The 115,343-nt window shown below is 45.0% G+C and carries 98 protein-coding genes and 1 tRNA gene (1 of these 99 running past the window's edge); 54 read left to right on the forward strand and 45 right to left on the reverse strand.

Annotated elements, in window-relative coordinates; all coding sequences use genetic code 11:
* Positions 1-160: 160 nt before the first annotated feature.
* Positions 161-234, reverse strand: a tRNA-Val gene (locus EO92_RS14625).
* A gap of 741 nt (positions 235-975) precedes the next feature.
* On the opposite strand from EO92_RS14625, the gene EO92_RS14630 reads away from it, so the two are divergent.
* The gene (locus EO92_RS14630) at positions 976-1,731 is read left to right on the forward strand and encodes an MBL fold metallo-hydrolase (protein WP_235283355.1); all 756 of its coding nucleotides are present in this window, start codon (positions 976-978) and stop codon (positions 1,729-1,731) included.
* A gap of 146 nt (positions 1,732-1,877) precedes the next feature.
* Positions 1,878-3,194 (forward strand): methanogenesis marker 16 metalloprotein, encoded by a 1,317-nt coding sequence (locus tag EO92_RS14635; protein WP_048172670.1) that lies wholly within the window; start codon positions 1,878-1,880, stop codon positions 3,192-3,194.
* Positions 3,195-3,893: 699 nt separating this feature from the next.
* Here the strand turns inward: EO92_RS14635 and comE are convergent.
* From comE to EO92_RS18850, 4 genes are all read right to left on the reverse strand, one after another.
* Complete coding sequence (gene comE, locus EO92_RS14640) at positions 3,894-5,057, reverse strand: sulfopyruvate decarboxylase subunit beta (protein WP_082108189.1); 1,164 nt, start codon at positions 5,055-5,057, stop codon at positions 3,894-3,896.
* 69 nt (positions 5,058-5,126) lie between these two features.
* Positions 5,127-6,377, reverse strand: coding sequence for a cysteate synthase (locus EO92_RS14645; RefSeq protein WP_048172985.1), 1,251 nt, complete (start codon positions 6,375-6,377; stop codon positions 5,127-5,129).
* A gap of 342 nt (positions 6,378-6,719) precedes the next feature.
* Positions 6,720-7,178 (reverse strand): hypothetical protein, encoded by a 459-nt coding sequence (locus EO92_RS14650; RefSeq protein ID WP_048134805.1) that lies wholly within the window; start codon positions 7,176-7,178, stop codon positions 6,720-6,722.
* Between the two features lie 136 nt (positions 7,179-7,314).
* Positions 7,315-7,449, reverse strand: a complete 135-nt coding sequence (locus EO92_RS18850; protein WP_255350353.1) for a hypothetical protein — start codon at positions 7,447-7,449, stop codon at positions 7,315-7,317.
* Between the two features lie 83 nt (positions 7,450-7,532).
* Between EO92_RS18850 and EO92_RS14655 the strand changes: the two genes are divergently transcribed.
* Positions 7,533-7,742 carry a zinc ribbon domain-containing protein gene (locus EO92_RS14655; RefSeq protein WP_048172988.1) on the forward strand — a complete coding sequence of 70 codons (210 nt, stop codon included), beginning with the start codon at positions 7,533-7,535 and terminating at the stop codon, positions 7,740-7,742.
* 358 nt (positions 7,743-8,100) lie between these two features.
* Here the strand turns inward: EO92_RS14655 and EO92_RS14660 are convergent, their stop codons facing one another.
* Entirely contained in the window at positions 8,101-8,880 is a 780-nt protein-coding gene (locus EO92_RS14660; protein WP_048172672.1) for a tetratricopeptide repeat protein, read from the reverse strand.
* A 209-nt stretch (positions 8,881-9,089) separates the two neighbouring features.
* On the opposite strand from EO92_RS14660, the gene EO92_RS14665 reads away from it, so the two are divergent.
* On the forward strand, positions 9,090-9,530 hold the full coding sequence (locus EO92_RS14665) for a hypothetical protein (protein ID WP_048172675.1): 441 nt from the start codon (positions 9,090-9,092) through the stop codon (positions 9,528-9,530).
* 90 nt (positions 9,531-9,620) lie between these two features.
* Here EO92_RS14665 and EO92_RS14670 read toward each other — a convergent pair whose 3' ends face one another.
* Entirely contained in the window at positions 9,621-10,385 is a 765-nt protein-coding gene (locus tag EO92_RS14670; RefSeq protein ID WP_048134801.1) for a tetratricopeptide repeat protein, read from the reverse strand.
* Between the two features lie 458 nt (positions 10,386-10,843).
* Between EO92_RS14670 and lonB the strand changes: the two genes are divergently transcribed.
* From lonB to EO92_RS14685, 3 genes are read left to right on the forward strand one after another with little or no spacing between them, the layout of a single operon-like run.
* The gene (gene lonB, locus EO92_RS14675; RefSeq protein WP_048172677.1) at positions 10,844-12,952 is read left to right on the forward strand and encodes an ATP-dependent protease LonB; all 2,109 of its coding nucleotides are present in this window, start codon (positions 10,844-10,846) and stop codon (positions 12,950-12,952) included.
* Between the two features lie 2 nt (positions 12,953-12,954).
* Positions 12,955-14,295: a TldD/PmbA family protein gene (locus tag EO92_RS14680; protein ID WP_235283357.1), complete on the forward strand. Its 1,341-nt coding sequence runs from the start codon at positions 12,955-12,957 to the stop codon at positions 14,293-14,295.
* 2 nt (positions 14,296-14,297) lie between these two features.
* Complete coding sequence (locus EO92_RS14685) at positions 14,298-15,608, forward strand: TldD/PmbA family protein (protein WP_048172684.1); 1,311 nt, start codon at positions 14,298-14,300, stop codon at positions 15,606-15,608.
* 460 nt (positions 15,609-16,068) lie between these two features.
* Here the strand turns inward: EO92_RS14685 and EO92_RS14690 are convergent, their stop codons facing one another.
* The 5 genes from EO92_RS14690 to EO92_RS14710 form a co-directional block, all read right to left on the reverse strand.
* On the reverse strand, positions 16,069-16,518 hold the full coding sequence (locus EO92_RS14690; protein WP_048172686.1) for a universal stress protein: 450 nt from the start codon (positions 16,516-16,518) through the stop codon (positions 16,069-16,071).
* Positions 16,519-17,340: 822 nt separating this feature from the next.
* On the reverse strand, positions 17,341-18,279 hold the full coding sequence (locus tag EO92_RS14695; RefSeq protein ID WP_048172687.1) for a nucleoside recognition domain-containing protein: 939 nt from the start codon (positions 18,277-18,279) through the stop codon (positions 17,341-17,343).
* A 202-nt stretch (positions 18,280-18,481) separates the two neighbouring features.
* Positions 18,482-18,940: a universal stress protein gene (locus EO92_RS14700; RefSeq protein WP_048172689.1), complete on the reverse strand. Its 459-nt coding sequence runs from the start codon at positions 18,938-18,940 to the stop codon at positions 18,482-18,484.
* Positions 18,941-19,262: 322 nt separating this feature from the next.
* Entirely contained in the window at positions 19,263-19,778 is a 516-nt protein-coding gene (locus EO92_RS14705; RefSeq protein WP_048172692.1) for a 4Fe-4S dicluster domain-containing protein, read from the reverse strand.
* A 14-nt stretch (positions 19,779-19,792) separates the two neighbouring features.
* Complete coding sequence (locus EO92_RS14710; protein WP_255350242.1) at positions 19,793-20,674, reverse strand: hypothetical protein; 882 nt, start codon at positions 20,672-20,674, stop codon at positions 19,793-19,795.
* A gap of 636 nt (positions 20,675-21,310) precedes the next feature.
* Here EO92_RS14710 and EO92_RS14715 point away from each other — a divergent pair.
* The 4 genes from EO92_RS14715 to EO92_RS18855 all read left to right on the forward strand — a co-directional run bounded on the left by EO92_RS14715 (position 21,311) and on the right by EO92_RS18855 (position 24,715).
* Positions 21,311-21,493, forward strand: a complete 183-nt coding sequence (locus EO92_RS14715; protein WP_048134791.1) for a methytransferase partner Trm112 — start codon at positions 21,311-21,313, stop codon at positions 21,491-21,493.
* A gap of 14 nt (positions 21,494-21,507) precedes the next feature.
* Positions 21,508-22,272 (forward strand): hypothetical protein, encoded by a 765-nt coding sequence (locus EO92_RS14720; RefSeq protein ID WP_048172693.1) that lies wholly within the window; start codon positions 21,508-21,510, stop codon positions 22,270-22,272.
* 448 nt (positions 22,273-22,720) lie between these two features.
* Complete coding sequence (pyrG, locus tag EO92_RS14725) at positions 22,721-24,325, forward strand: glutamine hydrolyzing CTP synthase (RefSeq protein ID WP_048172696.1); 1,605 nt, start codon at positions 22,721-22,723, stop codon at positions 24,323-24,325.
* 258 nt (positions 24,326-24,583) lie between these two features.
* Complete coding sequence (locus tag EO92_RS18855; protein WP_255350243.1) at positions 24,584-24,715, forward strand: hypothetical protein; 132 nt, start codon at positions 24,584-24,586, stop codon at positions 24,713-24,715.
* Positions 24,716-24,865: 150 nt separating this feature from the next.
* Here the strand turns inward: EO92_RS18855 and EO92_RS17945 are convergent, their stop codons facing one another.
* Positions 24,866-25,018, reverse strand: a complete 153-nt coding sequence (locus EO92_RS17945) for a hypothetical protein (protein WP_156165847.1) — start codon at positions 25,016-25,018, stop codon at positions 24,866-24,868.
* 334 nt (positions 25,019-25,352) lie between these two features.
* On the opposite strand from EO92_RS17945, the gene EO92_RS14730 reads away from it, so the two are divergent.
* From EO92_RS14730 to EO92_RS14735, 3 genes are all read left to right on the forward strand, one after another.
* Positions 25,353-25,874 (forward strand): YIP1 family protein, encoded by a 522-nt coding sequence (locus EO92_RS14730; RefSeq protein WP_048142688.1) that lies wholly within the window; start codon positions 25,353-25,355, stop codon positions 25,872-25,874.
* A gap of 258 nt (positions 25,875-26,132) precedes the next feature.
* Complete coding sequence (locus EO92_RS17950; RefSeq protein ID WP_156165848.1) at positions 26,133-26,270, forward strand: hypothetical protein; 138 nt, start codon at positions 26,133-26,135, stop codon at positions 26,268-26,270.
* Between the two features lie 443 nt (positions 26,271-26,713).
* Positions 26,714-27,298: a DUF4013 domain-containing protein gene (locus EO92_RS14735; RefSeq protein ID WP_235283359.1), complete on the forward strand. Its 585-nt coding sequence runs from the start codon at positions 26,714-26,716 to the stop codon at positions 27,296-27,298.
* 163 nt (positions 27,299-27,461) lie between these two features.
* Here EO92_RS14735 and EO92_RS14740 read toward each other — a convergent pair whose 3' ends face one another.
* Positions 27,462-28,964, reverse strand: coding sequence for a nitrous oxide reductase family maturation protein NosD (locus EO92_RS14740; RefSeq protein ID WP_048172699.1), 1,503 nt, complete (start codon positions 28,962-28,964; stop codon positions 27,462-27,464).
* Positions 28,965-29,420: 456 nt separating this feature from the next.
* Entirely contained in the window at positions 29,421-29,897 is a 477-nt protein-coding gene (locus tag EO92_RS14750) for a hypothetical protein (RefSeq protein WP_048172704.1), read from the reverse strand.
* A 282-nt stretch (positions 29,898-30,179) separates the two neighbouring features.
* Here EO92_RS14750 and EO92_RS14755 point away from each other — a divergent pair, with 282 nt between their 5' ends.
* Positions 30,180-30,659, forward strand: coding sequence for a hypothetical protein (locus EO92_RS14755; RefSeq protein ID WP_048172705.1), 480 nt, complete (start codon positions 30,180-30,182; stop codon positions 30,657-30,659).
* 204 nt (positions 30,660-30,863) lie between these two features.
* Here the strand turns inward: EO92_RS14755 and EO92_RS14760 are convergent, their stop codons facing one another.
* Positions 30,864-31,697: a DUF3658 domain-containing protein gene (locus tag EO92_RS14760; protein ID WP_048172706.1), complete on the reverse strand. Its 834-nt coding sequence runs from the start codon at positions 31,695-31,697 to the stop codon at positions 30,864-30,866.
* A gap of 502 nt (positions 31,698-32,199) precedes the next feature.
* Between EO92_RS14760 and EO92_RS14765 the strand changes: the two genes are divergently transcribed.
* Positions 32,200-32,628, forward strand: coding sequence for a MarR family winged helix-turn-helix transcriptional regulator (locus tag EO92_RS14765; protein WP_048172708.1), 429 nt, complete (start codon positions 32,200-32,202; stop codon positions 32,626-32,628).
* The gene (locus tag EO92_RS14770; protein WP_048172711.1) at positions 32,625-34,025 is read left to right on the forward strand and encodes an MATE family efflux transporter; all 1,401 of its coding nucleotides are present in this window, start codon (positions 32,625-32,627) and stop codon (positions 34,023-34,025) included. The genes EO92_RS14765 and EO92_RS14770 overlap by 4 nt, the downstream gene beginning before the upstream one ends.
* A 228-nt stretch (positions 34,026-34,253) precedes the next feature.
* Here EO92_RS14770 and truD read toward each other — a convergent pair whose 3' ends face one another.
* The 6 genes from truD to nifS form a co-directional block, all read right to left on the reverse strand.
* The gene (gene truD, locus EO92_RS14775; protein ID WP_048172714.1) at positions 34,254-35,570 is read right to left on the reverse strand and encodes a tRNA pseudouridine(13) synthase TruD; all 1,317 of its coding nucleotides are present in this window, start codon (positions 35,568-35,570) and stop codon (positions 34,254-34,256) included.
* A 322-nt stretch (positions 35,571-35,892) separates the two neighbouring features.
* Positions 35,893-37,134, reverse strand: coding sequence for a transglutaminase family protein (locus EO92_RS14780; RefSeq protein WP_048172716.1), 1,242 nt, complete (start codon positions 37,132-37,134; stop codon positions 35,893-35,895).
* A gap of 124 nt (positions 37,135-37,258) precedes the next feature.
* A complete protein-coding gene (pth2, locus tag EO92_RS14785) occupies positions 37,259-37,606 on the reverse strand; it encodes a peptidyl-tRNA hydrolase Pth2 (protein ID WP_048134777.1) in 348 nt (115 codons plus the stop codon).
* A gap of 239 nt (positions 37,607-37,845) precedes the next feature.
* On the reverse strand, positions 37,846-38,868 hold the full coding sequence (mptN, locus tag EO92_RS14790; protein WP_048172719.1) for a tetrahydromethanopterin:alpha-L-glutamate ligase: 1,023 nt from the start codon (positions 38,866-38,868) through the stop codon (positions 37,846-37,848).
* Positions 38,869-38,952: 84 nt separating this feature from the next.
* A complete protein-coding gene (nifU, locus tag EO92_RS14795) occupies positions 38,953-39,342 on the reverse strand; it encodes a Fe-S cluster assembly scaffold protein NifU (protein WP_200895038.1) in 390 nt (129 codons plus the stop codon).
* 154 nt (positions 39,343-39,496) lie between these two features.
* On the reverse strand, positions 39,497-40,681 hold the full coding sequence (gene nifS, locus EO92_RS14800) for a cysteine desulfurase NifS (RefSeq protein ID WP_048172722.1): 1,185 nt from the start codon (positions 40,679-40,681) through the stop codon (positions 39,497-39,499).
* Positions 40,682-40,950: 269 nt separating this feature from the next.
* On the opposite strand from nifS, the gene EO92_RS14805 reads away from it, so the two are divergent.
* Positions 40,951-41,466: a CidA/LrgA family protein gene (locus EO92_RS14805; protein WP_048172725.1), complete on the forward strand. Its 516-nt coding sequence runs from the start codon at positions 40,951-40,953 to the stop codon at positions 41,464-41,466.
* A 1-nt stretch (position 41,467) separates the two neighbouring features.
* A complete protein-coding gene (locus tag EO92_RS14810) occupies positions 41,468-42,184 on the forward strand; it encodes an LrgB family protein (RefSeq protein ID WP_048172726.1) in 717 nt (238 codons plus the stop codon).
* A 225-nt stretch (positions 42,185-42,409) separates the two neighbouring features.
* Here the strand turns inward: EO92_RS14810 and EO92_RS14815 are convergent, their stop codons facing one another.
* From EO92_RS14815 to EO92_RS14825, 3 genes are all read right to left on the reverse strand, one after another.
* Positions 42,410-42,829 (reverse strand): FxsA family protein, encoded by a 420-nt coding sequence (locus EO92_RS14815; protein WP_235283360.1) that lies wholly within the window; start codon positions 42,827-42,829, stop codon positions 42,410-42,412.
* Positions 42,830-43,045: 216 nt separating this feature from the next.
* Positions 43,046-43,321, reverse strand: a complete 276-nt coding sequence (locus EO92_RS14820; RefSeq protein ID WP_048172732.1) for an acylphosphatase — start codon at positions 43,319-43,321, stop codon at positions 43,046-43,048.
* A 135-nt stretch (positions 43,322-43,456) separates the two neighbouring features.
* On the reverse strand, positions 43,457-43,936 hold the full coding sequence (locus tag EO92_RS14825) for a hypothetical protein (protein WP_235283361.1): 480 nt from the start codon (positions 43,934-43,936) through the stop codon (positions 43,457-43,459).
* A gap of 827 nt (positions 43,937-44,763) precedes the next feature.
* On the opposite strand from EO92_RS14825, the gene EO92_RS14830 reads away from it, so the two are divergent.
* A complete protein-coding gene (locus tag EO92_RS14830) occupies positions 44,764-46,113 on the forward strand; it encodes a right-handed parallel beta-helix repeat-containing protein (protein WP_200896792.1) in 1,350 nt (449 codons plus the stop codon).
* Between the two features lie 586 nt (positions 46,114-46,699).
* On the opposite strand, the gene EO92_RS14835 is transcribed toward EO92_RS14830, so the two are convergent.
* Positions 46,700-46,987, reverse strand: a complete 288-nt coding sequence (locus EO92_RS14835; protein ID WP_048134769.1) for a MarR family transcriptional regulator — start codon at positions 46,985-46,987, stop codon at positions 46,700-46,702.
* 388 nt (positions 46,988-47,375) lie between these two features.
* On the reverse strand, positions 47,376-49,355 hold the full coding sequence (locus tag EO92_RS14840; protein ID WP_048172734.1) for an amylo-alpha-1,6-glucosidase: 1,980 nt from the start codon (positions 49,353-49,355) through the stop codon (positions 47,376-47,378).
* Positions 49,356-50,215: 860 nt separating this feature from the next.
* Here EO92_RS14840 and EO92_RS14850 point away from each other — a divergent pair.
* From EO92_RS14850 to EO92_RS14955, 23 genes are all read left to right on the forward strand, one after another.
* The gene (locus tag EO92_RS14850; RefSeq protein WP_048172739.1) at positions 50,216-51,364 is read left to right on the forward strand and encodes an iron-containing alcohol dehydrogenase; all 1,149 of its coding nucleotides are present in this window, start codon (positions 50,216-50,218) and stop codon (positions 51,362-51,364) included.
* 118 nt (positions 51,365-51,482) lie between these two features.
* Entirely contained in the window at positions 51,483-52,010 is a 528-nt protein-coding gene (locus EO92_RS14855; protein ID WP_048172742.1) for an LURP-one-related/scramblase family protein, read from the forward strand.
* A gap of 40 nt (positions 52,011-52,050) precedes the next feature.
* Positions 52,051-52,218, forward strand: a complete 168-nt coding sequence (locus tag EO92_RS17955; RefSeq protein WP_200896786.1) for a hypothetical protein — start codon at positions 52,051-52,053, stop codon at positions 52,216-52,218.
* Between the two features lie 88 nt (positions 52,219-52,306).
* Entirely contained in the window at positions 52,307-53,593 is a 1,287-nt protein-coding gene (locus EO92_RS14865) for a sodium:proton antiporter (protein ID WP_156165849.1), read from the forward strand.
* A gap of 390 nt (positions 53,594-53,983) precedes the next feature.
* On the forward strand, positions 53,984-55,057 hold the full coding sequence (locus EO92_RS14870; RefSeq protein ID WP_048172749.1) for an AI-2E family transporter: 1,074 nt from the start codon (positions 53,984-53,986) through the stop codon (positions 55,055-55,057).
* Between the two features lie 353 nt (positions 55,058-55,410).
* Positions 55,411-55,968, forward strand: a complete 558-nt coding sequence (locus EO92_RS14875) for a DUF1269 domain-containing protein (protein WP_048161823.1) — start codon at positions 55,411-55,413, stop codon at positions 55,966-55,968.
* Between the two features lie 292 nt (positions 55,969-56,260).
* Complete coding sequence (locus tag EO92_RS14880; protein WP_048172993.1) at positions 56,261-57,373, forward strand: mechanosensitive ion channel family protein; 1,113 nt, start codon at positions 56,261-56,263, stop codon at positions 57,371-57,373.
* 1,218 nt (positions 57,374-58,591) lie between these two features.
* The gene (locus tag EO92_RS14885) at positions 58,592-59,107 is read left to right on the forward strand and encodes a DUF1269 domain-containing protein (protein ID WP_235283363.1); all 516 of its coding nucleotides are present in this window, start codon (positions 58,592-58,594) and stop codon (positions 59,105-59,107) included.
* A 179-nt stretch (positions 59,108-59,286) separates the two neighbouring features.
* Complete coding sequence (locus tag EO92_RS14890) at positions 59,287-61,641, forward strand: arylsulfatase (RefSeq protein ID WP_048172750.1); 2,355 nt, start codon at positions 59,287-59,289, stop codon at positions 61,639-61,641.
* A gap of 153 nt (positions 61,642-61,794) precedes the next feature.
* Positions 61,795-62,802 carry an AI-2E family transporter gene (locus EO92_RS14895; RefSeq protein ID WP_052734380.1) on the forward strand — a complete coding sequence of 336 codons (1,008 nt, stop codon included), beginning with the start codon at positions 61,795-61,797 and terminating at the stop codon, positions 62,800-62,802.
* The gene (locus EO92_RS14900; RefSeq protein ID WP_048172754.1) at positions 62,803-62,988 is read left to right on the forward strand and encodes a hypothetical protein; all 186 of its coding nucleotides are present in this window, start codon (positions 62,803-62,805) and stop codon (positions 62,986-62,988) included. It begins immediately after the preceding gene.
* Positions 62,989-64,350 carry an anaerobic sulfatase maturase gene (locus EO92_RS14905; protein ID WP_048172756.1) on the forward strand — a complete coding sequence of 454 codons (1,362 nt, stop codon included), beginning with the start codon at positions 62,989-62,991 and terminating at the stop codon, positions 64,348-64,350. It abuts the gene before it with no gap.
* A 290-nt stretch (positions 64,351-64,640) separates the two neighbouring features.
* Positions 64,641-66,131: an arylsulfatase gene (locus EO92_RS14910; protein WP_048172759.1), complete on the forward strand. Its 1,491-nt coding sequence runs from the start codon at positions 64,641-64,643 to the stop codon at positions 66,129-66,131.
* A gap of 352 nt (positions 66,132-66,483) precedes the next feature.
* Positions 66,484-67,134 (forward strand): MarC family protein, encoded by a 651-nt coding sequence (locus EO92_RS14915; protein ID WP_048172760.1) that lies wholly within the window; start codon positions 66,484-66,486, stop codon positions 67,132-67,134.
* Between the two features lie 173 nt (positions 67,135-67,307).
* Positions 67,308-67,754 (forward strand): hypothetical protein, encoded by a 447-nt coding sequence (locus EO92_RS18335; RefSeq protein WP_048172764.1) that lies wholly within the window; start codon positions 67,308-67,310, stop codon positions 67,752-67,754.
* A 236-nt stretch (positions 67,755-67,990) separates the two neighbouring features.
* On the forward strand, positions 67,991-69,304 hold the full coding sequence (locus tag EO92_RS14925; RefSeq protein ID WP_048172766.1) for a DUF1254 domain-containing protein: 1,314 nt from the start codon (positions 67,991-67,993) through the stop codon (positions 69,302-69,304).
* 104 nt (positions 69,305-69,408) lie between these two features.
* A complete protein-coding gene (locus tag EO92_RS14930) occupies positions 69,409-69,816 on the forward strand; it encodes a hypothetical protein (protein WP_048172768.1) in 408 nt (135 codons plus the stop codon).
* A 224-nt stretch (positions 69,817-70,040) separates the two neighbouring features.
* Complete coding sequence (locus EO92_RS14935) at positions 70,041-70,889, forward strand: bile acid:sodium symporter family protein (RefSeq protein ID WP_048172770.1); 849 nt, start codon at positions 70,041-70,043, stop codon at positions 70,887-70,889.
* A 33-nt stretch (positions 70,890-70,922) separates the two neighbouring features.
* On the forward strand, positions 70,923-73,277 hold the full coding sequence (locus EO92_RS14940) for an arylsulfatase (protein ID WP_048172773.1): 2,355 nt from the start codon (positions 70,923-70,925) through the stop codon (positions 73,275-73,277).
* A 145-nt stretch (positions 73,278-73,422) separates the two neighbouring features.
* Positions 73,423-74,814, forward strand: a complete 1,392-nt coding sequence (locus EO92_RS14945; protein ID WP_048172775.1) for a DUF1254 domain-containing protein — start codon at positions 73,423-73,425, stop codon at positions 74,812-74,814.
* A gap of 28 nt (positions 74,815-74,842) precedes the next feature.
* Entirely contained in the window at positions 74,843-76,204 is a 1,362-nt protein-coding gene (locus EO92_RS14950; RefSeq protein WP_048172777.1) for a DUF1254 domain-containing protein, read from the forward strand.
* 95 nt (positions 76,205-76,299) lie between these two features.
* The gene (locus tag EO92_RS19010; protein WP_156165860.1) at positions 76,300-76,404 is read left to right on the forward strand and encodes a hypothetical protein; all 105 of its coding nucleotides are present in this window, start codon (positions 76,300-76,302) and stop codon (positions 76,402-76,404) included.
* A gap of 46 nt (positions 76,405-76,450) precedes the next feature.
* Complete coding sequence (locus EO92_RS14955; RefSeq protein WP_048172779.1) at positions 76,451-77,905, forward strand: DUF1254 domain-containing protein; 1,455 nt, start codon at positions 76,451-76,453, stop codon at positions 77,903-77,905.
* Positions 77,906-78,318: 413 nt separating this feature from the next.
* On the opposite strand, the gene EO92_RS14960 is transcribed toward EO92_RS14955, so the two are convergent.
* The 5 genes from EO92_RS14960 to EO92_RS16830 all read right to left on the reverse strand — a co-directional run bounded on the left by EO92_RS14960 (position 78,319) and on the right by EO92_RS16830 (position 87,977).
* Positions 78,319-82,755, reverse strand: coding sequence for a hypothetical protein (locus tag EO92_RS14960; protein WP_048172781.1), 4,437 nt, complete (start codon positions 82,753-82,755; stop codon positions 78,319-78,321).
* Positions 82,742-83,500 carry a DUF6063 family protein gene (locus tag EO92_RS14965; protein WP_048172783.1) on the reverse strand — a complete coding sequence of 253 codons (759 nt, stop codon included), beginning with the start codon at positions 83,498-83,500 and terminating at the stop codon, positions 82,742-82,744. Before EO92_RS14965 ends, EO92_RS14960 begins: the two co-directional genes overlap by 14 nt.
* Positions 83,501-83,503: 3 nt before the next feature.
* The gene (locus EO92_RS14970) at positions 83,504-85,051 is read right to left on the reverse strand and encodes a hypothetical protein (RefSeq protein ID WP_156165851.1); all 1,548 of its coding nucleotides are present in this window, start codon (positions 85,049-85,051) and stop codon (positions 83,504-83,506) included.
* Between the two features lie 25 nt (positions 85,052-85,076).
* Positions 85,077-85,823, reverse strand: coding sequence for a Wadjet anti-phage system protein JetD domain-containing protein (locus EO92_RS14975; RefSeq protein WP_235283365.1), 747 nt, complete (start codon positions 85,821-85,823; stop codon positions 85,077-85,079).
* A 969-nt stretch (positions 85,824-86,792) separates the two neighbouring features.
* A complete protein-coding gene (locus tag EO92_RS16830; RefSeq protein ID WP_052734381.1) occupies positions 86,793-87,977 on the reverse strand; it encodes a 2'-5' RNA ligase family protein in 1,185 nt (394 codons plus the stop codon).
* Between the two features lie 488 nt (positions 87,978-88,465).
* Here EO92_RS16830 and EO92_RS14990 point away from each other — a divergent pair, with 488 nt between their 5' ends.
* From EO92_RS14990 to EO92_RS15005, 4 genes are read left to right on the forward strand one after another with little or no spacing between them, the layout of a single operon-like run.
* The gene (locus EO92_RS14990; RefSeq protein WP_048172790.1) at positions 88,466-88,957 is read left to right on the forward strand and encodes a GbsR/MarR family transcriptional regulator; all 492 of its coding nucleotides are present in this window, start codon (positions 88,466-88,468) and stop codon (positions 88,955-88,957) included.
* On the forward strand, positions 88,954-90,180 hold the full coding sequence (locus tag EO92_RS14995) for a COG1361 S-layer family protein (protein ID WP_048172793.1): 1,227 nt from the start codon (positions 88,954-88,956) through the stop codon (positions 90,178-90,180). The genes EO92_RS14990 and EO92_RS14995 overlap by 4 nt, the downstream gene beginning before the upstream one ends.
* Before the next feature lie 15 nt (positions 90,181-90,195).
* A complete protein-coding gene (locus EO92_RS15000) occupies positions 90,196-91,404 on the forward strand; it encodes an ABC transporter permease (RefSeq protein WP_048172795.1) in 1,209 nt (402 codons plus the stop codon).
* 2 nt (positions 91,405-91,406) lie between these two features.
* The gene (locus EO92_RS15005) at positions 91,407-92,093 is read left to right on the forward strand and encodes an ABC transporter ATP-binding protein (protein WP_048172798.1); all 687 of its coding nucleotides are present in this window, start codon (positions 91,407-91,409) and stop codon (positions 92,091-92,093) included.
* Positions 92,094-92,317: 224 nt separating this feature from the next.
* Here EO92_RS15005 and EO92_RS15010 read toward each other — a convergent pair whose 3' ends face one another.
* From EO92_RS15010 to EO92_RS15055, 12 genes are all read right to left on the reverse strand, one after another.
* A complete protein-coding gene (locus tag EO92_RS15010) occupies positions 92,318-95,500 on the reverse strand; it encodes a type I restriction endonuclease subunit R (protein ID WP_048172800.1) in 3,183 nt (1,060 codons plus the stop codon).
* A gap of 439 nt (positions 95,501-95,939) precedes the next feature.
* A complete protein-coding gene (locus EO92_RS15015; protein ID WP_048172803.1) occupies positions 95,940-97,883 on the reverse strand; it encodes a tetratricopeptide repeat protein in 1,944 nt (647 codons plus the stop codon).
* 666 nt (positions 97,884-98,549) lie between these two features.
* Positions 98,550-98,954, reverse strand: coding sequence for a hypothetical protein (locus EO92_RS15020; protein WP_156165853.1), 405 nt, complete (start codon positions 98,952-98,954; stop codon positions 98,550-98,552).
* Between the two features lie 15 nt (positions 98,955-98,969).
* Positions 98,970-100,202 (reverse strand): restriction endonuclease subunit S, encoded by a 1,233-nt coding sequence (locus tag EO92_RS15025; protein WP_235283366.1) that lies wholly within the window; start codon positions 100,200-100,202, stop codon positions 98,970-98,972.
* Positions 100,199-101,155 carry a hypothetical protein gene (locus EO92_RS15030; RefSeq protein WP_156165854.1) on the reverse strand — a complete coding sequence of 319 codons (957 nt, stop codon included), beginning with the start codon at positions 101,153-101,155 and terminating at the stop codon, positions 100,199-100,201. Before EO92_RS15030 ends, EO92_RS15025 begins: the two co-directional genes overlap by 4 nt.
* Entirely contained in the window at positions 101,148-101,678 is a 531-nt protein-coding gene (locus tag EO92_RS15035) for a hypothetical protein (RefSeq protein WP_048172811.1), read from the reverse strand. The genes EO92_RS15030 and EO92_RS15035 overlap by 8 nt, the downstream gene beginning before the upstream one ends.
* A 382-nt stretch (positions 101,679-102,060) precedes the next feature.
* The gene (locus EO92_RS15040; RefSeq protein WP_048172819.1) at positions 102,061-103,614 is read right to left on the reverse strand and encodes a class I SAM-dependent DNA methyltransferase; all 1,554 of its coding nucleotides are present in this window, start codon (positions 103,612-103,614) and stop codon (positions 102,061-102,063) included.
* Positions 103,615-103,933: 319 nt separating this feature from the next.
* Positions 103,934-104,920 carry a hypothetical protein gene (locus EO92_RS15045; RefSeq protein WP_048173001.1) on the reverse strand — a complete coding sequence of 329 codons (987 nt, stop codon included), beginning with the start codon at positions 104,918-104,920 and terminating at the stop codon, positions 103,934-103,936.
* Positions 104,910-105,080 (reverse strand): hypothetical protein, encoded by a 171-nt coding sequence (locus EO92_RS17965; RefSeq protein WP_156165855.1) that lies wholly within the window; start codon positions 105,078-105,080, stop codon positions 104,910-104,912. The genes EO92_RS15045 and EO92_RS17965 overlap by 11 nt, the downstream gene beginning before the upstream one ends.
* 25 nt (positions 105,081-105,105) lie before the next feature.
* Positions 105,106-105,528 carry an N-acetyltransferase gene (locus EO92_RS15050; RefSeq protein WP_048161939.1) on the reverse strand — a complete coding sequence of 141 codons (423 nt, stop codon included), beginning with the start codon at positions 105,526-105,528 and terminating at the stop codon, positions 105,106-105,108.
* A 395-nt stretch (positions 105,529-105,923) separates the two neighbouring features.
* A complete protein-coding gene (locus tag EO92_RS17970; RefSeq protein WP_156161264.1) occupies positions 105,924-106,091 on the reverse strand; it encodes a hypothetical protein in 168 nt (55 codons plus the stop codon).
* A gap of 446 nt (positions 106,092-106,537) precedes the next feature.
* On the reverse strand, positions 106,538-106,960 hold the full coding sequence (locus tag EO92_RS15055; protein WP_048132437.1) for a nucleoside 2-deoxyribosyltransferase: 423 nt from the start codon (positions 106,958-106,960) through the stop codon (positions 106,538-106,540).
* A 233-nt stretch (positions 106,961-107,193) separates the two neighbouring features.
* On the opposite strand from EO92_RS15055, the gene EO92_RS15060 reads away from it, so the two are divergent.
* The 7 genes from EO92_RS15060 (at position 107,194) to EO92_RS15090 (ending at position 114,777) form a co-directional block, all read left to right on the forward strand.
* The gene (locus EO92_RS15060) at positions 107,194-107,694 is read left to right on the forward strand and encodes a type IV pilin (RefSeq protein WP_235283367.1); all 501 of its coding nucleotides are present in this window, start codon (positions 107,194-107,196) and stop codon (positions 107,692-107,694) included.
* 104 nt (positions 107,695-107,798) lie between these two features.
* Positions 107,799-108,812: an N-acetyl-gamma-glutamyl-phosphate reductase gene (gene argC / locus EO92_RS15065; protein WP_048172821.1), complete on the forward strand. Its 1,014-nt coding sequence runs from the start codon at positions 107,799-107,801 to the stop codon at positions 108,810-108,812.
* A 74-nt stretch (positions 108,813-108,886) separates the two neighbouring features.
* On the forward strand, positions 108,887-109,351 hold the full coding sequence (locus EO92_RS15070; protein WP_048172823.1) for a CBS domain-containing protein: 465 nt from the start codon (positions 108,887-108,889) through the stop codon (positions 109,349-109,351).
* Positions 109,352-109,366: 15 nt separating this feature from the next.
* The gene (argJ, locus tag EO92_RS15075; protein WP_048172825.1) at positions 109,367-110,554 is read left to right on the forward strand and encodes a bifunctional ornithine acetyltransferase/N-acetylglutamate synthase; all 1,188 of its coding nucleotides are present in this window, start codon (positions 109,367-109,369) and stop codon (positions 110,552-110,554) included.
* 291 nt (positions 110,555-110,845) lie between these two features.
* On the forward strand, positions 110,846-112,321 hold the full coding sequence (gene pfkC, locus EO92_RS15080; RefSeq protein ID WP_048172828.1) for an ADP-specific phosphofructokinase: 1,476 nt from the start codon (positions 110,846-110,848) through the stop codon (positions 112,319-112,321).
* Positions 112,322-112,475: 154 nt separating this feature from the next.
* Positions 112,476-113,942, forward strand: a complete 1,467-nt coding sequence (locus EO92_RS15085) for an ADP-dependent glucokinase/phosphofructokinase (RefSeq protein ID WP_048172831.1) — start codon at positions 112,476-112,478, stop codon at positions 113,940-113,942.
* A complete protein-coding gene (locus tag EO92_RS15090; protein WP_048172833.1) occupies positions 113,929-114,777 on the forward strand; it encodes a DNA-3-methyladenine glycosylase in 849 nt (282 codons plus the stop codon). Before EO92_RS15085 ends, EO92_RS15090 begins: the two co-directional genes overlap by 14 nt.
* Positions 114,778-114,852: 75 nt before the next feature.
* On the opposite strand, the gene cca is transcribed toward EO92_RS15090, so the two are convergent.
* Positions 114,853-115,343, reverse strand: partial view of a CCA tRNA nucleotidyltransferase gene (cca, locus tag EO92_RS15095; protein ID WP_048172836.1) — the 3' portion only. 874 nt of this gene lie beyond the right edge of the window; the window shows 491 of its 1,365 coding nt (coding positions 875-1,365); its start codon lies off the right edge, out of view — the gene reads right to left on this strand; the stop codon is at positions 114,853-114,855.

The raw sequence follows: 115,343 nt of genomic DNA on the forward strand, positions 1-115,343 counted from the left end.
ACTGCCTCTTCAGGGCAGCGCTCTCCCACTGAGCTACCTGGGCAGGTAGATCTTATTCACCACTGAATTGCTCTTTAAGAATCAATCTTTAAAAGAGATGTAGTGCTTTTGATTTTTACCTTTCAGAAAAGATCTCCTGAAAGTTTTGAGTATATTTCAGTGGGCCCGCTGAGATTCGAACTCAGGACCTCCGCCATGTCAAGGCGACGTCATAACCGGCTAGACCACGAGCCCACTAAGATGCGTATTGCTTCTGTTTCTCGTACCGACGTGCAACACCATAGTACGCATCATCATTTATATAAGTTTTGGGTGGTTCGGGGTTTTTCTACTTGAATCAGCCCTACGAATGACAAAAATTGTGCATTGTTTGTATCCGCTTATCCCTTATGGGTTCTAATGAGGAATATTTTTTAAGAGATTCGGTTTTCCAACCAGCATTGCAAAATTCCTAATTTTTCCTCTCTATTTATGTAATTATGTAATTATGTAATTCCGCAAATGCCATCTTCAGATCCATTTTCCACATGAAAAATATGACTCATCATATCGGATCAATGAAAACCATATATTAGATTATAGGATACATAAAAACCAAGTGACAGCTCCCACAAATAAATTCGCAGGCATCTATGGCATTTCAACCAACGCTATACTGCCCTAGAGCGACTATTTATTCTCGTCTCGCTCATACCGTTCCAAGTTTTACCTGTAGAACTTCTCTACAGAACCCTATACTTAGAGTCCAATAGCAAAGTCAAGCGACTTCTGTAGCATTCACAGCTTCCAGAACAAAACTTGACAATAGAGTATAGGTTGAAATGTACAGAAACGTTGTCAGACAGCGTATTATTGAAGAGTTGACAGGGATTAGCCTTAGACGCTCCTAAAGAAAGGTTCAATATTCAGAAAACAGTTCAATCTGCAGCTCGGATATATACTATATTTTTGCCCCTAATCCCCGGAGAATTCGGAATGATTTCCAGCGAAAACAACCGGCTAACTCGTGAGAGGTCGAGAAGCAACAGGCCAGAACTCGATAGGCCTTATACTGTAATTAATGTCCCAATGGGGCACTCAAACTCCTATCTGATAATTTCAGGTGGTCAGGGACTCCTTGTGGATGCAGGATGCCCGGGCAAAATCAAAAATGTCCAGACTGCCCTTGAACAAAATAATCTCATGTTTAAGGATATCGTTCTGGTCATTCTTACCCACACTCATTATGATCATACAGGTTGTCTTGCCGAAATAAAAAAACGAAGTGGAGCAAAAGTTCTGGTCCATGCATCAGAAAAAGGATACCTGGAAAAGGGCATGACTCCCTTTCCAGAAGGCACCATGTGGTTCTCAAAAATCATTTCGGGAATAGGAAACACCCTGATGGTCTCTAAATCAAAATATCAGCCCGTCAATCCCGATATAGTGGTAAGGGGTGACTATGACCTTGGAAAATACATCCCTGGTGCAAAAGTCATTTCCACCCCTGGCCATACTGCAGGCTCGATAAGCCTTGTGATCGGAGATGAAGCCGCATTCGTCGGAGACACTCTTTTCAATGTCATGCCCTGGGGCGTCTTTCCCCCTTTTGCAAATGACATCCCCGAACTTCTAATAAGCTGGAAGAGGTTGATTGCAGCAGGCTGCAGAACATTTTACCCGGGTCACGGCAAACCCATAACTCTCCAGAAACTGAAGGCTTCATACGAACAAAAAGACAACGAGAAATGAAGATGAATTCCAAGTTAAGAATTTTGAGTTTATCCTACCCTTCGAAGTCGCTAATTCCAGGGTTATTCTTCCCACAAAAGGATCTAATTCTCAGGTAATCCTTCTCCCTAAAATAGGATGAATACAATATTTTCGCTGAGGGTAACATGAACGGAGCATCGGACAATACAGATAAATGTCGGACAATCCCCGAGATCCAGGCAAAAATAGACGCTGGAGAGGCTGTGGTCCTTACGGCTGAGGAAATCAGCGCAAGGGTCAGGGCAGGGGAGGAAATCAGGCTAGAAGATATTGATGTCGTAACTACCGCAACCCGCGGTATTATGAGCGGAACGTATGCAGTTCTCTCTTTCAAAGTATCCGAACCCGATTCTTTTGTACGAGCCTCCAAAGTCCTGCTGAACGGAGTGCCGGCAGTCGTTGGTCCCTGCCCGAACGAAAGGCTTGGGGTCCTGGACCTCATCGTACTCGGGACCGCACACAGCGAAACAGATTCACGCTACGGAGGCGGGCACCTCTTACGGGAACTGGTGGAAGGAAAAAAGATTCCAGTGGATGTAACTACCAGCGGAGGAAACCGCTTTTCCGTTGAAACGGGGCTTTCAGAGATGCCTTTTGCACGGCTTTATGCAACCAGGCACGCTTTTAAGAATTACCGGGCTTTCGTAAATCCGGGAAAAGAGCCCATTAAAACCATTTTCCATGCCCTGCCCTTTGAAGGCGAGTTCAGGGAAATGACCTTCTGCGGCTGCGGCGAGTTAAACCCCATTCAAAACGACCCCAAACTAGAGACCATAGGCATAGGGACAAGAGTACTTATCAATGGAGCCGAAGGGTTCGTTACGGGTCAGGGCACCCGCAGTGCTCCTGATAATCCAAACCTTGCCGGTTTTGCAGACCTGCACGACATGACCCCTGAATATATGGGAGGCTTTGCAACTTCCGCCGGCCCCGAAATCATTAACACATGGGCTGTCCCCATCCCGGTCCTTTCCCAGGGGATGCTGGAAAATATCCTTAAGCTGGACAGCCAGATCCCGCTCAAGCTGGTAGATCTTGCAGGCAGGATTCCCCTCTGCGTGATCACTTATGGGGATGTCTGGGATAACACAGACCTGAATGTAAAATACGAACCCGAAAAATGCATTGACTGCAAGGTGTGCTGTGTGGCTGAGGCATGTCCTATGGGTGCGGTAAGCAAAGGAGAAAATGGAGTTGTACACGACCCTGAACTTTGCTTTAACTGCGGGCTCTGCATCTCAAAGTGCAGAGGAGAAGCCTTCAGCGCAAACATTGGTACTGTCAGCTGTACAACCGGAGGCTGCCTCAGAGATATCAAAGTAACCCTGCGCCAGTCGGACCGTGCAAGAGCGGTAAAAGCCGCAGAAGAACTTAAAGAACAGGTCCTTTCAGGAAAATTCAGGATCAAGGAACCTGTGGAGAGAATAAGCTGGAGAGAATAAGGCTTAAGAAAATTAAGCCGAATTAAAGCTTAAAAGCGGCGAATAGTAGTAAAGCGGCGAACTGAGGCGGTTAAATAAAATATCGGGATTTCCGCCTCCCGAATTGCGCCTCGGGGGTACGCGGTCCTTTTCGCTGCGCTCAAGAGGACTTAAATTATAGATCTTTCTGCCCCATACAACATCATTCACTGTATATGGTCGTTCCTGTCACGCTCGACACAGGAGAGCGGTCTTTCCGATAAGAAAGAAAAGAGAAAACAAAGAGTAAGAGTGATGTGAAAAAGCAAATAGTTAAAGCGATAGAAAAATTGGCAGGTGCTGCAACAAACAAAATCTAATGTTATTTGGGATTCTGTCTAAAAAACACTCTTCCCCTCTTCTCTTTCAAATCTGTTTTTCTTCTTTTTTTGCAGGGCCGCCAGGCAAGCTGGCGGAAGCGCTTGTATTACCCGTGAATTAAAAACCAGCCTCCGGGGTAAAGAAAAATATTCTCTCAGCCCGTGGACATTTTTTCAGATTATTGTCCCTCTCTAATGAGATGTCGTTTTGTTGGTCGCTTTTTATCTGGCTGACGGCAGGCCCAGACCCAGTGCGGCGCAGGGAGAGAAAACTGAGAGATTCTTTCCCCCGGGGCTCTGGAATAGATTAACCAGTTAATCAGACCCCACCAAAACTTTTCTTTTCAAGAAAACCTTCCTTTTAAAGCTTTTCTGAGTCCAGCGCTTCTTTGAAGCGTCTTGTTGTTTCTTCCGGGCTCAGGGGAATGTTGGGAGCTGCCGTGTTTCCGGGCTTAAGGATCACATGGATAAAGGATGTTTGCCTGGCATTAAGAGAATCTTTGTACACGTATACGAGTTCCTCTTCCGTGTTGACCTTATGCGTGTTCTGAATTCCGCAGGCGTTTGCCAGGATTTCCAGGTCAATGTAGCGGAGGGCGCAGGTCTCCTGGGAGCCTGTAGAACCGTAGGCGCCGTTGTCCAGGGCTACGATGACCAGGTTTTTCGGGGCTTCCTTCCCGATTTCCAGGAGAGCGTTAGGGTTCATGAGGAGGCTTCCGTCCCCATCGAAGACCACAACCTTCCGGTCCGTGCGCAGGGCAAGGCCGAGCCCGATGGAGGAGACAAGCCCCATGGACCCGAACATGTAAAAGTTAAGGTCCCTGTCTCTGGCAGCGTAGAGTTCCTTGCAGGGGACTCCGAGGTTTGTTACGGTGATTTCTCCGTCCAGTTCGGCTGCCACGGCGGAGATTGCATCTTTCCGGATCATCCGGGGTTCGAGAACCTTCTGTGTCATGCGGAATTTGCAGATCTTTTCTTTCTTCGGTAGCTCCGGGGACTTCCGGGTTTCCCAGGCACAGCAGTCCGAAGCTTCCCATACTTTTGGAGAGACCAGAGCTATGTGGGGCCTGGAGTTTTCAAAGGCGTCTTTGATCACATTTTCAAGGAAAGGAAGCTTTTCAGCTTCGTCAATTATCGTGTATTTCAGCCCTGCACCTTCCAGAATACCGGGCAAGTGGGTTCCCAGGGGGACCTGCGCTTCTATGGCTTCTTTGTAAACGCCGCGCCAGCTTGCCAGGATAGGCAGGGGTATTTTACATGTTACGTTCAGGGACTCAAGGACATTGATCATATTCCCGAGCCCTGTGCTCTGGATAAGCATCATGGGCTTTCCCCCTGCAAGGTAGGCCCCGGCACAGATCCCAACCCCGCTTTCTTCCCTGGTCAATTTGATCTCGGGAAAGTTTTCCGAAACCAGAGGGAGCAGATTTTTGATCCTGTCACAGGGAAGCGTTGCAGCAAGGTCAATACCTGTTTTTTTCATGATTGCTATTACTTCTTCTTCTTCCGGGTTTACCACGTAAATACCTCTTAAGCTTATTTTTCTCTTTTTCTTACAGGTTTTCAGAACTCAGATTAAAACCAGGACCGGAACTCAGATATTCAGCTCCTCAAGCGGAACGTCAGAGTCCCGGACAGTAACTTCAGGTTCCACCTGGAAAAGTGTGAAGTCTTCCTTCAGCCGCTTGAAACCTCCGCCTGCAATATTCAGGAGAATGGTGTCATCTTTTCCGACATTTCCGGCTTCTACGGCTTTTAACAGGGAGGCAGCCGCAACCGCAGATGGGGGCAGGATATCTATACCTTCAAGGGCCTCAAAAAGCGCTTTTGCTTCAAGGGCCTCCTCTTTAGTAACTGCATACATTATCCCGTCCGTCTCGACAAGTGCATCATAGAGCCCACCTGTTACGGAATATGGAGGTGCACGGTTGGTAAGCACAGTGGCGTAGGTCTCTTCAATCTGTTTCTTTGCATCTTTCATGTCAATTTCGGGAATTATCTCTCTTCTTCCTGCCTGCCATGCACTGTACATGGGGACGAAAGGAAGGTTCTGGGCAAGCTGGAGCTTTGGAAGCTTTGAGCCAAAACGCCCGTCGGCCCTTAGGCGCAGCGCAGCTTCCCAGGCTGAGATCCCTCCTGTGCCGCTTCCGACAGCCTGGAAGTAGTGGTCAGGCATCCTTCCTATGGTTACGGCTGCGTCCAGCATTACAGTGCCCATTCCTTCTCTTCGGGCAACATTCCGGGCTCCCCCTTCAGGGACCATGCCGGGAAGTTTTGCAATTCTTCCTGCAAGGTTGATAGCATCGGTATAATCGTTCCCCGGGGTCATACTGATAAGGTGAATGGAATCGGTTGGTTCTTCAGGCAGCCAGAGTTTCGGAATGCCTGAATCAGGAACCACTATATAAACATCCGTTCCTGTAAGAGCCGAAGCGTGTGCAAATGCCCTTCCCGTATTCCCTGCAGAAGCAAGGACAATGGCTTTTCCCCCGGATTCCTTGAGAAGCTGCATCGTAGGATGGGCTTCGAGTTCTTTGAAACTGCAGGTTTTGATAAAAGCCCCTTTCTCGGGCCAGTATCCGCTGAACCCTATATAAAGGTTTGAAAGCCCCAGTTCCCGCGCAAGAGCTTCACTTTTATAAGTGACGGGCCCGGCTTCGGTAGTAAGCTCTTCCTGAATCGGAAGCCAGGAATGAAATCTGCCTATCCCGGGCTGGTCTCTGAGCTCAAGCCTTTTTTCAAAGTATTCCGCCCGCAAAAGGGAGTCGTCATCCTCACAGGTTAGCCTGTATTCCTGGCCGTATTCTCTTCCGCATTTCAGACATTTTAATATGAATCGTCCCATTGCTATCAAAGAAAATTGGGTTTCTTTTGCTAAATATATGTTCCTGAAACCAGCACATAATGTCCCATATGTACCATTGTATGCGACGAATCGCCGCATCCGGATAATGGGTTGTAAGGGATGGAAGAATACCCTGGGAAATAAATTAAAAGAAATAAATGAGGTGGCGAGATGAGATGGCGAGAATGGATGATCGATCAGGGGCAGGAATGATCGCAAAAATAAAGCGTGGAAGATGGCTCAGAAGAGATCGCAGAAGATGTTGCAGAAGAACGTGCGGGGAAGTAGTTAAGAAAGTAACTGAAAGTTTGGAAAGCTGCGGAAAGTTTGGGCTTAGACTATTCAGCTATAAAAAATATATGGAGTAGCTCTGGCATGTTCGATATTTTGCCTGGTCCTGTCAGGGTAAACAAGGGTAAGTACGTCCGGCTGCATCCCTAACTTCCTGGAATCATGCAGGTAAAATTCATCATTTTGTCTGGAAATATCCTTTATGTGGATTACGGCACTGGTTCTCTCTATCCTCTGGATCTCTATGTTCTCAAAATCAAAAAAGATCTCCTCCAGTTTAGGCTCAAGATGTCTGCTCCCGAACAGGAACATGTAAGCCTGGGCGAAGGGACTGAGGCTATATTTTATCTGGACATCAGCATCCGTCTTATCAAATTCTATCACCATACTGTCAATATGGATATATTTCCCTTCCCTGAACTGCTCCATATTAACTCCAGGTGATACTTTTGCAGCCATTAAAGCAGCCGAGATTATCAGGGCGATTGTAATTATAGCTTTTATTTTCATGTGTCTAACGCTTTATAGGTATTCTTTTCTAATATATTTATTTCCTGCAAAGATTTGCTCCCTTAAGGAAAAAGTCCGGTTGATCTTCCGTATGTCCAGACCAACTTTTTATCTGAAGATATAATAATCATCCCTTTCATTCAATAATCATCCCTTTCATTCTTGCATCTTCTTTGTTTTTCCCGGATATGGTCTTATCAGAAAAGATCAGAAAATCCTTTAATTTCAATCTCTCCGGCACAACCCATGGTTTTTTTCTTTTCGCTCCCAATTTTTGCAATAATATTAAATAGTGCAAGAATAAAGCTATTCCATCCTTCAGACTACCTGAAAAAACAGAGTGAGGCTAAAAAAATGAGCAAAAATGTTAATTTCATCTGCCCCAAATGCGGGAACAACTCCTACGAAACCGGTGAAATCCGTTCCACAGGCGGTTTCATCAGCAAAGTCCTCGATATCCAGAACAAGAAATTCACCCATGTCACCTGCAAGCGCTGCAAATACACCGAATTCTACCAGGCAGACAGCAGCATGCTCGGGAACATCTTCGACCTGTTCACGTAAAATAAGCGAATCCGGGAGTTTTCAGCGCCCGAGTCCCGTCCCGCCCGAGTGTCGCTTCGGCACCCGAGTTTCGCTTCGGGAGCACGAGGTCCTTTTCGCTGCGCTCAAGAGGACTGAATTACTTATAATCTGACCCATACAACCATATTCGTCACATCAGGCCGTTCTTTATCCGCTTTCTTTTCAGAAAAGAGGCTTTAATCTGTTTGCGCGTCGTGGAATGTTGGATTTATCGAGTCTCACGCGGGCGAAATATAAAAAAACAGTTATTTTTATCGTTTCGCACAGGAAAGAGCCGCATCGCAGGCGGCGGGCAAATTCGGGCACAGACAGCTATTCAGGCTGCGAGGTTTTAGATTTAAATCGCTTCGAGCCTTTTCCGCGTGAGGCTGATTTCCTCCTTGAGCTTTTTGTTTCCAGGGTCTTTTTTGCTCAGGGTTTTCAGGATCTCAAGCGCTTTTTCGAAGTTTTCTTTTGCCTCTGCTTTTTGCCCTTTTTCTGAAAAGAGAGTTCCGAGGTTGTTGAGGGTCATTGCTGTGTCTGAGAGGTATTCCGGGTTTTCCGGGGAGTTTTTGAGGAGGAGTGCGTAGTTTTTGAGGGCATATTCGTATTTTTCTTTTGCTTCATCTGCCTGCCCCATTGTGAAAAGCAGTTCTCCGAGGTTGTTCTGGGTGTTTCCGGCGTACATCCGGTAGAATTCTTTTTCGGGATGAAAATCGAGTTGTTTCTGGGAGATTTCGATGCCAGTTTCATAGCACTGCTGGGAGGAGGGGAAGTCGCCTGCCCTCTGGAAGATGTTTCCGAGGTTTCCAAGGTTGTTGAGGTTCATGTGGAGGGTATCAATGTAGAGTTTGTTTTCCGGGTCGTCTGAGAGTAGTTTTAAGCTGGTTGTTAAGGAGAAGGTATAGGTATCCATGGCTTCTTCAAGCCTACCCATGGACTGCAGCAGCTGCCCTCTTACTTTTAAGGTGTGAAACAGGATAGCTCCTTCTTTTGCTTCATGTGCGGCTTTTTCGGCTTTCCGGAGAGACTCAAGGGCTTCTTCGGACTTTCCTTTCTGCATCAGGTCCAGGGTTTCGTTGAAGCTTTTTACTGCTTCCTCTCTCAATTTCTTGGGCTTCTCGGGCGTTTCGGGCATATTAAAAAAAAGGCTTTTAATGTTTTATACGTTGTGTTATAGCCTGCGTTTTTTCCTCAAGTCCCTGCCTTTTTCCCAACTCCTATATATGTTATTAAAAGCTTAATTATAGATGTCCAAAGTTCCATATCTTTCTTTAACCCATGTTTTCGGGATATTTTGCTGCTTATTGACATTAAAAAAAGAGATATGCAGGTAGGGGAGTCAGCATGGACAGGGAAGCAGAGAAAGACAAAAGGAATAAAAGTTCAGGCAGGGGTATGAGCAAAGCTGCAGGAAAAAGCAAATATGAAAAACTGTACGTGATACTCATTGGTATCTTCCTTGCAGCCGTCTTTTTCTATACTTTTTACATAGGCCAGTTTCTCTGGGGCATAGTCATTGATATCCTGATCCTGAGGCTTTACTTCCTCATGCAACAGGAACAGCGCTATTTCATTGAGTCTGACCTAAATGAAGAGAAAGCCGGGACCCCACATGACCCAAGGATGAAGCGGAAGGTCAGGCTTGTAAATGTCCTGATAACTTTATTTGTACTCGGGATCATCGTCCACTCATATTTTTCTTTGCAGTTTATCTGGGGGATTGTAGTTGGACTAATGATCCTTCTTTATGTTCACATGTTGCTGTTTTCTGAGAAAAACCTGTAAGGCAAACCTGTAAGATAAATCTGTAACTGCACTATCAAAGACCTTCTGCACTATCAAAGACCTTCTGCACTATCAAAGACCTTCAAGCCTTTAGAGCCCTTCAAGCCTTTCCCTTGTCAGGGTGATGGCTTCTTTGATTTTTTCGTTTTCAGGCTGCTGGGCTAGCAGATTTTCCTGCATTTTGAGGGCTCTTTTAAGGTTCATTTTTGCAGTTTCGGCTTTTTCAGGTTCCTGCTGTTTGAGGCAACTTCCTAACTGGCTGAGCGCGACTGAAAGTTCTGCCTGATAACCAAGGTTTTCGGGCTTCTCATTAAATAGTTTTTCGTAGGTTTCGACTGCTTCATTAAGGACTTCACAGGCTGTATCCAGGGAACCGGACTCTGTGAGGAGAGAGCCGTAGTTATTCAGGTTTTCTCCGGCATAAGAGTGGAAAACAGCATTTTCAGGGTTCTTTGTGATAAGGTCCGAATAGATTTTGCGGGCGCAGGAATAGGATTCGGCAGCCCGGTCTCTTTCTCCGTTCTTTCTAAGGAGGTTTCCTGTATTACTAAGGGTTGTGCCCATATAATGCTGGTAATCGGCATTTCCCGGATCGGTTTTCAGGAGTTCGGAACCTACTTCAAGGGCTCTTTCATAGGTTTCAAGGGCCTGATCATACTCTTTTGCCGAGTAGAGGATACCTCCGCGAGTAAAGAGAATATAGTAAAGAGCATCTGTGGATTTCGCCTGCCTTGCAGACTTTTCAGCTTTATCCAGGGTTTCGAGGGCTTTATCCAGTTTGCCTTTCTTGATCTGGGTTACAGCACTGTGAATCTGCTTCAGGAGGAGAAGATTTTTTACCTTGCTTCTGGACATAAGATAAAAATCCCCTTTGTTTTTTTAAATAGCTGTCGATATCGGTTTGCAGAAACTGGATGAACCCCTCAACGCAAAGTTCCTTTGAAGATGATGTTTAATTATATATAGAGGATGTAGCATACGTATGTAAAAAATATCTTAAAACCCTCTTGTATATCAATTTGGTAATTGATTTTCTGATCAAGTTTTCGACTCAAATGTCCAGCTAGCAAATGGTATATAATAAAAGGTTTCTATATACTGTATATACAACGGCAGGTTAATTTTATATACCGCAAGTTTATATAATTAGCCGAAGTACGGTTGGGGTTACAGTAACTTCAGGAGTATGTTATTGTAGCAGCCGTTTTTGCCCATTATTCTACCATTAAGTTTGTTGTTTTTTCAAAAGCGTCAAGTATATAATCTCGATCAGATAACGTCTATCCAATAACGTTCTAATATGTGAGCTAACCATGGTGTATAATAATAATCAGAACATAGACGGGTCTTCGGAGAATATGGTCAGGCAATCCCCTGAAGTGGACGATGCTGTTCCAAACATGGACAGACGGTCCCCTGACGTGGTTAGAGCTGGTCCAAAAGTAGACACGTCTGCGGCCGACCAGACGAAGGATGAGCCTACTCAGGTCATGGCCGAGTCTGAGTTAAGTGACGAAATAGACGAAGATGACATAGGCTTCCAGTTTGAAGACACTTCAAACATAGAGGTCCCAAAACTCCTTATTGACCAGGTGTTGGGACAGGAACATGCAGTGGAAGTCGTAAGGAAGGCTGCCAGCCAGAGACGGCACATCATGATGATAGGGACTCCTGGAACAGGAAAGTCCCTGCTTGCAAAAGCAATGGCGGAACTTCTCCCAAAAGAAGAGCTCAAGGATATCCTTGTATATCCTAACCTGGAAGACCTTAACAATCCCAAGATCAGAGAGGTTCCTGCAGGGAAGGGCAGAGAAATTGTCATGGCTCACAAGATGGAGGCAAGAAAGAAAGCCCAGGCCCGGAACATGCTTATGATGCTCTTTGTTTTGGGTATTATCATCTATTCTTACTTCGTCGCCCAGCTGCTCTGGGGTATCATTGCAGGCATTATGATTCTCATGTTAACCCGCCAGTTCCTTCCCAAAGAGGAAATGATGATTCCGAAAATGGCGGTTTCAAATTATGACAAGGAGCACGCACCCTACATCGATGCAACCGGAGCCCACGCAGGAGCTCTGCTTGGGGATGTCAGGCACGACCCCTTCCAGTCCGGAGGGCTTGAGACCCCTGCACACGACAGGGTAGAAGCCGGAGACATCCACAAAGCCCACAAAGGGGTGCTTTTCATTGACGAAATCAATACTCTCAGGCTTGAGTCCCAGCAGAGCCTCCTGACTGCACTTCAGGAAAGGGAATACCCGATTACCGGGCAGTCCGAGAGAAGCTCGGGAGCTCTTGTTAAGACCGAGCCTGTACCCTGCGACTTCATTATGGTCTCTGCAGGGAACCTGGATGCAGTACAGAAAATGCACCCTGCACTCAGGTCAAGGATAAAAGGCTACGGGTACGAGGTCTACATGAGAGATTCCATGGAAGACAGTCCCGAAAACCGGAAGAAACTGGTCCGCTTCGTTGCCCAGGAAGTTGTCAGGGACGGGCACATCCCTCACTTTGACGAAGGTGCAGTAGAAGATATAATCAGGGAAGCCAGAAGGCGTGCAGGCAGGAAAGGCCACCTTACTCTGAAGCTCCGTGACCTTGGCGGGCTTGTGCGTGTGGCAGGAGACATTGCCCACTCCGAAGGGGCTCCAATCACAACTTCCGAGCATGTGCTTGCGGCAAAGAGGATCGCAAGGTCCATCGAACAGCAGCTTGCAGACAGTTACCTCGAACAGCGCAGGGACTACGAGTCCTTCATGAGGAGAGGTTCTGCTGTGGGTAGAGTCAACGGGCTTGCAGTTATGGGCGGAGATTCAGGAATCGTGCTTCCCATCGTATCCGAAGTCACTCCTGCTCTTTCCGGAGCCGAAGGGCGAATTATTGCAACAGGAAAGCTCAAGACCATTGCAAAAGAAGCGGTGCAGAATGTATCTGCCGTGATCAAGAACATGACCGGCACAGACATTTCCCGCCACGATGTCCACATCCAGTTCGTAGGGACATATGAAGGCGTGGAAGGGGACAGTGCATCGATTTCCATAGCAACTGCCGTAATCTCTGCTATTGAAAAGATCCCTGTGGACCAGACTGTCGCAATGACGGGTTCTCTTTCTGTCAGGGGAGATGTCCTGCCTGTTGGCGGGGTCACCTACAAGATCGAAGCTGCAGCCCGGGCCGGCATGAAGAAAGTCATTATCCCAAAAGCCAATGAGGCAGATGTTCTTGTTGAAAAGGCATACAGGGATAAGATCCAGATCATTCCTGTTTCCTCTATTGCGGAAGTAATGGAACACAGCCTTGTGGGTCCGAGAAAGAATACAATTATCGAAAAACTCAAAAATATTACAAAACTAAGTTTCGATATTCCGGAAGTATCACCCGCTTCCGTACAGTCCATGAACCTCTTCGGGTGCAGGAACTAATTATGAAAGGCATTATGCAGGACATAAAGTTTTATGACTGCAGGGTGATAGAAGGCAGTTCCACTTCTGTCATCCTGGATAACGGAAAGATCGAAGAAATATCCAGAAACTTCACAAGGGGGGCCGGAGTAAGGGCTCTCTGCGGAGGTTCCTGGGGTTATACGGCTGTTGAAGGGGATATCGACCTCAAGCGTGGGGTCGATGCTGCCTCAAAACTTGCTTTTTCTATGAATGCGAGCACCCCTAAAGAAGAAGTCGAACTCGCAGCCGTAAGTTCTCCTGAGGTAAAGGACCTTCCTGAAGTCAGGATCGACCCGAGAGACATTGCAATTGAAGAAAAAGTAGACCTTTTGAAGAGTATTGAAGAGCATGCAAGGATTGCAGGCGTTCACAGTACAAAGGTAATGTATCTCGAATCCGAATTTAAAGTCCAGTACCGAAGTTCCGAAGGTCTGGAATGTGAATATGAACTTTTGAATGTCGGTTTTGCAGTCTCTGCCGTTGCTTCGGAAAACGGCGTCTACCAGGCAGGCAGAGAAAGCCGTTTCGGGTATGGTTATGAGCTTTTTGAGAAAGAAAACGTCCTCGAACTTGCCGGAAATGCAGGAAAGACCGCAATTGAGCTCTTGAAGGCTAAAACCCCTAAAGGTGGAGAAATGCCTGTAGTGCTTGATCAGGAACTTGCAGGAGTATTTGCCCACGAAGCTGTAGGACATGCTTCGGAAGCCGACCTTGTGCTTGAAGGGGATTCCATTCTTGAAAACAGGATTGGAGAACAGATTGCATCCCCGCTGATAACGATGATAGATGACCCTACTCTGCACGAATTCGGGTATTATCCCTTTGATGCCGAAGGTTCCGAATCAAAAAGGACCGAAATAATCAGGGATGGAGTTTTCAATTCCTATCTTCACTCCAGGGAAACCGCAGCCAAACTCGGGGGAACTCCCGGAAATTGCAGGGCTCAGGGCTATTCCATGCCTGTTGTCAGGATGAGCAATACCTTCATTGACAACGGTGATTCTAAATTTGAAGAGATGCTGGAGGACGTCAAGGACGGCATGTACCTTGTAGGGTCAAGAGGCGGACAGGTAAACACCGGAGAAGGCATATTCCAGTTCAATGCCGAAAAAGGGTACCTTATAAAGAACGGAGAGCTTTCCGGGCTCTTAAGGGATGTCTCCCTCTCAGGGAATACTCTTGAGATCCTGAACCATGTAACACATGTGGGCAATGACCTGAAAATGACTGCCGGAAGATGTGGAAAATCCGGACAGCTTGTGCCTGTATCTGATGGTTCTCCTCATATTGCAATCTCAAAAGCCCTTATAGGAGGTGCCTGAAAGTGTACGAGCTTGCAAGAAAAGCCCTGAAACTGGCAGAAGAAGCAGGGGCTGAAGAAGCTGAAATTTATTACGCCGCAAACCATTCAACAGGCGTCAATTTCAAAAAGGATTCACTTGAAAACGCTAAAGACCGTTTCTCGGAAGGTCTGGGAATCCGTGCCATTGTAAACGGTGCAGTGGGCTTTGCCAGCACCAACTTTGCAGGAGACCTCGAGAACGCCGTAAAGATTGCAGTTGCAGAAGCCAGGGTTAGAGAAAATGATCCTGACTGGGTAGCCCTTCCTTCCAACGGGAAATACCCTCAGGTCTCAGGCATCTTCGATAAAAAGATTGAGGCTCTTGAACTTGAAGAATGCATTGGCTATGCCGTAGAACTCGTTGAAGGGACAAAAGAGATGCCAGGTACGCTCCCTACTTCAGGCGGCTTTACCCGTTCAAAGAGCAGGCAGCTTATCCTGAACACAAACGGGATCGAAATTGAAGAAGAATCCACAGCAGTTTCCGGTTTTGTTGATGTGATAACCGTAAACGGGGACACCTCTACAGCCTATGACTTTGCGGTTTCCCGTTCCCTTGACATTGACTTTTTTGCGCTCGGGAAAAATGCTTCCGATCTTGCCCTGAAATCCAGGGGAGGAATAAAAATAGAGCAGCAGAAAACCGATGTTATCTTTCATCCTTTTGCCTTCTCGGACATCCTCGAAGAAGCCCTTGCTCCTTCGATTGATGCAGACAATGTGCAGAAAGGAAGGTCAGGCTTGATAGGGAAGCTCGGGGAAGAAATCGCTGTCCCGGAACTGAGCATTTACGATGACGGGCTGGTTGAAGCAGGCATAGATACCTCGGCTTCGGACGATGAAGGTGTTCCTTCACAGCATACCACGGTTATTGAAAACGGTGTGCTTGAAACCTACCTCTATGACAGCTATACCGCAGGAAAAGCCGGTGTGAAAAGCACAGGAAACGGCTCAAGGTCCTCCTATACAAGTCCTCCCTCAGTAGGGCTCAGGAACTTTGTTATCGACCACCCGCAGGAAGATATTATTGCAAATACTACCTCCGGAGTTTTCGTAAACACGATTATCGGTGCCCATACTGCAAACTCAATTTCCGGGGATTTTTCCGTAGAAGCCAGAAATGCCTTTACAATCAAGGACGGAGCCCTGGATAAGCCTGTAAAATCCCTCATGATTTCGGGCAACGCCTTCGAACTCCTGAAGAACATCTCAGGTGCAGGCTTTGACGTAAGGAAAGTCGGAGGCATAATCACGCCTTCAATCAGGGTTTCCGGCATGAGTGTAATAGGATAAGAGTTAATATCTTAAATTACTGCAGCTAAGTTTTTTGACCTCAAAGGCTCTGTTGTTAAGAACTTAACCTCGTGTTGTTAAGAACTTAATATTGGAGTAAGCTCCTGAGGTCAACTTTTTTTCTGAAAATTTGATCCGGTTTTTACGTATCCGGGTCAATTTTCAGTTCATTCTGGTCAGCTTCGGGTCAATTTCCAGTTCATTCGGGTCAATTTCGGGTCAAGTTTGTACATTTTTTAAATTACCTCGGTTCTATAGAGAAATTCTAGAAAAAGCCTTCACATGGTCCGGGAAATATGTTTCCTGATCTCAAACGTCTGTTTCCTGATCTCAAACGTCTGTTTTGAATCCAAAATAAATATGGTACCTCCACCAGCTTGTCTGGCGGCTCGTCGAAAAAGAGAACGAAATAAAAAATTTGAAAAATAATGAAAAGAGCATTTTTCATGTAGACTTTACTTTATTTCGGGAATTCGCCTCTGACCACGAGTACAGGTGTCTTTGAATGCCTCACCACGTTTTCAGCTACACTCCCGAGCAGGAACCTGTCGAGCCCGGTTTTCCCGAGTGTTCCTATCACAATCATTTCGATGCCATTCTGTTCCGCAAATTCGACTATTTTATCTGCGGGGTGTCCTTCCAGAAGTACAGATTCTACTTCTATTCCTGTAGATTTTGCGGCATCTTCCACAAAACGCGTAGCTGCTTTTCCTTCATTCCTGAAGTGCTCCATGGCAGCCTTTTCCCAGCCAAAGTCCCTGGCAGAATGGGTTGTCGGGACTACCACATATACAGCGTAAAGTTTAGCTCCACTGAGCCTGGAAATTTCAATCGCCGTATCAACCGCTTTTTTGACGAGTTCCGAACCATCGGTTGCAACCATTATTTTTTTATAAGTTCCCTCTCTCATACCAAATCCCTCTTTTTTATTCTCCTGTCTTATTTTTCTGTCAGCCTGTGATCAGCTCCGGCTTTCTGAAGTATTATCCGGCACAGACCCCCATCTGATCGGCGCATATGTGCGTGTCAGTTATACCTGCATCACATTATATGCGATCCAAATTTATACTATTCCAATTATTATACGTCGCTTTTCCATATAATCTTAAGTGATTATACCGTCCTTTGGTATTAGAACTGAAATACATTTTACGAAATATCTTTGGCAGAGATTCATTACTCCTTTTGTTTCTACCTTAGACCGTTTTATTTTTATAAAGGTACCCGGATTCCTCTATTTATGCGCTAATAATTATTTTAATTCACCATTTCAGGATAAAAACTCTCGAAACTTAGTGATTTTCTCTATATTATGGCACAAAAAGGCATTATCCTAATTATGTGCCAAAACGCTTATATATGGCTTAATCCTCTGAGGTATTTAGTGAACGGGTAAAGCTCAAAATCAGATATTGTTGCTCATATTCAAATCCAACATATTTTAACCTCCTCCAAAAAACCCCGTTCACTGATTTGCTCAGTATATTTTTAGTAAGTTTATGCAAGTAAACTTGAGTTCGATTTTGTATATTTTTCTTTCCTTTGAATCGCTCTTCTCATATTTTTTTAAACATTGCCCTATGAATAAGTCTTTCTCAGGAAACACTTCCCTGCTACGGGTGACCTTCACTGTCCAGGAAAATTCTTTTTGCCCGGGATACCCGGTACTATTCTCAACCTGCTCTTCTCGGTTCTTATACTGTTTTAGAGAACTTATGCAATTCCTGGTGCTTCAGGAAGCCATACTCAGCAGTAATAACAAAATTACAAGCCTTACAAATATGCTTATTGCCGTAGAATACGCAACAATCTGGACTCCAAGGCGTGTCCCGAAAATAGCTACTTTTTTTGGGAGCTGGCTGCGGATAGCAAAAATCGGGAGCATGAACATACTGCCAAGCATAAGCACGATCATTGCCTGCACATTTGTTATCTCTCCTGAATGGATCATGGGACCGAGAAGTGAAATTCCGAGTATAGGGCTTGCGACGTAACTTGTCAGAGGGACAATTGTCTCCGGGGGTATTTTAAAAAGCTCGGCAAGGGGAAGCACACTGAAAATCTCAAAAGCTCCCTGCTCCTGAAGGACAAAGATGATGGTGGTTGCTATAAAGTAAACTCCTGCAATCTTCAGAAAAACCCTTAACTCTTTTTTGAACGCACGTTTAAACGCGGTCTTCAAAGACACTTTTTCCTTACTCCGGGTCTCAGGGACTCTGCAGGAATTGCCTTTAAGAAAAAGCTTGCTTGCAACCGCAATTACCAGGATCTTAAACACTGCAGTGACCACAAATACAAAAGAGTAAAATCCCCCTACTACGAGACCGAGCGCAGGCAGCACGATAGGAATCTGATAGGTGAAGAGTTCACGAAAATATGCAGGGGTTGCATTCATCATTGAACAGAGCACTGTCTCCCTGTCGTTAAGGCAGTTTTCCTTTTTTGCCTGAAAAAGCATACTGTTTGCAGCAACAGCAGATCCTATTGCCACAACGAAAGCTGAAGCACAGGTTTCTGGCAGGTTCGTATAAGCAAAAATAGGGCTTACAAATTTTGAGACCTTCTGCATCAGGCCGAGTTCCACAAGCACGCTGGTACCCATAAGCCCCACAAAAATAATAAACAGTATCGGAAGCGCAAAGTCCAGTACGTTGAGGAAAAGTCCTATCATTGAAAGTTATTTGGGCCGGGCAGGTAAATCAATCTATCCCGAAAAAATCCGGGACTTCTGCCCTGAAAAATCCCAGCTTTTATATTTAGTATTTTAACGTTTAGCATTTTACACTTAGCGTTTTACATTTAGTTTTACATTTAGTTTTACATTTAGTTTTACATTTAGTTTTACATTTATTTCCGGTACTTTGCATTTAGTTTTACTTTGCTTCCATTCCCTTTACAACCAGTACGGCTTTCCGGGAATGCCTCACCACATTCTGAGCCACGCTTCCCAGCAAAAACTTCTGGATTCCTGTCCTGCCGAGTGTCCCCATTACGATAAGATCGATGTCATTTTTTTCTGCAAAATCGATAATATCATGCGCAGGACTTCCTTCAAGGATAACGGATTCAACTTCAACATCCGCAGCTTTTCCTGCGGTTTCGACATAAGCTGTTGCTTCCTTTCCTTCGGTAGCGAGATGCTCTTTCATTGCTTTTTCCCACCCCACATCTCTAGGATGAGCCATCGACCCCCCTCCCGAAGAGACAACATATACGGCATAGAGCTTTGCCTCGCTTAGTTTTGCGACTTCAACAGCAGTATCAACCGCTTTTTTGACGAGTTCCGAACCATCGGTTGCAACCATTATCTTCCTGTAAATATTACTGTTCATACCTGACTCCCCTTTTTCTGTTCCGGTTCTTTATGTCAATATTGCAATAATCATTTATATATATCATCCTGGAACTCAACGAGCTAAAGGCAGCAAGTTTCCTGTTAGAAAACAGGGACCAAGATGGCAAAAGATGGAACGCACCGGATATTTTACCTCGACATTATACCCCATATCAGGTTATTGTTTCCTTTTGCAGAATTAAAGCGTGGCGTGAACAAAACCCCATTACCTTCAACGAAGTCTGCCGGCGTAAGGGATCTGACAGCGTAGTTTTGATTCACCCAGGAGGTTTCAGGGAAGCCTCAATGCATTTTGTTCCTTAACGCCCTTCTACCTCCGAAAACACAAGGGCATGTGTGGGACAGGCCTCCACGCAGGCAGGCAACTCCCTGCCCTCGCAGAGGTCACATTTTATCACGGTCCCCTCTTCAGTCCGCCTGCCGATCACTCCATAATTGCAGGCCATGGAAGAGGTCCAGCACCCTGCAGCAAGAATTAACTGGTACAGAGAAGAAAAACGGGTGCAGACCGTAGAACAGGTCCAGCAGTCCACGCAGCGTTCCGGGTTGTGGCTTACAGTGCTTGTAATTGTGTCTCTGGAAAGAGCCTTTGTGGGGCAAACCGAAACACAGGGAGCATCCTCGCAATGGCGGCAGGTGATCGGCACGGAGGCTTCAAGGGCAGGGATGTATTCAACAGAGATGCGTTTTTTTGGGGCTGGTTCTTCTCCTAAAGCCGAAAAAAGGGTTTTGCTCTTTGAATGTGCAACAGCCCAGGCAACTTCGCAGGAGTGGCAGCCCAGGCAGCGTTCAGGCCGGATTATCACGTCTTTCATTGTGAATGCCTCCCTTACTTCAAGCCCAGTGCCTTTCTTTTTCCTTCAATATGCTCAAGCATCAGGTTTGCAGCTTTGAAGGGGTCAGGCTCAACTGCAAAGCTTGCTCCAACAACACTGTCCAGGCCTTTTGTCAGCAGAGCTGTAACTGCCTGGCTCCCAAGGACAGGGGGGATCGTGCCGAGCACGGTAAACACTCCGGAAGAAACAACGTAAACCCCTATACTCACTGCTTTTTCGCTCATCCATTCAGGGGCTGCACCGGCAGCGGGGAGGTCACTTATATCCACACCCAGGCGGTTTGCAATTGCCGAGGCAAGCACCAGGATTCGGCTTATATCAACACCGGAACCCATGTGCCGGACAGGGGGAATGCCAGGGGCTTCGCAGATGCCTTTGAGTCCGTCTCCTGCCAGAACAGCAGCTTCCGGCACAAGAAGCCCGGCTTCGGCACAGGCAATCGCATTGCATCCGGTGGTCACTACCAGGACATTATTCTTGATCAGCTCCTTTACAAGGTTCACATGCCCATAATTGTGCTGGACCTTTACATTATTGCATCCAACAACCGCTCCGATTCCTTTCACCGAACCTACGGCAATCGCCTCGATGAGAGGGTCAGGGCTTCCTCCAAGGGCATTGAGGATTGCTTCGACACTGAAACCGACCATGCACTCCTGCTTTTCTTCCGGGATACTTACCTTTTCGCGGTTCCGGTTCGGGAAATTTTCCACGGCTGCCCTTACAATTTCTTTTGCAGTTTCATAAGCCTCATCTTCATGGTATTCCATTCTCACAGTTCCTGGGAAATCGGCTTTTGGAGATGTGGATATAAATTTTGTATGGTAGCAACCGGTAAGTCCTCCAAGAGACGGCATAATGCACTGTACATCCACTACCGCGTGATCCTAAAATAAATTGAGCTAAACCTGATCTTGTTCCTGAAGTTCAACTTGTTAAGTTGATAAAATTATTTAGGACTGCCAAATGTTATTATTTTATATACTTTTTTAAAAACACAACGTGTTAATATATAGTTGAAGTTATTCCTTCAGACAGATGTACTAAAAACTCAACTAATAAATAGCCTGTAAAATGATAGATTACCTGATACTTAGATCACATTAAAATAGGAAGATGAATTGAAGGAAGATTACTGAATAAAATAAGTATCCTGCATAACATGGATCAAAGGATACGGATAAGAGAAGTCAATGGAATATATAAATAAGTCAATGAATAGGAATCGTCAGGAATAAATCGATGCCTGAAGATAAAGGCATCCGAAAACCAAATAGCAAGGATCAGGAACACGAGATCTGCGAAAGAATGCCAGGTCCACAAAAGATATAAGTAAATAACCCTGGCGAATATATAAGAATTAAATGTAAATAGTAGGATAAGGTTCTCATGTCTGAGAATGAAGAATAAATAAGAATCAGGATCATTTGAGTACAGGACCTTTAAATATCCCCACTAAAAGTAAAATTCTGTTTCCCCTATCGCAAAAGTGGCTTTGATGGTGAATTTTTGTGAAAAAAGATCTTATGGATATTCTGGCCTGCCCTATATGTAAGGGCGACCTGATTTTGAACGTTGTTGAAGAAAACGAAGAAGAGGTCATATCCGGAACCCTCTATTGCCCTGTCTGTAAAGAGCATTATCCCATAGATGAGGGGATTCCGAATTTGCTTCCTCCGGACCTCAGGAAATGATGTGAGGGTTGAACTTGGAGCAAATATTCCAGAATGTTATCATTAACCGGCAGGAAATAAACTCTATTGAGTTTGAAAACGAAAGCATTGAGATTCCTCTTTATCCAGGCGGAGAGCAGACTTTCGAAATCCTGGTTACAAACTACGGGTCTCCAACCCATATCCACCTTTCAGTGAGTGAAGAACTAAAAGGCCAGATCACTTTTTTGCGGGACAATCCCTATGTGCTCCAGAAAGAATACGTTTCTGCAGTTGCAAGAATCCCACAGGAAGGTAGGGTACTTACAAAGGGTCATATTTATATCACTGCAGGTTACGGCTCGAAAAAGAAAGGTTTTCCAGTCAATCTCGGAAATGCAGGAGCAAAGCTGCAGGAGCCCTCAAAGGATGAGGCTACAAAAAGGGAAGAAGATACGGAAGAGTTAAATCCTTCAAGACCTTCCGTAGTGGAACCTGTAATAAAAGCCTCTCGTCCGAGGACAGGAAGCGGAAGCAGAAACGGATATAGCGGGCTTTCATCTTCCTTCCTGAGGAATTTTAAGGGAGGGCTTTCATCCACTTCGGGAAAAAGAACCAGAAAAGGTATGGGACAGAATGAAAGGCTTCCTCTGGCCCTGGCTTTTGGAGGTTTTTTACTGCTTGTATTCTTATTCTTCCTTTACTTCATTCTGCCAGCTGGACTTCAGTTCAGTGTCAGTTTTACTCAGGCCCTCTTATTCTCAATCCTATTTGTGACCTGTATAGCCTACATCCTGCTAAAAATTATGGAAGAAGGTTGAGCAACTCCGGGAAACCAGGCTCAGACCTCCTTTTGTAGTCCGGATAAAATATATTTGGCTAAAATGGATGAAATCTGTCATCGGCAAAAATCATACTTTCAGGAAAATAATATTCTAAGTAAACTGAGGTCCTCAGATAAGCTCGCTTATCTGAATTTCCTTCTTGTTTTAATTCTTAATCGAGCTTCATGAGTTCTTTTTTGTAAGCTTGCTCTGTTTATCGTTTGCTGTAATCCTGCTTTGGTTTTCGTTTGCGATTTGAGATTCTTTTTTCCTGGAATTAGAGAGTAATTTTTATATCATGAAGATATTGGTATTGTGTTCGTACGCAAGAATTGAAGTGAATCATTTGTATATGTTGTTCATCTGATTGCTTTTTAGTCTAAAGTTCACAGGGATCTTTTGATCTAAAACCTTCTATTAGAAAAATTATCAAGGAAGCTTACCCATGAAATATATCGTAGTTACCGGTGGGGTGATGAGCGGGCTTGGGAAAGGCATCACCATCGCGTCCATCGGCAGGAACCTGAAAAACAAAGGTTATAAAGTTACGGCTATCAAGATCGACCCTTACATCAATATTGATGCAGGCACCATGAGCCCCTACCAGCATGGGGAAGTTTTTGTTCTCAGGGACGGAGGTGAAGTTGACCTGGACCTTGGAAACTACGAAAGGTTCCTTGACACGGAACTTACCAGAGACCACAACCTCACCACAGGTAAGGTTTACCAGGAAGTAATCGCCAAGGAGAGAAGAGGAGACTACCTCGGAAAGACCGTCCAGATCATTCCCCATATTACAAACGAGATCAAAAATAAAATAAGAAAGGTTGCAGCCAGGAGCGGGGCTGATGTCTGTCTTGTTGAGATCGGAGGTACTGTAGGAGACATTGAGAGCATGCCTTTCCTTGAGGCTGTCCGCCAGATGCACAGGGAAGAACCTTCCGAAAATATTGTCTTTATCCACGTTACCCTTGTTATGGAAGACCTTCAGGGCGAACAGAAAACCAAGCCTTCCCAGCATTCGGTGAAGGAACTCCGAGCTCTTGGTTTGAGCCCCGAAGTAATCGTTGCAAGATCAAAGACTCCTCTTCAGGAAAGCGCCAAGGAAAAGATTGCCCTTTTCTGCGACGTGCCACAGGAACTGGTCATCAGCGCTTATGATGCAGACGATATTTACGAAGTGCCTCTTGTCATTGAAGAACAGGGACTGACCACCCAGCTTATGAAGCACTTGAAACTTGATTCCTGTATTGAAGATGACAGGTGGAGAGAGATGGTTGCAAGGATGAAGTCCACAACCGACGAGGTCAAGCTGGCAATTGTAGGCAAATACACAAACCTTGAGGACTCTTACCTGAGTATACTTGAGGCTGTCAAGCACGGTGGAATTGATAATGGGTGCAGGGTTGAGGTCAAGATGGTTGAGGCCGAGACTCTGGAAGACGATCCTGCAGAGGTTGAGAAGCTCATGCAGGTTGACGGCATCCTGATTCCCGGAGGCTTTGGCGGGCGCGGGACTGAAGGTAAGATGCTTGCAATCAAATTTGCAAGGGAAAACAATATCCCGTTCCTCGGAATCTGCCTTGGCATGCAGCTTGCTGTGATCGAGTTTGCAAGAAATGTGGCGAAGCTGGATAACGCAAACAGTACGGAGTTTGATGAAGATACTCCTTACCCGGTCATTGACATCCTCCCGGAGCAGACCGGAGTTGCGGATATGGGCGGCACCATGCGTCTTGGAGATTACGAAGCCATTCTTAAAGAAGGCTCCATTGCCACAAAGCTCTACGGCACCAATTATATTGTTGAGCGCCACCGCCACAGGTATGAGGTGAACCCCGAGTTCGTGGACAGGCTTGAACCCTTTGGCATAGTCTTTTCCGGCAAAAACAAAAACCGGATGGAAATCGCCGAAATTCCTGACAAGCGTTTCTTCTTTGCTTCTCAGTTCCACCCGGAGTTCAGGTCAAGACCGGGAAGGCCGTCTCCCCCGTTCAAGGGCCTCGTCAGGGCAATGTGCAAATACAGGAAAGAAAAGGAAGGGCAGTAACCCCATCAGAGTGATTGGAGGGAATTATTATTCTCTTAAATCCTCTTTTCTGGTTCATTTTTACCCTTATTGGGATCTATAAAGCCAGTTTCTAACCCATTAACTCATGCCCAGGTCAAAGAGTTTCCCTTTCGCGGGAAAATGATAAATACTTCTAAAACTGAGAATAATAGATTACGATGGTATCTGTTTCGGCACTGTACTTCAGTAGCATGTACAGGTATTGCGATTTCACCAAATTTTATGAAGGTATATACAATGGCAATGTCTAAAAAAGATATGGATAAGAAGAAGAGCGCTAAGAAAGAAAAGATGGGAGAGCTGGAAAAACTGGCTGCCGCAGGTAGCAAGGACGCAAAGAAGAAACTTGCAAAGCAAAAGAAAAAATAACCCTTTGATAATTTTTCCTTTTTGTCTTACATTTGTGAGAGGGACCGGGAATTTCTAAAATCCGGTCCCGAAAATCTCTTCTCAATTACGGTGTAATTTTTCTGTTTTTAATCTCCCTATCTACTATGCTCATTGATAATGATTATTTATTCAAGCGGAATTATAATCAGGTTCAAACTTTTCGATCAGAAGTTCCCTTGACCCTCCGCACTTCCTGCAAACACTTCTTACGTGCTTTCTTTTTCGCCACTCTTCAGCCTTATAAATCAGATCGTAGCGTTTACGCAGACGCACAGCTCTCATTTCGTGCGGATTCTCTGTTCAAATTATCTTTTCAGGCAGGGAGTTATCAATTCCAATTTTCTTTTCTATATTCGTTTTCCTGAAAAAAATGTTCTCCTGGCAGGTGAGCCAATTTTAGATTCGATCTATTTTTAGTCAGAGGTTACTGCTTAAAAACAATTGTCTGGAAAAGATAAAAATATCTGAATAAATTACATATATAACTTCTTTTGTTTGTAGTGATACTTAGATTATTCACAATGCTTGCTTACATTATCAAATATTCTAAAATTTTCGAGCTACTGAATCCTTTATAAGATATTTTACTCTTTATTTGCCGGAGTTGGTCTTCCAGATGAGTTACATAGATACATGGAAAGAGGTCGTTTTCAGTCCTGACCGATTTTTCCGAGAGATGCCAAAAAAAGGAGGTTATGCAGATCCTGTTGTTTTTACAGCCATGAATACGTTGGTTGCAGGTTTGCTCACATCCACAGTCGGCAGGATCTTTGATCCTCACCTGGATGTAATATGGGAAGCAGGCAACGTTTCATTTTTGTCCGGCCTTCTCTTGCTAGTAATTGGTGTTATTTTATTGAACTTTATCTATGGAGCAATACTCCATATTTTATTCAGACTTGTTGGAGGCACTGGCAGCTATCAGGGGACTTACCGACTTGTTGCCTATGCCGAGGCTCCGGGAATATTTGATTCCGTACCTATTTTTCATTCCATCATTTACACACCCTATCTGCAAACCATTGGGGGAAAGCATGTCCATAACATTAGCACAAAAAGGGCTGCAGTAGCTGTGCTCCTTCCTATTCTGTTGTTCTTAATAGGGATATTTATGCTTATAGGGCTTGAAAATCCCTGATTCTATGACCCAATGCAGTTAATCCGTAAATGTATATTCCAAAACCCTTCTTTTTAAGTCTGGTCCTGAATATTCTCATTATCCAGTTTCTTCATTTTTCTTATTTTAATCTGCCTTATTTGCGTTTTTCCTTCCGGACAGAAACTATTAAATATTTTCAACACTTATGCGCCATACTTGCAGCAATATATAATAGAGTTGAAGCTGCATAAACATTACGAAGAGGTTGCATAAGCAGTCTCGCTGAAGGTTTGTTATATGGCAATGGCTAAGAAAGATATGGAACAGATCTCTAACTCCAGAGCTCGCAAAGAATTGGAAAATTTGCAGAAAAAAGCTTCTTCCGGCGATAAGGAAGCAAAGAAAATGCTCGAAAAAGATAAAAAGAAAAAATAACCGGGGCAAGTTTTATCTCTCAATAAATTTATGCAAAGATCCGGAGGGGTTAGAAAAAACCCATATCTGAAAGCTTTCCATTTCAAAAATCAAATTCAGACTGTTTACACGCATGCATTAAGCTAATCCCAAAACTCAAAATGACGTCTCCAAGTCCCTTATTTCAAACATTTAATCGAGTTTTTGCTCATAGAAAACAGTCCTAAAAACGTTAATGATTTGGGAACAAAGCTGATTTTGGGATTAGCTCATTTACGAACGGGCTTTTACAGTAAGTATATCCATTTTTCTTGATTTTCGTTTACTTATACTTCCTGATTGTTACTTCTCGGCTTTACTTTTCCAGGGACGTCATCTTTGTAAATTAATATATGTGACTTCATATATCTCTCCGATTTTATTTTTACAAAGTTTTATATACTTAAAAAATAGGACTATATCTGGTGATAATTATAGAAACCATAAGTTTTTCTGAAGCTGTGAAATATCCGTTCAAAGTGCCGCAAAGGCTTCTTTACATACTCTTATTATTTATTCCCATAATAGGGTGGCTTGCACTTTTCGGCTATGTTGTAAGGCTCGTTAATGAATTTATTGAGGGCAGGTATGAGGGACTTATTAAACTCGATTTTATGGAAGACCTGAAACTCGGGTTTATGGTTTTCCTGAAGTCTCTTCCTTTCTACATTGCATATACAGTTGTACTGTTTGCTGCAATGTATGTTAATGAAACCCTGGGGAACATTGTCAACCTGCTGTTAGGGTTCTTTGTGATCCCTATGCTTGCCGTTAATTTCTTCAGGAAACAGACAGTTGAGTCTTTCTTTGAGTTTGACATCCTGAACGTCGTCAGGGACAACCTTGGGGAATATATCATTACCGTACTGAAACAGTATGCTCTTTTTATTATATTTGCAGTCCTTTCAATTGTACTTGTGGGCATACCTGCAATGTTCTTCACAAATTCGATATTTGTTGCAAACCTGTATGGAAGGTTAGTGGAAAGGAAAGCAGGCTATGGTCTGTAAAAACGTTAGAATGATGTTATATCCGTTTACGGCCGGATTTTTCTGGCCGGAATATTTTTTTTCGTTTCTGGATTCACGGAGTAGTATCTCCGGGTAAACTGTTAAGGTTCGGTCGGACTCCGGAAACTTCCCTTTTCGCGAAATGGTCAGCATTTCTACAAAATCAATTCGCCGGAATTTGGGGAGCTAATAAAAAATACCTTATTCTGTCGATCACTGCCGTTACCCTGACGGGGAAAGGTACTTCCAGGGTTGTTTTTTCCTCGAAATGGTTATCATAAATGCTGTTTTCCGAACCATTTGCCACGATGGCTTCACTATTACCATTCAGGTAATTCCCGCTTACCGTATTGTTGTTGCTGGAGTCCTCGAGGAACCTGCAGTACTTGAAATCCTCGGTCACTATCCTTGTGTTCACTGTTTTATTATTCGAGGGGTCAAGGTAGATGCCGTAAAGGCTGTTTGAGCTTACGGTGTTGTTATTGAGCGTGTTGAAGGTGGAAGACTTGAGATAGATCCCGTGCCCGTTGTTCGAGTTTGCAGTGTTTGCTTCCAGGGTGTTGCCGGAGGTTTCGTTCAGGTAGATCCCGTTTTTGCTGTTAAGGTTTGCAGTGTTTCCTGTCAGGGAATTGTTTTCGCTGTAATAATACAGCATGATCCCGTTCTCGTTCCTTGAAGCGGTATTGTTTATAAGCTCGTTGTTCCAGGAAAAATGGTTGAGATGGATGCCGTATTTCCTGTTCAGGTCTGCCCTGTTGCTTTCCAGGCTGTTATTTGGGGAGGAGTCCAGGCAGATCCCGGTTTCATTGTTCGAGCTTGCGTTGTTGTTTATCAGCGTGATATTTTCGGCGCCCCGGATATAGAAGCCGTTTTCATTGTCCATGGCGACGTTGTTGCTAAAAATATTATTACTGCTGTAATACTCCAGCAGGAAACCGGTCCCACTGCTCAAAATCCTGTTTTCGTTAAATGTGTTGTTTGCGCCTCCGAACATAAAGACTCCGCCCTTATTGTCCGATGCGGTGTTGCCCTTCAGCACGTTATTGTCGGATGCAGCCAGAAAGATGGCAATATAGTTCTCCGAGGCGGTATTATTGCTCAGGGTGTTGTTGTCGGCTTCTTCCAGGAAAATACCCAGGATGTTGTTGGATATTTTATTGTTGGTGAGGGTGCAGGCATAAACCCCGTCATCTGCTTCACTGTTCACTCCTCCGTTCACTCCTCCGTTCACTTCTCCATCTACTTCTCCGTCCACTTCTCCATCTTCCTCTCTATTCACCCCATTATCCACATCTTCCTCCGGATCCCTGAATATTTCGGGTCTTCCGTCAAGGTATATCCCACAGGGTTCACGGCTTTTTCCGGTACTGTTTGCTCCTGTCACATTAAAGCCGCTAATTGTAACGTTACTAGCCGTTACACAGAATACATGATCGCCCGGATCGGCTGCCTGGACAATTGTATCCTCCGGGTTTCCGGACTTTGAGATAATGGTTAGTTCTTTGTCCACATCCACATTTTCCGTATACGTTCCGCTGAAAACGAGAATGGTGTCCCCGGATTTAGAATGGTTTACAGCTTCCTGTATGGAGATATAGTCTGCTCCTCCGTTTTCATCCACAGTGATGCCCGTAGCTGCTGCAGCGGTACCTGCGGGTATTATCATTAAAAAGAATATCAGTAAAACGAATTCCAGTGAAAGGCAGTTTTTTATTTTCAGTTACCCAAACCCCTTTTTCACATTTAGCTTTTATTTCTATACAATATCTAACAGTTTGTTTAATTTCCTTTAATATGCCTGAAAACGAGTTTGAAGGCTGATATGCTTAGAGCGCCTACGGCCACTATCAGCAGGACAAAAAACACTCCGCCCACGAATTGGCTAAAGAGCATAAAAGAAGAAACGTGCCCCGGAAAAAAGAACTCTTTTATGTAATACAAAATTGTAACAAGTATCAACATTACTAAAGAGGCCATTGCTAAAGCCCGGGCGGATATTTTTTGTAACATTTTTGCCTTTCTCCTTCGTGGAATCAGGATCAAGCCTGGTCAAAATTGTCTTCATCCCTTAAGGAAAGCTAAGCTGTTCTCTTTATTCCTCTGTAGCTGCCTGCGCACGATCTCAATTTGTTGTTGACTCGTTAGCATCATTTGTTGTTGGTTCGTTTACTTCACCAGCTGGTGGTTCCGGGAAATCATCGGAACTGTTGTTTTGCTGTTCCGAGAGATTCTGTCTAGCAAGGTAATCTTCGATCATCTGTCTTTTTAATTCTTCAGGATAGTTTTCCGGAAGGTGCTCTATATCCTCAAGACTTTCGATCCGGACGGGCTCAAGCTTCTGGTCCTCTTCGAGCATTTTCCTTACAGTCTCGTTCTGCTCGGCAAGGGCACGAAGTTCATCAGTGCTGAGCCGGTTTAATTCATCACCTTCAGCAAACCAGGGGTCGCCTTCATTAAACCAGGGCGCATACGCAGGTTTTTCTTCTGTCTCTTCTTCCTCTTCCCCCTTATCTGCTGCTTTTTGTGTGCCCTCAGTAGGTGCAAAGAAAACGGCCGCCAGCAATACTGCTATAACCAGCGCAGATATTCCAAATTTCATATTAGTTTCCCATATTCCTTACTGCAATTCATTTCCCGTTTTTCTTTTTCTCGTTTGAATACTTTTGTTCAAATCCATTACTTTTTAAATAGAAGATTTATTTGTCTTTTTCTCCCCAGACTATCAAACAAAGAGTAAAGTTGGAATTTTATCTTACTAATTTATTTAATAATAATCGAATATTTGATTTTTTACAGAAAAGTTATATGATATAATATTTCTTTGTTATTTTGTAATGTAATTGATTTCTTATATTCTACATTGATCCGTGGAGAGTATTTCATGAATAAAACATGGGTGGCAGTAATCGTATTTTTTGTGTGTGCCATCGGAATTCTCGGAACATTTTACGAAAGCCAGGTTGAGGCAGCCGCTGATGTGGTTCTTTCTGGCAATGTGAGTTATACCGATGCAGAATTGCAGGAGATGTACGAAGAATACAATATTACGGAAAATGACCTCAAATTTGCCAGGGGAGAACTTCCAAATTATCTGGCAGGCACCGTTTTTCATGGAAACTTAAGCGTCCTGGTCACCGAGACAGGCGAGCCTCCGGAGGGTTCGGCAGAGGGTGTGGATTATGATATTGTAATGAGCGAGCCGGAAATGTCAAAAATAATGGAGGAGGCAAGGGCAGCCTATATTGACAAATATGGGGTAGACCCGGCAAATCCCAAACTTGACGAGGTCGATGGCTACCTTATCCCTATACAGGAAGCAAGAAAACTTGTGCTCCTTGATATGGTAAGGGAAATGGAATAAAAATGATTCTTAATTCGAAATAATCTGACTAAAATTAGAGTATTGAGGTTTTTGAATTCTGAATAAATCCGGATCCGGTGATCAAATGAAGGTTGGGAAAGGGAGCCGGGTGGACACAGGTCCCGGCAAAGAAAGTGCACGGCCCCGATTTTGTGAGTGCGGTTGAAAAAGTTAAAAAGTTTGGGCAACGCTTGAGCAGGTTTCTTAATGCGAGCTGCCCTGGATTTTCCTGACTTTCAGGAACCTCATAGCACGGCGCTCTCCTTCCGTCTCGACAAGCCCGGCTTTTGCCTGTTCGAGCAAGCGGGAATAGAGGAACATATCCCCTGCCAGATGGTATTCCTCCGAGAGTTTACCAAGCATTTCCCCGACAACTCTTGCCGCACTGGTCCAGGTTTCAGGCACACTTTCCAAGATTTTTTCGTCAAAAATATCGGGGGATTCGGAATACAGCTGCCCTCTCCAGAGAGTCCGAAGCGGCATATTATCTTTTTTTAGTTCTTCCCACCTGCCCAGGTAATAGGCGAGTTCTTCTTCCGTTAAGCGCCTTGCCTTATTTTTTCCGGATAGGAGCCACTCAGGCTGTAATTCCCCAAGGGAAATCGGGACTATACGCTCGGTTATCCCGTTTTCATGAACAACGTCAAGACCCTCGGTGAGGTCAACAACAAGGAGTTCGGAAGGATTTTTTTCCCGGGAGAGCAGTTCCAGGAATCCCGTATATTCAATAACGGACCTGCGGGTAAACCAGACGATCTTATCGGCTTTTGTTTCCGAAACCTGTCCCCAGAACGCTCCCACTTCTCCCCAGAGTTCTTCGTTTTCTTCCGGAATTCTGTAGGCCACTTCGTCTTCCATTTCTACAAAAAGGGATTCAAAATATTTTTTCCTCTTTTCCAGGTCATATGGGGAGATCGGGCCGAGGCTCAGGTCATCCGGAAGAGTATGGACAGTTTCCTCGGGATTGCCACGGAGAGCAAATTTCAAGGAGCCCCCCGCCGATTCGGTGAAGATTATATGAACTGTTTTGTTTGTCATTTTCAAGCACCATGTTTTTGAGAGAATTTTTTAAGTGAGGTGGTGAATAAACAGGATTTTTTTAATGGATAATGGGCTTACTTACATAAAAACAGGCAGTAGTGAAAAAAGAGATTTCACCTCCATTTTTTAAATATGCTGGATTAGGAAGGTGTTTCCGGAATGCATAGGCGGGTTTTATAATTATACTTCATGCGTCTTCGGTTAAGTGAGAAATCATGATAAGTTGCATCCATTTCTACAAAAGTTTTCAAAAAAAATATCCGTTTATAAGATGAAGCAAGGTATCGATTTGAGGTTAATTGGACAAAATTTGAGGCTTACTTCTGGTACAAAATCGATAGCCTTCAGGCAAGAAAATTCCTTAACCGACGACCAATGAATTATACTTGCCAAACGAAAACCTCAAATATTAGTTAGACTAACTAACTAGTTAGTCTGGCTAACTAAATAATTAGTTTGGATAACTAAATCCCACTAATCTCGTTAATGGAGAGCAAAAATGGCAATCTCTCAGTTTTTTGAAAAAATTGACCGATATTATCAAAAAAATTTAAAAGAATATGAATTCTCCGAAGAATACAGTGATATCAGCTTCAATACCTTCCTCTACCTCCGGAAAATAAATTCCCTGGGAAATCCCACAATATCCGAACTGGCAAAGGCCATGGAGGTCAGTAAACCTTCTGCAAGTAACATGATTTCTAAAATGGCGGAAAAAGGCCTGGTTGAAACAGGGGCTTCTCCGAAAGACGGAAGAGTTTGCCTTCTAAGGCTTACCGATAAAGGGAAAAAGGTAGTTGAGATTGAAAACGGGGCTGACATGAAGTTTTTCGAAAAATTCCGGGAAATCTTGGATGATGAAGAACTTGAGGTTCTGGAGAAGATTTTTGAGAAAATCGCCGCCGGTCTGGAAGAGGAAAATGCATGACCGATGAGCAGGAAATGAGGTCTGCAAGCATAGGGAAGCTTTTCCTGAAATTCGTTTTCCCGGCAACCATCGGGTTGATTGTTGCTGGAATCCAGGGGGTAATTGACGGTTTATTTATCGGAAACGCAGTGGACAGCCAGGGGCTTGCAGCGGTAACCCTTGCATTTCCCGCACTTATAGCCATAATTGCAATAGGGCACATGATCGGAATCGGGACCTCAAGCCTTGTGGCCCTGGACCTTGGCAGGGGAGATCAAAAGCGGGCTCATCGACTTGTGCATAATGCTTTTCCCCTGCTCCTGCTTGCGGGAATAGGGCTTACCGTCTTCGGGCTGGCCTTCTCTGACTCTTATCTCCACCTGCTGGGAGTTTCCGGTCCTGTCTTTACCATGGCAAATGCTTACCTCCGGGTCCTTTTTGCAGGATCGGTATTCCTGCTCCTGGCAATTACCCTTGACCCGCTGGTCCGAAACGATGGGAAACCCGGTTTTTCCATGATATGCCTGGTTGCGGGCGTTGGCGTAAACCTCGGGCTTGACTACCTCTTCATCATGCGCATGGGAATGGGAATTCCGGGAGCTGCCATTGCCACGGTAATCGCTTTTTCCCTTTCCGGAATCCTGCTGTCTCTCTACCTTTTCAGCAAGTGGGCCGGACTGAGGCTAAAACCCCGGGCCTTTCGCCTGGAGCCTGGAGTTATTCTCGAGATCATAAAGGCAGGCCTTCCGTCCTTTGCAATGCAGTTTTCAACCTTCGCCCTAATCTTTGCAAACAATTTCATGCTGCTAAGGCACGGTTCGACACTTGCGGTTTCAGGATATTGTATCATAGGTTATGTCTTCTCGATCTTCTCCCTGATCTTTGAAGGAATCGCAGTAGGTGCCCAGCCCATAATCGGTTTCAATTACGGAGCCCGCTGTTACTCTCGGGTTGCAAGTACCCTGAAGCTGGCTGCTATTTCCTGCCTCGGGACCGGAGCAGCCGGGTTCCTCTTCCTTTCAATATTTCCTGAACAGGTTATCCGTATCTTCAACCATGACAGCCCCGAACTCCTGGCAACTACCCTCAACGGCATGGAGATTTTCATTTTTGCCCTCCTTGCCCAGGGGATGGTTATGCTTGGTTCCGTGTATTTCCAATCCATAAACAGGATCAAGTCCTCCCTTTTCATCCAGCTCAGAAAAGTATTTCTCTTCCTCCTCCCCCTGCTCTGGATTTTACCCCCTTTAATGGGCATTGATGGGGTCTGGCTCGCAACTCCGGCTGCGGAATTCCTGATGCTCCTGGTCGTACTGGGCTTGCTCTGGAAGGAGTTTGGTTTTCTCAAGAGTAGAATACCTGTAAGTGAGGAAGGCCACTCCCTTGCTTCTGAGATTGTATTAACTCCCAACGACTAAAGAAGGCTTCCATGCCCCCTGCGAACACTGTCGTCAGAACTCCCTGTATGCGGAATTCAAGGACCCGGACGTCAAGGGGGCAAAAGCCTCTCGATTGCGTCGAGTGTGGGTGGGTACGTTTTGGGAAACAGGCGGCTGCCATAGCTAAAAAGAGTAGAGGACTGCCTTACTTAGCAGTCCGGTTTTCATGCGGACTGAATTTTCTGCAGCCCGGCTTGTTTTGAGTTCTCAGCTCATCTGCAGAGGGTCTACTTTCATATATTCCCGCAGCACGGTTGTTGCATAACTTCCTTTTGGCAGCATGAATTCAAGCACTGCCTTTGATTTTCCGGGATTCAGCTCATCTTCCGAGACCTCGTACTTCGGTTCAACCTGCAGGAGGACTTCCCTGCGGGTTCCTTTCGAGCTCATTTCCGGGAACTCTTCTATATTAAAGCCTTCGAGAGAGACTTCAAATTCTTTAAGGACTTCGCTTTCGATTTCTCCCGGGATCCCGGATGCAAATGCAGTCTTAAAGCCCGGAAGTGGGGCTGTGATGAAAGCACGGCCGAGCTTTATCAGGCGGTTCATGGCGTTTACGGTTTCGGAGGTGACTATTTCAGTCTTTGAGGAATCCGGAAGGCCGGCTTCGTTCCTGAAGCAGACGAGATCTCCGTCTACTGCCTGGTTTAAGGGGATGCCACGTTCAATCCGGCGGCAGATGATGATGTTATAAATATAGGACTGGTAGCCGTGTACAAACATCCTGTAGAGGTTCTGGGGGAGCACGCGGAAAGCTCCGGAATAGTCTTCCGGGTTTGCTATAAGGTGGTTCATCATTGCCCGTTCGTGGCCCAGCCGGAGGGGATAGGTTTTCAGGCCCTCTTTATAATCGCGGGTCTCTTTGACAAACTGGCGGGCCTTTTTTGTCTCCTCAGGTTCATCAGGGAAGGGGTCAGCAATATAGCGGAGGGCTGCTTTTTCAAAGTTTCCTTCAACAATGTCTTTTCCTACCAGATGAGTCACAGGGCGAACAGAGCCGAAACGCTGGACCCCGAAGAAGTTGGGAACGCCGCCCTGCGCAAGAATTTCATCAGTTGTCTTTTTGAGCAGAGAACCAGTCTCTTCGGGAGAACTCTCAATATTTCGGATTGTAATTATGAAATCATTTCCCCACAGGTCTCCAAGTTCCACGGACTTCCGGGAGCGGCCCAGCACTTTTAATTCTATGTCTTTTAAGTGGATTTTTTCAATTTCGGATGCATCGGTATCAAATATGCTGATCTTCTGGGTGGTGAGTGCCCTTTTGTCCTTTGTGCCTGCAACGCTGATTCTTTTCTGGCTTACCTGCAGGATTTTTGCGAGGGTCCTGGTCATGTGATGTGTATCCCAGTCCCGTTTTGTAAGTTCTAGGATGAGGTATTTTCCTTCCTTTCCTTCCTCCCGGTTTGTGATCTCTTTTACAATGAAATCCTCTATTTCCTGGCGGATCTGCCCTCCAAGACCTTCGGTATCAGTAAAGTAAAGATTCATTCCTATCTGTTTTTCAATTTCCGGAACTTCCATAAGTTGCAAACACTCCTTTAATAAATTGGGTAATATTTCCTGGTAAAAATTTACGGCTTGATTTACGGGATAAAATTTAATGGGTATAATTTACGGGATAAAATTTAATGGGTATAATTTACTGGGTATAATTTACGGGATAACATTTGATGGGTATAATTTACTGGGTATAATTTACGGGATAAAATTTAATGGGTATAATTTACGGCTGGATTACTGACTAAGAATTAAAAGGATAAGATCTGCTGATTAATGGTGCAGATCAACAGCTTCCAGGGAAGTGTTTTCTTCCCGTGTGCTGCCCGAGGTTAATAGGTGGAACTTATTTAATTGCTCTGGTGCTGATGTCAATCACTTTTACTTCGCTTGTGTTTACGAAGGTCCAGCTCCTGTACGTTTCGTTTTCTCCGATTGCCTGAACCTTTGCCTGAGCTGTTTTTCCTGGAAGTCCGCCTGCATAAAGGCTGGAAGTAGGGTCGAGCATGAGCCAGGAACCGTATTCATCGGTCAGGTAGTTTACGTCAACATTTCCGTAATAAGCCCTTATTCCTTTAACTGCGGCGTCAGTTGAATGGGTTCCGTTGCCTATATAGACACCTGCGAAGGCATGGGTGTCTGTCAGATAGACTCGAGTCGTACCCCCCACAGCTTCGAGCATGGATGAGAGGAGAATTGCCTGATCTTCACAGTCTCCTGCTCCGATCCTCAGAGTAACGTTGGCTGGCTCCCATATGTCGTTACCCCTCGGGTCACTTACATATTCGACTTCCTCTTTTACCATATCAAAAAGGGCACAGACCTGATAGATATTATAAGCTCCGGGATATGAGCGGGCTACTTCGGCTGCTCTGTTCCTTACATCAGGCTCGGCTGGTTCCACCAATCGGTTTATTTTATTAAAGTAATAAGCAGGATTGTATCTGTATTTAGGAGTAATTTTTTCAGACATCGGCTTTAGATCCGTAGTGAACCCGTTCATTAAATAGGGCTCGTATTCATGCCATTTGCCTTCCGATGTCGAGGCAAGCAGCCAGAGGACGATGCTGATGCTGGCTTTTTCTTCTTCGGGCACCTGAACTGCGATTATTCCGAGACTCTGCTCTTCTCCCGGGATAAGTAAAGCTCCACAGTCTTCGGAAAAGATCTTGTTTTCGGAGGCGTTAACAGAAACTCCGTACCTATCAATAAAGATTGGGTTTCGGCCTTCGTTTTTGATACTTATTTTAAAATAACTTATTCCTCCCTGGAAAAAATCTGAGGTCTGATAACTGCTGCTCAGAGAGAAGCCAGGCTGCAGTGGAGTTCTCAGGACAGGAGTAAGTTCGTTTTTCGTAGTGGAATACGAAGGTATTGCCGGAAAAGTAAAAGAAGCCGTATCAGGTGTGAATACCTTTTCAGAGCTTTCAGGCCCCACACCCAGTCCAAGACAATCTCTTAACTCATGCGTAAAATTACCAATTGAGTCCGAAATGAAAAATCCAGCCATTGTAACCAGTACAAGGCATATACATAAGACAGCAATTTTCAAGGCTGCGTTTTTTCCTGAAACCCCTGGGTTATTCATTAATACCCTCCGGAATAGAATAACAGGCAGAACTTTCTTCTGTCAGTGAAAACATCTCTTCAGGTATCCTCGGATCACTTTTTTAAAACGGGTCTCTAATCCCTTTATCCGGGCACTCTGGTAATTAAACAAGTTTAAGATCCCGAGTAATCTTATCTATAAGCTCTTCTTTTGCCGGTCCGATTCCGAGCACTGTGACTGTCCCGGAAGGAATTTCCGTAAGTCCTGCGTCCTGTATCAGGGCGGTTGGAAGCCCTTCCCGTCTTGCTTTTTCCTTAAGCTCATAAAGGTCCTTAAGGGTGGGAACTTTCAGGACAACTTTTTTTTGTCCTCCTTCTCTCCATTTTTCAAGGTCGCTTTTGCTTGCCCATTCAGCCGCAGAAAGAGCAGCATGAGCCACCTGTACAGCAAACTTACCTTTGGAAAGTTTCAGGTCATCCCGGGTTACTATACACTGTTTGTATTCACTCATTTTTTGCCTCGGGCTTATTCAAAGGCAGCCTATATCTTAAATGTTTTCTGTGCAGTCTTTCCGGATCGAGTTTGAGATGTTCTCTCAGGCTTTCTCACAACCTTCTTCAGACTACTTCAGTTCTACAGGCTACTTTACTGTCTTCATAGATCTATAGTTTCCAGGTTTGATAAAACCTCTATTAATGATCTTCCTAAAAATATTATATTATAATGTATTCAATACCATTTATAGTTAGTTCATATAATATTTTGAAGGTATTCCAAAATATATTCGGCAGTATTTATCCCCCATGCATCAAAAATACCTTTTCCTGAAGGCGTCCCATTGACCTCAAGTATCCGGGAACCCTGTTTATTTCCATTGCCTCTATCTTCAATTTTATTATTTTCATTTTTAGATTCATTTTTAGATTTATTTTTAGATTCATTTTTACTTTCATTTTGATCTTCAGGGCCTTCTATAATATCAATACCTGCAAATGTCGTGCCTACTGCAAGGGCAGCTTTTTCTGCAATTTCTTTTTGTTCATCGGTAAGTACACATCTGTCTGCACTTCCTCCCTGACTGAGGTTGTTTACCCAGGAACCTACTGCGGCTTTTCGGTAAATTGCGCCTATGGCAGTGCCTCCTACAACAAAAGCCCTTATGTCCCTCCCGGGGTTTTCTATAAACTCCTGGATATACAGCATCCCCCTTTCTTCAAGCAGGCTTTCAAGAGCCTCTTCCACATGTACAGGCCCGGTTTTTCTGTCTGAAAACCTGATTTCTCCTTCCTTTACCCTTGCAATATCCTTTCCCTTATAACCAAAAACAGGTTTTATGACAGCATCTCCAAACCCGGATGCTACCCTTAAGGCTGCTTCCACACTCTGGACGGCTATGGTTTCAGGTACCGGAAGACCGGCTCTTGCCAGAAGATAAGAAGCATGGTACTTGTTTGCCGCATTCCGGATAGCTTCCGGAGAGTTTATAACCGGAACTCCTTCTGCCTCCAGCTCCCTCAGGATATCAAACCTGAAAGATACTCCTTCAAAAGCCCCTGCCCCCACATCTCTGACAATGAGGGCATCAAGGTCTGAGAGCAGGATTTCCCCTGCTTTAAAAAGAGCTGCTGGCTCGTGAGTTTTTGAACTTACACTGACCTCTGCTGTCCTTAGGTCGAGAACAAAAGGAGAAAAGCCTTTTTCCTTCGCTGCATTGATGAGGGCCCGGGCTGTCCAGTCTTCCGGGTCGGTAATTGCGATCCCTATTTTTTTCATAGGGTATGATCTGGTACCCTTATTATCAAGTTTACGATAAAGATATTCGGGAGGCTTACAGGGGTTTCAGCGAGGTGATTGATCTCAGGCCTGCTCTGCAAGAGGCTCAAATCCCTGCTTTTTACGATATTCATTGATTGCCCTGTGAATGGCTTCCCTGGACACTACCGAGCACTCCAGTTTTCCCGGGGGCAGCCCCTCAAGTGCTTCAGCCACGGCTTCGTTTGTGAGCCCCCAGGCTTCTTCGAGGGTTTTGCCTTTTATCAGCTCTGTTGCCATACTGCTTGATGCGATTGCTGCTGCACAGCCAAATGTCTTGAATTTTACATCCTCAATCCTGTTGTCCCGGATTTTCAGGAAAATTTTCATCTGGTCCCCATGAGGGTTTCCGGCTTCTCCGACGCCGTCAGCATTCTCTATTTCCCCCACGTTTCTCGGATTCATAAAATGGTCCATCACCTTTTTATTATACACAAAATCCCCTCACTTTTCCCTCACTTCTTAGATTGCTATTTTTCTCTCAGGCTTATCAGCTTTCATCCGCTTACATCAGCTTCCATCAGCATACATCGGCTCAAATCAGCTTCCTTCAGCTTCCATCAGCTCTTGTCCCCACTTTTATCCACTTTTATCCACTCTTCGCAGGTTTGTAGAATGGAGATATAGCCCTCAATTTTCCAACGACCTCAGGCAGCACCTCGAGTACATAATCAATATCTTCTTCTGAGTTCGCATCCCCAAGGGTCAGGCGCAGAGAACCCTGGGCGATTTTCGGTGGCACTCCTATTGCCCTGAGCACATGTGAAGGTTCGGAAGAACCCGAAGAACAGGCGCTGCCTGTTGAACAGCAGATCCCCATCTGGTCAAGCATGAGCAGCAGGGACTCCCCTTCTATATACTCAAAACTGAAGTTCAGGTTCCCAGGAAGGCGTTTTTCCGGATGCCCGTTGAGCCTGCAGTGGGGAATTTCAAGGATTCCGGCCATGAGCCGGTCTCTCATTTTCCTGAGCTTTTCGTTATGTTCCTCGATGTTTGCAGTTGCAAGTTCGACTGCCTTTCCCATGCCTGCAATCCCTGCGACATTCTCTGTCCCTGCGCGTTTTCCTCTCTCCTGCGCGCCCCCGTGCATGTAATTATCAATTTCTGTCCCTTCTCTTATGTAAAGGGCTCCGACCCCCTTTGGCCCATAAAATTTATGCGAGGAAAGGGAGAGCATGTCCACATCCTTATGTTCCCGCTGCAGATCAAGGGGGACCTTCCCTATTACCTGTACGGCATCGGTATGAAAAGGAATCCCGTGTTCTATGGCAACTTTTCCTATCTCTAAAATGGGTTCGGTTGTCCCTATTTCGTTATTTGCATACATGACCGAAATCAGGACTGTATCTTTTCTTATTGCGGCTTCCACCTCCGCAGGGTCTACAAGCCCATACCGGTCTACAGGCAGATAGGTTACATCAAAGCCCTGCGTTTCCAGATACTCACAGGGGTAAAGCACTGCATGGTGTTCAATTGGCGTGGTGATAATGTGCTTTCCTTTATTTCGCCTGGCAAAAGCAGTTCCTTTGACAGCCCAGTTGTCAGACTCGGTCCCGCCTGAAGTAAAATATATTTCTTCAGGCCTGGCCCCTAGCGCCTTTGCAAGCTTTTCCCTGGCGGTTTCCACGGCTTCCCTGCCTTCTCTCCCTATTGAGTACAGGGAAGAAGGATTCCCAAAATGTTCTTTCAAAAAAGGCAGCATAGTTTCAACCACTTCCGGTTTTGTGAAAGTGGTGGCTGCATGATCCATGTATACTAAGCGCTTCTCTCCCATCAGAACCCCCAGGGAAAATAGGAGTTTGCTCGATATGAATTTATTGTGCGCCCTTTGAAAACTTTCAGTTTGTATCATGAAGGTGCGAAAGTATCGGAAATGTGAAAGTATCTGAAGGAACGTACATGGGGGAAAGTATCTGAAAATAAAAAATATCAGGTTGTACCGACGACCTGGATTACACTGCAAATAATTTTCCAATCACTACGAAGGTATTTATAATTCGATTTCTTTAGTCCGGTTCCAGTTAACAGGAGGCAAAAAAGGTTTTGCTAAAACAATTTTCTATTATTCTTGGCATATATTTTCTGGGCGAGCTGCTTCAGAAAGCATTCGTGTTGCCTGTTCCGGGCAATATCCTGGGTATGTTAATCCTTTTCTTCGGCCTGTATACAGGTGTAATTAAGCTCGAAATGATAGACCGGATAAGTGATTTTCTGCTCGATAACCTGGCTTTTTTCTTCCTTCCCGCAGGTGTCAGCCTTATAACCTGCTTTGCTGTGCTTGAAGGAAAATTGACCGCCGTCATCGGGGTTTCCATTATCTCAACAGTGATAATTCTGGGTGTAACCGGGATGACAGTAGAGTTTGTCAAAAAGTTCCTCCAGAGAAGGTCGATGAAGATGGCTTTTTCCGGAAAAGGGAAAGTTACGGTCGGGAAAAATCCTCAAAAAGCACAGGCATCTGAAAAAATACAGGCATCCGAAAGAATACAGGCATCCGAAAGAATACAGGCATCCGAAAGAATACAGGCACGCGAAAGAAAAACGAAAGAGGTGAGCTGAAGTGCAGGTTGGTTTTTTGAATGAGTTTCTCAATACACCCTTATTTGGAATTCTTATTTCTTTAGTTGCTTTTCAGATAGGTACTCTGCTCTATAAGAAGACCCGTTCTTCGGTCTTCAACCCTCTTCTTGTAGGCTTTGTGCTTGTGATTCTTTTCCTCCTTTATTTCAGGATAGATTTTGAGACTTATAATGTGGGCGGAGACTACATTTCCTTCTTCCTCGGGCCTGCAACCGTTGTCCTTGCCGTGCCCCTGTACAAAAAAATCCAGCTCCTGAAAAGCGATGCCCTCCCTATAATTACAGGAATTAGTGCAGGCTGCATTGCGGGTATGTCAAGCATTCTTATATTCTCCAGCTTTTTCGGGCTTGATAAAGCCATAACCAATTCTCTTGTCCCGAAATCCGTGACTACACCCATAGGAATAGAGATTTCAAAACAGATAGGAGGCCTGCCTGCAATAACAGTGGCTGCAATTATAGTAACAGGAATCCTGGGGGCTGTGCTTGGGCCATTCATCTGCCGCTGCTTCCGTATAAAGGACAGGGTCGCAGTCGGCATTGCAATCGGCACAGCTGCTCACGCTCTCGGGACAACAAGAGCAATAGAAATAGGGGAAACCGAAGGAGCAATGAGCGGGCTTGCAATAGGGATTGCCGGTTTGATTACGGTTTTTCTTGCGCCGGCGCTGCTTTACGTGTTCGGGCTTCTATCCTGAGAAGCTTAATTCCCAAAAAATAATGAAACTAAAAAAGGTGTGAAACAGAATATAAGTGAAAAAGAGTGTTTTTCAGATAGTATTTCAGATACTATTTCAGATAGTATTTCAGATAGTATTTCAGATACTATTTCAGATACTATTTCAGATACTATTTCAGATTCCACTTAATTCTGTTTTGTCTACATCCTTGAAGATTTAGTCTATCGCTTCTGTGGTTGCGGGTTACCTGAAATCCGTATACATCCGCATCTGGAAGTTGCCCTGCTGTATCTTTTTCCTGATGATCCCTTTTGCTATCCCCACATAGATTTCTCGAAGCTGAGGAATTAGCATGGAAAATCCTATAGCATCAGTCAGAAAGCCGGGAGTCAGGAGGGCAAAACCTCCGATCAATACAAAGAGCCCGTGCAGGAGTTCATTTCCTGGCATATAGCCCTGTCCTGTTGCTTCCTGGATCTGGCGGAGCACCCGAAAGCCCTGGCTTTTTGTCAGGTAAGCTCCAAGGGTCGCAGTAATCAAAATAATAAGTATGGTATTTAGAGTTCCGATTATGCCCCCTATCGTGATCAGGAGATAAATCTCAACAATGGGAATAATCAGAAATAGGGAAAAGAGTTTCAGAAACATGGTGGTCAGTTTCAAAGATTATTGGATATTTATAAAGCGTTTATTAATTTTCATCAGTACTGAATAATTTATTTTAAATTTTAAGTAATAAGAAGAGTATAGTTCTCATATATTGTTTTTTTGGAGCTTCATCTATCAGGACTTTCCGGAACCAGGTTCACAATGGAATACTCTTTTTTCAGGAACAGAGCAAAAATTACAGAGCAAAAATTACAGGCTATAAAGATGATCTCAAAGATCGTACACATTTCCCAGGGCTTCTTTAAAAGTAACATCAACGTCTTCTACGTGAGCATAATTAGGCCCTTTCCGAAGCTCGTTTATCAGAAGTTCGAGGGCTTCTTGCCTGCCTTCAGCGAGAACAAAAACACTACCATCCCTGAGGTTTATAGGGTTACAGTCCACCCCAAAGCGCTCGGCAGCATTTCTTGCAAACCTTCGAAAACCCACGCCCTGTACCCTTCCGGATATGAATATTTCCGCTCGCACAGTTTCTCCAGAGGTCACAAGTGGCTATTTTGAATAAGAACGATATATATTTATGGTTAGGTCGATTGGTGAAATTAGACGGAAAACTCAGAAACTTCCAGGAAAGGAAGCACGAAAATCTCAATATTCAGAATTAATATCATGAAGTACTGGTTATCCTGAAATATACGACCTCAATTTCCTTACTATTTCTGTCCCACGTTTACGTAATTTTTTGATATCGTCCTGGTATACAACAGCTGCTGGTACTAACAGTAACGGGACAGTTGCTGCAGCTTTAACTCCTTCTGAAACAGGCAGCGCAGCTAAAAAGCTCGCTCCGGTAACACCATAAATGGGAACTATAGGAAACAGCATAGCCAGACCAAACGCTCTTCTGAAATGTATACCTAATTTTGCAGCCAGAAAACCATTCGACCCTATGACCAGACCAATGCCGATACTGGGCCCTATAGTCCGAAACGGATTATATGATGGTCCGATATAGAGTCCAAAATCGATGCCAGAAAAGGAAAAAAGGCCATTTAATTGATTCCTTTCCTCATTTGAGTTCCCTCCAAGGCCTGATACAACTATACCTATGTCCAGTTGCAGAGACCCTCTTCCTACTTCCCTTCCACCCATTATAGCCATTATATTATAAATTTCCCGGATCAATAATATAATTTACCTATCTTCCGGTTTCACCAAAAAACTCTGTTAAATAGGGATAATATCTCCTTCTTCTATTGCAAAACCAAAAAAAACGAAAATTCCGATTATATCGAAAATTCCTATTAATACGACTCAGTCTATATGTGAGCTTTAAAAGTTATTTTAAGGTACAGGAACTCATCAGGGATGAAGATTTTAGCGTCCAAAAAAGTGCAGCCAAACCCCTTAACTTTGCAGTTCCGCATAATCCCTGAAATCAAAAAGTATGGAATGACTTGATTCAGCTAAACAGTAGTGAATTCTATTTTTACTATTTTGTATACAGTTCATGGGGTTATGCCTTTTCTTCGAATTTATAGAACTTCCGCCACACTGTCTTTAAATATTTTTGAATGACCAGTAGATCCTAATTTATTAAGTTTTGATCCTCATTTTTCACTTATAGCTTATGGAGAAACTTCGTCTTTCTTGCTCTTTGTTTATACAAAAAGTTATTCAGTCGTTAAAATATAGAAAATATTATATGATACAAGGGTTTCTATTGAAACTCTTATGTATAATTATTCTTAAATATATTTCTAATGATTAATTATGTGTTTATTTATTCATCTTTGAGTAAGTATTTCCTTTCAAGACATTTCCAAGACTGAGGTTTGTAATAGAAAGTAGGGGATAAAATGAACGAAAAATATCTTAGGTACGTACTGCAAAACAGGAAAAAAATAGGATTTTCCATTTTAAGTCTAATTTTCGTGATTTCACTGGGGATATTCATTCTTCATAACATATAGTCCAATTCTTCATACATACCATCAGATAAGACGGTTTATGTAGCGGGGGATGGAAGTGAAAACTTCACCTGTGATGGGAGTGATGATCAGGTAGAGATAAATCAAGCTCTTGAATATGTTGCAGAAAATCCGTTGTTCACAACCGTTCATTTGAAAGGTCCAAATACATACGTTATTTCAGATAGTATTTTCATTGGAAATAATACGACCCTGGAAGGAGATCCTACAGCCGTAATTAAGCTTAAAGACAAAGCGGAATGGCCAGTAGGTAAGCCCCTGATAACGCAGATGAACAATACCGGAATCCATGGAGTCGCTATAAAAGGATTTGAAATTGACGGAAATCATGACAATAATCAAGACAAAAAGAAAGGACTCGGATATTACAATATGGTCCACTTCCTCAATTCCAGGGACATTCAAGTTCATGACATGTACATGCATGACGGGCATGGAGAAGGGTTGAAAGCAAATCGTGGTTATAATATTCAGTTTTACAATAACAACGTGTATAAATTGGGGCATAATGGACTTTTTGCTATCGATTGCCTGAATGTAGAGGCCTGGAACAATAAAATAACCTGCAGGACTGACAGCGGTCTTAGAGTATTGAACTCAAACCACGTAAAATTCCATGATAATGTAATCGACTCCTTTTACCACTGGAGTGCAGGCGGCCCTGGAATTCTGATTGAGAAAACAACAGGTGTAGTCAATAATGTGGAGGTCTATAACAATACTATCCATAATACTTATGGACCCGCGATCTGGTTGATAGGCTGGTCAGAGCTTTATACCAGGGAAGATGCACAGAATGTCCACATTTATCGCAATATCTTTTATAATACTGGTACAAACCCGGGTATTGACTGGGTTGGAGGCATAGTAACAAGTGGATTTTATGATACCCTCATTGAAAACAATATCTTTGACGGTGTATATCATTCTGCAGTTATTCACATGTATCCTACAGGTACTCACATATATCCTACATATGAAGGCCATCCCAATCTTTCACCTAAAGGAACAGGATATACAACAATTGTCCGCAATAATATTATCGTAAATACCCAGAAGCGCACAAAAAATCCTGATGGGACAGGATATGCAGCAATCAATTATCTCTCTGAAACACATACTTTTGTGCTGGAAAATAACTGTCTGTACAATAACTCTGCAGATAACTACCTGAACTGCACATCAACCACTGACATCTATGTAGATCCGCTCTTTGTAAACCGGAATAAACATGATTACCACCTGAAACCAAACTCTCCTTGCATTGGTGCAGGACATACTTCAGTAACTTCTTCAAAAGAGTTGGGAGAAAATGGCAGCCAGATCAACATAGGAAAGTATAGTTAACCGTTTAGAACTTACGCAATAGAACAGAGAAAAATAACATGAAACTTAACTGTTCAGGTAGCCTTATTAAGGCTACACAATTTGTCCTCTTTCCGAGGAAAAATTGGATATAAGACTCACTTTATACAGTATTTTTTGGACATTTATTATTTTATTCTGCTATTATTTTATTCTGCTATCGATTTTCAATCTTAACGTGAATTTCCTGGATTTTTATGCAGGAGTTAAAACGGCTAGATAATGGTTTAAAGACAAAAAACGGTAGCATTCAGTTATCATCAAGTTTCAATTTGATTCTCTTTTATTTGGAGATATTTTAAACAAGTTATCAGAGAAAATATTAATTTTCGAAAAAATACTACGAAAAGTAGGTTACTTATCAGAAACTCGATTAATCACTCAAAATACCAGATTCAAAGCTCAGATTCAAAGCTCAAATTTTAAGCTATAAAATCAGCTCGTAACGTAAAAAAGAAAAAATAGATATCCTGAACCTACAATACGTAAGTCCGATATCTATGTAAAGCCTGGAAAGAAAGATTAATAAGTCTGTCTAATCTCGAATTTAAACTTCCCGTGCTTCTTATTAATCAGACTTAATCATCTGGTTGATTTTGTTGTAAAAATCTACTATTAAATTTGCGGCCTCGCTTTCCATGTTCAGCTGGAAAGTGCGGATTTGCTTTCCGAGGGGTTTTTCCAGGATAACGCCTGACTCGACCAAAGGTGTGATGACCCTTGATACGCTGGAGTGAGACAATCCGGTTGCTTCGGCTATACCTGAAAGGTAGGTTGGTTCATTCTGGTTTTCGATCAGGTTTTTAAGTACTGTCATCTGTGCGGTTTTCCCGAAAATTTTTTCTAGTGGATCCATTGATATCATCTCAGAGGTGGCTGTTCTCTATAAGTGATTTCAGTCCCAATAACTATCTACGGTTAATAAACTTATCTCTTTATTGAATAGATTAGAGATATATAGCCGCATGAATCATCAAATTCGGTCTATTTTTGACTTCTTAAGGTAATATGAGATTTTTCCCATCAATTACGCCGGCTATCTTAGCTAAAAAGCTTATCGCTTCGTATCATCCCTGGGTGTTATTCTTTTGTTTACGATTTTTCAGTGAATAATCGGCATCAGATTCCATATTCACGATCTGGCTGAGGGGATAAGCCTATTTTGCAGGCATCCCACCATATCCCTTCCAGATCATATAGATAATATTATTCCTTTATTAAAGGCTGCACACACAATTCCTTTTTCAAGGCTTGATCCCAAGCACATCTTCTACGTATGCCCTGAAAATTTCTGCAACGCTCCAGGCCTGGGCAATAGCCCCACCTGGAGAGTGAGGATAGTCCCCATCAAACACTTCAGAAATGGTGCAGATACCTGCGGTTTCAAGGTGCGTATCAAAGCCCTCAAGAAGAGCCCGCATGGTCTCAAGGCTGCTTTTCGAAGAATTATGGACTTTCAGGTAAGCTTTCACATAGGCCCCGAGGAGCCAGGGCCAGACTGTCCCGTTGTGGTAGGCCGTATCTCTGGTAAGGGCGTCTCCACGGTACTGTCCTATATATAATGGGTGATCACTCGATAGACTTTTGAGCCCGAATGGAGTCAAAAGATCTTTTTCAACTCTGTCTACAATCGCTTTTTCTTTTTCAGGAGAAAGCATAGTATAAGGGAGCGAGACAGCAAAGATTTGATTAGGGCGGATTGCAGGGTCTTTAACCTGGTTTCCGGCCTCATCCTGATATACGAGGTCAAAGAGACAGTTAGTTTCCGGGTTCCAGAAAACATTTTCAAAATTCGAAGCTATCCCGGCTGCAAGAGTTTCATATAAGGAAATATCTTCGCCGAGAAGAGTACCCATGTAAGAAGCAGTTTTCAGGGCGTTATACCAGAGAGCATTTATCTCACAGGCTTTACCTGCTCTTGGGGTCACCGCCCATTCCCCTACTTTAGCATCCATCCAGGTTAGCTGAGGTCCCTGCCGAATAAGACAATCAGAATCCAGGCCAATTCCAAAATCTGTGCCTTCGCAATAATTGTCTATAATATCACCTACAGTATCCCAGATATCCGAGAGGAAAAGGAAATCTTTCGTATATGCGAAATAGCGGTCCAGAGCATGAATAAACCAGAGAGAAGCGTCCACTGTATTGTAAACCGGATCTCCTCCGAAAGCCGGAAAAGTATTGGGGATCAAGCCTCTCCGACAATACCGGGCAAAATTTTTGAGAGCGGACTTTGCCTCATCAAACCGATAAGAAATTAAAAACAGGCCAGGCAGAGAAATCATGGCATCTCTTCCCCAGTCAGAGTACCAGTGATATCCTGCAATAACCGTGTTTTCACCTGTAAAGTGATTTTTCACTACAAAAGGGTCAGTTGCCTTGAGAAGTTTGAGAGCAAATGGCTCAGTAAGCTTCGAATCGAGAACAAGAAGGTTCTGCCGATTTGCTTCCCTTGTATAGAGTTTATCAACTTTCTCGAGAGTAAGAGAAGAAATATCTCCTGTTGAAGCAGCAATAAAAAAGCGGGAAGTCCCCGGTTCGAGTGTGCTTTCAAAATAACCCGGATTAAAGATATCCTCCTGAAAGTTAAGTCCCCGGTTCTTCTCAGCATCATACTCCAGGTTATAGTACCACTTTGGTTCAGCATGGTACTGGAGATTGGATGAAAGCGAAAAAGTAAAACCATTGGAACTTGCCAGTTCTACTCCCGCAGGACCAGCTCTCTGAAAGAAGGAAAGGTATCCTGAGCGAGCAGTAAGATTAAAGTCTCTTGAGCTTACCAGAGGGTAAATTCTTAGCAAAGCTCCCTCTTTTTCGGATGTAATATCATAGAGAACGAAGGTTGTGTTATTATTATGGACCATGAAGACTTTTTTCTTTAAGACAAAATCACCGGGCTGGTAAACCCAGAGGGGAAATGGGTTACGAGTGAATTCGGAAAGGTAATTGAAGCCCGCAGGACAAATATTGTCCGGATATTTATGGGTAGCAAACCGGTAGACTTCTTCATCGATTGAGATTTCCTCATCAAGGGAAGAAAGCACCAAAAGCCTCCCCGGAGAATTCTCCGGAGCTGCTATAAGCAGTCCGTGGTAAGTCCTGGTCCCTGCCCCGATGACTGTAGAAGAAGCATATCCTCCAAGCCCGTTGCCTATAATCCATTCTCTTTTTATTCCCTCTTCATACGTTGAAAGAAAATCTGCTCCAAGCCTGCCCCCACTCATGTATATTTAATTAGGGTTGAATTCTTAAATAGCTGCACGTTTGGAAAAAACAATCCGTGTCTGCGCGCTATTGATTCATCTTTGCATTCTGTTCAAGTCTCGCCCGAATTGCGATTCGGGCTCACAGGAAATCGAAGATTTCCTGGGAGTTGCACTGCAAGTAAAACAGCCTGCGGTCCTTTTCGCTGCGCTCAAGAGGACTAACTTATGGATTTTTCTGATCCGTATAACCTTATTCACTGTACTGTGTCGTTTCTGTCACGCTCGACGCAGGAGAGCGGTCTTTCCCAAAAAGAAAAGAAAGAAGAAAAGAGAAGAGGAGTGAAGAGAAGAAAGAATCTAAAACTCAGAAAGTAAAAAGAATATAAAACTCGAAAAGTAAAAGCCGCTGAGGACGCTTGTGAGTAAGAGCGAGAACCAAACAGATCAAACCGACATAAGTTTCGGCCTTATCTTTCTTTCAAATCTTTTTTCATTCTTTTTGCAGGGCCGCCAGCTTGTCTGGCGGAGGCATTTATATTTATTTGGGTTAAAAAAAGGTTTTTGGGGTAAAGGAAAGCATTCTCTTAGTCCTGTGGCTATTTCCTTCAATATTTGTCTCTCTCAATTGCGATACTGGCTTATAGATTGTTTTTATGGACTGGCGGGGAGGCCGAGGCCTGGGCGGCACAGAGAGAAAAAAACTGAAAGATTCTTTCCCTGGGTTCTTTTTGTTCTTCGCATATTTTCCCTTAGCTTTGAACCCCCCTGCCCAGGAGCAAAACTTTATTAGCTGCCGGGAAAAAGTTGTATCAATTAATATTTTGTTTTTTATAAAATTTTGGGGAATTTGAAAACTGTTGTTAAAAGGAGTTGAAAACATGACATATACCTATCTGAACCCAAAAATAGCCCTTATGGGGGCTGGCTGTGTAAAAGAAATAGGCAAACAGGCAAAAGAACTTGGGGGTACTAAAGCCCTGATCGTTTCCGGGAAGAGCAGGCATGGAGAGGAGCTTGCGGGGGATATCCGGAAGATCCTTGAAGCTGCAGGACTGAAGGCAGCAATCTTTGCAGGAGCAGAGCCGAACCCTACAGACAGCTCGGCTATGGAAGGGGCAGAAATATACAAAAAAGAAAACTGCGACATGATAGTTGCTGTCGGAGGGGGAAGCCCGATGGACTGTGCAAAAGCCGTTGGGATTGTGGCTAAAAACGGGGGGATGATTAACGACTACGAAGGCATCGGGAAAGTTACTAAAGGAATTCCTCCGCTTATCACGGTAAATACAACTGCCGGTACCGCAAGCGAGATGACGAGTTTTACAATTATCACGGACACGGAAAGGCACATCAAAATGGCAATCGTTGACCCCCGCATCACACCCGACGTGGCAGTCAACGACCCTGAACTGATGGTCAGTATGCCACCAGCGCTTACGGCTGCTACCGGGATGGACGCCCTTACCCATGCAGTTGAAGCCTATGTTTCCACCATGGCTACTCCGACCACCGATGCGGCTGCTATCAAGGCAATAGAGCTAATCTCAAAATACCTGCCAGAAGCCGTTGCCCACGGGGAAGATGTAAGGACAAGAGACATGATGGCCCATGCCGAATATCTTGCAGGGATTGCTTTCAACAACGCAAGCCTTGGCTACGTGCACTCCATGGCCCACCAGCTCGGCGGATTATATAACCTCCCGCACGGCGTCTGCAACGCAATTCTCCTCCCTTATGTGGAAATGTACAACAAGGAGGTCTGTCCTGAACGGTTTGCTGATATCGCAAAGGCAATGGGAGAAAAAGTTGAGGGCCTGAGCCCTGAAGAAGCCGCAGACAAAGCCATAGCAGCAATCAAAAAGCTTGCATCCGACAGTGGAATTCCTTCAGGTTTGAAAGAGCTCGGAGCCAGGGAAGAAGACCTCGAACTGCTGGCGGAAAATGCCATGCAGGATGTCTGCCGGCTTACAAACCCAAGAGAGCTCTCAAAAGAAGATGTAATTGAAATTTACAGGAAAGCTATGTGATCGGAAAAAAGTCATGTATTGATGCCAAATTATAAATCAATTTGAATATATATCATTTATATTTATATACTCAACAAGGGAAGAGACATGGAATACAATAAAAAGGGAGTGATTTTTAATGGGACGGATCTTGGGCGGTCTCAGAGGCCGAGGAGCAGAAAGCACACAACGCTACAAAATGCACGAAAAACTCATTTCCATAGGGGATGACTACTGGATCGAAAATGAGGCTGGTGAGAGGGCATTCTATGTTGACGGCAAAGCTCTCCGTATTCGCGACACCCTGATCATCAAGGATGTGCAGGGACACGAGCTGTACAAACTCAAGGAGAAGCTACTCAGGATCAGGGATACGCTGGAAATCCAGGATGGGGACGGCAAAACAGCCGCAACAATAAAAAAAGCCCTGATAACGCCTCTCCGCGACCGCTGGAAAGTTGAAGTCGCAAATGGTCCTGAAATGAATGTGCAGGGCAATATTCTGGACCACGAATACAAGATTGAAGCTGGAAGAAATAAAGTTGCAGAGGTCTCCAAAAAGTGGTTCCGGATAAGAGATACCTATGGAGTGGAGATTTCTCCCGGACAGGATGCTGCTCTAATCCTGGCGATTACTGTGGCTGTTGACCAGATGGCACACGACTGAAGGGAGAGGTTTGAAAAATGGGGAAAGAGGGGAGAAAAGAATGGGTGAAACCACCTCTTTTTTGAATATCCTTGAGACTGTAGGCGTCCTTGCCACACTGATCTTCGTGATTACCAGCATACTGGGCATGGGGTTCTCCCTGACAGTATCCCAGAAAAAACTTCCACGGAACCGGCAAGGTGAAGGGGAGATGCAAAAAAGCAGCTGAGAGCTCAAAAAACTGATGGCGCAAAAGTGACAGTCTGCACCCGAAAGCAGAAGGAATTTCCACGACAGCAGAAACAACAAGCTTTGTCATTGCCTTTGCTGCACTACTCTTTGTTTATAGCCTTGTCTCCCAAAGAATCTCTAAAACCGTTGTCACTACCCCGATAATTTTTGTTGCGGCCGGAATGCTGCTCAGCCCTGAAGGGCTCGACATGGTAGAATTTCCAGAAGGGAGCAGTTTCATCCTCAAGGTAGCTGAGGTGGCTCTGGTACTCACACTGTTCGCCGATGCTTCCAGGATCAAACTGAGGTCACTGGGCCAGAAGGAAGGTCTGCAAAACCGCCTCCTCTTTTTTGCCCTGCCCCTTATTATTATCGCAGGGACTGTTGCTGCTGCGATCATATTTTTGGACCTGAACTTTGCCGAAGCTGCACTCGTGGGAGCTATTCTTGCCCCTACAGATGCCGGGTTGGGCCAGCCTATCGTAAGCAACCCGAAAATACCTGTCCGGATCCGACAGAGCCTAAACATCGAAAGCGGGCTCAACGATGGGGGAGCAATTCCTCTTTTCATCTTCTTCCTTACACTGGCTAAAGGAGAGGAACTTAACCAGCCGATAGCTACTATTTTATCCCTAACAATTGAACAGATAGGGTATGGAGCTCTGGTCGGTATCACACTGGGTCTGCTTGGAGGATGGCTTTCCGGCAGGGCTATCAGGGCAGGATGGACTTCCACGCTTTACCGCAGGATCGAATTTCTGGCACTTGCCATCATCTCCTGGCTTGTGGCCGATACGCTGGGAGGAAGCGGATTCATAGCGGCTTTTTTAGCGGGAATGGCAAGCGGGGCTATGGGCAGAAAGGTCGAGGAGGAAGAGATCATTCTTACGGAAGCCGAAGGGAGTATCCTGAGCCTTGCAGTTTTCTTCATATTCGGGGTCGTAACCGCAACAAGGCTTCCAGCCATCGGTTTGTCTGAGGTCGTTTATGCAGTACTGAGCCTCACTGTAATTCGTATGGTCCCTGTAGCAATCTCTCTGATTGGTGCGGGTCTGCACCGCGAAACCGTCCTCTTCCTTGGCTGGTTTGGCCCGAGAGGCCTGGCATCGGTCGTCCTTCTGCTCATTGCTGTGGAAGAGGCAAAAGGGATTCCGGGGCTTGAAACGATAGTTCTTGTCGTGATCACCACAGTCCTCATAAGTATTTTTGCCCACGGAATTTCCGCAGGCCCTGCAGGCGAATGGTATTCACGGATAGTAGCTGCACTTCCAGAAGATGCGCCGGAAAGAATGGAAGTGAAGGAACTGCCTGCACGTCAGGGCTTTACCGCTACCGAAGGCGTGCTAAAAAACTCCAGGGAGAACACGAAATAAAGAGAAAAGAGGCAAAAAGGAAAGTGGGAAAAAGGAAAGTGGGAAAAAGAAAATAAGGAAATATAGAAGAGAAAATCCTAAAATTATATATGCTAATTTATATATATTCCGGGATTTATACATATATTGTGTCCATTCAGTGACTTAATAGTTTAATTAAAAAATGAAAGGAGATTGGGGTTTTTATCTTCTTTCTTTAGATGGGGGAGCTGGAGTCTTTACTTTCTTCATTTATTAAAATGGTAGCTAAAAAGACAGGATGCGAAGTTACTGATTTTTAATTCTTCTCAATTGAAATGCATGGAAATTAGAGAGCAAGACAGGGAAGTTGATCTATGAAAATTTGAAAAACAAAAAAGGCAGCAAAAGAAAAATCCGGAGTAAGAAAGCTTGGGGGATGTAAATATAAATGCAAATACCAGTTCAACGCCAGCCAAAATTCTAATTTACAGCACTGCTGCAGTTCTTCTTACACTTGGTATGAAAGCGATTTCAACTATACTGATACCGGTTTTTTTCGCTCTTTTTGCCTTTCTAATCTTTGCTCCTCTGGTTCGCTGGCTCATGAGGAAAGGGGTTCCTGGAACAGTTAGCGTTTTTCTTGTAATCCTGTTTTTCATTTTTGTTTTTTTTGGAACCGCAGTTCTGTTTGTAAACTCTTTAATCCAGATCAGTGACCAGATTCCAAACTATGAAAATCAGTTGCAGGGTATTCTGAACAGTATTTCAACATATTTGCCTGCAGCTGGAGTTTCAGTGGAATCGGTCCTGCGCGATATTGCAGCATTTGCTTTCAGAGTGTCTGGGGAAATTATTTCAGGGGCCTTAGGTGCCGGATCAACAATTGTGCTCATTGTTATCACGACAACGTTTTTACTTCTGGATTCTGCAAGTGCGCCAGAAAAGGTTCAAAAAGAAGTTGAAGATCAACCAGTCCGTCTTTCGAAGTTTACCGAATTAAGCAGCAAAGTTATAAATTACATGCTCCTGAGGACTGAGACCAATTTGCTTGGGGGAATTGGAACTGCCATACTGCTCTTTATTGGGGGTATAGATTTTGCTCTTCTCTGGGGATTCCTGACATTCCTGTTCGGTTATATACCTTACCTGGGCTTTTATCTGGCCGCTGTACCACCTATGCTCCTTGGCCTGTTCAAGTATGGGCCTGTTGGGGCAGTGGCGGTCCTTGTCGGTATTAGTCTTATCAATATGCTCGTGGAAAATGTTCTTTTCCCGTCCCTTGCAGGAAAAGGCCTTAAATTATCTCCCACGATTGTATTTCTTTCCCTGTTTTACTGGTCTTTCATACTGGGAGCTGCAGGTGCGTTGATTGCCGTACCCCTTACAATAGTTGTAAAGATAATTCTGGAAAGTTCCGACGAAACATACTTGATGGCTAAACTGATGGAATCAAGTGGGGATAGAGGTCAGGATGAGGAAAACGCGAACAATAATGAATCCTGAGATTTTTGAAGAAAGGGGGTTTTCAGCCTGCGGAATTTAGATCTATCTTCCCTGCTTTCCGGCAAATTTTGATCTTAAGTGCATTTTTATATGTGCTCAATTATATATAAACCGGACTTTATATATCGCATTGCTAATGCTGCTAAAACTGTTTTTAGGTACTGATTTCCGGATAAGGGGGAAAAGAAAGATAGCCGCCGGAAATGTGAAGAGATTTCGCAGCTTATCCGGATAGCTCTTGTCCCTTCAATGAGGAACGTGTAAACGGAAAGAAGGTAAACGGAGAACAAGGCAGCAGAGGAAAAAGAAGAGGAAGAAGAAGAGGAAGAAGAACTTCAAAAGGGGGAAAACAAATGACCGAAGTAATGTATGGACCTATGCAGCTCTTAGTTATCGTATTCGAGAACCCGGACTTCCACGGCCAGATCCGGCGTGAACTTGGGTCAGTCATGGAAAAAGGAATGATCAGGCTCATTGACCTGCTGTTCGTATGGAAAGACGAAAATGGAAACATCAAGTATATGGAAACCACACAACTGGACAAGGAGGAGAGAATGCGTTTCGGGGCCGTAGTAGGAGGACTTCTCGGATTTGGAGCCGCAGGTGAAGAGGGAGCTATAAGAGGCATTGAAGAAGGAGCCCTGGCAGCAGCCCAGGAAAACTACGGAATTACCGAAGAAGATATTCTGGAGGTAACCGATGCAATCCCGGAAGGTACTGCCGCTGCCATCCTTATCATCGAACACCTCTGGGCAAAGAATCTCAAACAAGCGATCCGTGAAGCTGGGGGAGTGCTGGTTTCCCAGGGCATGATAACACCTGAACTACTTGCTCTAGTTGGAGAGGAACTGGCAGAAGCGGTTAAATTTGCAGAGGAAAAGAAGCCTGGAATGGCAGCAGCGACACCCTGAAAAGTACCAAAACTTAAATGCCGGTTTTAAGAATGTTTTAAGACCTGATACTCTGCTCCGGATCAGTACCGAAAACCCGGAAGAAAACGGACGATAGGGCTTTCATTTTCGGTCTTTTTAACGGTAGTGGATATGCGAAGGTTCAAAGTTACTTGTTTTTTATTTATTTTCATTACCCGGAATGCAGGGGATCAGGCAGCAGAAGAGGATTCTGACTTAAAAAGATAGATTCGAAGGAATATACCTGAAGATTCTGTTGCAGGGACAGTACGGGGCCGGAGAGGAATGTAAAATGGTTGAGATTGAACAGATGCTGCCCCTCGGCGGAATTCTCTTGAAGCTGGCCGTTATTCTGGGACTGACAATAGGAGCCATAATAGTAAGCCGATTAATCCTGAAGCACCTGGTCTGGTCGGCAATCAAAAAGACAAAAACAAAAGCTGACGATAGGATTCTCCGCCTTTTAGAAAATCTACTGGTCCTTTATATTATTCTGCGGGGCATGCAAGCCATAGTAAGGCTGTTCGGTGAATCTGTCGGGCTCTATACAGGATTCGCGGATGACCTTTTCTTTCTTCTTTACTGGTGTATAGGGGTCTACATTATTTTTCGCCTCATATCCATTGCTTCAAACTGGTACATATCCCGGGTGCCCCTGCGGGATCGGGAAGAAATCGACCAGAGAGTTGTGCGCTCCATACAATACATATTTTTGCTGGTTTTCAGTTTTCTGGCCATAATTGTGCTTCTTGGACATTTCGGGATCACCGGGGCCGCATTTACTGCGTCACTTACTGCCCTAGGTATCGGGGGAGTAATAGTTGGCCTTGCAGCCCAGACGACGCTCGCGGATATAATAACCGGGATCATGCTTCTCATTGACCGCCCCTTCCGGATCGGAGACCGGATTCAAATCGAAAAACTCGATACCTGGGGAGATGTGATAGAGATCGGATGGCGGTCAACTCGTATTCTTACCAGGGATAATCGTCTGGTAGTAATTCCAAACTCTGTTATCGGCCTGGATATGATCACCAATTATTCCATACCCGGCAAGATGTTCCGTGTAGAGACCGATGTAGTTGTATCCTATGGCCCGGATATCGAGTACGTACGAAACCTGATTATTGAGGCTATGAAGCATGAAGACTGGATCATGCACGAACAACCTGTACAGGCTCTCTTACTCAGGTTTACCGGATCAGGAGTGGAGTTCAAAGCCAGGTGCTGGATAGAAAATTACGTGGAAACCAGGGTTTCAGAGGACAAGCTCAACACGGCAATATATAAAGCCCTGATAAATGCGAATATATTGATGCCTTCTTCCGACATCATTGTTCATATTTCTGACCAGGAAAATGAGCTGAAAATTTCCAGACTGGGCAGAGATTCAGGTGATTCCTGATTAATCAGTTGATCTATTCCGGTACCCGGAGCTGGAAGCTTTCAGTTTTCTTTCCCTGCGCCGCCCGGAGCTTGGGCCAGCCTGCCAGCCAGATAAAAAGTGCCCGACAAAACAACACAGCAATAAAGAGAAACAATACATTGGAGAAATGTCCCGGGGGCTGAGAGAATACTTTCCTTAATCCCGGAAACTGATATTCAATTCACAGGTAAATACAAGCGCCTCCGCCAGCTTGTCTGGCGGCCCTGAAAAAAAGAGGGAAATAAAAAAGAGATTTGACAAAGAGTGTTTTTCAAGTAGAATTTGATTTGTTCTTTTTTGTTGGGTCTTACGGTTTCCTCGATATTACGGTTTCCTCGATATTACGGTTTCCTCGATATTACGGTTTCCTCGATATTACGCTTTCTTCGATATTACGGTTTCCTCGATAGTTTTTGCTTGCTGACTTTTATTTTCGATCTTCTTTTCGGGCTTTTTTGCGGGAAAGACCGCTCTCCTGAGTCGAGCGTGACAGGAACGACACAGATAGTGAATAATGTTGCACGGATCAGATAGATCTATTATCTAGTCCCCTTTCTCCAACAGAAAGGAGCAATCCATTTCGGCAGACCCGAGAAAATAAATCAACATGCATAGGATAATATGTATAAACGAAGAATTATATAAAGCGAATAATTGAACATCGAGCTTGGGGGAAGTGATCTCGAAGGTTCAGTGGGGGTTAACAGCATCAAAATTTACGGTAGATACCTGGCAGGTGGTTTTTAGGCGTTATAAAAGACACCTGAAGAATCTCAAGCCTTCAGGTTCAAACCGATAATAGTCAAAAAAGAAATTTAAATGGAATTAATCTCGCTCTGAATAGCTCTGGCTATGGCAGAATATCAGTATCATTAGACCCTATGAGATCACATTAATAAAACCCACATGGGACAACAAATGAAAAAATACTGTAAATTTCCCTATCAGAAGCGATTGTCAGAAGTGATTATTCCTCGACCCTCGGCGCAAAACGGTTTGTGAGCTTTGAGTAAGGCTTTTTCCCGGTTACTATGCTGCTGCTAAGACAGCAGAAAATGTGTAAGCCAGAGAAGAAGACATGGTACCCCGGCTTTTTCAAGAATTACAAAACGATAGTGGAGATGCCGGTTCCACCTTGATTAACGAGCTGGCATAAAAACAAAGCAACAAAGAAAAAATGTGAATATAAAAGGAGGTTTGAATATAGCAACTCTAACCGTTTTAAAATTTGACACCCCTGGCGGTGCAGAACATGCACTTGAAGTGGTAGAGGATTTGAGCAAGAAGCAACTGATCACCCTGCAGGATGCAGCAATCGTTTCCTGGCCTATGGGCAAAAAAAAGCCAAAAACGAAACAATTAACCAGCATGACTGGAGTAGGTGCACTGAGCGGCGCATTCTGGGGCATGCTGTTCGGCCTGATCTTCCTGGTCCCGATCTTTGGCCTGGTCGTCGGGGCCGCGCTGGGTGCGATGTCAGGCTCCTTTGCTGACATTGGTATCAGTGATGATTTCATCAAGTCGATCCGCAGCAAAGTGACCGAAGGCACTTCTGCACTTTTTTTGCTGACCAGCGATGCCGTGCACGATAAGGTAGCAGAAGCTGTCAAAGGCCTCAAGTTCGAAATTATTGCTTCCAACCTGTCCAAAGAAGAAGAGGACAAGATGCGTGAAATGTACGCCGAAGAAGAAGAGGCAGCTCCGGCAATGTAAGCTTTGACCTGAAAACCGCCACCTCGGGGATACCTGCATTCCCGGAAACTGCCTGTAAAACAGGAAAATATCGATTCTTGAATAAAATGAATTAGGAGAGAGGAGCGAAAAGTCAGTTCCTTTCCCCATTTTTGTTTTCATGTTTTTTCCGGAAAATCCAAGCAATTATCGGAGGATAAATGCCATTAAAAGAATACAAACCCGGAACCTCCTTCTCCGGCGTCATAGGAAGGACTGCAGACCAGTCAGAACCCGCCTGGCCGGAACCAAACCGGGCTAAAGAAGGAACACCAAATGTGTTATTTATCGTGCTGGATGACACAGGCTTTGGACAGCTTGGCTGCTATGGTTCACCCATTAATACACCCAATCTGGACAGCCTTGCGGAGGGAGGCCTTGTTTACAATAATATGCATACTACGGCGCTGTGTTCACCCACCCGCACCTGCATCCTGACAGGGCGAAACCACCACTCGAACAACATGGCCTGCATCACCGAAGGCTCAACAGGCTATCCCGGCTACAACGGTTACATACCCTTTGAGAATGGGTTTTTGTCGGAGATGCTTCTGGAGCACGGCTACAACACCTATGCCGTGGGCAAATGGCACCTGACACCTGCAGACCAGATCTCGTCAGCAGGGTCCTACGACCGCTGGCCTCTAGGTAGGGGATTCGAGCGCTTTTACGGCTTTTTGGGAGGCGAAACCCACCAGTATTATCCTGAGCTGGTTTACGACAACCACTCCGTTAACCCTCCCAAAACTCCCGAAGAGGGCTACACCCTGAATGAGGACCTGGCGGACAAAGCCATCCAGTTCATTGCCGACGCCAAGCAGGTCGCACCCAACAAGCCCTTTTTCATGTACTTCTGCACCGGAGCCATGCATGCCCCTCACCATGTCCCAAAAGAATGGGCGGACAAATACAAAGGCAAGTTCGATGATGGCTGGGAAGCTTACAGGGAAAAGACCTTTGCCCGGCAAAAGGAACTGGGCATAGTCCCTAAAGACGCCGAACTATCCCGTCACGACCCGGATGTCAAACCCTGGGATGAATGCTCACCTGAGGAGAAGAAGCTCTACGCCCGCATGATGGAAGTCTTTGCCGGATTTCTGGAACATACCGATTACCATATTGGAAGGCTGCTGCAGTTCCTGAAAGACATTGGCGAATTTGATAACACGTTGATCATGGTGATTTCCGACAACGGGGCCAGCTCCGAAGGCGGCCCGACGGGATCAGTCAACGAAAACCTGTTCTTCAATAATGTACCCGAATCGCTTGAGGAGAACCTCGCAGCCCTGGACAAGCTGGGGGGCCCGGAAACTTACAACCACTATGCCTGGGGCTGGACCTGGGCGGGAGACACACCCTTCCGCCGCTGGAAACGAGAAACATACCGCGGCGGCATCAGCGACCCTTTCATCGTCCACTGGCCCCGGGGAATGATGAGCAGGGGCGAGGTCCGCACCCAGTACGCCCACGCTATTGACATGGTGCCCACAGTCCTGAAGTGCCTGGGAATTGAGCCACTGACGGTTATCAAAGGGGTGACCCAGGCGCCCATCGAAGGCTTCAGTTTTGAAGATAGCTTCGATAATGCCGGTGCGCCTTCAAAGCACCACACCCAGTACTTTGAGATGATGGGGCACCGCTCCATTTACCATGAAGGCTGGCGTGCCGTCTGCCCGTGGCCGGGCCCTTCTTTCACCGAAGCAGGAATGTCCTTCGGTGAACCGATCCCGGCAGGGAAGCTGACCGAACTGGATGCAAAAGGCTGGGAACTTTACCACATAGAGAAGGACTGGACCGAGAACCATAATGTGGCTGCGGAAAACCGGCCGAAATTGATCGAGATGATTGCCACCTGGTACGTGGAAGCCGGAAAATACAACGTGCTACCTATCGATGCCCGCGGAGTGCTGCGCCTTGCCGACGAAAGGCCTCAGATTGCCGCCGAAAGGACACGTTACACATATTATCCCGGGACCCAGGTCGTGCCCATGAATGCAGCGGTCAGGGTCCTCAACCGCCCGCACAGCATCACTGCCGATGTTGAGATTCCTCCGGGAGGGGCTGAAGGAGTCCTGCTTGCCCACGGGGGTATCGACGGAGGATATTCTTTCTACATCAAAGGTAGAAAGCTACACTGGGTTCACAACTACGTAGCCAGGACCCTCTATCATATCGAGTCCGTGGAAAATGTCCCGGAGGGTAGGCATAAACTCCGCTTTGAGTTCGAAGTTACCGGTAAGCCGGATGTGGCAAAGGGCATGGGTTCACCAGGCAGAGCTCAGCTCTATATAGACGGAAAATTAGTAGGCCAGGTTGAGGTTCCCGTGACGACTCCGATTATAATTGGACTGACAAGCGGAATTACCTGTGGCTCGGCTCCCGGAGCTCCGGTCACACCTGACTACCAGCCTCCCTTTGAGTTCACCGGGAAGATCTACAGTGTGACCGTGGATGTGAGCGGGGAGCTTATCGAGGACAAGGAAGCCGAGACCCGCATGGTCATGGCAAGGCAGTGAAGATAGGACGGATGACATGTTCGGATGGGGGACCGGCAGGCAATCCGGTAACCTGGGAACTGCCAACCCTACCCCGGGGGGAGAAACATTACGGACAAACAACTTCGAAGCGACTTTGCCCGGAGCGCACCGTACTGGCTGCGCCGCGCAGGTGTGGTTAGCTGGCTCTTCCTGGGCATCGTGCTCGCCGCCAGCACCGTCCTTAGCGTCATTGCGACCGTGAGCAGTATCACCGTCCCGCTGCTCGTTGCGGTGGTGATTGGCATTGTCTTTCGGCCTCTTGTGGACACGCTTGAGCGGCGGCGGGTTCCCCGCATTGTCGGCACGGTGCTGACCATGCTGTTTATATTTCTGGGTGCCACCGCCCTATTCTTTATCCTGGTAAAGGGTTTCATTGACCAGGGAGCCGAGATCATCCGCCAGCTCGAAGCCGGTTGGGCCAGCCTGGAAGCCTGGCTGCTACAGTTCCAGGTCGAGGAAGAGGCCCTCGATTCTATCAGCGCCGCAATCGCAGATGCCCTGCCTGCGCTGGGCCAGGGCATTATCGGGCTCCTCGGTAGCACGTTTTCAAGTGCTGCAGCACTCCTGATAGGGATCTATTTCAGTGTGTTCATCCTCTTTTTCATCCTGCGGGACGGGCCTGAAATAGAGGTCTGGCTGGCCCGGCAATTCAACTTAAAACCCGGGACCGGTACGGCTATCGTTGCCGACATCAGCCGTTCCATACGGCTTTATTTTCGGGGCACTGCGATCACCGCAGCGATTACGGCGATCGTGGTGGCCGTGCCCCTGATTATCCTCAAGGTGCCCCTGGTGGCTTCGATTCTCATCCTCTACTTTTTTACTTCATTTATTCCCTACATAGGCGCCTTCATTGGCGGCGCTTTTGCCGTGATTATCGCCTTTGGTTCCGGGGGAGCAGAAACAGCGCTGATTATTGCGGTGGCGGTGACCATATCCAACGGGGCGCTGCAGAATGCCATAAATACGTGGGCGCTGGGGACTACTCTCAAGGTTCACCCGCTAGTCGTGTTCCTGGTCACAATCGCAGCCGGCGTTGTCGGGGGAGCCCTGGCCATGATACTGGCCGTGCCGCTTACGGCAGTTGTGATACAGACGGTGCACCGCTTACGTCAGGAGGGAGTTTTTGCAGAGGAGTAGATGGTCCGGATGCACGGGACAAAAGGAGAATTTCAAATGACAGAAAATACAGGCAGACCTTACGAAGTCCGAATAGTGGCCCGAAGCATGGCCCGAGGTATGGTCCAGATCATGATCAGAATCGTGGCTCGAAGCATGGAGCTCAAATTCGAGCTGGGGAATCCCGGCACCGGGAGGAAGTGTTAAATGACACAACACTATCTGCCTCCCAGAATCCATGTGCTGGCCAAGCCTACCGGGGCAATCTGCAACCTGGCCTGCTCCTACTGCTTCTTTCTGGACAAGGAATTGCTCTATCCAGGCAGCAGGTTCCGAATGTCAGATGAAGTGCTGGAGAACTACATCCGGCAGCTTATCGCAGTCCACCGCAGCCCGCAGGTGACCGTTGCCTGGCAGGGGGGCGAACCTACCCTGATGGGAATCGACTTTTACCGGCGCGCCATCAAGCTGCAGGAAAAGTACAGGAAGCCGGGAATGACATTTGAAAATACAATGCAGACCAACGGCACGCTGCTGGATGACGAGTGGTGCCTGTTCTTTAAGGAAAACGACTTTCTCATAGGGATCAGCATCGACGGCCCACGTGAACTTCACAACGCCTACAGGGTGGACAAAAAGGGCGAGGGGAGTTTTGACCGGGTCATGAGGGGGCTCCGGCTCCTGCAAAAACACGGCGTGGAATATAACGTCCTGACCACTGTCAACCGCAGAAATGCCGATTATCCGCTTGAGGTCTACCGCTTCCTGCGGGATGAAGCAAAGACAGACTGGATTCAATTTATTCCGGTCGTAGAGCGAATCAATGAGGAGGGAAAGACCCTTTACCAGAAGGGAAACACGGTTTCGGACCGCTCAGTGCAGCCCGAACAGTTTGGAAGTTTCCTGAGCCTTATTTTTGACGAGTGGGTGAGAAATGATGTGGGAAGGGTCTTCGTGCAGACTTTTGAAGCTTCTGCACGTAGATGGCTGGGGATGCCTTCATGCATGTGCGTTTTTGAGGAAACATGCGGTATGGGACTTGCCCTGGAGCACAACGGGGACCTCTACTCCTGCGACCATTTTGTGGAGCCGGAATACCTGCTGGGAAATATTATGGAGAAAGAGATAGGCGAGCTTGCAGCTTCGGAAAAGCAGTACAAATTCGGGCAGGATAAACGAGACACTCTCCCACAGGTATGCCGGGAATGTGATGTGCTCTTTGCCTGCATGGGGGAATGTCCTAAAAACCGTTTCCTGACAACCACGGACGGGGAACCGGGACTGAACTACCTCTGCGAAGGCTGGAAAGCTTTCTTCCGACACATCGACTTTCCGATGCAGATCATGACAGGCCTTATACGCAGGGGCTACCCGGCACCAGAGGTGATGAGGGTCCTGGCTCTGGAAGACGCTTTTGCCCGGGCAGGAAGAAACGATCCCTGCCCCTGCGGTAGCGGGCTCAAGTTCAAACGCTGTCACGGTCTCAAGAAAAACGGACCTGAAAGGAAGGACCGGAAGCAGATAAAGAATAGGGATCAGCCACAGTCCGGACCTGTTGTACGATTCTGAAAGGAACAAAGTGGGGAGTAGAGAAGAAAAAATTCGTATTTTGTTCAATTAAGCACCTGAAGACTGCTAAAAAGTGTTGATTTGAGATATTTATCAATCAACCAATCAACCAATAAATCAACCAATCAATCAACCAATCAATCAATCAATCAATCAATCGATCAATCAATCGATCAATCAACCAATCAATCAATCAATCAATCAATCAATCAATCAACCAATCAATCAACCAATCAATCAACCAATCAATCAACCAATCAATCAACCAATATATTCCAGGGGGGTTAAGAATGGCAGAAAAGAAACCGAACATTCTGGTCATCTGGGGAGATGATATAGGAATTAGCAACCTCAGCTGCTACAGCGACGGCCTGATGGGCTACAGAACGCCCAACATCGATAGGATCGCTAACGAAGGCATGAGGTTCACCGACTCTTATGGGGAACAGAGCTGCACTGCCGGAAGAGCTTCGTTTATCACCGGGCAGAGCGCTTTCCGGACGGGGCTGAGCAAAGTGGGCATGCCAGGGGCTAAGGTAGGGATACAGTCCGAGGACCCGACCATCGCCGAACTGTTAAAAGCTCAGGGATATGCCACGGGACAGTTCGGAAAGAACCATCTTGGTGACAGGGATGAACACCTGCCCACCAACCACGGGTTTGACGAGTTCTTTGGCAACCTCTATCACCTGAATGCCGAGGAAGAACCTGAAAACTCCGATTATCCTCCTGAGGAGGACTTCCCCAATTTCCGGAAAAACTATGCTCCCAGGGGGGTAATCCACAGCTATGCCGACGGGCACATGGAAGACACCGGCCCGCTGGCCAGAAAACGCATGGAAACCGTAGATCTGGAGTTTCTGGAGGCAGCCATCGAATTTATCAAGCGCCAGCACGCGGCCGGCAAGCCTTTCTTTGTCTGGTTCAATACCACCTGGATGCACTTCCGGGTCCATATCCCGGACAGGATAAGGGGGCAATCAGGGCGCTGGCAGTCGGAATACCACGACGGCATGATCGAACACGACCGGCAGGTGGGAATGCTTCTGGATTTGCTGGACGAACTTGGCATCGCAGAGGATACCATCGTTGCCTACAGCACGGACAACGGCCCACATATGAACACCTGGCCCGATGCAGCCATGACCCCGTTCAGAAACGAGAAAAACTCCTGCTGGGAAGGGGCTTTCCGCGTTCCTGAGGCAGTACGCTGGCCTGGCAGGATTCCGGCAGGCATGATTTCTAATGAGATGGTGAGCCACCTTGACTGGCTGCCAACTTTCCTTGCAGCAGCCGGAGAGCCGGATATTAAGGAAAAGCTCAAAAAAGGCTACAAAGCAGGGGACAAAACTTTCAGGGTGCATCTTGACGGCTATAACCTGCTCCCATACCTTACAGGAAAGGAGAAGAAATCCCCGCGCATTGAGTTCTTTTACTTCTCCGATGACGGCGACCTGGTAGCTCTAAGGTACGATAACTGGAAACTTGTTTTCATGGAGCAGCGTGCCATCGGTACGTTACAGGTCTGGGCTGAACCTTTTATCCCGCTCCGCGTCCCAAAGCTGTTCAACCTGCGCACCGATCCTTATGAAAGAGCGGACCAGACCTCAAACACTTACTACGACTGGCTCCTCGACCATGCCTTCCTGCTGGTGCCTGCCCAGGGTGTCGTGGGAGACTTTTTGGCAACATTTAAAGAGTACCCCCCGCGTCAGAAAGCGGCCAGCTTTACCGTCGATCAGGTAATGGACAAGCTTTTGCAGGGAATCGGAAGCACCTGAATGTGGAGACAGAAAGAGAACCGATCAGGAACTTAAGGGTTGATGCCGGGCACCAGAAACGGGGAGTTGAAGCACCCTTGTTACTCCCTACCAGTTAATTCTGACAGTTACCTGCCTGGCCTGAACCCAACGCCTGTGTCTGTCGCACTGAGGTAACCACGGGTTTCCTTGGAGGGGTGCTGGTGTTTCCCTTTGCTCTGGCACTGTTCATTTACGGCCTCTGGTTATTGCGGAACTATCGTCACGGCAAAGTCGGCCTGAAGGAGGAGTCGGTTTTAACCTAATGAGTAGTAAGCTGCCAGTTTTGAAGCTTTCTGAAATTAATTTTTATAAATAAAGGAGGGAATCCTAAATGAATCTGGAGAGTCTTGATTTTTATTTTGTTTTTGACCTGTTTATGCTGCTCCTGATCGGTATGGGCCCGAAAATTGCACTTGTACCTTTTCTGGACCTGACAGCAGGCATGGAGGAGGAGACGCGGAAGAAGGTGGCGGGGCAGATGGTAAAAACGGCCGTTGGCGTTGCCCTTATCCTGGTCCTTCTCGGTTCGTTGCTGATGAAGCTCCTGCACTTTACCCCGGGAGCGGTGTCCATCGCCGGAGGCATCATCCTGATGCTTCTTGCCCTTCACATGCTGATCGGGTCAGGAAAATCGGAGGAACACGACGAAAAAACGGCTAGCCGTGATCCTATGCAGATGGCCCTGTACCCGCTGGCAGTGCCCTATCTGTTAAACCCGGCGGGAATTGCCGTGCTGGTAACCGTTTACGACCAGCTTGACTCGCTGCTCATGCTTGCCATTGTAGTCGGGCTTGTCCTCCTTATGGGTGCTCTCGACCTGGCAGTTTTCAAAAACCTGGACAAACTGGCAAAGCACCTGGACCCTTCCCGTTTAATGGTGACAGAAGCGGTTTTTGGAGTCCTGCTGGCCGCACTGGCCGTGCAACTGGTGCTGGATGGCCTGGCAAAGTTAGGCATCATTTCCGGGCTTCCCGGACATTAAAAAAGTTCTCATTTCAACACCCGGGAAAATAAGCCAATATGTATATAATGATATACATAAAAGTGCATTTATATTTATAGGTGCGTTAATAAATTAAAAACCGAACCTTTGAACCGCAAGCCAGGGGGTGGTCTTGCAGGTTCTGAAAGAATGGGGGGGTAATAATACCTGAATTGATCGAATACGAGCCCAACACGCATTTTCCGGGCGTTATAGGAAGAACACTTGACGAATCCTCACCTGCCTGGCCCAAACCGACACGGACCGGAAAGGGTGCAACGAATGTGATATTTTTCATTCTGGACGACGTGGGCTACGGCCAGATGTCAGTTTTCGGGAGGCTCTGCGAAACACCCAACCTGGAATGGTTGGCGAACAGGGGCCTGTGCTACATCAACAGCGAGCTTGTAGCCAGCAGGGACCTGCCTTACACCGTGCCCAACCTCTTTGGCATCATCGGGCTGAGCTGCGGCTACGACTCAGTCGATAGTGTCAACCCCGAAGAATACAGGGCACCGTTCACTTTCACAGGCAGGATCAGGCAGGTTGAACTTGACGTCTCGGGAGAACTGATCAAAGACGATGAAGCTAACCTGAAGCGGATGATGACTCAGCAGTAAATTTGTGTTTTGGTATTCCGCTTCTGCGGCCCGGAAAAAGCATACTTTGCTCAGAACTTCAAACTGCCGGACATAGAAAGAAGAGAAGGGATGAAACATGACAAACCAGGAATCATCAACTGACAACAAAGTACAGGAGACAGCCTGGCACAGAAGGCGTTTTATTGGCCCACGGCGGGCGGGCTGACAGCCGGTTACGCCCTTTACCTCAAAGATAAACAGAAAGGAGACAAGAGATGAACAAGATTACTCCCCAGGAATCAAAAAAAATAGCCAAAGAAGCCTACATTTTCGGCTTCCCCTTCGTGGCCAATTACCGGGTCTTTATGTACCCCCTGATCAGTGGACACCCCTTGATGCAGGGCGCCGGCTTTAATCAGTTCGCCCACAACCGGCAACTCTTCCCGCCGCAGACGCGGGATACCACCCAGCGCGACACCATTTTTTCGCTGGGTATCCTTGATCTGCGCCGGGAGCCGGTGGTCATCTCGGTGCCGGACGTGCCGGAGGGGCAGGTCTATATGCTCCAGATGGGCGATACCTCAACCGAGAGCCTGCCCTATATCAGCACCTTGACTACCGGCAATAAGGCCGGCAATTATGTGCTGGTAGGCCCCGATTTCCAGGGCTATCTGCCCGCGCCGCGGTTCAAGGGAGTCATCACCACCCGCGGTCAGTTTGTGATCATGCTGGGTCGCACAGTTGTTTTTGACCCCAGGGACCTGTCCCTGGCCCATGCTGTTCAGGATGGGATGCAGATGCGGCCCTTGAGCCAATTCCTGGGCAGCGAGCCGCCACAGGAAGTAGAACCAGTCGACTTCCTGCCATGGAAGCCCGAAGCCGCCGAAGGCCTGGGCATCTTTGATTACATCAACATGGCCCTTGCCTGGCATCCCCCGGCCATTTATGAAATGGATACGATGGCGGAATTCGCTCAAATTGGCGTGATTCCCGGCAGGCGTTTTACCACTGAGGGCTTATCGCCTGAGAATGTTCGTGCCCTGGAAGATGGCGTTGCTGAAGCCAGAGCAATAATTAATGAAATGGCGAATGAGGGAGCTGGCGAGCTTATCGGATCCTGGTCCTGGACAATAAAAGACATCAGCCGTTTTGGCAGGGATTATCTCACGCGAGCTGCCGTATCCCTTCGGAATATATACCCCAATGCACCGGATCATGCCATTTATGGCTCCGCGAACCGTGATCAGGATGGCAACCCCCTGAGAGGTACAAACACCTACAAGTTGCGCTTCGAAGCCGGAGAACTGCCGCCCGTGAATTGGTTCTGGTCGGTGACGCTGTACGACACCGAAACGACAGCTATGTATCCCAACCCTCTCGAGCGCTACAGTATCGGCAACCGCACAGAAGACATCAAATTCGACGATGACGGCTCACTCACCCTAACCATCGGGCACGCCGAGCCGGAGGACAAATCCAACTGGCTGCCTGCACCCGAGGGCTGTTTTTACTTGATCATCCGCCTGTATGGGGCCAAGCCAGAGGTTTTTGAAGGCAAATGGACGCCGCCACCGGTTAGACGGATCTAACAAAGATAGTAAAGTGGCGATCATTTAAGGGAGATAACAAATAGACAACATAAAAAAATCGTTAGCAACAGAAGCACATCTGTATTTTGAACGTAGGAGGCACAATGACTCTACAATCCTGGAATGACACCAAAACGGAACAAGCCATTCTGGATTTTTTGGCAAAGGTTAGCGATGAAAACAGCCCGGACTATATACCGCCGACTGAGCGGATCGCGGCCTTCGACAACGACGGGACGCTGGGAGTCGAGCAGGCCGGCGCCCGCCCAGGCCTGTCTTCTTCTGGGCAAGCTGTCGAACATGTCAAGGCGGACCCGTCGCTGACTCAGCAGGTCCCCTGGGCGGTTGCCGCGTTCTTGAAGGGTGTGAGCAAGGCATGGGAGGGCACCACGCCTGACAAGTACGAGGCGTACGAGGCCGAGGTGCGGCGTTCCTGGCCGCCACGAAGCACCCACGCTTCGATCGGCCCTGGACCGAACTCGTCTACCAGCCAATTCACCAACCTGTCGTGACAGAGGATTGCTTGGATTCGCTTACGGTGGCTACCTATTTCCTGCCGCCTATTCGCCGGGTTTCAACCTTGCGATGGCGCGCAAATAAGCAGTTTGCTGGCAATCCGTGAGAAGGTGGAGGAACAGGCGATGAAGCTGACCTTAAGCGGATGATGATTCAGCAGTAAATTTCGAAATCGCGGCCATAAGGCCAAATATTATTTCGCATAAGGAGAAAAATTATCATGGCAATACTGGATGTCCTTTACAATCTTATGTCACTTGTCTTTGTGCTCGGCACGATGATTTCGATGGGCATGAGCCTGACCGTGAAACAAATTACGGACCCTTTGCGCAATACACGCTTCGTGATGATGGCCTTGCTGGCAAACTTCATTTTGATACCGGTGGCGGCCTACGTCCTCACCCTGGTGATCCCTCTGGATGAAGCCCTGGTCACCGGACTGCTCCTGGTCTCGCTGGCGGCGGGCGCCCCGGCGCTGCCCAAACTGGCCCAGATCTCCAGGGTTGATACCGCCGCTGCTACGGGTTTGATGGTGCTGTTGATCGTGGCAAGCATCATCATTATGCCCATCATTCTGCCCTTTCTGCTGCCCGGGGTCCAGATCACTTTCTGGGATATCGCCTCCGGCCTAATCTTTCTGATGTTAATTCCCCTGGCATTGAGCCTGTTCGTGCGGGCGCGCTGGGAAGAGGTTGCTGCAAGCGTCCAGCCCTACGCTGCGCAGGCATCCAATATCAGCCTACTCTTTTTGCTGGTTCTCATGCTGGTGATGAACTGGAGCAACGTGGTCAGCCTGTTTGGCTCCGGGGGTTTGATAGCCAGCATCCTCCTGGTGGTGATCGCCCTTGCGATCGGTTACCTGCTGGGTGGGCAGGACGCCTCCATAAAGTGGGTGCAGTCGCTGGGTGCCGGACAGCGTAACATCGCCGCTGCGATGGTCGTCGCGACGATGAATTTCAGCGAGGACCCCAATGTCCTGGTAATGATCATCGTTTATTCGCTGATCACCCTGATCCTGATGACGCCTCTTGCCGGGGAACTGGGCAGGCGGGCGAAAGCAGCCGCATAAAAAGGAAACAAACTGAAAAAGGAGAAATAAAACATGAGTACACAAGGCGAAGTCCAAAGATCAATCCTTCCAATGCCGGATATGCCGCATGCAGGTTTAACAACTTACGATGCCAGGGACCCTGACACCAGATTCCCGCCGATCAAGCCGCTGCGGCCGCCAAAAGAGGCACCCAACGTGCTGATTATCCTGCTGGACGACGTGGGTTTTGGCGCCTCCAGCGCCTTTGGAGGCCCGGCCAACACTCCCACCGCAGAGCGGCTGGCAAACACCGGTCTCAAGTACAACCGCTTCCACACCACTGCCCTGTGTGCACCCACCCGCGCGTCGCTGCTGACCGGGCGCAACCACCACTCGGTGGGGATGGGAAGTATCACTGAAGCATCGACACCGGCGCCCGGTTACAATGCCATGCGACCCAACAACAAAGCCCCCCTGCCGGAGATCCTCAGGCTTAATGGCTACTCGACCGCCCAGTTTGGGAAGTGTCATGAAGTGCCACCCTGGGAAACCAGCCCCATGGGGCCGTTTGATCGCTGGCCGACTGGCAGCGGTTTTGAGTATTTCTACGGCTTTGTCGGCGGGGAGACGAACCAGTACTATCCGGCCATCTACGAAGGCACCACCCCGGTCGAGCAGGACAGGTTGCCGGAAGAGGGCTACCATTTCACCGAGGATATGACCAATAAAGCCATCAAGTGGATCCGGCAGCAGAAAGCGCTCATGCCCGACAAGCCCTTCTTCATCTACTATGCCCCCGGCGCCACCCATGCCCCTCATCACGTACCCGCAGAATGGTCGGACAAGTATAGGGGTAAATTTGACCAGGGCTATGAAAAACTGCGGGAGGAAATCCTGGCCCGGCAGAAAGCCCTGGGCGTTGTCCCACCAGATTGCGAATTGACTCCCTGGAATAAAGAAGTCCCGCACTGGGAGCAAATCCCCGACGATATGAAGCCAGTGCTGATCCGCCAGATGGAAGTTTATGCCGGGTTCCTGGAACACACCGATTACCACATCGGACGGGTGATCGATGCCCTGGAGGACCTGGAAATCCTGGACGATACACTGATCTACTACATTATCGGCGATAACGGCGCCTCGGCCGAGGGCACATTTACCGGAGCCTTTATGGAACTGACCTTCCACAACGGCCGGCCGGACCTGGAAGCGCCGGAGATCGTGAAGGCGCATATCAATGATTTTGGCACGCCCAAAGCCTACAACCACTATGCTGCCGGTTGGGCTATGGCCATGAACACTCCCTACCAGTGGAGCAAGATGGTCGCCTCACACTGGGGGGGCACCCGCAACGGCACCGTGGTGCACTGGCCCCGGGGTATTCAAACCCAGGGCGAAATCCGCAACCAGTTTATGCACGTGATCGACATTGCCCCCACGGTGCTGGAAGTCGCCGGAATCCCTGAACCGACCCAGGTGCATGGCATCACCCAGTCGCCCATGGAGGGTGTCAGCCTCCTTTACACCTTTAACGATGCCAGTGCTCCAGAGTGTCGGGAAACCCAATACTTTGAGGTATCCGGTAACCGAGGTATCTATCACAAAGGCTGGTCGGCTGTCACCCCGCATGTGGCCTCCTGGCGAGCCCATTTGCCGCAGGTTCCCTTTGATGAGGATGTATGGGAGCTGTACGGACCGGACGATTGGAGCCAGGCCAGGGATCTGGCAGGGGAAATGCCGGAGGAACTGGAACGGCTCAAGCTTTTGTGGCTGATCGAGGCGGCCAGGTACAATGTCCTGCCGATGGATGACCGCCTGGAGCGCCTGAATCCTGATCTAGCCGGCCGACCGCAGTTGGTGCACGGCAAATCTCAGCTGCTTTTCGGCGGGATGGGGCGCTTAAACGAATGGTCGGTCATCAGCATCAAGAACAAATCTCATTCCGTGACCGCCGATGTAACGGTACCAGACTCGGGCGTGGAAGGGGTGATCGTTGCCCAGGGCGGCATGTTTGGCGGCTGGAGCCTGTATGCCAAAGATGGCAGGCTCAAGTACTGCTACAACTTGCTGGGGCACAAGACCTGGTTTGTGGAGAGCGATCAGCCGGTTCCGGTCGGTCAACACCAGGTGCGGATGGAGTTTGCTTATGACGGCGGCGGGATCGGCAAAGGAGGCCTGGCAACGCTCTTCATTGACGGCAAAAAAGTTGGTTCGGGGCGAGTGGAGGAAACGCACATGATGATCTTTTCCACCGAGGACTGCGATGTCGGCCGGGAGACCGGATCGACGGTGTCGCCGGATTACGGCCCGCGCGGCAATAAGTTCAGCGGGGAGGTAAACTGGGTACAGATCGACCTCGGTCTGGATGACCAGGACCACCTGATCTCACCCGAAGAGCGCTTCAGTTTTGCGATGGCGCGGCAGTGAGCAGTTTGACGGAATCTGACCGCACCAGCACTAGCCTCTTCCGGATAGCGCTGGTGCGGATCGGGTGTGCTGCCCTGGCGATTGAAGGGCGGCCTTAGTAATTGCAATTACTCAACCATATTATTAATCTCAAGGAGATAAAAATATGAGTAAGATTACCCCGCAAGAAGCAAAACAGATCGCAGAAAAGGCCTATATTTATGGCTTGCAGCAGGCCGTGTTTTATGTAGCCCGCTTCGTTTTTACTCAATTAGAGGCAGCGCCGAAATACGTAGGAGTCAACCGCCTGATATTTAATTACAAACCATCAGGGCCGGATGACCGGGAGATAGTTACCCCTAATGCCACAACCTTATATGGTGCGGGATTCTTCGATCTCTCGGAAGAGCCGCTCATCGTTGAACTCCCGGAAATCGTCGACCGATACTATTCTTTTCAGGCAATGGACCAGTACGGCGATTATTTTTTTTATGCAGGCAATCAGTTTACCGGCCGAGAGGCCCAGCAGTTTATTCTGGTCGGGCCAAACTGGGCGGGGAAAATCCCGGCTGAGTTTGCCGGTACACACATAGTCAACGCACCATCAGCAGCCGGGTTCATGATTGCACGCATTGCGCTTAAAAGCTACGCTGACGCTGAAGTGAAGGCGGTAAATGGCTATCAAGATAAGATTATGGCCACGCCGCTCAACCAGTGGCTGGAAAATGGTCATCAGGCTGTACCTCCAGCACAGAGGCCCAAAGTAAAGGGCAATTATGCCGTGTTTCCCCGGATGCCTCAACTGGTCCGGGCACTGGTTGAAGTTCAAACGGCCATGGATTACTTTCAACTTTTGAGCCTGGCTCTTAACGACCCGACCATGACCAAACGCACCGACTCGCTGAAGGAAGTTGAGACGCTGACCAGATTGGCCAGGATTGGGTTAATGGAAGGCAATCTTTTTGACCCGGCCGTATTGGACAAAGCCACAAGAGATGCGATGGAAGCAGGTTTTGAGGCAGGTAAACAAACGGTCAAAGCCGCAGTTCGAGACGGGATGATCCCCATGAATGGCTGGATGGTGACAAAGGATATGGGAAATTTCGGTACCGACTACCTGACCCGCGCCGCTATTGCTGATGCCGGCTGGGGTGGGCCAGAAGCCAAATCACATGTAGGCGGATTCTGCTTTGTAGATGCAGAGGGACAGAAACTCAATGGCGGACAACGCTACACCTTAACCCTTGACACCAACAATCCACCGCCGTGTACCGAGTTCTGGTCTATCCCCATTTACGATATAGAGGGCTACTTTATAGACAACGAAATTAACCGCTACACGGTCAACAGTTTCATGGTCGAGAAAGGGGGGTTTTATGTAGATGACCAGGGCCAGCTTACCTTTTACATCCAGCGTGAACGGCCAACTGACCCAAACCAGGTTAAAAATTGGCTACCTGCACCAGCAGGAGATTTTCGTCTCGTGGCTCGCTTCTACGGCCCCAAAGCGCCGCTGATTGATGGTTCGTACCCCATGCCGCGACCGGTACGAGTATAGAAAACTTTCTAAAGGAGACAAAAATACCATGAGTTCACAAGACAAGATTTCATCCAATGCATATCCCTTGACAGATGGAGAAGCCACGAAAATCGCGATCGAGGCGTACGTCTACGCTTCGGCAATCGTCCAGATGGAAGTTCACCGTCGGGTGCTCACCAACCAGGAGGTTTCCGATGGCAAGCAGATGCGCGGCCCGATGAACCAGTTCTATCATCTGCGCGACTTCCCGGACGCCTCCGTTCGGGACGTCGTCGGCCCGAACTTCGACACGCTCTACTCTTGGCTTTGGTACGACGTGTCGGATGAACCTCTGGTGATCAGCCTGCCCGAGTCCACGGGGCGCTACTACCTGATGCCCATACTCGATGCCTGGACGGATGTGTTCGCTTCACCCGGGACGCGCACCACGGGGCCGGGAGCGTTCACCTTCGCCCTTGTTGGACCAGACTGGCGTGGAACGCTACCGGCGGGAGTCGAGAAAATCCAATCGCCTACCTCCTTTGGCTGGTTGCCAGGCCGCACGAGGGCGAGCCGCGAGACCATTCCCGAGGTCAACGCATTCCAGGACCAATTGCAGGCCATACCGCTCAGCCGCTGGGGCCAGCCGTACACGCCTCCTGCAGGCACGGTCGACCCGAACATCGTCATGAATATCCCTCCCGCTCAGCAAGTGCGCGCCATGGACGCACCCACCTTCTGGAACCTGTTTGGCGAGCTCTGGCAGGCTAATACACCGCATAACTTCGACTACCCGATGCTGCATCGCATGGCCCGCCTGGGCCTTGTGGCATCGCAGCCAATCGAGTTCGATACGCTGCCGACCCAGAGTCGCGAAGCCTTGACCAGCGCGGTCCAACTCGGACAGGAGCGGATCGACGATTTCTGGACGAAGGCTGGCCGCATCCGCAACGGGTGGCGCTTTGATCTCCAGCCACTCGGTAACTGGGGGATGGCCTACCTGGTGCGCGCGACCGTTGCCTGGTGGGCGATTGGGGCGAATTTTCCCGAGGATGCCCTCTATCCGGTCGGGATCGTCGACGACACGGGCCAGCCGCTCAACAGCGCCAACAACTATGTACTCCACTTCCCCAAGGGCGAGCTGCCCCCGGTCAATGGATTCTGGTCGCTGACCATGTATGACAGCCAGATGTTCCAGGTCGCGAACCCGATAGACCGCTTCGCCATCGGTGACCGTGACGAGTTGGCGTTCAACGAGGATGGCTCCCTGACGCTTTACATCCAGCGCGAGTCGCCGGGCAAGGATAAGGAGATCAACTGGCTGCCCACGCCGCAGTCCGGGGGCTGTATCCCGATCCTGCGTATGTATGGGCCGAAGCAGGCGGCAATCGTGGGACGCTGGGACCCACCCAAATGGCAGCGGGTCTGATGAGGACAGTCAGACCGGCGGACGATCTCGGGTGAGCATCGCGATGCGGTCTACTTCGACCAGCATGACACGACCCAACGCAACGCCAGAACTGGCTGCCCGCGCCGGAAGGGTCCTTCTACATAAGCTTGCGTATCTACTGGCCCGAGCAGGATATTCTCGATGGAAAATGGGAGCCTTCGGCGATTAAGAAGGCATAACATCCAATTTGATCAACCCTATTTTCAAATGTAAAGGAGACAAAAAATGAGTAACAGCAAAACCCCAAAACCAAAATATTCCGCCAAAGTACCGGAATTCGTGCTCACACCGGACAAGGTGGAAACCGAATACCTCGGATACCTCGAATTTTTCGATGGGTTGCCCAATGAAACAACGATAGAGAAAGTTTACGATTTTCTAGACCTGTCACGAGGCGTACACGCCTTTCTGAACGGTATGCCGGCAGCCTCTTTGTATGCCATGCTGGAAGGACTCAAAGACGCCGGTCAGGAACCATGCGATGTGGGAATAACCGAGAATTTAATGGATGCCCGTTCCCTGTTTTTGACGCCCAATACCACGACACCTTATATCACTGGAGAACTCGATTTGAAGGATGGCCCCGTCGTACTGGATATCCGCGTGCCTGTTCTGGGGGCAGTCGACGATGCTTTCTTCCGCTATGTTAGCGATATTGGTCTTGTCGGACCGGACCAGGGTAGGGGCGGCAAGTATTTATTTATTGGACCAGATTACGAGGGCGATATCCCCGAAGGTTATTTTGTCGTCAAGTCGGCTACCTACCGCAACTGGTTTTTCTTGCGCATTATTATGCCAGATGGCAATTTGCAGAAATCCATCAGCATGTTCAAAAAAGGCTTTCACTGCTATCCCCTGGCACAAGCCCAGGAGCCGCCGTCACAAAAATTCGTGGACCTGTCTGGCAAAAAGATCAACACTATCCATCCCAACAATGGGCATTTCTATGAAGAGCTAAATGCCGTGGTTCAATATGAACCGGCCAACGCTTTCAACCCGGAACTGGTGGGGCTTTTCGCCTCGATCGGCATCAAAAAAGGCCAACCCTTTGCGCCAGATGCCCGCATGCAGAAAATCCTGGAGGAAGCCGCAGCCATCGCTAACGCCTCAGCCCGAGCCGTTTCTTTCAGGCCGCGCAACAGGGCTGTTTATTTCTACCCGGATCGCCAATGGTACACACCCTTTGCCGGTGGCAGTCATGAATTTATGGACAATGGTGAGTTGGTTCTCGATGACCGCATATTTTTTCACTATGTTGCTACCGGGATCACGCCTGCCATGGCCATGTCGCAAGTAGGCATGGGATCAGCCTATGCGTTTACGGCCCATGATGCACAGGAGCGCTATCTGGATGGCGGCAGGACGTACAGTGTTACACTGCCAGCGCCGATCCCCGCCAAGAATTTCTGGTCTTTCATGGTGTATTCATCCCAGCACCGCTCCATTCTGGAAACCGATCAGAAGTCAGGTGGGCTCGACAGCAACAGCCCGGATGTCAAACCCAACGAAGATGGTTCTTATACGGTTTGGTTCGGACCACATGCGCCAGAAGGAAAAGAAGGCAATTGGATCCAAACCCTACCCGACAAAGGCTATTGCGTTATCTTACGACTATACGGCCCGCTGGAACCCTGGTTCGATAAGAGCTGGAAGCCTGGAGATTTAGAGTTGGTGCAATAGGATGAGATTGTCAAGGTAAGTACTGTGACAAACCAAACTGACTTTCCGCAGATGTCTCTGTAATTTTGATATTTTTCAGAACACCAATCATTTACCGCGATACTTATCACTAAATTTTAATTTTGTAATATTTTAGGCGACTAATTTTTTAGATTTATGCATAACTTTTTATGGTGAAAGAAAAAGATCAGTTTTTTGAAGACATCTGCGGAAAGTGGGATGGAACAACGTGATATTCAAAAAAAGTAAGTATGAAACACGAATCAAAAAAGAAAAAAGAGAATTCATCTACAAGTTGACGAGGGTGAGCTGAATTCAACGACCAGGTTTTCCTGTTCGTAACCACATTGAGCTCGTGTGGTTTCCAATTGATAGACAACGACATTTAATAAGTGAAAGGGGGAAATCTCCCTTTAAGGCTCAGCTTCAAACTTTTCATCAAAGGTCAGCTGGCCATACATGAATTCTTTCGTGCGTTTCACACTCGCTTCATTGCAGGTAGCTTCTTTTATGCAGACCTTCACAGCGTTGTCCACAGAGAACTTGTTCGTCAACAAGTAGCTTTTCGGGAAGAAAGACCTGATCTTGGGGTTGATCATGTGAGTGGGACATATCAACTGAATATTGTTCTTCTCCAGAATTGCCCATATATCGTCCCACAGGTAGGCAGAACCTGTCGTTCCGAACGGGTTATCAACAATCAGGATCTTTGATGTGGCCAGAGCTGACTGGTCGATGACAATCTTGCGGATGTAGGAGAATAACACTGCTAAGAACATCATGTACATTGCATTGATCTGTCCGCCCGACGCATTGATGTTATCCCACAGCTGGGGGGTATGTTTCTGGATGTCAACCTTGAGGACATGTACCCTGATTGCATTCATATCAACTGCACATTCAATCAGCTTCGTGGGTGTTGTCATCTTACGGACATCATCGAGTATTATGTCCTTGTTACCCAGTATCTTACCAACATACTCCCGTACATTACGAACAGCCAATTCCTCATCGTATATGCATGCATCCAGGTTTGTGCTGATCATAGGACGGACAGTACCTTCATGAGTTTTTATCTTAGAAGCGTTCGCAAACTCTCTCAGATAACCAAGGTATATCCTGTTACACTGCATGATAAGGTTTATTATGTTGTTTTCGTCCTTTTCTAGACCCTCCAATTCATATTCAACATGCTGGATCTTTCCATCCAGTTCCTTTACATACTCTGTAACATTTATGACAGTCTGGTTTGCTTCCTGGGCAGACTCTGGGTCCCTGAACTTAACGTCAAACGAGTCACTATAGTAGGCTCCTACCTTCAATTCCAGCGCAGTCTCACGAAGCTGCTGGCGAGCATGGGTGAAAGAGTTCTTTACTGTTTTCAGGGACTCGTTCCGTTCTCCTATTTGCTTGCTAATTTCAGTAACGGGTTTGAGTTCGGTTGTGATATTCACTGTAATCTTGCTCAACCCATATTCGCCCTCAAGCACGCTAAACATGCCAAATTCCTTTTGGGCAGTTTCCCTTACTTTATCAGTATCCTGAACTTTGCGTTTGAGACTGGACCATGACCTATTCAAATCCAATTCCCGAGTATTCAAGCGAGTTAACTCTCTTTTGAACTCTTCTGAATCCGTAAGATCGGGGTCATGGATATATTCACGGCCCGATACATTATGGTACTCTTTAATTCCAGCGTCAAATTCTTTCTTCTGAACTCTATGCTTTACTTCAGCACTCCTGCATTTTTCATCCTGTTGAGCATGCTGGGACACAAGATCATTCCTGTGTTTTTCCAGAGAAGCAATGTATTCGCCTGAATAAGCAGTCTGTGGATCATGTTGTTCGAGGGTATCCATTGGAATTCTGAAAACTTCGATGATGTCTTTGGTCAGCTCATTTATTCTGGCCTTGTGATCGGCAATTTCATCATTCAGTCTGATAACGCTGGCTCTTTCTTCACGGGATGCTTCTTCAACACCATTGAACTGGCTGTGCAGTTCTTCTGTTCCGATGGCACCCATCTCGTCTACTGGCCTGTCTGCATAATTCTTGAACTTTTCAACGTGGTCGTTTGCAACATTCAGTTCCTTTTCAAGCTGCTTTATGCATTCGGCCATTTGTTGAAGTTCATGTTCCTGCATAGTTTTATGGAGGTCAATCGATTCCAGTTCCTTTTTGTACTTAGGAATAAGCAACTTCAACTCACCGAACTGGGTCTCGACTTCGGAACTTTCGGTCACGATGCGATAAAGGATATCAAGCAGCTTCTCTTTCTTGGTCAAATCCGATATCGTTTTCTCCAGGGCCGATTCTACAGACGTGCTGTGATCGAACCTGTTTCCTGTGTCACGAATCTGATCTACAAGAGAAGAAAGAGCCTCATTCAGTTTGGTCAGTTCAGCATTGAAACCATCCAGTTGATCCTTTAAATATGACTCGTACCCGTTTGGATATCCGTCAACATACTCTGTTTTGAACGAAGTAACGGTGTACTCCATTTTTCTTATTTTTTCGATGGATCTTTTAGCAGATTCGATGTCTCTAGTGGCCGAATCCACATCCTTTTCGATGATTGCTTTTGCTTTTTCAGTAGAGAGCAGGTTGATGTAGTGGTTGGTATCCCGATGAGGAACAAATATGTCTCCTGTTGAACAGACTTCACTGGAATTGAACTTATCAATGCTGGCAATGACAACCGAGGAGTCCTGAACAGAGACTGCAAGCTTAAATGGGTTGTTGGTGATTGATTTGAGATCGTTACTGCTTACGAACATGGCTTTTGGAAGCCAGGGAATCCTCTGCAGTGCAGCTACACGATCAGCTTCATCCAACTGTTTCAGATGATCCATTCCGTAAATGGCGTTTTTGAAAGTGTCACCGAGCTTGGCTTTTACTTCTTCAATGGAATCATCAATAATATCGTACCCATACTTGTCTATAAATTCAAGCCGTTTCTTTAAACGATCCAGCTTGTTTTTTGCCAAAACCTTTTCCTTGGTATAACGAGTCGACTCGTCCTCTAACTTGAGTATACAATCAACAATGTCTGTTGTATCGTATGTTGCGAAGATCTCCTGTACTTCTTTCAGTTTAGAGTCATACTCATTCATTTTCTGTGAAAACTCTTTAATTTTGCCTTCTGCGGATTCTTTCTGGTTGATGACTTTGATTTGTTTCAGTTCCAATTTGTGTTTTTCTTCAATCAAGCGTTTGCTTTCACTTTTCGTGTTTTCAAGATCCTGTTTCCGACTGATGATGTCTTCCCTAGTTCTTTTACGCTCCTCCTCGACATCAAACAATGCAGGGGGCTGTTGTGGGTTGGCACTTAATTGTTTGCGAGTGTCCGATTCCTGCTGCCCAAGTTTTTTGAGTTTTGCCTCTTTCTTGTCCAGATCTTCTTGAGAGATTCTAAGAGCTTCCTCACATTTGCCGTGTGATTTCACGATACGGTCTTTTTCTACTCCCATGGAACGTTGTTCTTTCTTTTTCGTATTGTAATTCTCCTGTAGATTAAGAAGAATAGCGGAATACCGAGAGAACAGAACAGACCCCATCCGATTAAGTGTGCTGTACAGTTCTTCATTGCTTTTTTCCAGGCTTGCTCGTTGTTCTTCACGTTCTGTTACTTTTCCGCGTCTTTCCTTGATTTGTACGTATTTCCCCGTGGCACGGGCAAAGTTCCAGTCATATTCTGCTTTGTTATGACGATCGGCGATGTCTGTCCTGGTTCTAATCAGATCATCCAGTTCAATTCTCATGAGGTTATGTTCGGATTCTAAAACCCTTAACGTGTTGAATTGCTTGCCAATCTCGCATTCTTTATGTTCTTTTTCAACTTCACTGATCTGGGCATTCAGGTCAGCTATCTGATGGGTGAGTTCCTGCACGGCACTTTCATATGACCTATACTGGACAGCTGCTTCGTGTACTGTGGCATCGCGGGCCTGAAATACCCCAATGACAGCGTTGACGGAGTGTTCAAGTTTTGCCGCTTCGTCCCGTAATGTCCTGTAGTCTCCCAGATTGCTCTGCAGCTCCTTTAGAGCCAAGATTTTGTCTCTGAACTTAAACACGGACTCTGCGATGTTGTCAGTACTGTCCTCAGAGCTCTGCAAGCCCTGGACACGAGACTTGTCCTTCAGACATTCTGATGTTGTGGGTATGAGCAGGTCTTGAAATAGTTTCCTGGACGTGTCATATCGTTTGAAGTACGTATCCAGTTTGTTCTCGTTTTCATTGATCTTGCGTATGATTTCAAGTTCAGTTTTGATTATGCCCAACCGCTTTAAAAACTCCATGTATTCTTCTTTCCTGTTGAAGACATGGACTTCACAGTGCTGAGGCTTGTTCTTTTCAAGGTTTTTGAGCAGGGATTGAGTGTCCGAGTACGACACTACACTTTCCAGGGAGCCGTCTTCGTAGGTTTTACATAACTGGATCTTGCGGATATCATACTCGTTTGAGTGGTTATAAAATATGACGTAGTTGAAATAGTCAAGTTCATCTTTTTCGCTACCATCATATGCAATCTTTTTCTTTGCACATATTCCTGTGACAGCATAACTATAGTTGTGTATTCCTTTATCCAACTTCCACTCGATCATGGCATGTGTAGTCCTGTTTTTGTCTCCGCCCTCGAACATTAGTTTGAATGGTTTGTTGTTTTCAAGTTTGGAGTTCGGGTACACACACTGCAGCATCAGCAACAACAAAACAGTTTTGCCACCACCGTTTGCAAGTTCATACACAAAACCATTCCCTTCAGGGTCAAGTGTGAAATTGTCATATGTACCGCGTCCGTTATTGAAAACTGCATTGATTATCCGCACGGAATTAATTGTTGGCATATTCATCAACCTCCGTCGATGTTAAAGATTCAATCACCTGTGCAATTCCATACTGGACCTGTTCATTGCGATACGCATTATCGATGATTGCTTTGAATCGTTCAGTCAACCTGATCATATCTTCCTGTACATGGACAAGGTCCTGTGCCTCAAGGAATTTGAGTGTTGTATTCACAAGTGCATACCTAGAACTTTTCCCTGTCTCAATTGGGTCATCCCTACCTTTCCTATGCATGATGACAGGCAATTCTTTCCACAGGTCTCGTATTTCGGAAAAGTTGTAATTATGCTCTTCACTGAGCTTATCGAGCTCGGTGTGTGTCGACAATGCATCAACTTTAGTGTTGATTGCATTTATCAAATCAGACTTAAGGATGAATGCACGCTGGGTCTCGGGCATGGATTCTTTATAGAACTCAGTAATAATTACGTGTATAATGAAGAAAGCGGTATACACATGCAGGTTTGTAAAACTCTGGCTTAACTGGACCTTGATCTCTTCCAGTGTCATCCCGTACACAGGGTTGTCCACACCAGGACTCAGATAAATGACTTTATTCCTTACACACATGATCAGGCCCATTTGTTTGATGATAAACTCAAACGCTTCCATAATCTCAGATTCCTGTTCAGGGTTCAGACACCAGGACTTTTTTGAGAGGTCAAGTGAATAGACTCCGTTTTTCCTGAGAATTTCAGTCAGCATTTCGAAGGCAATTTCCATCGATTTCTTTTCAAATGTCATTAATTACCACTCCACTGAAAACGTCATGTTTTTGATGCTTGACTTGTCATTTTCATCTATGGTGATAGTGTCTTTTGGGATGGATACGATTTTTAATTTGTTAATCGGTATCTCCATGAAGGACTGCGCTTCAGAGATTGAACGTTCGATCATCCTGAGGGTTCTGTTCTCGGCTTTACATATCTCATCACAGTCAAACAGAGTCACGAACGGATCGTTGGTAAGCAGTTCGGAATCGTTATTAGTAGTATTTTCTGCAGCAATATTGAGTTCGACCAAGAACTGGATCAGGCTGGGATTTTGCAACGCGGTTAACCCTTTTCTGCACATAACCTCACTCAAAAATGTCTTTAAATCTATATTCTGTGACGTCGTGAGCAGATCAAGCAACAGTTTAGAGTATTCTACAAAATATGTCATCTGGTTTTCATCTATCTGGTCATCGAGACTCAGCTCATCGGTCCATATTTTTCTTTCAATTTTTGTTATCGGCTCGACCTTTTTTCGGAGTATCTGCTGAGGTTCATATATTATCAAGGGGTTGAACCTTTTCTGGATGTGTGATAATAGCAGGGGGTGAACTTTTTTCACATGCACTTCATTAGGAAGGTTGGCACATACATGTTCTTTCATAGTATCTTCGAACATGAACCGTTTTGATCCGAGTCGTTGCAGGCGGATCTTGCTTATATTCTCAAATTCTCTGAACAAACCATTATACTCAGACACCAAGCCCGTGTATAGATTAAAGCACGATTCAAACTCGGTTTTAATGTCCAACAAAATCTGGTACTGGGCTCTGTCAGCATACTTCTCGGAGATATCATCGCTTTCTAGACGGTCTTCGAGTTCATGGATCATTCGTGCGATGTGTCCGTTCACGTCTAAAAACAGTGTATTTTCCGTGTCCAGTTGTGCCTGCACACGGTCCCGAAACTCTTTATATGTTCCAAATGCATCAATACCTGTATACATAAGCTGTTCAAGCACGGACTTTTTTTCGTCCTTTAACCTGTAAACAGCTGCGCTGAGTCCACGGACTGTTTGTAATGCGTTGTCGAAGTACCCGTTTTTGAGCTGGTATTGAACCAAAATTAGGCTGATCTCGATTTTAGCTTCCTCAAACAACTCTTTGGTATTAATCATCAGGTCAAGACCTGTATCCGATATTTCATATGCTGATGTCTTGAGATCATATGTAATTAAGCTCAGGTAGAATGATTCTTCCTTCGGAACAGCGTAATTTGAATAACTGAAATTGAACCTCTTACCAGCTGTGGTTGGAGATTCCAGAATTCGAGTGATTGCCATAGCAATATCATGGATTTCCTGAGGACTGAAACTTTGGTCAGGATACATGGCTTTTAATATGCCTGTATAATGAGCTTCAATTTCGGATAGAGGTAAGGTCCTATTTTTCAGTTTTCCTTCTTCAAATAAAAAGCTGAGAGTGTCCAGAGCCAAGAAAGGTATGTCAAAGTCATAGGTTTTATCTTTGAAAGGGTTCAGATATATGTAAAAAAACGGGAAATAACACTTCATATTATTCATTCGCTGAGCACAGTCAACAAATCGTTTATTGTAATCCAATGACCCTCAGCTCCTTTATATCTGTCTTATTTATTGCTTCCTGCGGGATGTACAGGTTATTTTCGACGATTGTTTTGATGTTGTGCCCTGTGGTGTCTGAAAAATAGCCTATGAAAGAGCTGTAATCCTTTACTTTTTGGTGGGTCCGAATAGCTTTTGCATTCTCTACTCCGACCTTGTTGATCATGTATTCGTAATATTTCACTGCTGGTACGATTTCATATTCAGAATATTTTTTCCTAAATAGGTTGAAAATTTCAATTCCTTCGCGGTCCAGGTCACCAAAATAGAAATAGCGGTCATTAACCCGTCCACCGACTTCTTCTATATATCTGAACGTACTGAGAATGGCTTTTCCTTCTCCGTATATGACCATATCGATATAATCAAGATCGGAATGTAAAACTGCATTTTTCAGTGTCCAGTATGTGTCCTTATTTTCTACAATCAGGATCGTGCGAACTGGTGTAATATCTCGCGTATCAAACATTTTGGATCTTGTATATACGAACGGTTCATAGACGATTTCGGCTCCTATATCCTCAAGAGTTAGCTCAAGGTTTTTCAGGACTGCATTCCCGTCAAAAGCAGCATGTTCTGGGGATGTCAACGCTTTTTCGTCACCAAATAATTCGAATGCTCTTTCATTTGCAGTGAGAGTTTCTGCAGGTCTGCTGGACACGAGGTCGCTTATCCTGAGGATGTAAGGGCGATGTTCTTTATATTCCTGCAAATGCTGCAGGTAATAATTGTTACCTAGTCTGTGAAATAGTCCTGTAGTCAATTCTAGGTATAACTGTTTGTCAGATAACAGGGATATGGGAGCAAAAGCGGTCGAGTTGATGAGATATTTTTCATCAAGTTGATAAAAAGAGATAACCTGGGGGTTTTTTGCCCTGATCAAGATATTTTCGGATACTAGTTCTGTCATTGCTTGTCTAAACATAAATAATTGTTGTTCGTCCAAGGAGATGTGATATTTAGATTTTACGAGCTGATCGACTAGGCTATCCAGTCTAATCCACTTATTCTTATGGTTTTTGAGTATGCTTAGAATAACTCTTTTCAGTGATTTAACCCCCGCTATTATATTACACACACTCAATAGATTTATTTAAATGTGCCGAACGCCAATTAATTTTGATATTTTTGAGATTTCATTTCAGGTTGGTTAATAATTGATAGAGTATGTCTCCATCTTTAAATATATTACTATATTTTTATATATTAGGACAATATAGATCCAAGTTTTCAGTTAAAAATAGAAGTATATAGGGAGTTAACTCTGTCCTACTGTAAATATTTTTGTGATGTTTGTATATTTAGGTAACCACCCTATTTTTAAGGTATAGCCCCTATTTTTAAGGTTCACAGTGTATTTTTAAGGTAAACCGATTTTATAGGCAAAGCGGTTCCCTTGCCTGCTTTCAGTCTTCTCAAAGCAGGATGTTTTTCAGGAAAATCGTAAAATTTACAGGCAGAAAGAGCTTTTTCGTGCGGCGCAGAACCCTGGAATTCAGGAAATAAATTCACCCCGTAAAGAGGGAGGAATTAAAAACGAAGTCTGCACTAAAGAAACTGAGTTTATGCCATTTTGCCTCATTAATCAGTAAAACTCGAATATTTGTTGGGCAAAAGTAGAGTTTAGGCGCAAAAGACCTATTTATTTCAATTTAAAATATGTCCTTAATGAGAAGCATCACTAATTTATCTGTTTAATAATTAAATCCATGTCAACTGGTTTATATTTTGTCAATTCAACTGAGATATTTATCCTTTTATTTTCTTTATCAATAAAAGGGTACTCACGGAGGTTATTGTTGTGATTATGGCCACAAATAGCCCAATCATTCCACTTGGAAGGAACATTCTCGGGTCGGTGTGTTAAAAAGAATTTGTGATTTGCATATTCAAGGATAAAATTATCATGAAATTTAATTTCATTTGATTCATCATGATTTCCTTTGATGAAAAAAATGTTTCCGTTTAGCTGTTTTAACCAATAATCTGTTGACCGACCTCCTCTTCCATAAGCCAAATCCCCCAAAAAATACACGGTGTCTTTATTGTTGATGGTATTGTTCCAGTTTTGCACGAGTGTTTTATTCATATCAGCAGTATCCAGAAACGGTCTTCTGCAATACTTTATAATATTCGTATGATCCAAATGGAAATCCGAAGTTACAAAAATCCTTGATCTTTTAAATACACTTTTGATATTATCAATCATGCTTTTTTTTGGGATCTCAATTCTCTCGCTTAAATACTCACCTGGATTATAACTACCTTCAAAGTATGCATTTAATAAATTCAATGTGTGAGTATAAATCTCCCTATCCAGTGCCAATTTCCTTCCCAATGGTCTCCTTAAAATAAAGTCATATTCCCGTAGTATTAATTGATCTTTCACAAGAGTTGCTCTGACCATTATATGTTTGAATTTCAGTCCGTCTTTCCCCGCAACGAATAGTTTTATCCCTTCGAATTTGTCATCGGGTAGCTTCATTGCAATTGTTGAGTGAAATTCATATTTCCGTTCATAATCATACTTATTGAGATTACAGTATGGCTTGAGCATTTGAGCAAGGTTCCATCTAAACTCTTCTAAAATCTGGCTTGGGGTTATGTCAAGGAATATTACTTTGGCATCTTCAAATGCGCCGAACCCGTTTACCTTGAAATCTATTAGCGAGTAGTTTGAACATAACAAATTGAAATCTCTGATCAGTCTAGTTTCGTCATCGGTAGTAAACGGGCCTGCTAGTGTAATATGAGGAATCGCTCTTTTAGATTTCAGCCCGAATCTCTGATTGACTTCGTCTACCCACATTTTGATTTTATATTTCGCATAACCGTGGAATCTAAATTCAATCAGATAATGTGTCATATGAAAACAGAAGCATCAGAAGTATTTATAAATTATTGTACGCAGTTAAATCTGATCATTAATCTTAACGAGTACTTATTTCAATAGCTCAGATATGCCTTAATGAATATATCAATAATCTCAAATTGGATTTTTCAGGTATTCCCCTAATTTTTTAGGTATCGTCCCTATTTTCTGGGTTCACACTGTATTTTTTAGGTATTCGTAATTTACAGGCAAAGTGGTCATCTCGCGCTTTGCCTATAAAATAGCCAAAAAACGGCTATTTGCTGGGCATGGGGTATTTTTTGGGTAAATTACCCCATTTTTGGGAAAATATCTAATTTTCAGATAAGCGTGTGAATCTCCAGGAAAACGATATCGGGAAAGATAAAATTGACTTTCTGGTCAAAAGCACTTTTTGGTCAAAGTCTTCATAATCGAAGGATATATTTACAATTTCTGTAATATCTAGTAATTACTGGAAATTCTGTAAATCGGGCGTTGAAATGAATTCCGCAAAAAAAGAATTTGAGAATCTTGTGTATCAAGGGATAAAATCCCAGGGACTCGATGAACTTTGCTCTAAATTATTAGCAATACTTTACTCTGAACCGGATCTGCTAACTTTAGAAGATCTTTCTTCAATGACTGGGTATAGTTTTTCAGCAGTTAGTGCAGCAATGAAAATGCTCAGTGGAATAAAAGTAGTGGAAAAAACAAAGAAAGCTGGTTCAAAAAAATTGTACTTCTCAGTTCAAAGAGATATGCTGACACTGACAATTAAGGCAGTAAAATCCAAGAATGAACTCATGGTCAGTCCTGCGATTAAAGATCTTCCAGCAATAATTGAAAGATGTAAAACTAGTAAAGCAGAGGACTCCGAAGAACTGCTCAAAATAATCGAAGATTATTATCAGCAAATGATTTCATTAGATTTAATTTTTAAAAATCTTGTTGAATTTACAGAAAAAATTCAAAACGAGGTGAGTAAAAAATGAATCAGAATACAAATCTAACATATTTGCTTTTATTAGTTTTTGCCGTTAGCTTAACAGGAATTCCTATTGTTGATGCAGAAATTTCTAGTTATGCATGCGTAAACGCAGAATTACAGGAAATAAGTCCCAGTTCAATAGGTATCGATGAAGAATTCACCCTGGGAATTAATCTTGAGAGCTGCGGTACTAAAACTCCTGAAGATATTACTTTTGAGATAATCAGTATCCCCTCAGATATAATAGTTACAGAAAATTTAGTTACTAACGTTTCAAAATTAACTTATAGTACAAGTGAAAGGTACCTGATATATCACATGAGAACAACTCCTGATGCTAAACCTGGCCCTCATCTTATAAAAATGAAATTAACATATGCAAACAAGCCCGTTGATACGGAAAAATATTATGAAGTTGAAATAAGGGTTATAGGCGAAGATGCTGAACCAAGAGTATCTTTTGTCGAAACCAGTCCCGAATATATCTATGAGGGAGATACAGTTGACTTGAGATTGGGCATAGAAAACTATGGGGAAGCAATAGCAAAATCTGTGGTAGTTAATCTGGATCATGAGTTTAAAGGAATTAAAACTTCTACAATTGGAACTCTTGGCTTAAATGGCAGTCAAACTGCATTATTCAAGTTTAAGGCAAACAGGTCAGGGGAGTTTAAAATCCCTGTCATTATAGAGTATGAAGATGATTTTGGCAAGCAACAAGATGAATATACGATTGGAATAACTGTGCTTGACAAAAAAGGAAGTTTGAATCTTGCATCTGTAAAGGTCGATCCTGTTCTTCCTTACATGGGTGATACTGTAGAATTGACCATGAGAGTCGAAAACTCTGGTGACAGAACAATAAATTCAATAAGAGTCTATGCTGACCATCCATTCAAAGGATTAAAAGAATCCTTTATAGGAACTCTTGACCCAAATGAAGACGGGCCTGCAGTAATTACTTTTATAGTTGATCAAGCAGGAGAATACGAAATCCCTGTAACCATTACTTATAGCGATGATTTTGGTGAAGAACAAATTGAAACGAAAATTAATCTTATAGTCCTGGAAAGTAGTGGTGGAGCAGGAACCGCTGCAATTGTATTGCTTATCCTGGCAGTTATTGGAGGACTAATTTACACTAATTATAGAACAAAAAAGTCAAAAGATGAGATAATTAAGCAGTTAATGGAAGGCAGCGGTGACTCTGCTAACGATGAAAAATAATGAGAGGTCTCCAGCATGATCAACGATATCAGAGTGGGAAGCCTCATTGCATACTGCAGTGTAAAAAGAGGAAACAAAAAAACACTAATGTTCATAGTTTTTGTTCTCTCACTCATTTTTATGAACCTGGTATTCCTTCCGTCAATGATAGGAGGAATGACTGTTCTATTTACTGGATTTATGCAAGACTACCCTTACGGGGATATTGTCATTGAGCCAACAGGCGACAACACCTACATTAACAATGCCGATAACGTCTTGCAGAAAGTCAGAGCAGTCGAAGGTGTGAGAGCTGCAACAAAACGACTGGACGCTGGAGCATCTATTGAGCATAAACAGAAAGTTGTAGGAGTGACTGTAACAGGGTTGCTTCCCACAGAAGAGTATGAAATCTCACAGTACCCATATATTATCAGTGAAGGAGATTTCTTAGGAGAGCTTTCCCGGGACGAGATTATCATTGGTGCTATGATCGCGGGTACAGGTTTTGGATCAGAAATATATGATAACCTGGGTGAAGTAAGACCAGGATCGCTTGTTGACGTAACATACAGCAATGGCGTAAAGAGGACCTATAAAGTCAAAGGCATCATGGAAGGCACATTTGAACTTGTTGATCTTAATGCGTTAGTACACTACAAAGAAATTGAAGAAGTTTATGGTTTAGAAGGAAGTAAGGCTACCAGTGTAGTTGTAAGGATTGACAAGCAAGGAAGTGAAGAACAGGTACAGGATAAAATCAGAGAAGCTGGGGTGAATGAGCAAGTTTTCACATGGGCTGATAAGTCAGAAACTCTCATAAAGCAAGCAATGCAAAGCATGGGTGCTATAGATGTCATGTCAAAGTTTGTGAGTTTGATCGTGGGTGCAGCACTAGTTCTTATCATTATCTATATCAACGTACTTAATAGAAAAAAAGAGATTGGAATTTTAAAAGCAGTAGGCGTTACTCCAAGATCAATAGTATTATCCTATGCGTTCCTTAGCATGTTCTATGTTTCTTTAGGAATACTCGCAGGATTGGCTTTATATTTTTCACTTATGCTTTACTTCCAGGCAAATCCAGTAACATTCTACGAAACCATGGAAATAAGACCCCAGATCGATCCTATGCTGCTTATTGAAAGCATAGTTACCATGCTTATACTATCAGTGATAGCCGGGACACTCCCTGCCTGGAGTGTATCAAGGGAGAGCATACTCAAAGCAATATGGGGACGATAAAAATGATCATAGTAAAGGACCTGAAAAGGTATTATGGGACTGGGGAAACTGCTGTCAAGGCTCTCAAGGGCGTTTCGTTCGAAATAAAGAAAGGGGAATTTGTAGCGATAATGGGTGCGTCCGGAAGCGGAAAAACGACTCTGCTAAGGATACTGGCGTTACTGGACGACGCAACAGATGGAGAATATACCATTCGGGGATTACAGGTTTCCAGCTTGCCTGAAGCAGAAAGAAGTTATTACAGGCTAACACAGGTCGGTTATGTCTTTCAGGACTATGCGCTCATTAATGAAATGAGTGCTGCAGAAAATGTTTATATCCTTTCCATGATGGAAGGGAAATCAAAGAAGGAATCTTATGAAACTGCTCTTGAAGCACTGGATAAGGTTGGCCTGAAAGGAAAACATAACAGGATTCCTGATGAATTATCCGGTGGAGAAAAGCAAAGAGTGGCAATCGCAAGAGCCATAGCAAAAAAGCCTGACATATTGTTTGCTGACGAGCCATGTGCAAACCTGGACACTAACAACTCAAAACAAGTACTGAATGTGTTCAAAGAACTGAATGAAAAATATGGCCAAACAATTGTAATGGTAACGCATGAATTATGGCATACTGAGTATGTTGACAGAGTACTTACTCTCGAAGATGGCAATTTAGTTAGCGATGAGAAAAAACGAAATCGGTAAAGAATAAGGGATTTATATGCAAAGCTTTTTACTTCTCTGCCTTTAGTCTCCTTAAAACAGGAAATTTTTCCGGAAAACTGTATAATTTGCGGGCAGAAAAAGCTTTTTCGTGTGGTACAGAACCCCCAAATTTTCTAACCAAATTCGCCCTGTAAAAGAGAAGAATTGGAACCGAAGTCTACACTGAAGAAATCAGATTAATGCAAAAAAAGTTAAATATGAATTTATGCTGCCCGAATTGCCGCCGAAACCCCCGCATCCCTGCAAATCATTTCAGCCTGCTTGAGGATATTTTCAGTAGCGAGTTTCTGCATGTCCGGGGGATAGCCGTACTTTTTTAACAGCCGTTTTACACTGACTTTCATCTTTGCCTGGATGTTTTTTCGGAGGGTCCAGTCAACACCTGCGTTTTGCCTGATGATTTTTACAAGTTCTGCAGCCATGAGCTTTAATGTCTCATTGCCCAGGACATCCACAGCGCTTTCATTGTCCGCAAGTGCGTCATAAAATGCGACCTCCTCTTCGCTGAGGCCAGCTTCTTCACCTCTTTTGTCGGCTTCGCTTATCTTTTTTGCCAGGTCGAGGAGTTCTTCTATGACCTGAACTGTATCAATGCCCCTGTTTTTGTATTCGTTGATTGCCCGTTCAAGCATTTCGGCAAAAGACTTCCCCTGAATCAGGTTTCTTCGCGACCGTATTTTGATTTCGTCGTAAAGCAGTTTTTTCAGGACTTCGTATGCAAGGTTCTTTTGTGGCAGGTCTCTAACTTCGGTGAGGAAATCCTCAGAAAGTATCGAGATATCAGGCCTTTTTATCCCAACTGCGTCAAAGACATCGATGATTTCTTCATTTGCAATCGATTTTGAGACAAGCTCTTTTATTGCCGAATTCATTTCATACTTTGATTTTGCAGGTTTTCTGTCCACCTTTACAAGAATGGCTCTTACAGCCTGGAAATATGCAAGTTCGTCCCTTATCCGGTCTGCCTCAAAATGCGGGACTGAGAGGGCGAAGGCTTTGGAAAGTTCGGTTACGTGCTGGATGAAGCGCTTTTTCTCCTGCGTCCTTTCATCTTCCGTCCGGCCCTGTGAAAGGATGAAATCCGCTCCTTCCCTTACGATTGTAAGTTTTTCTTTCGGGGATGTTGAAAAGATACGCATGTAATCAAAGCCGTAGAACATGTCCTGCACGATTTCGTATTTTTCGAGCATCAGCTCAACGGCTTCGTCCTTGTAGTCCGCAGGACTGCCCCGGCCTCCGCTTCGCGTGTAGTTTGCCATGGCGTATTTGAGATCGTAGAGGAGCCCCACATAGTCAACTATAAGCCCTCCAGGCTTGTCTCTGAACACCCGATTTACGCGAGCTATTGCCTGCATGAGGTTGTGCCCCTGCAGCCATTTCAGAAAATACATGGTGTGCAGGCAGGGAGCATCAAAACCTGTAAGCCACATATCGCAGACAATGACCATGTTCAGGGAATCAGCCGGGTCCTGCATCCTGTCCCGGATCTTTGTCCTGCGGCTCTTGTTCCGGATATGCGGTTGCAGAATTTCGTCATCTGCGGCACTGCCGGTAATGATCACTTTTATTTTGCCTTTAAGGTCGTCCTCACTATGCCATTCCGGACGGAGGGCGGTTATTTCGTTATAGAGATCAGCGCAGATCCGCCTGCTCATGCAGACGATCATGCCTTTTCCATCCATAGCGTCTTCAAGCCTTTTTTCGAAATGGAAAACAATATCGTATGCAAGTTTTTTCAGGTTATCTTCACTTCCGACCACGACTTCAAGCCTTGACCAGCGAGACTTGAGTTTTTCGGCTTCGTATGAATCCCGGTCGTCGGTTATTTTTGAGAACTCCGTGTCCAAGGTCTCTCTTGCCTCTTTTACAAGGTCAAGCTTTGAGAGACGGCTCTCATAGAAGATGCGCACCGTAACTCCATCGTTTACAGCCTGCTCAATATCGTAAATGTCTATATAGTCCCCAAAGACCGCAGGAGTGCTCCGGTCATCGAGTTCGATGGGTGTGCCGGTAAACCCGATGAAAGACGCATTGGGGAGAGCATCTCTCATATGCTTTGCAAAGCCGTAGGAAATTTCCGCAACTTTTTCATATTCCACAACCCTTTCCCGGAATTTTGCATCAAACCCGTACTGGCTGCGGTGGGCTTCGTCAGCAATTACAATAATGTTTCTCCTTTCCGAAAGGGTCGGAAACTGGTCTTCTTCATCTTCGGGCGAGAACTTCTGGATCGTTGTAAACACAATCCCGCCCGAGGCAACTGCTAGGAGTTCCCTGAGATGTGCCCTGTTTTCTGCCTGCACAGGCTGCTGACGCAGGATTTCACTGCAGCGGGCAAAGTTATCAAAGAGCTGCCCGTCAAGGTCGTTTCTGTCCGTAAGCACGACAATGGTCGGGTTGTCGAGTTCAAGCGCCAGTTTTCCCGTGTAAAAGACCATTGAAAGGCTTTTTCCCGACCCCTGCGTATGCCAGACAACCCCGCATTTCCTATCCCCTTCAGGCCTGGAAGCAAGTTTCGTCTTCTCCACAGCCCTGTTTACGGCATGGTACTGGTGATATCGGGCAAGTTTCTTGATAATTCTCCCCCGGTCGTCCTCAAAAACAATAAAGTGCCTTATAAGGTCAAGGAGAATTTCCGGCCTGCACATCCCCCTGAGCAGGACCTCCATTGGTGGTACCTTAAAATCCGCAACCTTTTCCCCGTCAACCGTCTTCCAGGGCACGAACCACTCCCGGTTCGAAGTGAGCGTCCCCGCCATTGCATCCTGCCCATCACTTATCAGCAGAAACGAATTGTACCGGAAAAGCGCCGGAATTTCTTTTTTGTAGGTCTGGAACTGCTTGTAAGCATCCCAGATAATTTCTTCATCCTCAAACCCGTTCTCCTCGTCCGGCCTCTTTAACTCGACAACCACAAGGGGCAGCCCGTTAACAAAGAGTATGATATCAGGCCGCCTGTTGTTTCCGTCCTCTATGATGGTAAACTGGTTAATTGCAAGAAACTCATTTTCCAGAGGTTTCCCAAAGTCAAAAAGCCAGACCTTATCATAGACGGTTTCCCCATCCTGACCCTGAAACTCAACATCAACCCCATTTACCAGCATATTGTGAAAAGCCCGGTTGTTGTGTACGAGGTCCTGACTCTCTTCCCGAAGCACCTTTTTTACTGCCTCTTCCCTGGCTTCTGACGGAATTTTCGGGTTCAGCCTGTCAACTGCAGCTCTGAGCCGGTGCGGCAGAACGACGGTCCCGAAATCGTTCCTTTCAGCATCCTCTGTTTCCGGCGCAATGTCCGGGCCGTAAAGGTAATCGTAGCCAAGCTCGGAGAGGATTTCAAGGGCTGCAGCTTCAACTTCGGATTCGGGAATGATGGTGGGAATAGACATTTCTCCTTTATGTGTTGTTTTTTTGTCTGGTTTTTCGGGGTTTGCCTTTTTCAGGGCAGTTTTTTGCTTAAAAGAGAGGTTCTGTCTTTAAAACACAAGTCTAAAAATTATAATTGTGTATCCCGGTAAATTTATTTAAGTGTAGCTATTTCGTCGCGTCCCTCTTTCGAGAAATACAAAATCCGATTCTCTGGCTGTCTGTGGTACCTGCCCTCCAATGAAGAGTCGGATTTAAACTTTTGATCGATGCCGATGAGTTCCCATGCTTTTGAATTTGCAAAACACTAATCTGGATTAGTAATAATCGTGATTAGTACTTTTGCTAGCGATTGAAAATAGCTGAAAATGAACCTTCGCATAGCTCATTTAATATATTTTTTCTGTCATCGGCACAAGCAAGTGATTTAAAATTGATTTTTATTATACACGTTTTTTTCTTTTATGATTTTTTTCTCGTCTGGTTAAGCTCATAAAGATATTTGAATCCGTCTAGAGGAGTCGATATATTATAACTTTGATCCGGATTGCCATTTTTTTGTCCGTTTTTATTTTCTTTCTTATTCTTCTTTTCTTTTTCTACAATAATTGGTCTTGGTTTTTGAACTGGAGCAAGATACTTTATTCCTTTTATGGGACAAAAAGACTTGCAGATGGCTTCAGGAGCTGCTCTTCTTTTTCTAATAGTGCAGTAATATTCTTCATATTTAGCACACCTTACACAGCAGAAGGTAAGGTCATTCAGCTTTAACTGAATCTGTTCAATTAAAGAGTCCCTGAAACCCTGGTTTGCCTGATACTTGAATTTAGGGTAAGGAATGTTTTTTATTTTGCAATAAATGGTGCTCGGAGCAGGAGGGTCCCAATCGTCGTAAGGCTCAGTTAACAGGTTTCGATACCCAATCTTCTCAGAGAGGCTCTTAGAACATACTGGACAGCACTGGTAAATACTTGTGAATTCTTTTTTGCACCCTGGACAGATCCTTATTTTTTTCTTGTATTGCTCATAACAATTTTTAGCATCCTCGTATTTTCTTAGGTTCTCAAGGACGAGTCTTTTATTATTCCAGAATAGAGCATTTTCAGAGTCTAGATTCAGGGCTTTGTTGAAGCAGTCAAGGGCGCTGTAATAGTCTCCCTGTTCCTTATGGATAAGCCCTTTGTAGTACATGGATTCTGCATTATTGGGGGCAATCTCGAGAACCAGGTCAAAACAGATTAATGCTTCTTTGTACTGTCTCAACTGTTTGTAAGCAATTCCTTTGTGAATGAATATCTCTTTACTGATTTTTGTGGCAATTTGTTGGGCTTTCTCAAAATAGTTTATTGCTGCAAAACTCTTTCCTATCCTGACAAGTGCAAAGCCCTTGCTGTCAAGAGCATAAGTATTTTGTGGGGATTTTTTCAGGACCTGACTCATGATATTAATTGAATTCTCATGTTGGCCGTTGTTGAAAAGTGCATTAGCTTTGTGAATTATTATTTTTTGGTTATTTTGATTGAGTTTTAAACACTGATCAAAATATTGAATTGCTTCTTTTGACCTTCCTACTGAATCAAGCGCAAGCCCCATATTGTTGATAGCATTCAAATAACTTGATCTGAATTTTATAGCTTTTCCAAAACAGTTGATCGCTTCATCATACTTGCTAAGTTTTGCGAGGGCTTCACCTTTGTAGTTCAAGAGTTCAACGTTTGTTGGCTCTATTCCCAGCCCCTTGTCAAAATACTCTATCGATTTGCGATTCCTTCCTACCTTACTAAAGGTAAGTCCCATAAGTTTCCACAGCTCGGCATCATCAGCATCAACTTTAAGGGCTATTTCGTAGCAAGCTGACGCTTTCTTATAATCCCTCTGGTGTTCTAAGACATTGCCTTTGAGTTTTAGAATTTCAGTATTTTTGGGTTTTAATTCAAGAGCTTTTTCATAACACACAAGGGCATCTTTATAGTCTCGAATAGCTACGAAGGAAATTCCTCTTTTTTTCCAGGTATCAAAATGATTTGGTCTGATCTCAAGGGCTTTCTCATAAGCAAGTAATGAATCTATATAATCGCCAAGTTTAAACAGAGTTTCTCCTTTTCGATTCCAGGCGCTGACGAAATCAGATTTAACACTCAGACAGGCCTCATAAACATGTAAAGCTTCTTTATATCTTTTAAGTTCGAATAGAGCGTTTCCCTTGTTAAAAAGAGCTTCAGCATCATTGGGTACTATTTCCAGAACTTTATTATAAGATTCTATAGCTTTTTCAAATTCTCCGAACTCTAAAAGAATCTCTGCTTTATTAAACCAGGATTCAGTATCTTTTGGATTTTTCTTTATCTCGTTTTCATACTTTTCCAATTCAAAACGTAGATCTTTTGTGTCTGAATCCTTTTTCATAGCCTTGTAAACCCCTGTTGAGGAAAAATAGTCTAAATAAAATATCAGATTCAAATATATAAGGCAGCTATAATTATTCAAAAACGATAAATTATAATAATAGTGTACTTAATTTAATTATTCAAATTTATGGTGAAATGTTATTATTACTGTATTTTAATAACTCAAGGTCTACAAAATAAATAATCTTTTTCGAAAGGAAATTTCACAAGAATTAGAAAAAAACACTAATCTTGATTAATATTTTTGATAGCGCTTAGAATAGTGGAGATAAACCAGCTCTTGCTGTTTTAATATATTTTTTCTGTCGACGGCGCAGGCAAGCATTTCGAAAAACTAGTTGAATAAAACGGAGTCGGCAAAAAGAATTGATTTGAATTAAAATCCGGCAGGCGGCTTGAAGAAATGTTTTTTTCGAAAACCGGGGGAACCGCATTAGCTATACCGGGTCGTTTTTGTCACGCTCGACGTAGGAGAGCGGTTTTTCTGTGAGATAAGAAAAGAAGAAATAGAATTTGTTATCTTTACACATAGAATTAGATTCAAAAATTCCATGAATGAAAGTTCTATTTACAATGTTTATGTCTTTTTATAATGCATAAATCTCAAAACGATGCTGTAAAAGAGCAAACGAGGTGATATTTTTATGAACTTTAATCAAAATATTCACCTTTCACTAATTCGTCCTTTAGATAACAAATAACCAATAGCTGCACCCAAAAATCCTACAATTGCCTGCCCCTCAATAATTCTAACGTAAGCAAGGATTCCGGCCATAATTATGATAATAGCAGTTAAAACATACATCCCGACCAGGTTCCATTTACGCTCAGTAGTTCCTCGTTTGCCCCAGTTTTCGAAGATTTGATGTGCTTCTTCCCATCTAATTTTTTCGATAACTGTCTGCCAGTTTACTGCTGGATTTAATTGTCCTTTTTCATCGACCACGTAGCTGCCTGGCTTTATTGGACAAAGTACTCCTTCTTTATCTACACAATAGACGCCCGGCGCAGACCTTAAATCCTGATTATTTTTGTTTTCTTCATTTTCAGGTTCATTTGTGGTTTCCATAATTGTAAGCTCCATTTATTCTGAGTTCGTTGAAACCCTAATTTTTCCTGATATAAGTTTGGGAAGAAGAGAGTCACGAATTTGAGAAAGGTTATTAAACTCAATGCTATTACAAAATATTTTGTCTATTATTGGTCCACCAATGTCATTAAATCGTGTAATGATTTCTTTAGTTGGAAATGCTGTTAACATATTTTTTAGGTCTCTAGATGTAACATGACCAAGACCTGTGGTTTGCTTGTTTCTTGCAATTTCTATAAAACTATTTTTGAATTTTTTAAGTAACAGAAATATAAACTCTTTTTCTTTCCCCTCATAAGGCACTACTCGGAAAGTATGTTGATTGAGCCATCCAGTTCCACCTGCCCACAAAAATATATCAATAGAAGTGTCTGGACTACCAGACCAGGAAAATAAGATTTCCCCGTTAGTTATTCGGTACTTTTTGTCTAATTCTTTTTTTGTAAATTCAGTCTGAGATGTCACTCCATTTTTCAATTCACTTATTTTGATAATAGGTAGTCCCTCTTGATTTGAAGAAAAGTCTGCACTTTTAAAAGCCGCCCCGTTTATGTATTGAGCACAATCATAAAGTGGTTTTACTCCCCACCCCTCCGGAATCTCTCCCAATTCCGAATCTACCATCCTGCCGCCGCTTGATTTGTAAGGGTTTCCGTTTTCATCCGGGAACTCGAAATCGATGAACCAGCGTTTGAAGAGGGTTTGGGCGATTTGTTCGAGGGTGGAGTTCATCTGGTTGTTGAGGTCGATTTTGTCGTCAAGAGAACTTAGATATAATGAAATTTTTTGTTGGTGTTCTATAGTTTCAGGTACAACTACTTCAATTGGATGAATATAGTTTCTGTTCAAACTTGGAACAGCACTTCCAGAGTTATATTTATTTAAATCTAGAGTCTTCAAAAAGTAATATGTAAATTTTGGATCTGAATTATGAAATTCTTTTACAAATAATGTTGTGTTGAGTGGCCAGTAGTTTTTTTCTATGTACAAAGGTTCTCCTATGTTCCCACTTCTGCCAATCGTTACTCCGGGTCCTTTTGCTTTAAATTCGGTATGGTAATCGACAATACCATTGGAAGCTACGACAGGATAATTTCCTTTTTTTCGACTATTTTTTGGCAAATCATGTCCTCTTTGAAAAGTAACCAGTTTTCCAAGAGTGATTTTGTGAAATCCTTTAGGAATTCTTTCTTTTCCCATTTCTTCTATTTCAACCGGAGTTTTCATTTGAGCACCCTCATAACATTTCCGTTTTCAAGGACATGTTTTTTGTTCAAACTCCGATTATATCTTCCTGAAATACTTTTTATTAAATCTTTTACTGCTTGCTTTTCGTTTCCTTCCGGTAAAATTAACTTTCCATTTTCATGATCTAATTCAAAACAAATTCTTTCTTGAACTTCTTCCTTCAGTTCTCTTAATACTTGAAAGTCTATCTCATTAATATAATCTTTAAATGAAGGATTTATTAGCATTGATTGTAGTGTCCTGTCATTTTCTACAAAAACTTTTATTTTTGTAAGACTTTCCCCATCAGTTGAGAATATCTCAAACGTTTCGATAATTAACAAGGCTTCTCTTTTTTCTTCTTCTTTCATATCAAAAATCAATTTGAAGTTTTCTTTATCGAAAATTATCGAATCTGATGCGTCTTCAGAATGTTTAAAGATTAAATCTGCTTTGTCATCTATCTTAAATTCTTTTTCTTCCTTTATCTCATTAAAAATAGATTCTCCAAAATAAACGTTATAAACACCTTTTTTATTAAGAACACTTGAAGGAGCTGTTCTTCTTATCTGGCCGTATGTGGTATTTCCTTTCTTAAGGTAAATCATAAATCCAACTAAATGTTTTTTGATCTTGTCCAGGTCATTCTCATTTTCATTAAGTGTAAACGCTTTCTGCTCAAAATACTGCCAATTTTGGAGGGATCTTAAGTCAACTGATTCAAGATTTTCCAATGGAATCGAAGGATTATACGGTACAATCGTTTTTCCTACAATACTTTGAAAGTTTTTCTCAAGCCACTTTAATAAAGTTTTGGATATTTCTTTGCTGGTTGCTATGTTCAAAAATGTATATCGTGTAGTTCCTTGATGACGATATTTCTTTATAAAGCAAATTTGAGGATAATCTTTTTTTTCTAATTCTGGTAATTCTATATTCACCATTTTACTCATCTTCTTCCATCAATAAATTATTACTTAGCTTTTTAATTCTAATAGATTTTTTTCTGTTTGAATGAACTCTTTTACTTAATAGAAAATATTTTTCACTATGGAGTTCCACTTCATAAACATTGTATTTGAATACGATTTTCAATAGTGGGTTTATGCAAAAAAGAGATGTTTCGATGTATAGGTAATATATTATCAAAAATAAAATTATTAAAGAGACAACATTATTCAAGTTAATATCATTATTTGAATTTGTGAGGGGTACACATAAAGGAATAATATATGTAACTATAAAACTAAGTGTTTCAGAGTTTTTTTCTGAAATAATATTTATTTCTTCTACTCTAGGGGCTATACTAGCTATTTCTTTGAACAATAATCTAGTAGGAATGTAACTTGAAAGAAAGAGTATTATTAAATATGCTAATAATTTTATGTTAATATCAAGGTTTTGAACTAACAGTAAAGCTGCCAGAGGTAAATATGCGAAATAAAATAGTATAGTTTTAGATACAAAACTCAACATTTTTACACATTTCCCTAAACACAGATTTATTAATTATCAGTTTCTTTAGTCTTAATTTTATTACTATTTTTACTCTTTATGGGAAAGGCCGCTCGCTTGGCGAGCGGACAAGACACGTTAAAGACAGCTATTACGGCTCCCCTGGTTTTGAGTTCACTTAATCTTTTTTCCGGCGCTTGTTGGATAGTCTTTTGAGGTAGTCTTTTGGGGTAGTTTATTTTTTCCCTGGTGCTTCGATTCCCAAATAAATCCATTATTTGGTGAAGGATTTGTTGATCACGAGATGGATTTTGAAGTTTAGGTTTATGGATGTAATCTGGAATCGATACACTAGTTTTCTCCCTAGTTTTCGCCCTGTTTTTGGATTTCTGACCATCTTTCTTCAGAGCTCATATCCAAGCCCTGCCAGATTCTCCTTTATCTTCTTTTCAAGCTCCTCAGATTTCCTGAACTGTTCCGAAAGTTCAGCAGTCAGCTTCTCCATTTTCTCTTCAAATTCCTCATCGTCTTCTTCGGTTTCTTCAAAACCTACATAACGGCCAGGGGTCAGGATGTAATCATGCTTTTCGATCTCTTCAAGGGTTGCAGCTTTACAGAAGCCGGGGACATCTTCGTATTTTCCGCTCTCGACTTTTTCCCCGCGCCAGGCGTGGTAGGTGTCGGTAATTTTCCGGACTTCTTCGTCCGTAAGTTCGCGGTGGGTGCGGTCTCTCAGAACTCCCATGTTCCGGGCGTCAATGAAGAGGACTTCTCCACGACGGTCGCGAAAACCGCTGTTCTGCTTGTTGCGGGCAAGGAACCACAGGCAGGCCGGGATTCCTGTATTGTAAAAAAGCTGGCCGGGAAGGGCTATCATACAGTCAACAAGGTCGGCTTCGATGATATTTTTCCGGATCTCGCCTTCACCGGAGGTATTTGAGGACATGGAACCGTTCGCCAGGACGAAGCCTGCAATCCCGGTTGGGGAGAGGTGGTGGATATAGTGCTGGACCCAGGCGAAGTTTGCATTGCCTCTGGGTGGGACTCCGAATTTCCAGCGGGCGTCTTCAGCCAGAAGTTCGCCTTTCCAGTCGGAATCGTTGAAGGGTGGGTTTGAGAGAATGAAGTCGGCTTTCAGGTCTTTGTGCAGGTCATTATGGAAAGTGTCACCCCATTTGATTCCGTCATTGTCTATGCCCCGGATAGCGAGGTTCATTTTGCAGAGGCGCCAGGTGGTCTGGTTTGATTCCTGGCCGGAAACGGAGATGTTTTCAAGGCGGCCGTCGTGGGCTTCGATGAATTTCTCGCTCTGGACAAACATTCCTCCCGAGCCGCAGCAGGGGTCATAAATTCGGCCTCGGTAGGGTTCGATCATCTCTACAAGGACCCGGACAATGCTTCTCGGGGTGTAGAACTGGCCGCCGCGCTTGCCTTCTGCATCTGCAAACATGCCGAGGAAATATTCGTAGACTCTGCCGAGTACGTCTTTGCTGCGGCTCTCCTTGTCACCGAGGCCGATCGTGCCCACAAGGTCGATCAGCTCACCCAGGCGCTGCTTGTCAAGCCCTTCCCGCGCGTAGTTCTTCGGAAGCACGCCTTTCAGAGTGTTATTGTCCCGCTCGATTGCGGTCATGGCGTCGTCCACAATTTTTCCTATGGTGGGTTGCTTTGCGCTTCTTTTCAGGTGGCTCCAGCGGGCCTCGGGAGGCACCCAGAAGACGTTTTCTGCAAGGTATTCTTCCGGGTCTTCCGGGTCAGCACCTTCCTCGACTTCCGAGAGTAGTTTTTCGTGCATCTCTTCAAAAGCATCCGAGATGTATTTCAGAAATATCAGGCCGAGTACGACGTGTTTGTACTCCGCTGCGTCCATGTTGTTTCTGAGCTTATCCGCTGTCTGCCAGAGTTTTTCTTCAAAACCGAGGTTTGCGCCGTTTGAGCTTGCTGTGTTTTTTGCCATTGATGATCAACACTGTAATGATGGCTTATGATGGCTCAGGATAAGCCGTGAACTGTTATAAAATTGCTGATTATGAGCAGTGGTCAGTGCTTTACATATTGTAGTTTACATAGTGCAGTGATCTATCAGACGCTGCTGTATTTTTAGACAAAAGACCCCTTTTCAGGCAGTGAATCATAATTTTCCTGATGAAAAATGATTTATCGGGTAAGTTGCCCTCATAAAAAATATCTTCGGATAAAAAATATCTTCGGATAAAAAAGCTGTCCGGCTTTTCACCTGTTTATAACCGGATCCTTATACCCAGCCCCGTTTGCAATCAGTTTATTTTCTCGATCAGGGCGAGGAAGTTTGCTCTTAATCTTTCTTTTGTGGAGTCCGAAAGGTCATTGAGTTTATCGAGGGTTCTTAGTGCCTGTTCAAAATAGGATTTTGCAAGGGCAGGGTCCATTTCAAGGTAGGTTGCTCCCATGAAAACGTACAGGTAAATGAAGTCGTCGTATTTCTCAGTGAGTTTGGTGTAAAGTTCCTGAATCTTCCCAAATTCACCATTTTCTGACAGTTCGGAGATGTAAAGTCCTGTAAGTTCGTAAAACTCCGGGCCGTTTTCCAGCAGGAAATCGAATTTTTCAGGGTCTTCCATTGAAAGGAACCTGCTTTCTACTTCTGCCATCATCTCTTCTTCGGTCAGCTCTTCTCTTTCATCCCTTTCCTCTACTTCATTTTCTTCTCCATATTCCTCTACAAATTCGAAATAATCTTCCTCGTCCCCTTTCATGAGAATGAGTTCCGCGTGTTTATCGGACAAACCCAGTTTAGCAGCAAGCTGTTTTATGCTCTTCTCATACTCTTCATTCTCTTCTTCTGTGAATAGGTTCATGACGTAAGCTACCCACTTTATGTATGCCTGTTCATCTTCCATCCATGATCTGTTCTCGATAATCTCTAAAACGTAGTCTATTACCAGCTTCAATTCATGGTGGGTAACTGGTTTTTCGTTAAGGAGTTCTATCAGGTTTTTGACAATTTCTTTTTCAAGGTCCTGTTTAAAAAAAGAAAAATCTTTGTTGTCGTTTTTTCTGATATTCTTTAATGCCGATACTGCATCCCTATCCTTTATTTTCCTGTCAGCCTCGCAAAAATGCCTGGCAATTGAATATTCTGTTATTCCTATATGCTCGGCGTATTCATACTCTATACCCTGCAGGCTTTTTATCTTCTTTACTTCCGGCGTATCGGGTGCAAGATGCCGAAAAAGTGAATCTTCTCCCCCTTTAATGGATCTATCTCCAGTTTCATGGTCCATCGCTTTTCTCTCCTTTACTCCTTGCCTTCCTTCCTTCTTCTCTTTCTTTTTTCTTCCTTCTTCTCTTTCTTTTTTCTTCCTTCCTTTTCTTTCGTGACACTCCATTGTGTTCAGTAAGTGCCCTTAAAACTGAACATGCATCAAAGCCTTCATACATCAAAGTCTTGAAGCCCCGGATTGGAACTTTATTCCCACTCCATCAAAATCTGGTAGCAGCCCGTATGCTCATCAACCTCTTCCCCGGCTGCTCTAAGCCCGCTCTTTTCATAAAAGAGGATAGCTTTTTTGTTATCCCTGTAGACCTTAAGGGAAAGCCTACCTTTCAGGGCTTTTGCGTACTCGAGAAGAGCTTTCCCTGTTCCTCTCCCCTGCGCTTCGGGAGCTACGAAGAGGGCACATACCCTCTCTCCGGCAAGCGAAATAAAGCCTGTAATCTTTCCTTCCTGTTCAAAAACATAATTTTCTGCAAGAGGCAGGTACTTTTCCTTCATTGCGGATTTATAAGAAGCCCAGAAAGAAGCTGGCATAAAGGGGTGGGCAATGATGGATGCATCGTACCAGATCCTTACCATCTCTTCAAGGTCTGTTTCCCTGTAAGTTCTGATCAATTTATCCGATTCCTCTCTTTTGTTAGGATTATTTTATTGATATAAAATTAAAATTATATCCTTATATCTTGGATGGTGGAATCTATTGGGCTATGTGTTAATTTCTCAGGCTACATACTCATCTCCGGTTAAGAGGCTCCTGCTGGAAAAGTATCCGGTTAACAGATTCCACGTGGAAAGTTCAGTTTATTCAGTTTAATAAGTGCCAGACTGGAGAATTCAGGTTACAGGATGGTGTTGAAAAAAGGATCGGTACATTATGTGTCAGTTATGCAGAAAAGAATGAACCGAAAGTGGTTCGGCCGAAAAAGGGCTTTGAAGAAAATGGTCCGAGTCAAAAAGAAAAAGTCGGATAATTTATTTTCGGATAATTTCTTATCTTTGATTCTTATCTTTTAATCTGACTCGATCTGCCTGATCAAGTTACTTGCATATCTTTCGGATATTTTCACCTGCGGGTTGCAGGGTACAACCTTTACCAGTTTCCCAAACCGGGTCACGTACATCTCGGGCCCGTGTGATGTCTTCACCTTTGTGAAAGTGTATCCTTTTGGAAAGGTCATTTTCTTAACCTCCTATACATAATATGTCGGGCCTGCCATATATACATTTTTCAAATTAATAATCATTATATTTTATGGCTGCGGACGTTGAATCTTTTTTAATAATTATCTCATTTGAGGGATAATATATATAAAATAAAAACGACTATTTGTGAGTTATCTGTAAACCTAAAGGTTATTTTTAAGACTCAGTTCACAGGCTTTATCCCTCTCTTTTTTTGCGAAATGATTTTAGAAAACGGCAAAGGGACTTACCTTTAATGGTAAACCGGGAAGACAAATTGGGAAACAAATGAGACAAATCAGATAAATGAGACAAATAAGATAAATGAGACAAATAAGATAAGTGAGACAAATAAGATAAATGAGACAAATAAGATAAATGAGACAAATAAGACAACTCAGATGTGCACCCGGTTATAAACATACAATAAAAAAGAAATAAATTATCGGAATTTTTCCGTTACTTTCAGCAATTCTTCTTCATCTTTTGCCAGGGAAACGATAGCCATTTCCACCATCAGGTTCACGATTCCGTCCGAAAGCTCCCTGAAATCAGTCCTGAGTCCTATAACAGGTTTTCCTTTTGCATAGGCATAGCCTATCTCCCAGGCTGTCCCGGAGTCCACGTCCACCCCGTCAAGGATTGCGACAACAAGGTCTGAGGTATCAACGCCTTCCACGCATTTCCTGAAGATACATTCCTGGTTCTGTCTTTCGCGCTCCTGTGCCGCATCTTCTGCATCTTCCTGGGGCAAAAAAACGGAAAAGCCATTGTTGAGCAGCATATCCTTCAATTTCAGGTTGTATTCGAGTTCGGCATGCGTGAAGAGTGGGCCTGCAAGGTATATTATCTTTTTTTTGCTCAAGTTTCTTTCCTCCTGTCACTCCGGAAGTCAGCACTTATAATAATTTTCTTGCAGGAAATAAGGTTGATAAAGGTAAAATAGTTTGCCTTTTACTACAGGTTTTTCATATCTTTGCTCTTGATTGAAGCTGATATGAACCTGCCCGGAACTGTCTGGAATAAACTTATATATCTAGAAATTTAAACTACACTGTCTTAATATTATTTGTACGATTTTTCTATTCAGGGGGTAATATGATGACCAAAAATTTTTCAGTAGTCGCGTTCTCAGATGAAAAAGGAACCGCTCCTGTTATCGGGACGGCACTCTCAATTGCAATTGTTTTCATTCTAGCAGGCCTCGTTTCAGCAGTTATTTTTTCGGGATATGCAGATTCCTTCCACAAAGGGTCACCAGCAGCAAAACTTACTGTTTATTTTTCGGATGATGGCAGTTCACTTGAGTTCAAACATGATGGGGGAGATCATCTATTTTTCGATAGTTCTTCACTATCTGTTATTATGGATATTAATGGAACTTCATACCCGCTCAATGACTCAGCATTGGGCACCCTTGGAGTCGGTGAAATCAGAACTCTTGATCTGAATAAGAGTGAGGAGCTGCCTGCAATGAAACTGGAGCCTGGAGATAGGGTTTCTGTAAAAGTGGTTGATTACGAAAGCGGTGCCCTTATTGCAAAGCGTGAACTTGAGGTCAAAAGGCAGATGGTTATAAAGCCGGAATTACCTTTATGAGTGTATTCTTTTCCCCGGTCAACAGCCCTTAGAGCCATCTCTCTGGTTTTTTCGATAACAAGCTTAATTATCTTGTATTGACATTACACTGGCAGTGAGTACTTATGATTAAGGCAGGAATTATAGGAGCTTCCGGATATACAGGAGGAGAACTCCTCCGCTTACTGGTAAACCACCCCGATGTCAGGCTTGAGCTGGCAACTTCGCGGAGTCTTGCAGGAAAACCCGTAACAAGCACCCACAGGCATCTCGAAGGTTTTCTGGACTTAAAGTATGAAAATCCGGATCCCGAAGAAATCAGGGAGCGCTGTGATGTTGTGTTTGTGGCGGTGCCTCACGGGACTGCTATGAATTATGTACCTGAACTGCTCGACGGCAGCACAAAGGTGATCGATCTCAGTGCAGACTACAGGCTTGATATCCCGGTATTTGAAAAAATTTATGGAATGGAGCACAAAGACCCCAGGAAAACAGTTTACGGACTGGTAGAACTTCACCCTGAAGCTGCAAAGGAAGAGCTTGTGGCAAATCCGGGCTGTTTCCCTACCGGAGCAACCCTTGCAGCAGCCCCTCTTGCGGCAGCAGGGTTAATCGATATTGCAGTCTTTGATTCCAAAACAGGGATTTCAGGGGCCGGGATTTCGCCTACGGCAACCTCTCATTATCCGAACCTCGCTGAAAACATTATTCCGTATAAGCTTACAGCCCACAGGCACAGGGCTGAGATTTTCCAGGAATTGACAAGACTGGACGGAAAACTCAAGAACATCAGCTTCACTCCTCATGTGATCCCATCCGTCAGGGGGATCTTTACAACTGCTCATCTCTTTACGAAAGAGCCTCTTTCTACTGAAGATGTGCAGGGGATTTATGAGGAGTTTTACAGGGGCAAACCCTTTGTCCGGCTTCCGGGAGGAGTCCCTTCCCTTACTGCGGTCAGGGGATCTAACTTCTGTGACATAGGTTTTGAGGCAGATAAAGAAAATAACAGGGTTGTAGTGCTCTCGGCAATCGATAATCTTGTCAAAGGCGCATCAGGGCAGGCTATCCAGAACATGAACCTTATGTTCGGACTGGCTGAGACTCGCGGGCTCTGGCTGCCTGCGGCAGCGCCGTAAAGGTAGAACAGGCGAGAACATATAACTGGTGACGGATTAAAATAAAGAATGGAATTTATCTCTGGGGTAGTCCGATGAAAGTAAAAGATGTCATGAATTCTGACGTTGTCTTCTGCAAGCCTGACAATACAGTCCGGGAAGCTGCAAAAGTCCTGAAGGAAAACAATATCAGTGGAGCTCCTGTCCTTGAAGATGGACAGCTTGTAGGGGTAGTAAGTGAGGCTGACCTGCTCGAGCTACTCGTAATTCCAGAAAAAGGAAACCTCTGGCTTCCAAGCCCTTTTGAAGTCATAGAGGTCCCAATAAGGGAACTCCTTAGCTGGGAAGAAACTAAAAAAATGCTTTCTGATGTTGGTTCTACAAAGGTTGAAGAGATGATGACAAAGGACGTGCACACAATCTCTTCAGAAGCATCTGTTGAAGAAGCCTCCGAACTTATGGTCAGGCACAGGATCAACAGGCTTCCGGTCATGGAAAATGACCATGTGGTTGGAATTGTCACGCGCGGAGATATTATTGAAGGCCTTGCAAAGCTTTGAATGAGGAGTGTTTTCATGAAGCAAATCGAGGGTGGAATATGTGCAGTAAGGGGCGTAACTGCAAACGGGATAAAACCCGGAAAAATGGGAATTGCGGTCATCCTTGCGGAAGGCCCTGCAGCAGGTGTTTTTACAAAGAATAAGGTGGTTGCAGCTCCGGTTATTCTGAGCAAAAAATTGATCGAAACCGAGCAGAGGCTTTCGGCTATAATTGCAAATAGCGGGAATGCCAATGCTTTTACAGGCGATGACGGGTTCCTGGATGCTATAGAAATGGCTTCTACGCTCGCTGAAAAGCTTGACCTCGATCCCGATACTGTTGCCGTTGCCTCAACTGGGGTGATTGGCAGAAAGCTTGACGTTTCATGGATCAGGGAACATCTCCCTGAAGTCCTTGAGGGGCTTGGCAGTTCCCCTGAATGCAGCCGGGCAGCTGCAAAGGCGATTATGACCACTGATAAAACCTTAAAAGAGGCGGCTGTGGAACTCGACTGCGGGGTCAGGATAGGGGCAATTGCAAAAGGTTCGGGCATGATCGAGCCCAATATGGGGACCATGCTCTGCTTTGCATACACCGATGCAAAAGTGCCTGCAGATGTCCTTGATGCGGCTCTCAGGAAAGCTGTGGATAAAACCTTCAACATGGTTGTTGTCGACGGCGATACAAGCACGAATGATATGGCGCTTTTCACCTCCACCTGCAAGTCCGGAGTCAAGCCCTGTATGGAGTGCCTCGACGAGTTTGAGGATGGGCTGATTTACGTGTTCACGGACCTTGCAAAAAAGATGGCAAAGGATGGGGAAGGAGCCACGAAACTTATCGAAGCCAGGGTCATAGGCGCAAAAACTTATGAAGACGCCAGGCTTGCTGCAAAATCTATTGTACGCTCACCTCTGGTTAAGTCCGCAATCTTCGGGAAGGACCCCAACTGGGGCAGGGTTGTAGCTGCTGCCGGATACTCGGGTGCCGAACTTGAGCAGGAAAGGCTTTCCCTATCTTTCTCAGGAGGGGGAGAAGAAGTCGAACTTGTGAAGTCCGGAGAAATTTCCAGGGCTTCAGATCTTGCGCTCCTGAAAAAGATTATGGCAAATGAGGAAATTATCATTACCCTTGACTTTGGAATGGGAGAGGAGTCGGCAACTGCCTGGGGTTGCGACCTGACTTACGACTATGTAAGGATTAATGCAGAATATACTACATGATGTTGAATTCAAATCAGCCTTGCCTGATTATGTAAAACATACAGCACGATTTCGAATTCAGATCATTCTGACCTGCCCTCAGGTTTCCAATCTACACAAAGTTAAATAAAATAAACATAAAATGGGAAATAGGGAAAATATACGCAGGATAACTAGGGTACTCAAAAACCCTGATTTACTTTCCTTTATTTTCCTTTATTTTGATTTATTTCCCTTTATTTTCCTTTATTCAAGGTCAATTAAACTTCTTAATTCCGGATACTTTGTTTTATTCCCAGGGGGTTTACGTAAGTGGACATAGAAGAATGGGAACAGCGTCACAAAGAAGCGTTTTACGATGCAAAAGAAGCACTTCCTTATCTGGACGGGATGTTTGTAGCTTATAACAGCAATATCGATGCTATCAGGCACCTGACTGAAGAAGACCTGTCAAAGCTTGTCGGGCTTTTTGATGAGGCTGAAATTCAGGACAGGGTTGCGGTATACCCTAGAGAGATTGCAGAACCTCTGGACTTTGTTGCCCGCTTGCTCATTTCCATGCGGGAAGGGAAAGCCGCAGAAGTGCCTGCATATACCGCAGATACTCATGAATGGCTGAAGGAGCACCTGGGTTTTGACTATGCCCGCATGGGCGGCCAGGCAGGGATTATTTCAAATCTACTTGCCCGGTTAGAGCTGAAAAAGGTGGTAGCTTATGTTCCCTGGCTTTCTGAGGAACAGGCAGAATACTTTGCAGCTACGGGTAATCTCCTGCACCCTATGGTGGAAAATGGAAAAGTCTTCCTGAAGCCCCCGGGAGAGGCCTTCAAGCCCGGGACCGGCTCAAAGGTTAACTGGATCTTTGAATATTCCAAAGACCTGAATGTGACCTGCGCCGGGAGCACTTTCAAGGTACCGAGGGATAACCGCCTGATCATTTCCTCCCGCCCAAAATGGCTCCGCCTGGATATGGATAAACAGATTTACGAACACCTTGACTCCCTCCTCCCGGTTGACGGGGCAATGCTTTCCGGTTATCAGATGATTAAGGAAGAATACGAGGATGGGTCCACCTATAAAGATTACGTCGAACATTCCGTAAAGGTTATTGAAAAGCTGAAGTCCCTGAACCCAGAACTCCGCATTCATGTGGAACTTACATCCATCCAGAACCGGCTGATAAGAAAAGCTATCCTTACGGAAATTGTTGCCAGGCATGTCCATTCCCTGGGCCTTGACACCGTGGAGGTGGCAAATGCCCTGAACGTGCTGGGATATGAGGAACTATCATATTCCGTGATCAAGAAAGGAGAAAACGGGATTATGTCCCTCTACCAGGGGGCTGTCCAGCTCATGAAGGACCTGGACCTTGAGAGAGTCCATGTACACTCTCTTGGCTTTTACATCTGCATCCTTGCAAAAGGCCACCCTCTAACCCTGAAAGAACAGAGGGATGCCCTGCTCTTTTCCTCGGTTCTGGCAGCTGCCCAGGCCCTCAATGGAAATATCGAGAACCTTACGGAAGCCGAAGCCGGGCTGGAAGTGCCTGTCTCAGTTAAAGGGTTAGAAGATCTCGAAAACTTCCAGCTCTACTGCACAGGGAGAAAGCTCTGTAGTTCGGATGAGTTTGAGTACGGATATATCTACGGATCGGACCATGATGCTGTTCTCATCCCTTCCAAGGTAGTAGATAGGCCTAAAGCTACGGTAGGTATAGGAGATACGATTTCAGCAGGAGCTTTTGCTGCCATGCTTGCGAAGATGAAACAGAAACAGGCAGGAAAATAAGCTCTCTGAAAGTTCTCTACAAATAAATTCTCTAAAATAAGCCTCATGAGGCAGATTTTTTATCTGCCTCGCCTTGTAATATATCGAATAATTCCCAATCCGAAAGCCTGAAAAAGAGGCTGCTTTTCCATTTGAATCTACAGGAACCGGTTAGATGAACATACTTTGCGGTTATAATGTAAACATAGATTCCGTATACCGGATAAGCGGAGCCGAAATCTCGGAGCTGCTGAGTGCTTTTGACAGGACTGAAATCCTTGAAAAAATAGAAAACCCTCCCGGAAAAATCCTTTCGGAATCCGATTTTGCGGCAGGGCTCGCCTATTGTATGAAAAATGGGTGCGGAGCTGAATGGCTTGTTTTTGAGCAGGATGTATTTGAGTTTCTGAAGAACCGTTATTTCGATAAATCCCTTGTAAGGATGGGCGGAAACGCAGGGATAATGGCAAATGTGCTTTCCGAACTGGGGGCGTCGAGAGTAGTCCCGAATGTTGCAGTTCCTTCAAAGACCCAGCTTTCTCTATTCTCCGAAAAAGCAGTATATTTCCCGGATGCTCCCCTTCAAACAGAGGAAAATCCAGAGGAAGAACCGGGAAATAATACCTTTTCTTCTTCTCCTTCTTCTTTCAGCAACCAAGACCCCATACATTTCGTTTTTGATTTCTCCGAAGGCGAAACTTTTTCCCTTTACGGCACTGAGGTCAGGGCTCCGAGGGAAAACCGTTTCATAGCAACCTGCGACCACTTAAATTTCAGGCTCTTTACCAGCCCTGCCTTTGAGAGCTATGCCCTGAAGCATGCCGGAGAGATGGACGGTGCACTGATCTCAGGTTTCCATCTCCTGCTTGAGACCTATCCTGACGGCAGCACCTATAAAGAGGTCCTTGAGAATTCTTTTGCCCAGCTTAAAGCCTGGAAGGCAGGGAATGAAAATCTCAGGTTTCATCTGGAATTCGGGCATTTTGCCAGCAGGGAAATTGCAAATGCTGTCTTTCTGAAGTTTGCCGGGACCTCATACAGCATCGGAATGAACGAGGACGAGCTTGCAATGCTTCACAACCTGCACGGAATTCCGGCTGAAGGGATTTTGCGTATGGAAGCCGAAGCTGTAGGAATGGCAGCCTGTAAACTTGCTTCCCGACATGAGCTCGGCAAACTTTTCATTCACACAAGGGAGTTTGTCCTGGTTGCCTTTAAGCCGGATTCCGGAAACTCTGGTGGTTCTGAAATTTCGGATGAGGGTGAGATTTCAGGGAAATGGGAATACAGAAAAAGCCCTGCCCTGTTAAAAGCAGCCAAAAAAAATCTTGAAGCCATAGGCTTCGGGCTCAGGTGTGCTGGAGCATATGCGGCTTCAGGCAAGCTCGAAGGGCGGGAATTTGTAGAAAAGGAAGCTTCAAAACTTCAGGAGAGCCTGTTTGGAAGGCAGCAGCTGCAGCTTTTCCTTGAAGCATTCGGCGGAGAAACCTGTGGGCAGGGCGCTTTTGCTCTAATGGAAGGCTACATAATCTGTATACTTCCCACACTGCTCTGCAAATCTCCTCTAACTACTGTGGGGCTCGGGGACACGCTAACTGCAGGAACTTTTCTAAGGGGGCTTGAACTGGATGTACAGTCTTAAACCTGTAATTTTTAACCTTGACTGTACCCTCGACTGCGGACAGGTCTTCCGCTGGAAAATGGAAGGAGATTGGTGGACAGGAGTTGTCGGAGACCAGGTTATCCGGCTTTCCCGGGAGGAAGACAGCGGGGAACTGCTGGTTGACTCAAAACTCCCGCCTGAGTTTTTCACTAATTATTTTCGTCTGGATGATAACCTGTCCTCAATTTATGAAAGCATAAACAAAGACCTATTGATAAACAGGGCGATCAACAAATACAGAGGCCTGCGCCTGATAAGGCAGGACCCCTGGGAATGCCTGATTTCTTATATGCTCGCAACAGCCTCAAGCATCCCCACAATTCAGAAAAGGATCTGCCTTCTGAGCCAGTTTTTCGGACAGGAGCTCGAAGAAGGATATTTCAGTTTTCCGGACTCCGAGGCTCTTGCAAATGCAGATCTGTCCCTGCTTGACAAATGCAAGCTCGGCTTCAGGGCTGAGCGCATAAAAGAGGCAGCCAGAGAAGTGGCTTCAGGCGAACTTGACCTTAACGTCCTCTACCGTCTGGAGTACAGGTACGCGCGGGAACGCCTTATGAGAATTCGCGGCATAGGGGAAAAGGTTGCTGACTGCGTCCTTCTTTTCGCTTTTGAAAAAATGGAATCTTTCCCCGTAGATACCCACGTCAGGCAGATTATCCAGCATTACCACATCGATGACAGTTACTTTGAAACCTGCACAAACCTGAGTTGTATGGGAGAATGGGGGCGGGAATACTTCGGCCCCTATTGCGGGTATGCCCAGCAGTACCTCTTTTACCAGAAAAGGATGGAGGGGTTTGTCCCTCTGTATTAATTTCTCTTTACTACCTCTTTTTTATTAATTTCTTTTTAAGCATTTTCCTTAGAATCTGATGAATAAAAATTCTTTTTACAACCATTTCCTCAAAAAAACCCTGAAATCCGGGTCTTTTAGCCTGTAGATCGCTGCGTCTTCAATGACCTCAAAGCCTTCACTCACGCTGCTATGTACATGTTTTCCGAGGGAGCAGTTTACAAGCTGCTCTTCAAGGAGCCCTTTCGCAGTCGGGTATTTGCGCTGGATTTCAAAGACGTACTTTCCTCCTTCGATATAGCCTCCGAAAACATTTTCAGCCCCTTCGTACTTGGCTTTGAACTTATCAGCGTGTTCTCTGACCCAGACCGGAGGCCCGATTCTTTTCTTGACGTTGGGGAGGGTGCCTGAGATCAGTTCGAGCATGATTACGGTCTCGGGGTTCCCTGACCATACCCCGGTTTTGATCACTGAAAAATCGTATTCATTCAGGAGGGCAGCTGTAGCCTGTTCCATTTTATAGAGCTGCGGATAGAGCACGTCTTCGACCACGTCCGGGGTTTTGAAGACAACTGCAAGCTGGGAAC

The sequence above is a fragment of the Methanosarcina sp. 2.H.A.1B.4 genome (assembly GCF_000979385.1).
In the GTDB taxonomy this organism is placed as follows: domain Archaea; phylum Halobacteriota; class Methanosarcinia; order Methanosarcinales; family Methanosarcinaceae; genus Methanosarcina.

What these genes read in the sequence shown, in the direction of transcription:
- EO92_RS14665 (WP_048172675.1), top strand. Translation starts at nt 9,090, where the DNA reads ATGGACAGGGAAGCAGAGAAAGACAAAAGGAATAAAAGTTCAGGCAGG.
- EO92_RS15015 (WP_048172803.1), bottom strand. Translation starts at nt 97,883, where the DNA reads ATGAAAAAGGATTCAGACACAAAAGATCTACGTTTTGAATTGGAAAAG.
- EO92_RS14760 (WP_048172706.1), bottom strand. Translation starts at nt 31,697, where the DNA reads ATGACAAACAAAACAGTTCATATAATCTTCACCGAATCGGCGGGGGGC.
- EO92_RS14855 (WP_048172742.1), top strand. Translation starts at nt 51,483, where the DNA reads ATGGGACGGATCTTGGGCGGTCTCAGAGGCCGAGGAGCAGAAAGCACA.
- EO92_RS14730 (WP_048142688.1), top strand. Translation starts at nt 25,353, where the DNA reads ATGAGTTACATAGATACATGGAAAGAGGTCGTTTTCAGTCCTGACCGA.
- EO92_RS14765 (WP_048172708.1), top strand. Translation starts at nt 32,200, where the DNA reads ATGGCAATCTCTCAGTTTTTTGAAAAAATTGACCGATATTATCAAAAA.
- EO92_RS14630 (WP_235283355.1), top strand. Translation starts at nt 976, where the DNA reads ATGATTTCCAGCGAAAACAACCGGCTAACTCGTGAGAGGTCGAGAAGC.
- EO92_RS14950 (WP_048172777.1), top strand. Translation starts at nt 74,843, where the DNA reads ATGAGTTCACAAGACAAGATTTCATCCAATGCATATCCCTTGACAGAT.
- EO92_RS14990 (WP_048172790.1), top strand. Translation starts at nt 88,466, where the DNA reads ATGAATTCCGCAAAAAAAGAATTTGAGAATCTTGTGTATCAAGGGATA.
- EO92_RS15025 (WP_235283366.1), bottom strand. Translation starts at nt 100,202, where the DNA reads ATGAAAACTCCGGTTGAAATAGAAGAAATGGGAAAAGAAAGAATTCCT.
- EO92_RS14915 (WP_048172760.1), top strand. Translation starts at nt 66,484, where the DNA reads ATGAATCTGGAGAGTCTTGATTTTTATTTTGTTTTTGACCTGTTTATG.
- EO92_RS14965 (WP_048172783.1), bottom strand. Translation starts at nt 83,500, where the DNA reads ATGACATTTGAAAAGAAATCGATGGAAATTGCCTTCGAAATGCTGACT.
- EO92_RS15070 (WP_048172823.1), top strand. Translation starts at nt 108,887, where the DNA reads ATGAAAGTAAAAGATGTCATGAATTCTGACGTTGTCTTCTGCAAGCCT.
- EO92_RS14680 (WP_235283357.1), top strand. Translation starts at nt 12,955, where the DNA reads ATGAAAGGCATTATGCAGGACATAAAGTTTTATGACTGCAGGGTGATA.
- EO92_RS15090 (WP_048172833.1), top strand. Translation starts at nt 113,929, where the DNA reads ATGTACAGTCTTAAACCTGTAATTTTTAACCTTGACTGTACCCTCGAC.
- truD (WP_048172714.1), bottom strand. Translation starts at nt 35,570, where the DNA reads ATGGAAGTTCCGGAAATTGAAAAACAGATAGGAATGAATCTTTACTTT.
- EO92_RS15005 (WP_048172798.1), top strand. Translation starts at nt 91,407, where the DNA reads ATGATCATAGTAAAGGACCTGAAAAGGTATTATGGGACTGGGGAAACT.
- EO92_RS15085 (WP_048172831.1), top strand. Translation starts at nt 112,476, where the DNA reads ATGAACATACTTTGCGGTTATAATGTAAACATAGATTCCGTATACCGG.
- EO92_RS17955 (WP_200896786.1), top strand. Translation starts at nt 52,051, where the DNA reads ATGGGTGAAACCACCTCTTTTTTGAATATCCTTGAGACTGTAGGCGTC.
- EO92_RS14750 (WP_048172704.1), bottom strand. Translation starts at nt 29,897, where the DNA reads ATGAAATTTGGAATATCTGCGCTGGTTATAGCAGTATTGCTGGCGGCC.
- EO92_RS15000 (WP_048172795.1), top strand. Translation starts at nt 90,196, where the DNA reads ATGATCAACGATATCAGAGTGGGAAGCCTCATTGCATACTGCAGTGTA.
- EO92_RS14755 (WP_048172705.1), top strand. Translation starts at nt 30,180, where the DNA reads ATGAATAAAACATGGGTGGCAGTAATCGTATTTTTTGTGTGTGCCATC.
- EO92_RS15020 (WP_156165853.1), bottom strand. Translation starts at nt 98,954, where the DNA reads ATGGAAACCACAAATGAACCTGAAAATGAAGAAAACAAAAATAATCAG.
- EO92_RS14875 (WP_048161823.1), top strand. Translation starts at nt 55,411, where the DNA reads ATGACCGAAGTAATGTATGGACCTATGCAGCTCTTAGTTATCGTATTC.
- pyrG (WP_048172696.1), top strand. Translation starts at nt 22,721, where the DNA reads ATGAAATATATCGTAGTTACCGGTGGGGTGATGAGCGGGCTTGGGAAA.
- EO92_RS17970 (WP_156161264.1), bottom strand. Translation starts at nt 106,091, where the DNA reads ATGACCTTTCCAAAAGGATACACTTTCACAAAGGTGAAGACATCACAC.
- EO92_RS14670 (WP_048134801.1), bottom strand. Translation starts at nt 10,385, where the DNA reads ATGTCCAGAAGCAAGGTAAAAAATCTTCTCCTCCTGAAGCAGATTCAC.
- EO92_RS14635 (WP_048172670.1), top strand. Translation starts at nt 1,878, where the DNA reads ATGAACGGAGCATCGGACAATACAGATAAATGTCGGACAATCCCCGAG.
- lonB (WP_048172677.1), top strand. Translation starts at nt 10,844, where the DNA reads ATGGTGTATAATAATAATCAGAACATAGACGGGTCTTCGGAGAATATG.
- EO92_RS15030 (WP_156165854.1), bottom strand. Translation starts at nt 101,155, where the DNA reads ATGAGTAAAATGGTGAATATAGAATTACCAGAATTAGAAAAAAAAGAT.
- EO92_RS14970 (WP_156165851.1), bottom strand. Translation starts at nt 85,051, where the DNA reads ATGAATAATATGAAGTGTTATTTCCCGTTTTTTTACATATATCTGAAC.
- EO92_RS15010 (WP_048172800.1), bottom strand. Translation starts at nt 95,500, where the DNA reads ATGTCTATTCCCACCATCATTCCCGAATCCGAAGTTGAAGCTGCAGCC.
- nifS (WP_048172722.1), bottom strand. Translation starts at nt 40,681, where the DNA reads ATGGGAGAGAAGCGCTTAGTATACATGGATCATGCAGCCACCACTTTC.
- EO92_RS14655 (WP_048172988.1), top strand. Translation starts at nt 7,533, where the DNA reads ATGAGCAAAAATGTTAATTTCATCTGCCCCAAATGCGGGAACAACTCC.
- EO92_RS15060 (WP_235283367.1), top strand. Translation starts at nt 107,194, where the DNA reads ATGATGACCAAAAATTTTTCAGTAGTCGCGTTCTCAGATGAAAAAGGA.
- EO92_RS14930 (WP_048172768.1), top strand. Translation starts at nt 69,409, where the DNA reads ATGACTCTACAATCCTGGAATGACACCAAAACGGAACAAGCCATTCTG.
- EO92_RS17950 (WP_156165848.1), top strand. Translation starts at nt 26,133, where the DNA reads ATGGCAATGGCTAAGAAAGATATGGAACAGATCTCTAACTCCAGAGCT.
- pth2 (WP_048134777.1), bottom strand. Translation starts at nt 37,606, where the DNA reads ATGAGTGAATACAAACAGTGTATAGTAACCCGGGATGACCTGAAACTT.
- EO92_RS14925 (WP_048172766.1), top strand. Translation starts at nt 67,991, where the DNA reads ATGAACAAGATTACTCCCCAGGAATCAAAAAAAATAGCCAAAGAAGCC.
- EO92_RS15045 (WP_048173001.1), bottom strand. Translation starts at nt 104,920, where the DNA reads ATGGACCATGAAACTGGAGATAGATCCATTAAAGGGGGAGAAGATTCA.
- EO92_RS14880 (WP_048172993.1), top strand. Translation starts at nt 56,261, where the DNA reads ATGGTTGAGATTGAACAGATGCTGCCCCTCGGCGGAATTCTCTTGAAG.
- EO92_RS14840 (WP_048172734.1), bottom strand. Translation starts at nt 49,355, where the DNA reads ATGAGTGGGGGCAGGCTTGGAGCAGATTTTCTTTCAACGTATGAAGAG.
- EO92_RS14940 (WP_048172773.1), top strand. Translation starts at nt 70,923, where the DNA reads ATGAGTACACAAGGCGAAGTCCAAAGATCAATCCTTCCAATGCCGGAT.
- EO92_RS14995 (WP_048172793.1), top strand. Translation starts at nt 88,954, where the DNA reads ATGAATCAGAATACAAATCTAACATATTTGCTTTTATTAGTTTTTGCC.
- EO92_RS14645 (WP_048172985.1), bottom strand. Translation starts at nt 6,377, where the DNA reads ATGGGACGATTCATATTAAAATGTCTGAAATGCGGAAGAGAATACGGC.
- EO92_RS14690 (WP_048172686.1), bottom strand. Translation starts at nt 16,518, where the DNA reads ATGAGAGAGGGAACTTATAAAAAAATAATGGTTGCAACCGATGGTTCG.
- EO92_RS14850 (WP_048172739.1), top strand. Translation starts at nt 50,216, where the DNA reads ATGACATATACCTATCTGAACCCAAAAATAGCCCTTATGGGGGCTGGC.
- EO92_RS14955 (WP_048172779.1), top strand. Translation starts at nt 76,451, where the DNA reads ATGAGTAACAGCAAAACCCCAAAACCAAAATATTCCGCCAAAGTACCG.
- EO92_RS14780 (WP_048172716.1), bottom strand. Translation starts at nt 37,134, where the DNA reads ATGAATAACCCAGGGGTTTCAGGAAAAAACGCAGCCTTGAAAATTGCT.
- argJ (WP_048172825.1), top strand. Translation starts at nt 109,367, where the DNA reads ATGAAGCAAATCGAGGGTGGAATATGTGCAGTAAGGGGCGTAACTGCA.
- EO92_RS14700 (WP_048172689.1), bottom strand. Translation starts at nt 18,940, where the DNA reads ATGAACAGTAATATTTACAGGAAGATAATGGTTGCAACCGATGGTTCG.
- EO92_RS16830 (WP_052734381.1), bottom strand. Translation starts at nt 87,977, where the DNA reads ATGACACATTATCTGATTGAATTTAGATTCCACGGTTATGCGAAATAT.
- EO92_RS14905 (WP_048172756.1), top strand. Translation starts at nt 62,989, where the DNA reads ATGACACAACACTATCTGCCTCCCAGAATCCATGTGCTGGCCAAGCCT.
- EO92_RS14935 (WP_048172770.1), top strand. Translation starts at nt 70,041, where the DNA reads ATGGCAATACTGGATGTCCTTTACAATCTTATGTCACTTGTCTTTGTG.
- EO92_RS14660 (WP_048172672.1), bottom strand. Translation starts at nt 8,880, where the DNA reads ATGCCCGAAACGCCCGAGAAGCCCAAGAAATTGAGAGAGGAAGCAGTA.
- EO92_RS18855 (WP_255350243.1), top strand. Translation starts at nt 24,584, where the DNA reads ATGGCAATGTCTAAAAAAGATATGGATAAGAAGAAGAGCGCTAAGAAA.
- EO92_RS14740 (WP_048172699.1), bottom strand. Translation starts at nt 28,964, where the DNA reads ATGATAATACCCGCAGGTACCGCTGCAGCAGCTACGGGCATCACTGTG.
- EO92_RS14695 (WP_048172687.1), bottom strand. Translation starts at nt 18,279, where the DNA reads ATGATAGGACTTTTCCTCAACGTACTGGACTTTGCGCTTCCGATACTG.
- mptN (WP_048172719.1), bottom strand. Translation starts at nt 38,868, where the DNA reads ATGAAAAAAATAGGGATCGCAATTACCGACCCGGAAGACTGGACAGCC.
- EO92_RS14825 (WP_235283361.1), bottom strand. Translation starts at nt 43,936, where the DNA reads ATGGCTATAATGGGTGGAAGGGAAGTAGGAAGAGGGTCTCTGCAACTG.
- EO92_RS14960 (WP_048172781.1), bottom strand. Translation starts at nt 82,755, where the DNA reads ATGCCAACAATTAATTCCGTGCGGATAATCAATGCAGTTTTCAATAAC.
- EO92_RS14890 (WP_048172750.1), top strand. Translation starts at nt 59,287, where the DNA reads ATGCCATTAAAAGAATACAAACCCGGAACCTCCTTCTCCGGCGTCATA.
- argC (WP_048172821.1), top strand. Translation starts at nt 107,799, where the DNA reads ATGATTAAGGCAGGAATTATAGGAGCTTCCGGATATACAGGAGGAGAA.
- EO92_RS15040 (WP_048172819.1), bottom strand. Translation starts at nt 103,614, where the DNA reads ATGGCAAAAAACACAGCAAGCTCAAACGGCGCAAACCTCGGTTTTGAA.
- EO92_RS14835 (WP_048134769.1), bottom strand. Translation starts at nt 46,987, where the DNA reads ATGGATCCACTAGAAAAAATTTTCGGGAAAACCGCACAGATGACAGTA.
- EO92_RS14945 (WP_048172775.1), top strand. Translation starts at nt 73,423, where the DNA reads ATGAGTAAGATTACCCCGCAAGAAGCAAAACAGATCGCAGAAAAGGCC.
- EO92_RS14900 (WP_048172754.1), top strand. Translation starts at nt 62,803, where the DNA reads ATGGTCCGGATGCACGGGACAAAAGGAGAATTTCAAATGACAGAAAAT.
- EO92_RS14910 (WP_048172759.1), top strand. Translation starts at nt 64,641, where the DNA reads ATGGCAGAAAAGAAACCGAACATTCTGGTCATCTGGGGAGATGATATA.
- EO92_RS14650 (WP_048134805.1), bottom strand. Translation starts at nt 7,178, where the DNA reads ATGAAAATAAAAGCTATAATTACAATCGCCCTGATAATCTCGGCTGCT.
- EO92_RS17945 (WP_156165847.1), bottom strand. Translation starts at nt 25,018, where the DNA reads ATGAGAGCTGTGCGTCTGCGTAAACGCTACGATCTGATTTATAAGGCT.
- EO92_RS15035 (WP_048172811.1), bottom strand. Translation starts at nt 101,678, where the DNA reads ATGTTGAGTTTTGTATCTAAAACTATACTATTTTATTTCGCATATTTA.
- EO92_RS14705 (WP_048172692.1), bottom strand. Translation starts at nt 19,778, where the DNA reads ATGAAAGACGTGATAATCCGGCCTGAACGCTGCCTGGGCTGCCACTCC.
- EO92_RS14770 (WP_048172711.1), top strand. Translation starts at nt 32,625, where the DNA reads ATGACCGATGAGCAGGAAATGAGGTCTGCAAGCATAGGGAAGCTTTTC.